Annotated in this window: 116 protein-coding genes, 4 tRNA genes and 2 pseudogenes (1 of these 122 running past the window's edge); 31 read left to right on the top strand and 91 right to left on the bottom strand. The window is 71.4% G+C overall.

Annotated elements, in window-relative coordinates; translation table 11 throughout:
- From AB0I41_RS14410 to AB0I41_RS14395, 4 genes are all read right to left on the bottom strand, one after another.
- Window positions 1-121 carry the 5' portion of an ATP/GTP-binding protein gene (locus tag AB0I41_RS14410; protein WP_357106505.1) on the bottom strand. It extends 500 nt beyond the left edge of the window, so 121 of the gene's 621 nt are visible here — the first part of the coding sequence; its start codon is at window positions 119-121; its stop codon lies beyond the left edge, outside the window.
- Entirely contained in the window at window positions 102-464 is a 363-nt protein-coding gene (locus tag AB0I41_RS14405; RefSeq protein ID WP_357106503.1) for a DUF742 domain-containing protein, read from the bottom strand. Before AB0I41_RS14405 ends, AB0I41_RS14410 begins: the two co-directional genes overlap by 20 nt.
- An 87-nt stretch (window positions 465-551) precedes the next feature.
- Window positions 552-959: a roadblock/LC7 domain-containing protein gene (locus tag AB0I41_RS14400; RefSeq protein ID WP_067313320.1), complete on the bottom strand. Its 408-nt coding sequence runs from the start codon at window positions 957-959 to the stop codon at window positions 552-554.
- Window positions 956-4,075 carry a sensor histidine kinase gene (locus AB0I41_RS14395; RefSeq protein ID WP_357106500.1) on the bottom strand — a complete coding sequence of 1,040 codons (3,120 nt, stop codon included), beginning with the start codon at window positions 4,073-4,075 and terminating at the stop codon, window positions 956-958. Before AB0I41_RS14395 ends, AB0I41_RS14400 begins: the two co-directional genes overlap by 4 nt.
- 436 nt (window positions 4,076-4,511) lie before the next feature.
- Here AB0I41_RS14395 and AB0I41_RS14390 point away from each other — a divergent pair, with 436 nt between their 5' ends.
- Window positions 4,512-5,696 carry an ABC transporter substrate-binding protein gene (locus tag AB0I41_RS14390; RefSeq protein WP_357106498.1) on the top strand — a complete coding sequence of 395 codons (1,185 nt, stop codon included), beginning with the start codon at window positions 4,512-4,514 and terminating at the stop codon, window positions 5,694-5,696.
- Between the two features lie 274 nt (window positions 5,697-5,970).
- Here the strand turns inward: AB0I41_RS14390 and AB0I41_RS14385 are convergent, their stop codons facing one another.
- Both AB0I41_RS14385 and AB0I41_RS14380 read right to left on the bottom strand, forming a co-directional pair.
- On the bottom strand, window positions 5,971-6,867 hold the full coding sequence (locus AB0I41_RS14385) for an ABC transporter permease (RefSeq protein WP_357106495.1): 897 nt from the start codon (window positions 6,865-6,867) through the stop codon (window positions 5,971-5,973).
- Between the two features lie 92 nt (window positions 6,868-6,959).
- Window positions 6,960-7,988, bottom strand: coding sequence for an ABC transporter substrate-binding protein (locus AB0I41_RS14380; protein ID WP_357106493.1), 1,029 nt, complete (start codon window positions 7,986-7,988; stop codon window positions 6,960-6,962).
- 269 nt (window positions 7,989-8,257) lie between these two features.
- Here AB0I41_RS14380 and AB0I41_RS14375 point away from each other — a divergent pair, with 269 nt between their 5' ends.
- From AB0I41_RS14375 to AB0I41_RS14350, 6 genes are all read left to right on the top strand, one after another.
- Window positions 8,258-9,037: an ABC transporter ATP-binding protein gene (locus tag AB0I41_RS14375; protein WP_357106490.1), complete on the top strand. Its 780-nt coding sequence runs from the start codon at window positions 8,258-8,260 to the stop codon at window positions 9,035-9,037.
- A gap of 2 nt (window positions 9,038-9,039) precedes the next feature.
- Window positions 9,040-9,990, top strand: a complete 951-nt coding sequence (locus AB0I41_RS14370) for an LLM class F420-dependent oxidoreductase (RefSeq protein ID WP_357106557.1) — start codon at window positions 9,040-9,042, stop codon at window positions 9,988-9,990.
- A complete protein-coding gene (locus AB0I41_RS14365; protein ID WP_357106487.1) occupies window positions 9,987-10,295 on the top strand; it encodes a cupin in 309 nt (102 codons plus the stop codon). Before AB0I41_RS14370 ends, AB0I41_RS14365 begins: the two co-directional genes overlap by 4 nt.
- A 64-nt stretch (window positions 10,296-10,359) precedes the next feature.
- Window positions 10,360-13,125: a hypothetical protein gene (locus AB0I41_RS14360; protein ID WP_357106484.1), complete on the top strand. Its 2,766-nt coding sequence runs from the start codon at window positions 10,360-10,362 to the stop codon at window positions 13,123-13,125.
- A gap of 486 nt (window positions 13,126-13,611) precedes the next feature.
- Window positions 13,612-19,437: a ThuA domain-containing protein gene (locus tag AB0I41_RS14355; RefSeq protein WP_357106482.1), complete on the top strand. Its 5,826-nt coding sequence runs from the start codon at window positions 13,612-13,614 to the stop codon at window positions 19,435-19,437.
- An 82-nt stretch (window positions 19,438-19,519) separates the two neighbouring features.
- Window positions 19,520-20,065 carry a hypothetical protein gene (locus AB0I41_RS14350; RefSeq protein ID WP_357106479.1) on the top strand — a complete coding sequence of 182 codons (546 nt, stop codon included), beginning with the start codon at window positions 19,520-19,522 and terminating at the stop codon, window positions 20,063-20,065.
- Window positions 20,066-20,150: 85 nt separating this feature from the next.
- On the opposite strand, the gene AB0I41_RS14345 is transcribed toward AB0I41_RS14350, so the two are convergent.
- The 3 genes from AB0I41_RS14345 to AB0I41_RS14335 are packed head-to-tail and all read right to left on the bottom strand — an operon-like array spanning window position 20,151 to window position 23,492.
- Window positions 20,151-21,113: an aldo/keto reductase gene (locus AB0I41_RS14345; protein WP_357106477.1), complete on the bottom strand. Its 963-nt coding sequence runs from the start codon at window positions 21,111-21,113 to the stop codon at window positions 20,151-20,153.
- A gap of 52 nt (window positions 21,114-21,165) precedes the next feature.
- Entirely contained in the window at window positions 21,166-22,845 is a 1,680-nt protein-coding gene (locus AB0I41_RS14340) for an ATP-binding cassette domain-containing protein (protein ID WP_357106474.1), read from the bottom strand.
- A gap of 41 nt (window positions 22,846-22,886) precedes the next feature.
- Window positions 22,887-23,492, bottom strand: coding sequence for a methyltransferase (locus AB0I41_RS14335; RefSeq protein WP_357106554.1), 606 nt, complete (start codon window positions 23,490-23,492; stop codon window positions 22,887-22,889).
- Window positions 23,493-23,620: 128 nt separating this feature from the next.
- Here AB0I41_RS14335 and AB0I41_RS14330 point away from each other — a divergent pair, with 128 nt between their 5' ends.
- Complete coding sequence (locus AB0I41_RS14330; RefSeq protein WP_357106472.1) at window positions 23,621-24,700, top strand: hypothetical protein; 1,080 nt, start codon at window positions 23,621-23,623, stop codon at window positions 24,698-24,700.
- A 98-nt stretch (window positions 24,701-24,798) separates the two neighbouring features.
- Here the strand turns inward: AB0I41_RS14330 and truA are convergent, their stop codons facing one another.
- From truA to AB0I41_RS14060, 54 genes are all read right to left on the bottom strand, one after another.
- Window positions 24,799-25,629: a tRNA pseudouridine(38-40) synthase TruA gene (gene truA / locus AB0I41_RS14325; protein ID WP_357106470.1), complete on the bottom strand. Its 831-nt coding sequence runs from the start codon at window positions 25,627-25,629 to the stop codon at window positions 24,799-24,801.
- A gap of 74 nt (window positions 25,630-25,703) precedes the next feature.
- On the bottom strand, window positions 25,704-26,267 hold the full coding sequence (rplQ, locus tag AB0I41_RS14320) for a 50S ribosomal protein L17 (protein ID WP_357106466.1): 564 nt from the start codon (window positions 26,265-26,267) through the stop codon (window positions 25,704-25,706).
- 34 nt (window positions 26,268-26,301) lie between these two features.
- Window positions 26,302-27,324, bottom strand: coding sequence for a DNA-directed RNA polymerase subunit alpha (locus tag AB0I41_RS14315; protein ID WP_007073009.1), 1,023 nt, complete (start codon window positions 27,322-27,324; stop codon window positions 26,302-26,304).
- Window positions 27,325-27,420: 96 nt separating this feature from the next.
- Complete coding sequence (gene rpsD, locus AB0I41_RS14310; RefSeq protein WP_357106463.1) at window positions 27,421-28,047, bottom strand: 30S ribosomal protein S4; 627 nt, start codon at window positions 28,045-28,047, stop codon at window positions 27,421-27,423.
- A gap of 13 nt (window positions 28,048-28,060) precedes the next feature.
- Window positions 28,061-28,468 (bottom strand): 30S ribosomal protein S11, encoded by a 408-nt coding sequence (gene rpsK, locus AB0I41_RS14305; RefSeq protein ID WP_076466649.1) that lies wholly within the window; start codon window positions 28,466-28,468, stop codon window positions 28,061-28,063.
- A gap of 87 nt (window positions 28,469-28,555) precedes the next feature.
- Entirely contained in the window at window positions 28,556-28,936 is a 381-nt protein-coding gene (gene rpsM, locus AB0I41_RS14300) for a 30S ribosomal protein S13 (RefSeq protein WP_130340099.1), read from the bottom strand.
- 261 nt (window positions 28,937-29,197) lie between these two features.
- A complete protein-coding gene (gene rpmJ / locus AB0I41_RS14295) occupies window positions 29,198-29,311 on the bottom strand; it encodes a 50S ribosomal protein L36 (RefSeq protein ID WP_012184307.1) in 114 nt (37 codons plus the stop codon).
- A 93-nt stretch (window positions 29,312-29,404) separates the two neighbouring features.
- Window positions 29,405-29,626 (bottom strand): translation initiation factor IF-1, encoded by a 222-nt coding sequence (gene infA, locus AB0I41_RS14290; RefSeq protein WP_007073013.1) that lies wholly within the window; start codon window positions 29,624-29,626, stop codon window positions 29,405-29,407.
- Between the two features lie 961 nt (window positions 29,627-30,587).
- A complete protein-coding gene (gene map, locus AB0I41_RS14285) occupies window positions 30,588-31,439 on the bottom strand; it encodes a type I methionyl aminopeptidase (protein ID WP_357106459.1) in 852 nt (283 codons plus the stop codon).
- Between the two features lie 95 nt (window positions 31,440-31,534).
- Window positions 31,535-32,188 carry an adenylate kinase gene (locus AB0I41_RS14280; RefSeq protein ID WP_200206271.1) on the bottom strand — a complete coding sequence of 218 codons (654 nt, stop codon included), beginning with the start codon at window positions 32,186-32,188 and terminating at the stop codon, window positions 31,535-31,537.
- Window positions 32,189-33,517: a preprotein translocase subunit SecY gene (secY, locus tag AB0I41_RS14275; RefSeq protein ID WP_357106456.1), complete on the bottom strand. Its 1,329-nt coding sequence runs from the start codon at window positions 33,515-33,517 to the stop codon at window positions 32,189-32,191.
- 232 nt (window positions 33,518-33,749) lie between these two features.
- Window positions 33,750-34,193 (bottom strand): 50S ribosomal protein L15, encoded by a 444-nt coding sequence (gene rplO / locus AB0I41_RS14270; RefSeq protein ID WP_357106454.1) that lies wholly within the window; start codon window positions 34,191-34,193, stop codon window positions 33,750-33,752.
- Window positions 34,193-34,375, bottom strand: a complete 183-nt coding sequence (gene rpmD / locus AB0I41_RS14265) for a 50S ribosomal protein L30 (RefSeq protein ID WP_007073018.1) — start codon at window positions 34,373-34,375, stop codon at window positions 34,193-34,195. The genes rplO and rpmD overlap by 1 nt, the downstream gene beginning before the upstream one ends.
- Window positions 34,375-34,989, bottom strand: coding sequence for a 30S ribosomal protein S5 (gene rpsE / locus AB0I41_RS14260; RefSeq protein ID WP_091102580.1), 615 nt, complete (start codon window positions 34,987-34,989; stop codon window positions 34,375-34,377). The genes rpmD and rpsE overlap by 1 nt, the downstream gene beginning before the upstream one ends.
- Before the next feature lie 33 nt (window positions 34,990-35,022).
- The gene (gene rplR, locus AB0I41_RS14255) at window positions 35,023-35,400 is read right to left on the bottom strand and encodes a 50S ribosomal protein L18 (protein ID WP_172894548.1); all 378 of its coding nucleotides are present in this window, start codon (window positions 35,398-35,400) and stop codon (window positions 35,023-35,025) included.
- 64 nt (window positions 35,401-35,464) lie between these two features.
- Window positions 35,465-36,007 (bottom strand): 50S ribosomal protein L6, encoded by a 543-nt coding sequence (gene rplF / locus AB0I41_RS14250; RefSeq protein WP_357106450.1) that lies wholly within the window; start codon window positions 36,005-36,007, stop codon window positions 35,465-35,467.
- Between the two features lie 16 nt (window positions 36,008-36,023).
- Entirely contained in the window at window positions 36,024-36,431 is a 408-nt protein-coding gene (gene rpsH / locus AB0I41_RS14245) for a 30S ribosomal protein S8 (protein WP_007465270.1), read from the bottom strand.
- Between the two features lie 72 nt (window positions 36,432-36,503).
- Window positions 36,504-36,689: a type Z 30S ribosomal protein S14 gene (locus AB0I41_RS14240; RefSeq protein ID WP_007465272.1), complete on the bottom strand. Its 186-nt coding sequence runs from the start codon at window positions 36,687-36,689 to the stop codon at window positions 36,504-36,506.
- Window position 36,690: 1 nt separating this feature from the next.
- Window positions 36,691-37,260 (bottom strand): 50S ribosomal protein L5, encoded by a 570-nt coding sequence (gene rplE / locus AB0I41_RS14235; protein ID WP_154941822.1) that lies wholly within the window; start codon window positions 37,258-37,260, stop codon window positions 36,691-36,693.
- On the bottom strand, window positions 37,260-37,580 hold the full coding sequence (rplX, locus tag AB0I41_RS14230) for a 50S ribosomal protein L24 (RefSeq protein WP_357106449.1): 321 nt from the start codon (window positions 37,578-37,580) through the stop codon (window positions 37,260-37,262). Before rplX ends, rplE begins: the two co-directional genes overlap by 1 nt.
- Window positions 37,577-37,945: a 50S ribosomal protein L14 gene (rplN, locus tag AB0I41_RS14225; RefSeq protein ID WP_007465279.1), complete on the bottom strand. Its 369-nt coding sequence runs from the start codon at window positions 37,943-37,945 to the stop codon at window positions 37,577-37,579. The genes rplX and rplN overlap by 4 nt, the downstream gene beginning before the upstream one ends.
- Before the next feature lie 98 nt (window positions 37,946-38,043).
- Window positions 38,044-38,322, bottom strand: a complete 279-nt coding sequence (gene rpsQ / locus AB0I41_RS14220) for a 30S ribosomal protein S17 (RefSeq protein ID WP_357106448.1) — start codon at window positions 38,320-38,322, stop codon at window positions 38,044-38,046.
- A complete protein-coding gene (rpmC, locus tag AB0I41_RS14215; protein WP_357106445.1) occupies window positions 38,319-38,555 on the bottom strand; it encodes a 50S ribosomal protein L29 in 237 nt (78 codons plus the stop codon). The genes rpsQ and rpmC overlap by 4 nt, the downstream gene beginning before the upstream one ends.
- On the bottom strand, window positions 38,555-38,980 hold the full coding sequence (gene rplP / locus AB0I41_RS14210) for a 50S ribosomal protein L16 (protein ID WP_088647000.1): 426 nt from the start codon (window positions 38,978-38,980) through the stop codon (window positions 38,555-38,557). The genes rpmC and rplP overlap by 1 nt, the downstream gene beginning before the upstream one ends.
- Window positions 38,981-38,983: 3 nt before the next feature.
- The gene (gene rpsC / locus AB0I41_RS14205) at window positions 38,984-39,841 is read right to left on the bottom strand and encodes a 30S ribosomal protein S3 (protein ID WP_357106442.1); all 858 of its coding nucleotides are present in this window, start codon (window positions 39,839-39,841) and stop codon (window positions 38,984-38,986) included.
- A complete protein-coding gene (rplV, locus tag AB0I41_RS14200) occupies window positions 39,841-40,299 on the bottom strand; it encodes a 50S ribosomal protein L22 (protein WP_357106439.1) in 459 nt (152 codons plus the stop codon). Before rplV ends, rpsC begins: the two co-directional genes overlap by 1 nt.
- Before the next feature lie 40 nt (window positions 40,300-40,339).
- On the bottom strand, window positions 40,340-40,621 hold the full coding sequence (gene rpsS, locus AB0I41_RS14195) for a 30S ribosomal protein S19 (RefSeq protein ID WP_007073032.1): 282 nt from the start codon (window positions 40,619-40,621) through the stop codon (window positions 40,340-40,342).
- 12 nt (window positions 40,622-40,633) lie between these two features.
- Entirely contained in the window at window positions 40,634-41,473 is an 840-nt protein-coding gene (rplB, locus tag AB0I41_RS14190) for a 50S ribosomal protein L2 (protein ID WP_357106435.1), read from the bottom strand.
- 12 nt (window positions 41,474-41,485) lie between these two features.
- Window positions 41,486-41,788 (bottom strand): 50S ribosomal protein L23, encoded by a 303-nt coding sequence (gene rplW, locus AB0I41_RS14185; protein WP_073834931.1) that lies wholly within the window; start codon window positions 41,786-41,788, stop codon window positions 41,486-41,488.
- Window positions 41,785-42,435: a 50S ribosomal protein L4 gene (gene rplD, locus AB0I41_RS14180; protein ID WP_357106432.1), complete on the bottom strand. Its 651-nt coding sequence runs from the start codon at window positions 42,433-42,435 to the stop codon at window positions 41,785-41,787. The genes rplW and rplD overlap by 4 nt, the downstream gene beginning before the upstream one ends.
- Window positions 42,432-43,097, bottom strand: a complete 666-nt coding sequence (rplC, locus tag AB0I41_RS14175) for a 50S ribosomal protein L3 (RefSeq protein ID WP_357106430.1) — start codon at window positions 43,095-43,097, stop codon at window positions 42,432-42,434. Before rplC ends, rplD begins: the two co-directional genes overlap by 4 nt.
- An 11-nt stretch (window positions 43,098-43,108) precedes the next feature.
- Window positions 43,109-43,417 (bottom strand): 30S ribosomal protein S10, encoded by a 309-nt coding sequence (gene rpsJ / locus AB0I41_RS14170; protein ID WP_007073037.1) that lies wholly within the window; start codon window positions 43,415-43,417, stop codon window positions 43,109-43,111.
- 353 nt (window positions 43,418-43,770) lie between these two features.
- Window positions 43,771-44,964 (bottom strand): elongation factor Tu, encoded by a 1,194-nt coding sequence (gene tuf, locus AB0I41_RS14165; RefSeq protein WP_357106427.1) that lies wholly within the window; start codon window positions 44,962-44,964, stop codon window positions 43,771-43,773.
- Between the two features lie 220 nt (window positions 44,965-45,184).
- Entirely contained in the window at window positions 45,185-47,281 is a 2,097-nt protein-coding gene (fusA, locus tag AB0I41_RS14160) for an elongation factor G (protein WP_357106425.1), read from the bottom strand.
- Window positions 47,282-47,356: 75 nt separating this feature from the next.
- Window positions 47,357-47,827 (bottom strand): 30S ribosomal protein S7, encoded by a 471-nt coding sequence (rpsG, locus tag AB0I41_RS14155; protein WP_091079418.1) that lies wholly within the window; start codon window positions 47,825-47,827, stop codon window positions 47,357-47,359.
- A 1-nt stretch (window position 47,828) separates the two neighbouring features.
- Window positions 47,829-48,203 (bottom strand): 30S ribosomal protein S12, encoded by a 375-nt coding sequence (rpsL, locus tag AB0I41_RS14150; protein WP_007465318.1) that lies wholly within the window; start codon window positions 48,201-48,203, stop codon window positions 47,829-47,831.
- A gap of 469 nt (window positions 48,204-48,672) precedes the next feature.
- Window positions 48,673-49,044 (bottom strand): hypothetical protein, encoded by a 372-nt coding sequence (locus tag AB0I41_RS14145; protein ID WP_357106550.1) that lies wholly within the window; start codon window positions 49,042-49,044, stop codon window positions 48,673-48,675.
- Window positions 49,045-49,644: 600 nt separating this feature from the next.
- Window positions 49,645-50,013 (bottom strand): hypothetical protein, encoded by a 369-nt coding sequence (locus tag AB0I41_RS14140; protein WP_357106421.1) that lies wholly within the window; start codon window positions 50,011-50,013, stop codon window positions 49,645-49,647.
- Window positions 50,014-50,122: 109 nt separating this feature from the next.
- The gene (locus tag AB0I41_RS14135; protein WP_357106418.1) at window positions 50,123-54,010 is read right to left on the bottom strand and encodes a DNA-directed RNA polymerase subunit beta'; all 3,888 of its coding nucleotides are present in this window, start codon (window positions 54,008-54,010) and stop codon (window positions 50,123-50,125) included.
- Window positions 54,011-54,090: 80 nt separating this feature from the next.
- On the bottom strand, window positions 54,091-57,522 hold the full coding sequence (locus tag AB0I41_RS14130) for a DNA-directed RNA polymerase subunit beta (protein ID WP_357106415.1): 3,432 nt from the start codon (window positions 57,520-57,522) through the stop codon (window positions 54,091-54,093).
- A 574-nt stretch (window positions 57,523-58,096) separates the two neighbouring features.
- Window positions 58,097-58,480 (bottom strand): 50S ribosomal protein L7/L12, encoded by a 384-nt coding sequence (gene rplL / locus AB0I41_RS14125; RefSeq protein WP_357106412.1) that lies wholly within the window; start codon window positions 58,478-58,480, stop codon window positions 58,097-58,099.
- A gap of 54 nt (window positions 58,481-58,534) precedes the next feature.
- On the bottom strand, window positions 58,535-59,080 hold the full coding sequence (gene rplJ / locus AB0I41_RS14120; protein ID WP_130328959.1) for a 50S ribosomal protein L10: 546 nt from the start codon (window positions 59,078-59,080) through the stop codon (window positions 58,535-58,537).
- 332 nt (window positions 59,081-59,412) lie between these two features.
- On the bottom strand, window positions 59,413-59,925 hold the full coding sequence (locus AB0I41_RS14115; RefSeq protein ID WP_357106409.1) for a hypothetical protein: 513 nt from the start codon (window positions 59,923-59,925) through the stop codon (window positions 59,413-59,415).
- A 34-nt stretch (window positions 59,926-59,959) separates the two neighbouring features.
- Window positions 59,960-60,676, bottom strand: a complete 717-nt coding sequence (gene rplA, locus AB0I41_RS14110; RefSeq protein WP_357106406.1) for a 50S ribosomal protein L1 — start codon at window positions 60,674-60,676, stop codon at window positions 59,960-59,962.
- Between the two features lie 82 nt (window positions 60,677-60,758).
- Window positions 60,759-61,190, bottom strand: a complete 432-nt coding sequence (rplK, locus tag AB0I41_RS14105) for a 50S ribosomal protein L11 (protein ID WP_357106404.1) — start codon at window positions 61,188-61,190, stop codon at window positions 60,759-60,761.
- 195 nt (window positions 61,191-61,385) lie between these two features.
- Entirely contained in the window at window positions 61,386-62,108 is a 723-nt protein-coding gene (gene nusG / locus AB0I41_RS14100) for a transcription termination/antitermination protein NusG (RefSeq protein WP_357106402.1), read from the bottom strand.
- A gap of 38 nt (window positions 62,109-62,146) precedes the next feature.
- Window positions 62,147-62,551, bottom strand: coding sequence for a preprotein translocase subunit SecE (secE, locus tag AB0I41_RS14095; RefSeq protein ID WP_357106400.1), 405 nt, complete (start codon window positions 62,549-62,551; stop codon window positions 62,147-62,149).
- A gap of 210 nt (window positions 62,552-62,761) precedes the next feature.
- A tRNA-Trp gene (locus AB0I41_RS14090) sits at window positions 62,762-62,834 on the bottom strand.
- A gap of 119 nt (window positions 62,835-62,953) precedes the next feature.
- Window positions 62,954-63,352, bottom strand: coding sequence for a MaoC family dehydratase (locus tag AB0I41_RS14085; protein ID WP_357106398.1), 399 nt, complete (start codon window positions 63,350-63,352; stop codon window positions 62,954-62,956).
- Window position 63,353: 1 nt separating this feature from the next.
- Entirely contained in the window at window positions 63,354-63,800 is a 447-nt protein-coding gene (locus AB0I41_RS14080; RefSeq protein ID WP_357106396.1) for a MaoC family dehydratase N-terminal domain-containing protein, read from the bottom strand.
- Between the two features lie 122 nt (window positions 63,801-63,922).
- Complete coding sequence (gene rpmG / locus AB0I41_RS14075) at window positions 63,923-64,090, bottom strand: 50S ribosomal protein L33 (RefSeq protein ID WP_013288652.1); 168 nt, start codon at window positions 64,088-64,090, stop codon at window positions 63,923-63,925.
- A 131-nt stretch (window positions 64,091-64,221) separates the two neighbouring features.
- Window positions 64,222-64,294, bottom strand: a tRNA-Met gene (locus tag AB0I41_RS14070).
- Window positions 64,295-64,320: 26 nt separating this feature from the next.
- Window positions 64,321-64,393 (bottom strand) — tRNA-Thr (locus AB0I41_RS14065).
- 96 nt (window positions 64,394-64,489) lie between these two features.
- A complete protein-coding gene (locus tag AB0I41_RS14060; RefSeq protein WP_357106394.1) occupies window positions 64,490-67,018 on the bottom strand; it encodes a bifunctional diguanylate cyclase/phosphodiesterase in 2,529 nt (842 codons plus the stop codon).
- Window positions 67,019-67,530: 512 nt separating this feature from the next.
- Between AB0I41_RS14060 and AB0I41_RS14055 the strand changes: the two are divergent.
- A pseudogene (locus AB0I41_RS14055) lies at window positions 67,531-67,820 on the top strand (IS1380 family transposase); the annotation flags it as partial.
- Window positions 67,821-68,065: 245 nt separating this feature from the next.
- On the opposite strand, the gene AB0I41_RS14050 reads toward AB0I41_RS14055, so the two are convergent.
- Both AB0I41_RS14050 and AB0I41_RS14045 read right to left on the bottom strand, forming a co-directional pair.
- The gene (locus tag AB0I41_RS14050; protein WP_357106391.1) at window positions 68,066-68,353 is read right to left on the bottom strand and encodes a DUF1905 domain-containing protein; all 288 of its coding nucleotides are present in this window, start codon (window positions 68,351-68,353) and stop codon (window positions 68,066-68,068) included.
- A 195-nt stretch (window positions 68,354-68,548) separates the two neighbouring features.
- Window positions 68,549-70,504: a heavy metal translocating P-type ATPase gene (locus AB0I41_RS14045; protein ID WP_357106547.1), complete on the bottom strand. Its 1,956-nt coding sequence runs from the start codon at window positions 70,502-70,504 to the stop codon at window positions 68,549-68,551.
- Window positions 70,505-70,608: 104 nt separating this feature from the next.
- On the opposite strand from AB0I41_RS14045, the gene AB0I41_RS14040 reads away from it, so the two are divergent.
- The gene (locus AB0I41_RS14040; RefSeq protein WP_357106388.1) at window positions 70,609-70,959 is read left to right on the top strand and encodes a metalloregulator ArsR/SmtB family transcription factor; all 351 of its coding nucleotides are present in this window, start codon (window positions 70,609-70,611) and stop codon (window positions 70,957-70,959) included.
- Between the two features lie 76 nt (window positions 70,960-71,035).
- On the opposite strand, the gene AB0I41_RS14035 is transcribed toward AB0I41_RS14040, so the two are convergent.
- Together AB0I41_RS14035 and AB0I41_RS14030 are read right to left on the bottom strand one after the other, a co-directional pair.
- Window positions 71,036-71,608 (bottom strand): hypothetical protein, encoded by a 573-nt coding sequence (locus AB0I41_RS14035; protein ID WP_357106385.1) that lies wholly within the window; start codon window positions 71,606-71,608, stop codon window positions 71,036-71,038.
- A 34-nt stretch (window positions 71,609-71,642) separates the two neighbouring features.
- Window positions 71,643-72,401: a transposase family protein gene (locus tag AB0I41_RS14030; protein ID WP_357106381.1), complete on the bottom strand. Its 759-nt coding sequence runs from the start codon at window positions 72,399-72,401 to the stop codon at window positions 71,643-71,645.
- A gap of 250 nt (window positions 72,402-72,651) precedes the next feature.
- Here AB0I41_RS14030 and AB0I41_RS14025 point away from each other — a divergent pair, with 250 nt between their 5' ends.
- Both AB0I41_RS14025 and AB0I41_RS14020 read left to right on the top strand, forming a co-directional pair.
- Window positions 72,652-73,026, top strand: coding sequence for a hypothetical protein (locus AB0I41_RS14025; protein WP_357106379.1), 375 nt, complete (start codon window positions 72,652-72,654; stop codon window positions 73,024-73,026).
- 346 nt (window positions 73,027-73,372) lie between these two features.
- Window positions 73,373-73,795 (top strand): hypothetical protein, encoded by a 423-nt coding sequence (locus AB0I41_RS14020; protein ID WP_357106376.1) that lies wholly within the window; start codon window positions 73,373-73,375, stop codon window positions 73,793-73,795.
- 121 nt (window positions 73,796-73,916) lie between these two features.
- Here the strand turns inward: AB0I41_RS14020 and AB0I41_RS14015 are convergent.
- A tRNA-Tyr gene (locus AB0I41_RS14015) sits at window positions 73,917-74,000 on the bottom strand.
- A 148-nt stretch (window positions 74,001-74,148) separates the two neighbouring features.
- On the opposite strand from AB0I41_RS14015, the gene AB0I41_RS14010 reads away from it, so the two are divergent.
- The 5 genes from AB0I41_RS14010 to AB0I41_RS13990 all read left to right on the top strand — a co-directional run bounded on the left by AB0I41_RS14010 (window position 74,149) and on the right by AB0I41_RS13990 (window position 76,272).
- The gene (locus AB0I41_RS14010) at window positions 74,149-74,643 is read left to right on the top strand and encodes a YajQ family cyclic di-GMP-binding protein (RefSeq protein WP_357106374.1); all 495 of its coding nucleotides are present in this window, start codon (window positions 74,149-74,151) and stop codon (window positions 74,641-74,643) included.
- Window positions 74,644-74,845: 202 nt separating this feature from the next.
- Window positions 74,846-75,202: a hypothetical protein gene (locus tag AB0I41_RS14005; protein ID WP_357106372.1), complete on the top strand. Its 357-nt coding sequence runs from the start codon at window positions 74,846-74,848 to the stop codon at window positions 75,200-75,202.
- A complete protein-coding gene (locus tag AB0I41_RS14000) occupies window positions 75,199-75,648 on the top strand; it encodes a MerR family transcriptional regulator (RefSeq protein WP_357106369.1) in 450 nt (149 codons plus the stop codon). Before AB0I41_RS14005 ends, AB0I41_RS14000 begins: the two co-directional genes overlap by 4 nt.
- 28 nt (window positions 75,649-75,676) lie before the next feature.
- On the top strand, window positions 75,677-75,940 hold the full coding sequence (locus AB0I41_RS13995) for a hypothetical protein (protein ID WP_357106366.1): 264 nt from the start codon (window positions 75,677-75,679) through the stop codon (window positions 75,938-75,940).
- Window positions 75,937-76,272 (top strand): YnfA family protein, encoded by a 336-nt coding sequence (locus AB0I41_RS13990; protein WP_357106363.1) that lies wholly within the window; start codon window positions 75,937-75,939, stop codon window positions 76,270-76,272. The genes AB0I41_RS13995 and AB0I41_RS13990 overlap by 4 nt, the downstream gene beginning before the upstream one ends.
- A 459-nt stretch (window positions 76,273-76,731) precedes the next feature.
- Here the strand turns inward: AB0I41_RS13990 and AB0I41_RS13985 are convergent, their stop codons facing one another.
- From AB0I41_RS13985 to AB0I41_RS13940, 10 genes are all read right to left on the bottom strand, one after another.
- Window positions 76,732-76,920, bottom strand: a complete 189-nt coding sequence (locus tag AB0I41_RS13985) for a hypothetical protein (RefSeq protein WP_357106360.1) — start codon at window positions 76,918-76,920, stop codon at window positions 76,732-76,734.
- Between the two features lie 153 nt (window positions 76,921-77,073).
- Complete coding sequence (locus tag AB0I41_RS13980; protein WP_357106357.1) at window positions 77,074-77,595, bottom strand: GNAT family N-acetyltransferase; 522 nt, start codon at window positions 77,593-77,595, stop codon at window positions 77,074-77,076.
- A gap of 216 nt (window positions 77,596-77,811) precedes the next feature.
- Window positions 77,812-79,071, bottom strand: coding sequence for an MFS transporter (locus AB0I41_RS13975; RefSeq protein WP_357106354.1), 1,260 nt, complete (start codon window positions 79,069-79,071; stop codon window positions 77,812-77,814).
- A gap of 139 nt (window positions 79,072-79,210) precedes the next feature.
- Window positions 79,211-80,086 (bottom strand): zinc metalloprotease HtpX, encoded by an 876-nt coding sequence (gene htpX, locus AB0I41_RS13970; RefSeq protein ID WP_357106352.1) that lies wholly within the window; start codon window positions 80,084-80,086, stop codon window positions 79,211-79,213.
- A 250-nt stretch (window positions 80,087-80,336) separates the two neighbouring features.
- Window positions 80,337-81,821, bottom strand: a complete 1,485-nt coding sequence (locus tag AB0I41_RS13965) for an NADH-quinone oxidoreductase subunit N (protein ID WP_357106349.1) — start codon at window positions 81,819-81,821, stop codon at window positions 80,337-80,339.
- A gap of 31 nt (window positions 81,822-81,852) precedes the next feature.
- Window positions 81,853-83,355 carry an NADH-quinone oxidoreductase subunit M gene (locus tag AB0I41_RS13960; RefSeq protein ID WP_357106346.1) on the bottom strand — a complete coding sequence of 501 codons (1,503 nt, stop codon included), beginning with the start codon at window positions 83,353-83,355 and terminating at the stop codon, window positions 81,853-81,855.
- Window positions 83,356-83,410: 55 nt separating this feature from the next.
- Entirely contained in the window at window positions 83,411-85,342 is a 1,932-nt protein-coding gene (locus AB0I41_RS13955) for an NADH-quinone oxidoreductase subunit L (protein ID WP_357106343.1), read from the bottom strand.
- Window positions 85,339-85,734, bottom strand: a complete 396-nt coding sequence (gene nuoK / locus AB0I41_RS13950) for an NADH-quinone oxidoreductase subunit NuoK (RefSeq protein WP_357106340.1) — start codon at window positions 85,732-85,734, stop codon at window positions 85,339-85,341. The genes AB0I41_RS13955 and nuoK overlap by 4 nt, the downstream gene beginning before the upstream one ends.
- Complete coding sequence (locus AB0I41_RS13945) at window positions 85,731-86,273, bottom strand: NADH-quinone oxidoreductase subunit J (protein ID WP_357106337.1); 543 nt, start codon at window positions 86,271-86,273, stop codon at window positions 85,731-85,733. The genes nuoK and AB0I41_RS13945 overlap by 4 nt, the downstream gene beginning before the upstream one ends.
- Entirely contained in the window at window positions 86,270-86,872 is a 603-nt protein-coding gene (locus AB0I41_RS13940; protein ID WP_357106333.1) for an NADH-quinone oxidoreductase subunit I, read from the bottom strand. Before AB0I41_RS13940 ends, AB0I41_RS13945 begins: the two co-directional genes overlap by 4 nt.
- Window positions 86,873-87,106: 234 nt before the next feature.
- On the opposite strand from AB0I41_RS13940, the gene AB0I41_RS13935 reads away from it, so the two are divergent.
- Entirely contained in the window at window positions 87,107-87,349 is a 243-nt protein-coding gene (locus tag AB0I41_RS13935; protein ID WP_357106330.1) for a hypothetical protein, read from the top strand.
- Between the two features lie 225 nt (window positions 87,350-87,574).
- On the opposite strand, the gene AB0I41_RS13930 is transcribed toward AB0I41_RS13935, so the two are convergent.
- Window positions 87,575-87,982: an ester cyclase gene (locus AB0I41_RS13930; protein WP_357106327.1), complete on the bottom strand. Its 408-nt coding sequence runs from the start codon at window positions 87,980-87,982 to the stop codon at window positions 87,575-87,577.
- A gap of 129 nt (window positions 87,983-88,111) precedes the next feature.
- Between AB0I41_RS13930 and AB0I41_RS13925 the strand changes: the two genes are divergently transcribed.
- The gene (locus AB0I41_RS13925) at window positions 88,112-89,149 is read left to right on the top strand and encodes a glutathione S-transferase C-terminal domain-containing protein (protein WP_357106324.1); all 1,038 of its coding nucleotides are present in this window, start codon (window positions 88,112-88,114) and stop codon (window positions 89,147-89,149) included.
- An 11-nt stretch (window positions 89,150-89,160) separates the two neighbouring features.
- Here the strand turns inward: AB0I41_RS13925 and nuoH are convergent, their stop codons facing one another.
- The gene (gene nuoH / locus AB0I41_RS13920; RefSeq protein ID WP_357106321.1) at window positions 89,161-90,123 is read right to left on the bottom strand and encodes an NADH-quinone oxidoreductase subunit NuoH; all 963 of its coding nucleotides are present in this window, start codon (window positions 90,121-90,123) and stop codon (window positions 89,161-89,163) included.
- The gene (locus tag AB0I41_RS13915; RefSeq protein WP_357106318.1) at window positions 90,123-90,908 is read right to left on the bottom strand and encodes an NADH-quinone oxidoreductase subunit C; all 786 of its coding nucleotides are present in this window, start codon (window positions 90,906-90,908) and stop codon (window positions 90,123-90,125) included. Before AB0I41_RS13915 ends, nuoH begins: the two co-directional genes overlap by 1 nt.
- 107 nt (window positions 90,909-91,015) lie before the next feature.
- On the opposite strand from AB0I41_RS13915, the gene AB0I41_RS13910 reads away from it, so the two are divergent.
- The gene (locus AB0I41_RS13910; RefSeq protein ID WP_357106315.1) at window positions 91,016-92,062 is read left to right on the top strand and encodes a glucose 1-dehydrogenase; all 1,047 of its coding nucleotides are present in this window, start codon (window positions 91,016-91,018) and stop codon (window positions 92,060-92,062) included.
- A gap of 18 nt (window positions 92,063-92,080) precedes the next feature.
- On the opposite strand, the gene AB0I41_RS13905 is transcribed toward AB0I41_RS13910, so the two are convergent.
- The 3 genes from AB0I41_RS13905 to AB0I41_RS13895 all read right to left on the bottom strand — a co-directional run bounded on the left by AB0I41_RS13905 (window position 92,081) and on the right by AB0I41_RS13895 (window position 96,071).
- On the bottom strand, window positions 92,081-93,397 hold the full coding sequence (locus AB0I41_RS13905; RefSeq protein ID WP_357106313.1) for a DUF2252 domain-containing protein: 1,317 nt from the start codon (window positions 93,395-93,397) through the stop codon (window positions 92,081-92,083).
- Window positions 93,398-93,514: 117 nt separating this feature from the next.
- Entirely contained in the window at window positions 93,515-95,410 is a 1,896-nt protein-coding gene (locus tag AB0I41_RS13900; protein WP_357106311.1) for a carboxypeptidase-like regulatory domain-containing protein, read from the bottom strand.
- 82 nt (window positions 95,411-95,492) lie between these two features.
- Complete coding sequence (locus AB0I41_RS13895; protein WP_357106308.1) at window positions 95,493-96,071, bottom strand: NADH-quinone oxidoreductase subunit B family protein; 579 nt, start codon at window positions 96,069-96,071, stop codon at window positions 95,493-95,495.
- A gap of 150 nt (window positions 96,072-96,221) precedes the next feature.
- Here AB0I41_RS13895 and AB0I41_RS13890 point away from each other — a divergent pair, with 150 nt between their 5' ends.
- From AB0I41_RS13890 to AB0I41_RS13880, 3 genes are all read left to right on the top strand, one after another.
- Window positions 96,222-97,166 (top strand): hypothetical protein, encoded by a 945-nt coding sequence (locus AB0I41_RS13890; protein ID WP_357106305.1) that lies wholly within the window; start codon window positions 96,222-96,224, stop codon window positions 97,164-97,166.
- 193 nt (window positions 97,167-97,359) lie between these two features.
- Entirely contained in the window at window positions 97,360-97,908 is a 549-nt protein-coding gene (locus AB0I41_RS13885; protein ID WP_357106302.1) for a SigE family RNA polymerase sigma factor, read from the top strand.
- The gene (locus AB0I41_RS13880) at window positions 97,901-99,118 is read left to right on the top strand and encodes a hypothetical protein (RefSeq protein WP_357106299.1); all 1,218 of its coding nucleotides are present in this window, start codon (window positions 97,901-97,903) and stop codon (window positions 99,116-99,118) included. Before AB0I41_RS13885 ends, AB0I41_RS13880 begins: the two co-directional genes overlap by 8 nt.
- A 101-nt stretch (window positions 99,119-99,219) precedes the next feature.
- Here the strand turns inward: AB0I41_RS13880 and AB0I41_RS13875 are convergent, their stop codons facing one another.
- Window positions 99,220-99,534 (bottom strand): MGMT family protein, encoded by a 315-nt coding sequence (locus AB0I41_RS13875; RefSeq protein ID WP_357106297.1) that lies wholly within the window; start codon window positions 99,532-99,534, stop codon window positions 99,220-99,222.
- 13 nt (window positions 99,535-99,547) lie between these two features.
- On the opposite strand from AB0I41_RS13875, the gene proB reads away from it, so the two are divergent.
- The 8 genes from proB (at window position 99,548) to AB0I41_RS13835 (ending at window position 105,072) form a co-directional block, all read left to right on the top strand.
- Window positions 99,548-100,705: a glutamate 5-kinase gene (proB, locus tag AB0I41_RS13870; RefSeq protein WP_357106294.1), complete on the top strand. Its 1,158-nt coding sequence runs from the start codon at window positions 99,548-99,550 to the stop codon at window positions 100,703-100,705.
- A gap of 11 nt (window positions 100,706-100,716) precedes the next feature.
- Complete coding sequence (locus tag AB0I41_RS13865; protein ID WP_357106291.1) at window positions 100,717-101,961, top strand: glutamate-5-semialdehyde dehydrogenase; 1,245 nt, start codon at window positions 100,717-100,719, stop codon at window positions 101,959-101,961.
- Window positions 101,962-102,047: 86 nt separating this feature from the next.
- On the top strand, window positions 102,048-102,449 hold the full coding sequence (locus tag AB0I41_RS13860; RefSeq protein ID WP_357106288.1) for a YbaB/EbfC family nucleoid-associated protein: 402 nt from the start codon (window positions 102,048-102,050) through the stop codon (window positions 102,447-102,449).
- 2 nt (window positions 102,450-102,451) lie between these two features.
- Window positions 102,452-102,778: a type VII secretion target gene (locus AB0I41_RS13855; protein WP_357106286.1), complete on the top strand. Its 327-nt coding sequence runs from the start codon at window positions 102,452-102,454 to the stop codon at window positions 102,776-102,778.
- A 28-nt stretch (window positions 102,779-102,806) separates the two neighbouring features.
- Window positions 102,807-103,301, top strand: coding sequence for a hypothetical protein (locus AB0I41_RS13850; protein ID WP_357106284.1), 495 nt, complete (start codon window positions 102,807-102,809; stop codon window positions 103,299-103,301).
- Complete coding sequence (locus AB0I41_RS13845) at window positions 103,294-103,911, top strand: hypothetical protein (protein WP_357106281.1); 618 nt, start codon at window positions 103,294-103,296, stop codon at window positions 103,909-103,911. Before AB0I41_RS13850 ends, AB0I41_RS13845 begins: the two co-directional genes overlap by 8 nt.
- Entirely contained in the window at window positions 103,908-104,528 is a 621-nt protein-coding gene (locus AB0I41_RS13840) for a hypothetical protein (protein WP_357106279.1), read from the top strand. The genes AB0I41_RS13845 and AB0I41_RS13840 overlap by 4 nt, the downstream gene beginning before the upstream one ends.
- A 28-nt stretch (window positions 104,529-104,556) precedes the next feature.
- Window positions 104,557-105,072 (top strand): SUKH-4 family immunity protein, encoded by a 516-nt coding sequence (locus tag AB0I41_RS13835; RefSeq protein ID WP_357106277.1) that lies wholly within the window; start codon window positions 104,557-104,559, stop codon window positions 105,070-105,072.
- Here AB0I41_RS13835 and AB0I41_RS13830 read toward each other — a convergent pair.
- The 6 genes and pseudogenes from AB0I41_RS13830 to AB0I41_RS13805 form a co-directional block, all read right to left on the bottom strand.
- Window positions 105,056-105,889, bottom strand: coding sequence for a prenyltransferase/squalene oxidase repeat-containing protein (locus AB0I41_RS13830; RefSeq protein ID WP_357106544.1), 834 nt, complete (start codon window positions 105,887-105,889; stop codon window positions 105,056-105,058). The two genes, AB0I41_RS13835 and AB0I41_RS13830, sit on opposite strands and share 17 nt — an antisense overlap.
- 103 nt (window positions 105,890-105,992) lie before the next feature.
- Window positions 105,993-107,243 (bottom strand): adenylyltransferase/sulfurtransferase MoeZ, encoded by a 1,251-nt coding sequence (gene moeZ / locus AB0I41_RS13825; protein ID WP_357106274.1) that lies wholly within the window; start codon window positions 107,241-107,243, stop codon window positions 105,993-105,995.
- 40 nt (window positions 107,244-107,283) lie between these two features.
- Window positions 107,284-108,132, bottom strand: coding sequence for a DUF3152 domain-containing protein (locus AB0I41_RS13820; protein WP_357106271.1), 849 nt, complete (start codon window positions 108,130-108,132; stop codon window positions 107,284-107,286).
- An 83-nt stretch (window positions 108,133-108,215) separates the two neighbouring features.
- Window positions 108,216-109,115 carry a DUF3152 domain-containing protein gene (locus AB0I41_RS13815; RefSeq protein ID WP_357106269.1) on the bottom strand — a complete coding sequence of 300 codons (900 nt, stop codon included), beginning with the start codon at window positions 109,113-109,115 and terminating at the stop codon, window positions 108,216-108,218.
- 5 nt (window positions 109,116-109,120) lie between these two features.
- Complete coding sequence (locus AB0I41_RS13810; RefSeq protein ID WP_357106266.1) at window positions 109,121-110,095, bottom strand: alpha/beta hydrolase; 975 nt, start codon at window positions 110,093-110,095, stop codon at window positions 109,121-109,123.
- Window positions 110,096-110,139: 44 nt separating this feature from the next.
- Window positions 110,140-110,942, bottom strand: a pseudogene (locus AB0I41_RS13805) (hypothetical protein); the annotation flags it as partial.

Raw genomic sequence — 110,942 nt, 5'->3', positions numbered from 1 at the left:
CGGAGATGGCGCCGACCAGTGTCGTCTTGCCCACGCCGAAGCCGCCCGCGACCACGATCTTCGCGGAGATGATCTCCCGGCTGCGGCGCGCCCCGGCGGGGTCATAGTTCGCGAAGTCCACTTAGCACCCTTCCCAGCAGGTTCATCCGCTCCTCGTAGCCCTCGGCCGGAGCGGCAGTGTGTAGCGTCAGCAGGCCCTCGGCCACCATGTCGGCGACCAGCACCCGGGTGACGCCCAGCGGCATCCGGGTGTACGCGGCGATTTCCGCCAGCGACTGTGCCCGGCCCTCGCAGACCGTGGCGATGCGGTACTTGTCGTGCCCGGCGAAGCGCGCCTCTGCGGCCTGGCTGAAGCCGGCCGACAGCACCGCCTCCAGGGCGATGTCCCGGCTCGGCTCGGTACGGCCCCGGGTGACCGCGTACGGCCGCACCAACGCCCCGCGTGGGTCCCGCCGTGGTTCCATCCGCCATCACCTCCTCCCGACCGGAGCCCCCGGCACCGGATCGCCTGTCCTCGCCGGGCGCGAGCGCGCCCGGCGTCGTACGTCCCGCTACGAGCGCACGGCGTCGCGTGGCAGCGGCACCAGTGCGGCGCCCACCCGCTCGACGAGCAGCGCCATCTCGTAGCCGACCTGCCCCACGTCGCAGCTGCGCGCCGCGAGGACCGCCATCGACGACCCGTCGCTGATCGACATCAGGAACAGGTAGCCGCTGTCCATCTCGATCACCGTCTGGAGCACGCCGCCCGCGCTGAACATCCGGGCGGCCCCCTCGGTCAGGCTCACCACGCCGGAGGTGATGGCGGCGAGCTGGTCCGCCCGGTCCGTCGGGAGGTCCCGCGAGGAGGCGAGCAGCAGCCCGTCCGCGGACACCGCCACCACGTGGGCGATGCCCGCCACGCTGTCGGCGAAGTTGGTGAGCAGCCAACCCATGTCCTGCATGGCCGCTGGCCTGTTCATCGGCGCGTCTCCTTGGTCGAGGTGCTGTTCTGGTCCGTACCGGCCGAACGGCCGCGCTGCACGCCGCGGTGGTAGGCGGAGAGCAGGCCGCGGACCTCGTCGGGGGTACGGCGGCTGCGGTCCCGCCCGCCCTTCGGCTCGATGCCGCCCGGGACGAGCTGGGCCTTGGGCACCCGCTTCGGCAGGCCGGAGCGGGTGGTGCCGCCGGTGGCCGGCTCGGCGGCCCGGGTGGCCCGGGACCAGCCTTCGTCGGCCGCCGTCCGCCAGGCGCCCGGCTCCGCAGGTGGCGGGGCGGCGGGCTGCGTGGGCGGCGGCGCGGTGCGGGCTGACGGCACCGCCGGCGGGACGTACGACGGGGGTGGCGGGGCGGCCGGCGGCTGCGCGGCGGACGGGGTGCCGGAGGCGTTCGGATCGCTCGGCACCCGGGTCGCCAGCGGCGGCCGGCTGCGCCTCGCGGCGGCGCCGTCGCCCGGCGGCTCGTCGAAGTTGGGCCGGGTGAAGATCGCGGTGGCGTCGTCCCCGTGGGAACGGAACCAGACCGCCTCCATCTCGCGGAAGATCGGCGAGTCGGCCGGCCGGTCCGGCCGGGCCACCGCCGGGATGGCCGGCGCCGGGGCGGGCGGGGTGTACGGCACCGCCGGGGCGAAGGACGCCGCCGGGGCGGCCGCGAACGGGGTTGCCGGGGTGAACGGCGCGGGCGCCGCGGCGAACGGTTCGGCCGGCGTCGCCGGCACACCGGCGACCGGTCCGCGGGGCAGTGCCGGGGTGGCCCCGGCGGCCCGGGTCCGCTTCGGCAGCGGGTCGAGGACGGGCTGGGCCGCCGTCGGAGCGCCGGCCGAGTAGCCTCCGCCGTACGCCGGCTCCGCCGGAGCAGCCGAGGCCGGCACGGCGGGCGTCGGCACGGCGGAGGTGGGCACGGACGGCGGAACCTGGCCGCCGAGGGTCACCGCCGGGGCGCTGTCCCGCGCGTCGACCGGGGGCTGCCAGGGCGCCGGGGCCGGCGGGGCGGTCCGCCACTGGTCGGTCAGCGTCGCCGCGCCGGTACGCCCGCCGGCCAGCGAGTCACCGAGGCCGGCGGTGGTGAGCGGCGGCTGCTCGACGGCCAGCGGCTGGCGCGGCCGGGGCAGCGACTGGTCCCGGTGTGCGGGCAGCACCACGGTCGAGTTCGGCAGCGTCACCTGCGCGACCGTGCCGCCCTCGACGTTGCGCCGCAGCTCGACCCGGATGCTGTACCGGGAGGCGAGCCGGCTCACCACGGCGAGACCCATCAGCCGGAACGCGGCCACGTCCACGCTCGGCGGCGCGGCCAGCCGACGGTTGAGCGAGTCGAGCTGTTCGTCGGTGAGGCCCAGGCCTCGGTCCTCGACCTGGATCAGCACGTAGTCGCGGATCCGGCGGCCGTCGGCGACCACGGTGGTGGTCGGCGGCGAGAAGCGGGTGGCGTTGTCGAGCAGCTCGGCGACCAGGCGGACCACGTCGTTGACCGCGTGGGCGGCGACCGAGATGTCGGTGTCGACGGTGCCGAACTCGATGCGGTTGTAGAGCTCGACCTCGGACTGGGCGGCCCGCAGCACGTCGACCAGCAGCGCGTCGTCGCGGCGGGGCACCGCCGAGTCGGCGCCGGCCAGGACGAGCAGGTTCTCGTCGTTGCGGCGCATCCGGGTGGCCAGGTGGTCGAGCTCGAAGAGCTGGGCGAGGCGCTTCGGGTCCTCCTCGCTGCGCTCGATCGCGTCCAGCTCGCCGATCATCCGGTCGACCAGCGTCTGGCTGCGCCGGGCCAGGTTGAGGAACATCGCCGAGACGCTGGTACGCAGGGCGGCCTGCTCGGCGGCGACCCGGACGGCCTCCCGGTGCACGACGTTGAAGGCCAGGGCCACCTGCCCGATCTCGTCGCGGTTGGGCAGCCGGATCGGGTCGCGGACCTGGCGGACGATCTCCTCCACCCCGCCCTCGCCGACGCTGCCCATGTTCTGCAGTTGCCGCACCGCGTCCGGCAGGTCGTGGTTGGCCACCGACAGGGCGCCCTCCCGCAGCCGCCGCAGCGAGTGGTTGAGCGAGCGGGCCAGCATCACGGCGAGCGAGACGGCGATGATCAGGGTGAGCAGCACCAGCACCGACTCGACGACGGCCTGCCGGATGACGTCGCTGCGGGCCTGCTCGGCCCGGCTCAGCAGGCGGTCCTGGAGCTGGATCTCGGCCCACCGCATCAGGTCGTTGACCGCGCCGATCGAGGCGCTGGCGTCGGTCGCGCTGACCAACGGCTGCCGCCCCACCGAGCGGGTGATGTCGCTGGACACCCGGTCGGCGAGCCCGACCGCGTCGCCGGAGACCGTGCGCTCGACCAGGCCCCGCTGCTCGGGGTCGGCGGCCAGGGAGAAGGAGAGCAGTGCCTCCTGCTGGCCGGTCAGCGTGGTCACGAAGGCGGAGAACTGCTCCTCGTCGAGCCGACCGGCGCTGAGCGCGGTGTACGCGACCGCCTCCTCCTCGGCGACGGCCGCCTTGGCCCGGCCGAACGCGGCCACCGCGCGACGGGCGTCGGCGAGGCTCTCCTGGCCGGCGAGCTGGGCCAGGGTGTCGCCGTACGAGACGAGGTCGGTGAGGACGATGCCGTAGCGCAGGGTGGCCTCGGCCACCGGCATCTGCCGGCGGTCGAGCACCTCCTGGCGGGTGCTGTTGAGCGTCTCCAGATGGTCGTCGATGACCTTGAGCCGGTCGCGGACGGCCGCCGGGACCTCGCCGATCTCCGCCCGCTCCGCGCGGTACTCCGCGATCCGCTCGTCGGTGGCCCGGACCCGCAGGTTGTAGTCGTCGGCCTTCTGCTGCGGCGTGGCCAGGTAGCCGGCCGCCGCCATCCGCTCGTTGTGCAGGTCCTGGGTGAGCGCGGAGATGTCGACGGAGAGCGCGGTCAGCGACCGGATCCGGGTCGCGTCGTACGCGCCCTCGCCGGTGGAGATGAGTCGGATAGTTGCCAAAGCAATGACTGCGGCGACCGGAACCACGAGGATGAGGGCGAGTTTGGCGCGGATGCGCGCGTCCCTCAATCGGGGCAGCCGCCGCCCCCGCTCACGCTGAGCGGCGTCGCCATTTTCGGGCAGGGTCGTCGGTCCGGTGCTCACGACATCGCCTCCGTCGTTTCTTCCACGCCTGCCCGCCGACCCGTGCCTGGTGCAGCGGAGAGCGCCACGCGCGGCACGGCCGCGATTTCATCAGAGAAGATCGCGTTTGGGAAGCCGCAGTGAGGCAGGAAACGGCCAGCCGGCAACCTGGTCACCTTTTGGCCTCTTTCTCGCCCACGCCCTGAACAGGCATTGTCACTCCAGAGTGGCCGGTTGCCTCTCCGGAGTGAGCATCGGTAAATATTTGATGACCCCAACATGTGGGAAAGCCGTCCCGAAACCACTCCGGACTCCCGCGCTTGACCGCGAGGCCCCGGCATTGGCAAGGTTCTGCAGGCTTCGCGCACACCGTACGGCAGACATTCCCGTTTTTCCACTGAGGACGGACTAGCGGCGGTGACCGGGCAGCGCCCCGCGCCGCACCTGGAGGACTGAGTTGAGCCCCATCCGCTCCGCGACCATCGCGGCGCTCGCATCGGCCGTGCTGGCCACCACGCTCACCGCCTGCTCGTTCGGGGCGGGGCAGGAGGAGGTCACGAGCCCCATCGTCATCGCCGCGGACCTCGAACTCTCCGGCGCGGCGGCCCCGGTCGGCAAGGCGTACCAACGCGCGCTGGAACTGAAGATCGAGCAGCTGAACACCTCCGGTGCCCTGGGCAGCCGGAAGATCCGGCTCGAGGTGAAGGACAACCGTTCCGACGCCAGTGAGTCACTGCGCAACATCGGCGACTTCAGCAGCGATTCCAAGGTCAGCGCGATCATCATGGGTGGTTGCAACGAATGCGCCGTCGGCGCCGTCCGCACCGTCAACGAGAAGAAGATCCCCACCATCGCGCTCGCCCCGTCCAACGCGATCTCCGACCCGGTCGCCGACCGGCGGTACGTCTTCAAGCTGGCCCCCAACGCCGCCGACAGCGCCGGGGCGCTCACCACGGAACTGCGCCGCAAGGGCATCCGCAAGGTCGCCGTCCTGCACAGCGACGACGACTACGGCCGGGAGGGCCTGACCGCGCTGCGACGCGAGTTCAGCAAGGCCGGGCTGCGGCTGGTCGGCAACGAGGCGGTCCGCACCACCGACACCGACGTCAGCCAGCCGGTCCGCCTGCTCACCTCCCGCAAGCCCCAGGCGCTGATCATCTGGACCTCGCCGGAGCAGGCCGCGCTCGCCGCGACCAGCGCGCAGGGGGCCGGCTTCTCCGGGTCGCTCTTCTTCGACGCGGCCGCCGCCGGCGACCTCTTCCTCGGCAACGCGGCCCGCTCCACCGAACAGGCCACCCTGATCTTCACCCAGACCATGGTGATCGACGACGTCATCGCCACCACCCCGGCGAAGGCCGCCCGCCGGCAGTGGTTCCAGGACTACACCGCCCGGTTCGGCGGCTACAACGGCTCCTCCTCCTTCGCCGCCGACGCGGTCCAGCTGATCACCGACGCCGCGCTGCGAGCCGGCGGGCCGGCCGACCAGGTCAACCGGGAGGGCATCCGGGACGTGCTGGAGACGTCGCAGATGGACGGCCTGTCCGGGCCGATCCGGATGACGCCGGACAACCACTCCGGGCTGATGCCGCAGGCGCTGACCACCCTCGTCGCGCGCGGAGGACGCTGGCGCCTGGCGGGCTGAGTGAGCTCCCGGGGCGGCACGGGTTTCCGGGAACCCGTGCCGCCCCGGGGTGCGACACGCCCACCACGGGCGACGGGGAGCCGGCGTGTCGCGGCAGGGACGGCGTATGCCTGGTGAGCGATATACCTGAGAGGCATAAATATGACCCCCAGGTATATCGCTCGTTGTCGGGTCCGACTCCGGACCCATCACCGTGGGTAGCTACCGCCCGGCAGGGTCGCCGCCCGGGGCGCCACAGCGCTTGCCGGGGCTGCCGTCAGCGCGCGGGCCGGGGTCAGCGGGCGCTGGTGGTGGCCCGTACCCACGGCAGGGCTAGGCGCTCGACCAGGGACAGGGCGGCGTAGAGCAGGATGCTCATCGCCGCGATCAGCACGATCGCCGCCCAGGCGGTCGCGGTGTCCCCGATGCCGTTGTACTGCAGGATCTGGTAGCCGAGCCCCGGCTTGTCGGAGTAGAACTCCCCGATCACCGCGCCGATGGCGGCCAGCGGCATCGCCACCTTCAGCCCGACGAAGATCTGCGGCAGCGCGGCCGGGAAACGCACCTTGCGGAACGACTGCCACCACGAGGCGTTCAGCGACCGGGCCAGCTCGGCCAGGTCCGCGGGGGTGGTGGTGAGCCCGGTCGCCGTGGAGAGCACGATCGGGAAGAAGCAGAGCAGGAAGACCATGGTCAGGATCGGCTTCTCGCCCCAGCCGACCGAGACCACCAGCAGCGGCCCGAGGGCGATCTTCGGCACCGCGTTGACCGCCACCAGCAGCGGCGCGAACATCCGCTCGACCCGCCGGGAGGCGGCCAGGGCCATCCCGATCAGCACCCCGGCGGCGGCGGAGAGCACGAAGCCGAGCAGCGTCATCAGCGTGGTGATCCCCAGCGCCGGCAGCAGCACGTCGACCGCCGCCGTCAACGCGCCCCACACGTCCTGCGGGGGCGGCAGGGACGCCGGGTGGACCAGTTCCAGCCCCGAGGTCACCAGCCACCAGGCGGCCACCGCGATGACCAGGCCGAGCAGCGGCAGGCCGACGGTCGCCGGGCGTACCACCGGGCGCCGCGACGCCGCGGCGGCCGGTGGCGTGGTCGGGGTCGCCACCCCGGGCGCGTCGGCCGCGGCGACGTCGCGCTCCGCCTCTCCCGCTCCGGAGCGGGTACGGATCTCCGTCACGTGTCCCATCCTCTCCTGCCGGCCAGGGGGCCGGCACGGCCACGGGGGCGCGGCCACCGGTGAGCCCGGTGACCGCACCCCCGTGGCACGGTCGGTGTCGATCAGGCCTTCGGCGTCAGGCTGAAGTCGATGATCTGGTCCGGGGTGATGTTCTGCTTGAGCGCGCCGGCGCCCTGCAGGAGCGCGATGCTCTTGGCCACCCGCTCGTTGTCCAGCGTGCCGATGGCGGTGCCGGAGTTGCTGGACCGGACGTACCCGGCCATCAGCTGGAGCTCGGCGGCGGCCGCGGCCACGTTGGTCGCGTCGACGTTCTTCTTCAGCAGGTCGGCGGCCTCCTGCGGGTTCGCCAGGGCGTACTCCAGGCCCTTGAGCAGCGCCGCGGTGAAGCGCTTGACCATCTCCGGCTTATCCTTGGCGATCTTGGCCGAGGTGATCAGCGCGTTGCCGTAGAGGTCCTGCATGACCTCGCTGTACGGCAGGACGACCGGCTTCTTCTTGGTCACCACCTCGACCGTGGGCTGGCCGACCACGAACTGGCCGATGCCGTCGACCGTGCCGGAGGCCAGCGTGCCCATCAGGGTCTGCGCCTCACCGTTGACCCAGGTCACCTTGCTGGCGTCCACGCCGGCCAGCCGGGCGTACGTCGGGAAGAGCTGGCGGACCACGGAGGTGGGGGTGTCGGCGAGCTTCTTGCCCTCCAGGTCCTTCGGCGTGGCGATGTTCTTGCCCTCGACGGTTACCACGGCGGCCATCGTGCGCTGCTGGATCGCCGCCACCGCCACGAAGTCCTTGGCGGCGCCGTTGCCGAGCTGGAGCAGGCCACCGGTCAGGTCGATCGGGCCGAAGTCGGCCTGGCCGCCGACGATGGTCTGGATGACCGCGCCGGTGCCCTGGCCCGGCTTGATCTCCACGTCGAAGCCGGCCTCCTTGAAGAAGCCCTTCTCCTTCGCCACCCAGGCGTACGAGTCACGGCCGAAGTTGCCGAACGAGGTGAGGTAGGTCACCTTCTCCATCGCCTTGCTGTCGCCGCCCTTGGCCTCGGACTCGTCGGAGCCGCTGCTGCACGCGGAAACCAGGGCGAGGGCGGTGGCCAGGGCGGCCGCGGCGACCGTACGGGTCAGCCTTCTCATCAGTGCACCATGTCCTTTCCGACCGGGTGATGTGCCACCCGGAGGGGTTGTCGGTCCAGCGGTGCCGGCGTGAGGGGGGAGCCGGGCGCCGCCGTCGTGAAGGGACTCTTCGCGGGCACAGCGTACGAGAGACCCACCGTCACCACGCCAGCCACGTCGGGTTGCGGAACGGAAACAACTGAGGTCCACCCCGGACTGTCGGCAAGGGGCACACCCCGGATAGCCTTTGTCGGATTCCTGACCGCCCGCTCAGTGGAGGCCCACCGGACATGATCCGACTCGCCGACGTGTCGCGTACGTTCGACGGCCGTTCCGGCCGGGTCGAGGCGCTGCGCGGCATCGACCTGGAGGTCACCGAGGGCGAGTTCGTCGCGGTGCTGGGCCGCTCCGGCTGCGGGAAGTCGACCCTGCTCCGCATGGTCGCCGGGCTGCTGCCGGTTACCAGCGGCGAGATCACCGTGGGCGGCACGGCGGTCACCCGACCGCGCCAGGACATCGCGATGCTCTTCCAGCGCCCCGCCCTGCTCCCCTGGCGCACGGTGCTGGACAACGTCCTGCTACCGGTGGAGATCTTCGGCTGGAGCCGGGCGCGGCACCGGGACCGGGCCCGCCAACTGCTGGAGATGGCCGGCCTCGGCGGCTTCGAGAAGCGGCTGCCGCACGAGCTCTCCGGCGGCATGCAGCAGCGGGTGTCGCTCTGCCGCTCACTGATCGGCGAGCCCCGGGTGATGCTGATGGACGAGCCCTTCTCCGCCCTGGACGCGCTCACCCGTGAGGAACTCTCCGGCGAGCTGCAACGCGTGCACATGGAGACCGGGGCCACCGTGGTCTTCGTCACCCACTCCATCGACGAGGCGGTGCTGCTGGCCGACCGGGTGGTCGTGCTCAGCCCCCGCCCGGGGCGGATCCGCAAGGTCGTCGAGGTGGCCATCCCCCGACCGCGCACCCTCGGCCGCAACGCCCACCTGGCGGACGTCGCCCGGGTCAGCGCCGAACTGCACGAACTGCTGATGGAACGCGAGACGCCGGCCGTGGCGGAGAACCGATGAGCATGCGGGTCGCTGTCTTCACCGAGCCGCACCGCGGCGCCGGCTACGACGACCAGCTCCGGTTCGCCCGGCTGGTCGAGGCGGGCGGCTTCGACGGTTTCCTCCGGGCCGACCACTACCAGGCGATGGGGGACGAGTCGGGGCTGCCCGGCCCGACCGACGCCTGGCTCACCCTGGCCGCGCTGGCCCGGGAGACCACCCGGATCCGGCTCGGCACACTGGTCACCTCGGCCACCTTCCGGCTGCCCGGCCCGCTGGCGGTGATGGTGGCCCAGGTGGACCAGATGAGCGGTGGCCGGGTCGAGCTGGGCATCGGTGCCGGCTGGTACGAGCGCGAGCACACCTCGTACGGCATCCCGTTCCCCGGGGTGGGCGAGCGGTTCGACCGGCTGGCCGAGCAGCTGGAGATCATCACCGGTCTGTGGCGGACCCCGGTCGGCGAGACCTACAGCTACCTCGGCGACCACTACCGGCTGGTGGACGCGCCCGCGCTGCCCAAGCCCGTGCAGCGGCCCGGCCCGCCGGTAATCGTCGGCGGGCGCGGCCCGAAGCGCACCCCCGAGCTGGCCGCCCGGTACGCCGACGAGTTCAACATGCCCTTCAAGTCGGTCGAGGAGACCGCCGGCGCGTACGAACGGGTCCGCGAGGCGTGCGACCGGACCGGCCGTACCGGGTCGGGGCGGGCCCCGCTGGTGTTCTCCACCGGGGTGGTGGTGGCGATCGGGCGTACCGACGCCGAGGCCCGCCGCCGGGCCGAGCCGCTGCACGTCAAGAGCGCACTGCCGCCCGAGGACCCGGTGGTGGGCTCCCCCGCGCAGCTGGTCGACCGGCTCGGTGAGTTCGCCGCGATCGGCGCCACCCGGGCGCACCTGCGCCTGATCGAACTCGACGACCTGGACCACCTGGAGCTCATCGCCGGCGAGGTGCTCCCCCAACTGGACGGAACGCGATGACCGACGTGGTCGACGGCACCGAACTCGGCCCGGTGGGCCAGGAGATCGTCTACGAGAACGACCGGGTCCGGGTGTGGCACATCCGCCTGGAGCCGGGTGAGCGGCAGCCGCTGCACCGGCACGACCACCCGTACCTGGTGGTGGCCGTCCAGGGCGCGAAGAACGTGGTGCAGACGATCGACGGCACCCGGATCGACGCCGACGAGCCCACCGGCGGGGTGGTCTACCGGGACCCGGGCGCGGTCCACATGCTCACCAACGTCGGCGACACGACGTACCTGGCCCGCCTCGTCGAGTTGAAGTAACCCCAGGCCGCGCCCCGCCGCGCCACAGTGGCGATCGGGCGCACCGGGCCGTAACGTGCGCGACATGGCCTTTCGGACGTGGGGCAGACTGCTGCTCACCGCACTCGGGGTGAGCGTGCTGGCCGGAGCCGGCCAGCTCGGCATCGCGTACGGGTTCGGCATCGTACGGCTCACCGGCGCCTTCACCGACGTCAACCGGTGGCCGGCGCAGCTCGCCTGGGTGGGCTGGTTCGCCGTGACCGCCGCCGTGGTCGGCGCCGTGGTCACCGTGCGCCTCGCCCGCCGGGAGGGGCTGCCGGACGGCACCGGGATGCAGCTCGCCCTCTCCGGTGCCGCCGCGCTCGGCGCCACCGTCGTCGCCCCGCTCTGCATGCAACCCGCCCGGGCCGCCGAACTCAACACCATCGACCCGGTCTGGGCGGCCGGGATCTGCGCGATCGTCGGCGCGGTGGTCGGCGCGGGCGCCGCCTCGGCCGTGCTGCTCCGGCCGCCGCTGGGCTGGAACGTCGCGCTGCTGGCCGGCGCGGTCTGGCTGATCGCGCTGGTCTCCGCCGCACCGGCGCTGCTGTCCACCGGGCCGCTGAACACCGTACGCCTCGGTGTGCTTGAGCCGTCCTGGCTGGACGGGGACGCGGCGCAGCGGCTGGCCATGCTGGTCCTCCCCGCGGTGGCGCTGCTGGCCGGCGTGGCGACCGGCGGGCTGGCCCGCTGGCGCGGGCACGTCCCGCTGGTCGTCGGGGCGACCGGGGCGGCCGGTCCGGTGCTGCTCGCCTTCGCCTACCTGACCGCCGGTCCGGGCGACCCCGTCGACCGCTACCAACTCGCCCCCTACTACGGCGCGGTGATCGCCGTCGCGGCCGGCGCGCTGGGTTCGGCCGCCGCCGCGCTGCTGCGCTGGCCGCTCTTCCCCGCCGGAGCCGACGACGCCGTCGAGCCGACCGACATCCTGCGCCCGCTGCCCGACACCCCGGCCCTGGGCACGGCCTCCGGCGAGGGCTCGACCACGGTGGACCTGACCGGCGCCGACACCTCGCCGGGCCACGGCACGTCGGCCGGCCCGGATCCGGCGGCGGACCGGGCGGTCGAGCCGACCCCGGCGCACTGGGACTGGCCGGTCACGCCCGGCACCCCGACCACCGCGCCGGCGCCGTCCGGGACGCGGCCGGACGCCCGTTTCGCGCTCGACGCCCCGGCCACCGAACCGGCGCCAGCGACCGGGAACGAACCATCCGGCCGGGAGCCCGAAGAGCCGTCGTACGGCGGCCTGCAGGTGGGCGGGAGCCGCGCGCCGGAGGTCGACCCGCCGGCCGCCACCCCGGCGGGCGCACCCCACCCACGGGACCGTCGCACCACCCCGGCCGAGTCTCCGCGGGCGTCGGAGCCGGCCGCTCCGGCTGCCGAGCCGATGCCGGCGACCACCTCGGCCGACGAGCCGCCGGCCGTCCCGTCCGACGAGCCGCGAGCGGCCGACCCGGTCGAGAGTCCACGAGCGGCCGACCCGGCCGACGAGCTGGGAACGGTCGTGCCCGGTCCCGTTACGCCCCAGATCACCACCGGGTCGGCCGCCGAGATGGCGCCGGCATCCGACGCGGTCGACGCCACGCCCGCCGCCGGACCGGTCGAGCTGCCGCGGCCAGCAGGCCCGGTCGAGGTGGCGCAGGCCTCCGGCGCGGACGAGGCGTCACCGACCGCCGACCGCCCCGGGACGGCCGAACCGGCCGACGCCGCCGCGACGGTCGCCCCCCGGCCACGGCCGAAGCGGACCCGCAAGCCCCGCTCCTCCAGGTCGGCCGAGCCGGCGGACGCCACTCCGATCTCTCCCGCCACCGCCGCCGCCCCCACCGCCACCACCGACCCCGCCGCCACCGACCCCGCCTCTCCGGCCCCTCTCGCCTCTCCGGCCGCCAGCCGGACGGTCCCGGCGAAGCAGGCGGCGCGAACCGTTACGGAATCATCGGCCGCCCCCGCCCCGGCCGACTCCCCCGCACCCGCACCCGCCGCACGCACCGGCACGGACACCGGCACGGCCGCCGGCCTCGACAAAGACGCGCTCGACACGGCCGGGCTCGGTGCGGCCCGGCCCGATCCCGCCCGGACCGCGTCCATGGCGGACGACACCCACGACGCACCCGCTTCCCGATCCGGCACCCGGTCGACCGCGTCGGGCGCAGACCGGCCGCCCGTGGGCCGTACACCGGCCACCGCCGACACCGGTGCCACCCCGGCCACCGCCGACACCCGTGCCACCCCGGCCACCGCCGACACCCGTGCCACCCCGGCCACCGCCGACACCGGTGCCACCCCGGCCACCGCCGAGCCGGCACCCCGCCCCCGGCACCAACTGCCCGACCTGAACAGCGGGGTGGGCTGGAACACCTTCGCCGCTCCCCGACCCGCGTCGGCGCCACCCCGGGCCGAGCTGCCCTTCCCGGATTACGGTCCGGACGAGGAACCGAAGCCGGTCACCTTCCGCTGGGACGCGGACGAAGCCCGACCCAGCACCCCGCGTACGGCGGGCGGGGCGAGCGACCTGCCCGCCGCCGAGGCGCCCGGCCCGCCGGTCGACGCCCGCCCGACGGTGCGGTCGCCGGAGGTCGACGCGGAACCGGCGGCCGACAGGTCCCGGCCGAAGCGTGGGCTGTTCCGCCGGAACAAGGCGCGCGGCCCCGGGCAGCCGGCCGAGGCCCCGGAGGCGGAGCCGCTGGCCGCGCAGGACGAGGAGTTCGTCGACTGGGTCACCGGCCTGAGCCGGCCGCTGGCCGACAACGAGCCGGAGACGGAGAGCGGCCGGCGCTCACTGCGCTCCACCGGCCGCCACCACCGCGACTGAGCACCGACGCGGAGCGCCCGGGCGTCCGCGACCAGCGCGCCTGAACGTCCCCGACCTTCGGTAGGCGCAGCCGTCCGTTGTCGAGCACCGTGAACCGGGCGGGTGCGGTGAACCGGGCCTGCCGGATGTCCTTTCGGGACCGGAACCGGGGCGGTGCCACCTTCCGGCCCGCACCTCCCTGCGCCGGCATTGCCCGGATCAGCTGCTACGCGTGCGGCCCTGCAGCGTTTGACCCTTTCCTCCACTCACGCCGGAAAGATCACTCGCCGATATCGAATCGTTACATGCCGATGCCTTGCTGGAAACCGCTCCGACCGCGCTAATTTGTTCAACCGATCGACATATTTCGGTACGCGGCCTCGGCGGGCCCCGCACCGATCCCACCGGCGCAGGCCTCGGCGTGGCCCGCACCGGCCAGACCGGGGACGGACTGCGGCGAGCCGTCCCCATGCACACCGCTGTCCAGCTCGGACAAAGGAGCATGGAGTGTCCTCATTCCGTCCACGCCGCTCGTTCCGCGGCCCACTCGTCGCTGCCCTCTCCACCCTGACCCTTCTCGCCGGCACCCTGGTCGGCGCCCCCGCCGCGCAGGCCGGCCCCGCCGCCGTCCGGCCCGCCGCCCAGGCGCAGCCGGCAGCGGCCCCCGCCGTCGCGGCGGACCCGTTCGCGGTGCTGGTCTTCTCCAAGACCGCCGGTTTCCGGCACGACTCCATCCCGGCCGGCCTCGCCGCCATCCGGAAGCTCGGTGCCGACAACGGGTTCACCGTCGACGCGACCGAGGACGGCGCCACCTTCACCGACACCAACCTGGCGAAGTACCGGGCGGTGATCTGGCTCTCCACCACCGGCGACGTCCTCGACCCCGACCAGCAGGCGGCGTTCGAGCGCTACATCAGGGCCGGCGGCGGTTACGTCGGCATCCACGCCGCCTCGGACACCGAGTACAGCTGGTCCTGGTACGGCGACCTGGTCGGCGCGTACTTCGCCGGCCACCCGGCCAACCAGCAGGCGACCGTCAAGGTGGAGGACCACGCGCACCCGTCCACCGCCACGCTGCCGGACCGCTGGTCCCGGTTCGACGAGTGGTACAACTTCCAGTCCAACCCGCGCGGCGACGTCCACGTGCTGGCCAGCCTGGACGAGACGAGCTACGCCCCCGGCGCCGGCGCGATGGGCGCCGACCACCCGACCGCCTGGTGCCAGGATTTCGACGGCGGCCGGGCCTGGTACACCGGCGGCGGCCACACACAGGAGTCGTACGCCGAGCCGGAGTTCCTCACCCACCTGCTCGGCGGCATCCGGACCGCGGCCGGGGTCGAGAGGGCCGACTGCGGCGCCTCGAAGACGTCGAGCTTCGAGAAGGTGACCCTGGACAGCAACACCAACAATCCGATGGAACTGGACGTCGCCCCCGACGGCCGGGTCTTCTACGTCGAGCGCGACGGCCGGGTGCAGATCGTCAAGCCGGACACCGGCAACACGGTCACCGCGCTCCGGCTGAGCGTCTTCACCGGCAACGAGGACGGTCTGATCGGTCTCCGGCTCGACCCGGACTTCGCCGACAACGGCTGGGTCTACCTCTACCACGCCCCGAACGACGGCGTGGCGCGCAACCTGGTGTCCCGGTTCACCGTCACCGGGGACACCATCGACCCGGCCAGCCGCAAGGACGTCCTGCGGGTCGACACCCAGCGCAACACCTGCTGCCACGCCGGCGGCAGCATGGTCTTCGACCGGGCCGGCAACCTGTACCTGGCCACCGGTGACAACACCAACCCGTTCGAGTCGGACGCGTTCACCCCGATCGACGAGCGTCCCGGCCGGCAGGACTACGACGCCCAGCGCACCTCCGGCAACACCAACGACCTGCGCGGCAAGGTGCTCCGAATCCACCCGGAGGACGACGGGACGTACACCGTGCCGGCCGGGAACCTCTTCGCGCCGGGCACCGCGAAGACCCGTCCGGAGATCTACGCGATGGGCTTCCGCAACCCGTTCCGGATCGGCATCGACCCGGCCACCGACACGGTCTACGTCGCCGACTACGGGCCGGACGCGGGCGCGGCCAACCCGAACCGGGGGCCCGAGGGCACGGTCGAGTGGAACATCGTCGACCGGCCGGGCAACTACGGCTGGCCGTACTGCACCGGGGCGAACTACGCCTACAACGACTACCAGTTCCCGTCCGGGCCGAGCGGCGCGAAGTTCGACTGCGCCGCGCCGGTGAACGACTCCCCCAACAACACCGGCCTGACCAACCTGCCCCCGGCGATCCCGGCCACCGTCGACTACGACTACAGCGGCAACCCGCGCTTCCCGGAGATCGGCGGCGGCGGCGCCCCGATGGGCGGCCCGGTCTACCGCTACGACGCCGACAACCCGTCGAAGCGCAAGTGGCCGGCCTACTACGACGGCAAGGCGCTGTTCGGCGAGTGGAACCAGTCGAAGATGTACACGATGCAGGTCGGCGCGACCGGGCGGACACTGGTCGACATCAACCAGCTGCTGACCGGGATGACCTTCATCCGCCCGATGGACTTCGAGTTCGGGTCCGACGGCGCGCTCTACCTGATCGAGTGGGGCAGCGGCTTCGGCGGCAACAACGACAACTCCGGGGTCTACCGGATCGACTACGTCGCCGGTGACCGGGCCCCGATCGCCCAGGCCAGCGCCGAGCCCACCTCCGGGCCCGCGCCGCTGGCCGTCAGGTTCTCCAGCGCCGGCTCCCGCGACCCGGACGGCGGCACGCTCACGTACGCCTGGGCGTTCGGCGACGGGCAGAGCTCCACCGAGGCGAACCCGACGCACACCTACACCACCGCCGGCAACTACACCGCGCAGCTCACCGTCACCAGCCCCAACGGCCGCACCGCGGTGGCGAACGTGCCGGTCACGGCCGGCAACACCGCCCCGACGGTGACCATCGAGTTCCCCCCGAACGGTGGCTTCTTCAACTGGGGCGACCAGGTCCGCTACACGGTCAAGGTGACCGACCCGGAGGACGGCGCCGTCGACTGCGACCGGGTGAAGCTCCAGGTGCTGCTCGGCCACGACGAGCACGCCCACCCGCTGGAGCAGCACACCGGCTGCTCGGGCACCGTGCAGACCTCGCTGGCCTCCGGGCACGGCGCCGAGGCGAACGTCTTCGCCGTCTTCGAGGCGACCTACACCGACAACGGCGGCACCGGCGGGGCGGGCCCGCTCACCGGCCGGGCGATCGAACAGTTGCAGCCCAAGCGGAAGCAGGCCGAGTACTACACCGCCACCGGCCGGGCTCCCGGCAGCACCGGCGGCGGTGACCCGGGCGTGCAGAAGGAGACCACCGGCGACTCGGCCGGCGGCGGCCAGAACATCGGCTTCATCGAGGACGGCGACTGGTGGTCGCTGGCCCCGGCCAGCCTGACCGGGGTCGACTCGATCCGGTTCCGGGTCGCCTCGGCCACCCAGGGCGGGCGGATCGAGGTCCGGACCGGGGCCGTCGACGGCCCGCTGGTCGCGTCCGTCAACGTGCCGGGCACCGGCGGCTGGCAGCAGTACGTCGACGTGACCGCCCCGGTCACCGGCCCCGCCCAGGGGACGCTGTACTTCGTCGCCCGGCACCCCACCGGCGGCGCCGGCTCGGTGTTCAACGTCAACTGGATGGACTTCCTCGGCCGGGGCGTGACGGAGAACGCACCGCCGCAGGTCACGGCCAAGGCCACCCCGGCCACCGGCACCGCGCCGGTCACCGTCGCCTTCGACGGCACGGCCACCGACGCCGAGGGCGACACCCCCCTGACGTACGCCTGGGACTTCGGCGACGGCGGGACGGCGACCACCCTGAACGCCACCCACACCTACACGGTGCCGGGTACCTTCACCGCCACCCTGACGGTGACCGACAAGCGGGGCGCCAAGTCGTACGCGAACGTCCCGGTCCGGGTGGACGCGCCGAACACGTCCTGCTTCGGGGCACGCTCGGACGACTTCCTCGGCACCAGCCTGGACAAGACCCGCTGGACGGTGGTCCGGGAGAACCAGCTCTACTCGGTCTCCGGCGGTGCGCTGCGGCTGCCCACCTCGTCCGGTGACCTCTACGGCGGTCGCAACGACGCCACCAACCTGGTCCTCCAGCCCGCACCCAGCGGCGCCTGGCAGGCCACCACGAAGATCACCCTGCCCACCACGGCCGACTACCAGCAGGCCGGCCTGCTGCTCTACGGCGACGACGACAACTACGCCAAGCTGGACCTGCTGCACGCCGGCAGCCGCCGGGTGGAGTTCATCCGGGAGACCGCCGGCACCCCGCGAAACGAGGCGGCCGACAGCGCCGCCGCACCGGCCGGTGACTCCGTTCACCTCCGGCTGACCAGTGACGGGACGAACCTGACGGCGGCATTCTCCGCCGACGGGACGACCTTCACCCCGGTCGGCCGGGCCGCCGCGCTCGCCGGCATCACCAACCCGCGGGTCGGGCTGTACGCCGTCAACGGCGGTACCACCGCCCCGGTGGTGGACGCGGCCTTCGACTGGTTCCAGCTCTCCCCGGACGCGCCGGCCGGCCCGGTCGACCCGTCCGACGAGTTCACCGGCGCCACGCTGGACAAGTGCCGGTGGAACGCGGTGTTGCGGGAGGACCCGGCGGCCTACCGGGTGACCGGTGGCGCGCTGCGGATCGACGTGCCGAAGGGTGACATCTACGGCACCAACAACACCGGGCCGACGAACTTCATCCTCCAGACCGCGCCCGCGGGCGACTGGACCCTGGAGACGAAGGTCGACGGCAGCCTGCTGAGCGAGCAGTACCAGCAGGCCGGCCTGATCGTCCACGCCGACGACGACAACTACCTCAAGTTCGACTTCATCGTGGACAACCAGCCCGGTCAGCCGGTGGCCCGGCGGATCGAGTTCCGCAGCGAGGTCGGCGGGGTGGTGCAGAACCCGCAGCCCCAGGTGAGCAACCTCACCGGGGCGGTGTGGTACCTGCGACTGGCCCGCGCCGGGAACACCTTCACCGCGTCGTACTCGGCCGACGGGCAGGACTGGACGACGCTGCCGGCCTTGACCAGCACCGCCGTCGGGGCCACCCCGAAGGTGGGTCTGTTCACCCTCGGGGCGAACGCGACGGCCTCGAAGACCGCCTCGTTCGACTACTTCCGGCTCGGCACCGGGCCGGTCGACACGACCGCGCCGGTGACCACCGCCACGGTCTCCGGCACCCCGACCGAGGGCTGGCACACCGGGCCGGTCACCGTCATGCTGGCCGCGGTCGACGAGGCCGACGGCAGTGGGGTGGCGCGCACCGAGTACCAGCTCGACGGGGCCACCGGCTGGACCACGTACGGCGGCCCGGTCCAGGTCACCGGGGACGGGGCGCACGAGCTGCGGTTCCGCTCCACCGACGAGGCCGGCAACGTGGAGGCGACGAGGAAGGTCACCGTGAAGATCGACGCCACCGCGCCGGTCAGCTCGGCGGCGTTCGCCCCGGCGAACGACGACGGCTGGCACGCCGGGACGGTCCCGGTGGTGCTCACCTCCACCGACGCCGGTTCCGGGGTGAAGCTGCTGGAGTGGTCGCTGGACGGGGGCGCCTGGACGGCGTACACCGCGCCGGTCGAGGTGACCGGGGACGGCGCGCACGAGCTGCTCTACCGGGCCACCGACGCCGCCGGCAACGTCGAGACGCTGAAGTCGGCGGTGGTACGGATCGACGGCACGAAGCCGACGCTCCTGGTGTCCGGGATCGCCGACGGCCAGCTCTACGGCGACAGCCAGGACGTCCGGATGTCCTGGCAGGCGGTCGATCCGACCTCCGGCATCAAGACGACGACCGGTGTGCTGGACGGCCGGTCGTACGCCAACAACACCCTGCAGGCCATGTACGAGCTGCCGCTCGGCCTGCACGAGCTGACCGTGACCGCGACCGACCGGGCGGGCAACGCCACCACCTCGACGGTCCGGTTCTTCGTCACCACCTCGTTCCGGGACATGCAGAACCTGCTGGACCGGTTCAAGGCGACCGGGCGGCTCTCGACCAAGGCCCACCAGCAGCTGTCAAGCAAGCTGGGCGCGGCCCGGACCGCCGAGGCGGCCGGCAACGACGCGACGGCGGTCAAGCTGCTGACCGAGTTCCGGACGCTGGTCGCCAAGCCCGGTCTGATCGGTGAGGCGGAGATCCGGGACGTACTGACCCGGGACGCCGACGCCATGATCGTCCGGCTCGGTGGCGAGGCCACCCGGGCGGGCGTGACGGCGAACGACGGAAGGCCGGTCCAGGGCGCCGGCCGGCTCGCTGACGATCCCACCCGGATCGCCCGGGGCCGTTCGCTGTAGCGGAAGCGGGGTCCGTTCCCGTCGTCGACCGTGACGGCGGGAACGGGCCCCATCCACACCGACCCGAGTGGAGCCGACCTCGATGCGTACCTGGAGAATCCTCGCCGCCGCACTGACCACGGCGTGCCTGGTGGCACTGCCCACGGCCCCGGCGGCGGCGCACAGCGGAAAACTCAGGCTGGCGGTGGCCGGCGACGGGGCCGGCGGGGTCACCGTGCAGGCCACCTGGGCCGACGGCCACCAGCTGGACCAGCCGGTACGGCTCACCGTCACCGCCAGCGGGGACGCCGGCCGCACGGCCGGGCCACTGCAACTCGAACCAGCCGCGGAGGGGCGCGGCTTCTACACCAGCGGCCCGCTGCTCTCCCCCGGCCGCTGGCAGGTGACGGTCAGCGCGCCGGCACCGTACCGCGCCACGGCGACCGTTCAGGTGCAGGCCCGCGCCGCGCAGTCACCGCCCCCGCCGCCCACCGCCCGACCCGCCGCCGCGGCGGCCGGGGCCGCGGCCGGGCGGACGGAACAGCGGGAGGCCGGGTGGTGGCCGGTCGCGGCCGGTGGGCTCGTCGCCGCCGCGCTGGTGGCGGCGGTGCCGTTGCTACTCGTCCGACGCCGCCGGTCGGCCGCGTGACCGTCACCACCGGCGGACGGCCCGCCGGAGCGGGGTGACACCAGCGGGCACTCGTCGTGGCGACGGGTGCCCGCTGGCGGACGTGTCAGAGAATGGCGTCGAGGGCGTCCAGGTCCTCGTCGGTGGGCTGCCAGGTGCCGGCCGCGGCGTTGTCGCGTACCTGCTCGGGGGTGGTGGCGCCGGCGATCACCGAGGTCACCGCCGGACGGGCGGCCAGCCCGCCGATCGCCACCTGGAGCATCGACAGGCCCCGCTCGGTGGCGTACGCCTCGATGGCCTCGATGGTGTCCCAGTCCGCGGCGGCGAGGCGCTGCGCGTACCGGCCGCCGCCGGAGAGCCGGCTGCCGGCGGGCGGTGCCTCGTTCCGCTTGTACTTGCCGGTGAGCAGGCCGTTGGCGAGCGGGAAGAACGGCAGCAGGCCCAGGCCGAACCGCTCGCAGGCAGGCACGACCTCGGTCTCGACGGAGCGTTCCAGCAGCGAGTAGTGGTTCTGCGCGCTGATGAACCGGGCCCGCCCGCTGGACGAGGCGACCCAGTCGGCGTCGGCGATCTGCCAGCCGGCGAAGTTGGAGTTGCCGAGGTAGCGCACCTTGCCGGCGTGCACCAGGTCGTCCAGGGCGGCCAGCGTCTCGTCGATCGGCGTGCCCGGGTCGGGCTCGTGCATCTGGTACAGGTCGATGTGGTCGGTGCCGAGCCGGCGCAGCGACGCCTCCACCGCCCGGGCGAGGTAGCGGCGGGCGCCCCGGGCGCCGAGGTCGGGCCCGTTCATGCCGTGCATGTCCATGCCGAACTTGGTGGCCACCACCACGTCGTCCCGGCGCCCCTTGAGCGCCTGGCCGAGCAGTTCCTCGGAGCCACCCTGCGGCTCGCCGTAGATGTCGGCGGTGTCGAAGAAGTTGATCCCGGCGTCGAGCGCGGCGTCGACCACCGCCCGGGTGCCGTCGAGGTCGAGCTTGCGGCCGAAGTTGTTGCAGCCGATGCCGACCACGGACACCACGAGCCCGGAGTCGCCCAACCGGCGGTAGGTCATCTCAGTCACGAGATCCACTCTATGCCCGCCCCGGGACCGCCGGCCGCGGGACCGCAGGCCCGGGGACGGGTCAGCGCACGTCCCACACCGGTTCCGGGGTCTCCACCACCTCGCCGTCGCCGCCGAACAGCACGAACCGGTCGAAGGAGCGGGTGAACCAGCGGTCGTGGGTGACCGCCACCACCGTCCCCTCGAAGGCGGCCAGCCCCGCCTCCAGCGCCTCGGCGGAGGCGAGGTCGAGGTTGTCGGTCGGCTCGTCGAGCAGCAGCAGGGTCGCCCCGGACAGCTCCAGCAGCAGCACCAGGAAGCGCGCCTGCTGCCCGCCGGAGAGCGTGCCGAAGCGCTGGTCGCCCTGCGCGGCCAGCTCGTACCGGCTGAGCGCCGCCATCGCGGCGTGCCGGTCCATCCCGGCCCGGTGCTCGTCGCCCCGCCAGAGGACCTCGACCAGGGTCTTCTCCACCAGTTCCGGCCGGTCGTGGGTCTGCGAGAAGTGGCCGGGCCGGACCCGCGCGCCGAGGCGCACCGTGCCGTCGTGGGCCACCGGGGCCAGCGCGACGCCGCCGTCGACCGGGCCGTTGGCCGGGTCCGGGTCGGTGCCGCCCCGGGCCAGCAGCCGCAGGAAGTGCGACTTGCCGGTGCCGTTGGCGCCGAGCACGGCGACCCGGTCGCCGTACCAGAGTTCCAGGTCGAAGGGGTAGGTCAGGCCGTCGAGCTCCAGCTGTTCGCAGATGACCGCGCGCTTGCCGGTCCGCCCGCCGGCCAGGCGCATCCGGATGTCCTGGTCCTTCGGGGGTACGGGCGGCGGCCCGGCCTCCTCGAACTTGCGCAGCCGGGTCTGCGCGGCCTGGTACCGCGAGGCCATCCCGGCGTTGTACGCGGCCTTCTGCTTGTACATCAGCATCAGCTCGCGCAGCTTCTGGTGTTCCTCGTCCCACCGCTTGCGCAGCTCGTCGAGGCGGTCGTGCCGGGCCACCCGCGCCTCGTGCCAGCTGGCGAAGCCGGCCGGGTGCACCCAGGCGCTGCCGCCCTCGACGGCGACCACCCGGTCGGCGGTCCGCGCCAGCAGCTCCCGGTCGTGCGAGACGTAGAGCACGGACTTGCCGGACTCGCGCAGTCGCGCCTCCAGCCAGCGCTTGCCGGGCACGTCGAGGAAGTTGTCCGGCTCGTCGAGGAGCAGCACCTCGTCGGTGCCGCGCAGCAGCAGTTCCAGGGCGAAGCGTTTCTGCTGGCCGCCGGAGAGGGTCCGCACCGGGCGGTCCCGGGCGGCGTCCCAGGGCAGGTCGAGCACGATGGTGGCGACAGTGTCGAAGAGCACCTCGGCGTCGTACCCGCCGGCCTCGCCCCAGGCGGCGAGCGCGTCCGCGTACGCCAGTTGGGCCTTGCCGGCAGCGGTGCTGTACTTGCCGCGCAGCTCGGCCGACCGCATGGCCGCCTCGGTCCCGGCGAGGCGGCGGCCGGCGTCGCGCAGCGCCGGCGGGGCGAGCGAGAGCGCCAGGTCGGCGAGCGTGCTGTCGTCCCCGATCATGCCGATGAACTGCCGCATCACGCCGAGGCCGCCGAACCGGGCGACGGCACCGGTCTTCACCGGCAGGTCGCCGGCGACCATCCGCAACAGCGTCGTCTTACCGGCGCCGTTCGGGCCGACCAGGGCGACCTTGGCGCCCTCACCGACCCGGAACGACACGTCGGCGAAGAGTTCCCGGCCGTCGGGCAGGATGTGCCCGGCCCCTGCCACGTCCACGTATCCCACGCCGGCATCCTGCCCGAGCGGCCGGGCCGAGCGACACTCGATTACCGGGTGACCCGCAGCACCCGGTAGCCCTTCTGGCTGGCGTGCCGTTCGACCTGCCAGCCCTCGTCGACCAGCCAGCGGTGCAGCGAGTCGCCGCCGAGGTGGCGGGCCACCACCAGCCAGGCGACGCCGTCGGGGGCGAGCCGGGGCAGCCAGCGGCGCAGCAGTTCGTGCAGTTCCGCCTTGCCGATCCGGATCGGCGGGTTGGACCAGATCTGGGCGAAGGTGACGTCGGCCGGCACCTCTTCCGGGGCGACCGCCCGGACGCGGTCGGCGGCGCCGACCCGGCGGGCGTTCTCGGTGGTGAGGGCGCGGGCCCGCGCGTTGACGTCGACCGCCCAGACGGTGGCCGCGGGCGCGGTGCTGGCCAGCACGCAGCTGATCGGCCCGAAGCCCGAGCCGATGTCGAGCAGCTCACCGCCGGTGGCGGCGGCCGGCAGTTCGGCCTTGCGCAGCAGGACCGCGGTGCCGGGGTCGAGCCGGTCGGCGGAGAAGACCCCGCCGGCGGAGGCCAGGGTGTAGTCGCGCCCGGCGACGGAGAACTCGACCTCCCGCGGCTGCGCCGCTGCGGTGGGTTCGGTGGTGAAGTAGTGGTCGCCGGTCACGTCCGGCATTCTCCCACCGGCCGGCAGCCCGGTCGCGGTCGCCTCGGCGCGGAGCACCCCGACGCGCCCGCGCCGGAATTTCCCTGTTATTACCCCCTAAAGGGACAATGACCCCTACTCTGGGCGACATGGTGTATCGGTACGAGTCCGATGAGGACGCCTTCGTGGGGTACCCGCGGTCCGGGTCGGACCTGCCGGAGCCCACCCCCACCCCCGGCCCGCCCGCGCCGGCCGGGCCCTCCCCGTCCCGCTTCCCCACCCCGTCGCTGCCGCGGACCATCCGGCCGGGACTTCCGGCCACCGAACCGATCCCGGCCCGCCCACCCGTCCAGATCCCGTCGCCACCCACCCTCCCCCACGGGTACGCCCCGACCGGGCCGCTGGACCCGCCCCCGTCCCGCCGGTCCGGCCGGTCCGGCTCCGGGCGCGGCGGCGGTCGGCTCTGGCAGGTGCTCGTCGGCGGCGCGGCCGTGCTGGTGCTGCTGGCGCTCTGCGGCCTCGGCGTGGCGGCCCTGCTCGCCGAGCGTTCCACGAACAACGACCAGACCGGGGCGGCACCGCCCACCACCGCCGCCCCGGTCGCCGATTCGGCCGCCGGTGAACTCGACTCCCGCGACACCGACCAGCAGCCACTGACCGCCCGGGAGGTCTTCCCCGGCAAGAAGCTGGTGGTGGCCGACGGACGACCCGCGTACGACGTGCTGAAGACGCACTCCGGCGGCAGTTGTGCGGTGGCCGCCACCGGTGAGATCGCCGACCTGCTGGTTCGGCTCGGGTGCAGCCAGGTGGTCCGGGCCACGCTGCGCTCCCCCGACGGCGACCACCTGGTCACCGCCGGCCTGTTCAACCTGACCGACAAGGCCAGCGCGCAACGCGTCCGGGACCGGATCCGGCAGCTGCTCGACGAGCGGCAGGGCCGGTTCAGCGGCCTGGCGGCCGGTGACGGCACCACGGCGGTCACCACCGCCGCGGCCCGGGTCGGCTGGCAGGTACGCGGCCACTACATCGCCTACTGCCTGGTCGTCCGCGCCGACGGCGGCGCCGTGCCGGCCGGCGACACGGCGGTCCGCGAGATCATCTACGACATGATCGAGCTCCACCTCGACAAGGGTGTGCTCGAGCGCCGGGCCGCCGGAGGCACGGCGGTCCAGCCCACCGCGAAGGCGACCGAGGACACCGGCACCCAGCGCGGCACCGACGGCGAGTGAGCCCGCCGGTCGACGGCGACGCGAGGCCCGGTCCGAGTCCTGCGGACCGGGCCTCGTCTCACGTCAGGCCGCAGTGGGCACCCGGGCCCCGTCCAGGGTCAGGATTCGGTGGGGACCCGTAGGCGGCGGGTGAGGTCGGCGCGGCGGGCGTACCCGGCCGGATCGTCCGGGTAGCCGACCGCAACCAGGGTCAACCCGTGCGCCGCCGCGACGGTCACCTCGCTGGAGCGTTCCCGCCGGCTCAGCAGGCTCGCCGGCCACTCGACCGGCCGCCGGCCGTCGCCGGCGACCAGCATCGCGCCCACCAGGCTGCGCACCATCGCCTGGCAGAACGCGTCGGCCTGCACGGTGGCGACGAGGATGCCGTCCGGGTCGCGCCGCCAGTCCAGCCGGGTCACCTCGCGCAGCGTGGTCGCGTTCTCCTTGCGCCGGCAGTACGCGGCGAAGTCGTGCTCCCCCACCAGCCCGGCCGCGGCGGCGTTCAGCGCGGCCAGGTCCAGCGGTCTCGGCCAGGCGAGGGTGTCGTGCCGGCGCAGCGGCTCCGCGCCCCACGGGGCGTCGGTCACCCGGTACTCGTAGCGGCGGAAGTTCGCCGAGAAGCGGGCGTCGAAGTCGGCGGACACCTCGCTCATCGCCCGGACCCGCACGTCGGTGGGGAGCAGCCGGGCCAGCCGGCGCAGCAGCCGGCCGTCGTGCTCCCGCCAGACGGCGGTGGGCAGGTCGAGGTGGCAGACCTGCCCGGTGGCGTGCACCCCGGCGTCGGTGCGGCCGGCCACGGTCAGCCCGGTCGCCGTGCCCGCGCCGAGGACCAGGTCCAGCGTCTCGGTCAGCACCCCGGCGACGGTGCGCCGGGTCGGCTGGGCGGCCCAGCCGGAGAAGCCGGTGCCGTCGTACGAGACATCCAGCCGCAGCCGGGTCCGCTCGTCCACCTCGTACCTCCCGTTCACGCCGTCGGGCCCGGCACCCCAGGAAGGGGTGCCGGGCCCGACGATGGTGCCTCTGCTCAGGCCTTCTTGTCGGTCTCGGCGGCCTCGTCGCTGTCCTCGCGGGCCTCGACGGTGTCACCGGACACCGACACCGGCGCCTCGGAGTCCTGGTCGACCGGGGTCGACTGGGGGGTCTCCTCGGCCGGGGCGAGAGCCTCGACCTTGTCCTGCTGCGCGGCCTTGCGGGCGGCGGTCTTCTTGTTCGCCTTCGGCTCGGCGACCTGCAGCTCCTCGACCAGCTCGATGATGGCCATCGGAGCGGCGTCACCCTTGCGCGGACCGGTCTTCACGATCCGGGTGTAGCCACCGTTGCGGTTGGCGTACCGGGGCGCGATCTGGTCGAACAGGGCGTAGACCACGTCCTTGTCCTTCACGACGCCCAGCACCCGCCGGCGCGACGCGAGGTCACCGCGCTTGGCCTTGGTGATGAGCTGCTCGGCGAGCGGACGCAGCCGCCGGGCCTTCGTCTCGGTGGTCTGGATCTTGCCGTGCTGGAACAGCGCGGTGGCCAGGTTGGCCAGCATCAGCCGCTCGTGCGCGGGGCTGCCGCCGAGGCGGGGGCCCTTGGTGGGCGTGGGCATGCTTGGTGCTCCTCAGGTGTGGCGGCAGCGCGGACTAGAGCTGCTCGGTCTCGCGGTAGTCGTCGGTGTCGTAGTCGGCCTCGCCGAAGGCGTCCACGACGTGCGCCGGGTCGAAGTTCGGAGCCGAGTCCTTCAGCCCGAGACCCATCCCGGCGAGCTTCATCTTGACCTCGTCGATCGACTTCTGACCGAAATTCCGGATGTCGAGGAGGTCGGCCTCGGTGCGCCCGATGAGCTCACCAACGGAGTTGATGCCCTCGCGCTTGAGGCAGTTGTAGGAGCGGACGGTGAGGTCCAGCTCCTCGATCGGCAGGGCCAGGTCCGCCGCGAGCTGGGCGTCCTGCGGGGACGGCCCGATGTCGATGCCCTCGGCGGTCTCGTCCAGCTCCCGGGCCAGGCCGAAGAGTTCCACCAGCGTCGACCCGGCCGAGGCCAGCGCGGTACGCGGGCCCATGGACGGCTTGGTCTCGACGTCGATGATCAGCCGGTCGAAGTCGGTCCGCTGCTCGACGCGGGTCGCCTCGACGCGGTACGTCACCTTGAGCACCGGCGAGTAGATCGAGTCGACCGGGATCCGGCCGATCTCGGCGCCGGCCTGCTTGTTCTGCGCCGCCGTGACGTAGCCCCGGCCCCGCTCGACGGTCAGCTCCATGTCGAGCCGGCCCTTGCCGTTCAGGGTGGCGAGCTTCAGGTCCGGGTTGTGCACCGAGACGCCGGCCGGGGGCTGGATGTCGCCCGCGGTCACGTCGCCCGGGCCCTGCTTGCGCAGGTACATGCTGACCGGCTCGTCGTGCTCGGAGCTGACGCAGAGCTCCTTGATGTTCATGACGAGCTCGACCACGTCCTCCTTGACCCCGGGGATCGTGGTGAACTCGTGCAGCACACCGTCGATCTTGATCGAGGTGACCGCCGCGCCCGGGATGGAGGACAGCAGCGTACGACGCAGCGAGTTGCCCAGGGTGTAGCCGAAGCCCGGCTCCAGCGGCTCGATGGTGAACCGGGACCGGGTCTCGTTGATCGACTCTTCGGAGAGAGACGGTCGCTGGCTGATGAGCATTTCTTCTCTTCTCTTCCGGGACGCCCGCTATATGACGCCCACGACACAAACTGTTCCGGTGGCCCGCCCCGGAGGACGGGCCACCGCAACGAGCCCTTACTTGGAGTAGAGCTCGACGATCAGCTGCTCCTGGACCTGGGTGTCGATCACCTGGCGGGCCGGGAGCGAGTGCACGAGGATCTTCATCTGGCTCGGGATCACCTCGAGCCAGGCCGGCACCGACCGCGAACCGGCCTGAGCCTGCGCCACCAGGAACGGGGTGAGCTGCTTGCTCTTCTCCCGCACCTCGATGATGTCGTGCTCCTTGACCCGGTACGACGGGATGTCGACCTTCTTGCCGTTCACCGTGAGGTGGCCGTGCTTGACCAGCTGACGGGCCATGTCCCGGGAACCGGCGAAGCCGGCCCGGTAGACCACGTTGTCCAGCCGCGACTCGAGGATCTGCAGGAGGACCTCACCGGTCTTGGCCTGCTTGCCCACGGCCTCCTCGTAGTAACCGCGGAACTGCTTCTCCAGCACGCCGTAGACACGACGGGCCTTCTGCTTCTCGCGGAGCTGGAGCAGGTACTCCGTCTCCTTCGTGCGGCCGCGGCCGTGCTGCCCGGGCGGGAACGGCCGGGACTCGAACGGGCACTTCGGGCCATCGCACTTGCTGCCCTTGAGGAACAGCTTCATCTTCTCCCGCCGGCAACGGCGGCAGTCAGCACCGGTGTAACGAGCCATCTCTCTCTACCTCTCAGACCCGGCGACGCTTCGGCGGACGGCATCCGTTGTGCGGCTGCGGGGTGACGTCGGAGATCTGCCCGACCTCCAGCCCGACGGCCTGCAACGAACGGATGGCGGTCTCCCGGCCGGAGCCGGGGCCCTTGACGAACACGTCGACCTTGCGCATGCCGTGATCCATCGCCCGACGAGCGGCGGCCTCGGCGGCCAGCTGCGCGGCGAACGGGGTCGACTTGCGGGAGCCCTTGAAGCCGACCTGGCCGGCGGAGGCCCAGGAGATGACCGCACCGGTCGGGTCCGTGATGGACACGATGGTGTTGTTGAAGGTGCTCTTGATGTGCGCCTGCCCGTGGGCGACGTTCTTGCGTTCCTTGCGCCGGACCTTCTTGACAGCGGCTCCGGCACGAGCCTTCGGTGGCATAAGTCTGTGCGCTCCTAGTTGACTTACCGGTTCGGGTTGGAGTCCGGCTTACCTCGGCGGACGCCGACCCGGATTCCGGTTTACGTCTTACTTCTTGCCGGGCTTCTTCTTGCCGGCGACGGTCCGCTTCGGGCCCTTCCGGGTCCGCGCGTTGGTCTTGGTCCGCTGGCCACGCACGGGCAGGCCCCGGCGGTGCCGGATGCCGGCGTAGCAGCCGATCTCGACCTTGCGGCGGATGTCAGCGGCGACCTCGCGGCGCAGGTCGCCTTCAACCTTGTAGTTGCCCTCAATGTGGTTGCGGAGCTGGACCAGCTCCTCGTCCGTGAGGTCCCGAGCGCGCTTGTCCGGCGAGATGCCGGTAGCGGCGAGCGTCTCCAGGGCGCGGGTGCGACCGACCCCGAAGATGTAGGTGAGCGCGATCTCCATCCGCTTCTCGCGGGGGAGATCCACGCCGACTAGACGTGCCATGTGCGGGCGTACTCCTCGTGGTGTTGTGGCGGAGGTCTGGACCCGTCCCACCCCGCTACCGGCCGTCCCGTCCTTCCGACGCTGTCAGCGCCGGCGACCGGGATCGGTCGTGCCCGAGCGGGCCCCGGCCTCCGACCGGGGGTCAACCACGATTGAGTACGCGCTGCGTACCGCTCGCGGCTGGAACGAGCTGGTGATGTGCTGTCTGGATCTGCGGCCCGGACCGATCCGACCGGCCGTGTCACGACCGGTAGGACTGGTTCAGCCCTGGCGCTGCTTGTGGCGCGGGTCGGTGCAGATGACCATGACCCGGCCGTGCCGGCGGATCACCCGGCACTTGTTGCAGATCCTCTTGACGCTCGGCTTGACCTTCACGGTTGCCTTACTTCCCATCTGGCCCGGTGCCGCGACGAGGCGCGACGCCGGACGTCGAAGACGGACACGGGGACGTCCCGGCCGTCGTCAGGATTACTTGTAGCGGTAGACGATGCGCCCGCGGGTCAGGTCGTACGGCGAGAGCTCGACGACGACCCGGTCCTCCGGCAGGATGCGGATGTAGTGCTGCCGCATCTTGCCGCTGATGTGAGCCAGCACCTTGTGGCCGTTCGCGAGCTCCACGCGGAACATGGCGTTCGGCAGGGGCTCGATGACCCGACCCTCGATCTCGATGGCTCCGTCTTTTTTCGGCATGTCCTCCGCTGTCCTGACGTCGGTTACTCCGGACGGCCCACAACGTCTTACACGGGCACCCGATCAAGATCGGAGGCCCGCGCCAGCCGCGGCTCCGACTCCCACCGAAGCGCGTAGTGGGCATGCCGGAGTGGACGCTGTGCGCCGATCAGAAAGTGTACGCCCGCGTGCGGGCCGTCGCCAAACCGGCCACCCCGCCCGTCACCCGCATAAAGGAAAACGGACACCCGATGATGTCTCACCCGCCGGCGGGCCCTGCCGCCGTCCCGCCGTTGCGTCCCGCCGTTTGCGTCCCCGAGCATGACGGCCAGCGCGACGACGGCGTGCAGCAGGTCGGCGCTGGAAGGGGCCTGTCCGATCGAGGGGCGCGGGCCGGAGCGCCTCCGGCCGGGCGAGGTCACCCCGCCGTCTGACGCTTGCGAACCTGATGCCGGCCGGAACACCGCACCCGATCGCCTCCGCCTGGACGAGTTCACCTTGCCGCGAGGCTGGTGGGCCTGACGCCGTCGGGGCATGATGCCCGGCCGTCTCCGGCTGGACGAGCTCATCCCGCCGCGACGCTGACGTGCCTGACGCCGGCCAGGGGCAAGGCGCCCGAGCGCCTCCGGCCGGACGAGCTCACCCCGCCACGACGCAGGTGGGCCTTACGTCCGCGGCGGGAACCGGTGCCCTCTCCGGCGGGACAGGTGACCCCGCCGCGAATCACGTCCGACTGGTACCGACCACGGCGAGTCGTTCACGTCATCAGCTCCAAAGCAGCTCGACAAGCCCAACCGGGCCGGACCTCGAAACCTCCGGCCGAGTCAGCAACCGCGGGAGACGTGGCGGACCGGCCCACGTGGCGGGCCGGCCCACGCGGCGGACCAGCCCACGCGGCGGACCAGCCCACGCGGCGGACCAGCCCACGCGGCGGGTCCGTCGACCGAGGCCGGCGTGGAGGCCGGCGAGCCGCCGGGCCGGGTCAGGACCCGGCGGACCGGGTCGGCTGCCGGGCGGTGACCAGGTCGCCCAGTCGGGCCCGTCCGCCGTCGAAGGCGGTCAGCACCCAGACCCCGTCGGGCAGCAGCGCCATGGAGTGCTCCACGTGCACCGCCATCGACCCGTCCCGGGTGACGACCGTCCAGCCGTCGGCCAGTTCGACGGTGCGCGGCGACCCCATGGTGATCATCGGCTCGATCGCCAGCGCCAGGCCCGGCACCAGGCGCGGGCCCTTGCCCGGCCGGCCGTGGTTGAGCACGTGCGGGTCCTGGTGCATCTCGGTGCCGATGCCGTGCCCGCCGTAGCCGTCGACGATGCCGTACCGGCCGCCCTTGCGGACCGCGTTCTCCACCGCGTGCGAGATGTCGGTCAGCCGGCCCCTGCCGCTGGCGGCGCCCCGCGCCGCGGCAGCGATCCCGGCCCACATGGCGTCCTCAGCCACCTCGGCCATCTTCAGCAGCGCCGGGTCGACCTCGCCCACCGCCACGGTGATCGCGGCGTCGCCGTGCCAGCCGTTCAGCACCGCGCCACAATCGATGGAGATCAGGTCACCGTCGCGGAGCACCTGCTGCGCCGACGGGATGGCGTGCACCACCTGCTCGTTGACCGACGAGCAGATCGAACCGGGGAAGCCGTGGTAGCCCTTGAACGAGGGGATCGCCCCCGCCTCGCGGATCGTCGACTCGGCGATCGCGTCCAGGTCGGCGGTGCTGACCCCGGGCGCGACGGCCTCCCGCATGCGACGCAGGGCCTCGGCGACCACCAGGCCGGCGGCCCGCATCTTCTCGATCTGGTCGGGGGTCTTCAGCTGGATGTCCAGCTGGGGACGGCGCATGGAGCGGTTACCTTTCGTTGCCGGACAGCGATCAGCGGGGCACGTCGCACGTACCCCGCTGTTCGCACTCTATCCGCCGGATCCCGGCCGGGACCTCAGCCGCCGTACGACCGCAGCGCGTCGATGGCGCGGACCGTGACGTCCTCCACCGGCCCGGTGGCGTCTATCCCGACCAGCTTGCCCTGGGCGCCGTAGTAGTCGACCAGCGGCGCCGTCTTCTCGGCGTACTCCCGCAGGCGGGCCGCGATGGTCTCCGGCTTGTCGTCGTCCCGCTGGAACAACTCGGCGCCGCAGCGGTCGCAGATGCCCTCACGCGTCGTGGCGTCGAACTCGACGTGCCAGATCTTGCCGCAGCCCCGGCAGGTGCGCCGGCCGGAGAGCCGCCGGATCACCTCGTCGTCGTCGACGACCAACTCCAGCACCAGGTCCAGCGCGGTGCCGAGGTCCGCGAGGAGCTTGTCCAGCGCGGCAGCCTGCGGTGTCGTACGCGGGAAGCCGTCGAGCAGGAAGCCCTCGGCGGCGTCCGGCTCGGCGAGCCGGTCCCGCACCATGTTGATGGTGACCTCGTCGGGAACCAGCTTGCCGGCGTCCATGTACCGCTTGGCCTCGACGCCCAGCGGCGTGCCCTGCGAGACGTTCGCCCGGAAGATGTCGCCGGTCGAGATCTTCGGCACAGAGAGGTGCGCGGCGATGAACTCCGCCTGTGTGCCTTTGCCCGCGCCCGGCGGGCCAACCAGAACGAGTCGCATCTACCGCAGGAACCCTTCGTAGTTCCGCTGCATGAGTTGGCTCTCGATCTGCTTCACGGTCTCGAGACCGACGCCGACCATGATGAGCACAGCGGTGCCGCCGAACGGGAAGTTCTGGAACTGCTGGCTGTTCAGCCAGATGAAGAAGAAGTTCGGCAGGATCGCGACGATGCCCAGGTACAGCGCGCCCGGCAGGGTGATCCGGCTGAGGATGAAGTCGAGGTACTCGGCGGTCGGCTTGCCGGGGCGGATGCCCGGCACGAAGCCGCCGTACTTCTTCATGTTGTCCGCGACCTCGGTCGGGTTGAACGTGATCGACACGTAGAAGTACGTGAAGAAGATGATCAACAGGAAGTAGATCGCGATGTGCAGCGGCGAGGCCGGCGCCACGATGTTGTTCTGGATCCAGGCCTGGGTCTTGCCCGGGTTGTTCGGGTTGAAGAACTGGAGCGCCAGCTGCGGCAGGTAGAGCAGCGACGAGGCGAAGATGACCGGGATGACACCCGCCTGGTTGACCTTCAGCGGGATGTAGGTCGAGGTGCCGCCGTACATCCGCCGGCCGATCATCCGCTTGGCGTACTGGACCGGGATCCGGCGCTGCGCCTGCTCGATGAAGCAGACCGCGGTGATGACCACCAGGACCAGGGCGAGCACCAGGACGAACTTCGCCCAGCCCTCGTTGGTCTTGATCTTCCAGCCCTCGCTGGGGAGCCGGGCGGCGATCGAGGTGAAGATGAGGACCGACATGCCGTTGCCGACGCCGCGGTCGGTGATCAGCTCGCCGAGCCACATCACCATGCCGGTGCCGGCGGTCATGGTCATGACCAGGATGGTCAGCGTGAGCCAGTTCGGGATGCCGGTGCCCTCGGGCACGATCGGGAACTGGTCGCACTGGTTGTTGAAGAGCTGACCGGAGCGGGCCAGCGCCACGAAGGCCGACGACTGGAGGATGCCCAGGCCGAGGGTCAGGTAGCGGGTGTACTGGGTGATCTTCGCCTGGCCGGCCTGGCCCTCCTTGCGGAGCTGCTCCAGCCGCGGGATGACCACCGTGAGCAGCTGCAGGATGATCGACGCGGTGATGTAGGGCATGATGCCCAGCGCGAAGACCGAGAGCTGCAGCAGCGCACCCCCGGAGAACAGGTCCAGCAGGTTGAGCACCCCAGTGTTCTGGCCCTGGATGGTGTCGAGGCACTTCTGCACGTTGCCGTACGAGACGCCGGGGCTGGGCAGAGTGGCGCCGAGCCGGTAGACCGCGATGATGCCTACTGTGAACAGCAGCTTCTTGCGCAGGTCAGGCGTACGGAACGCACTGAGAAAGGCGGACAGCAACTTCTTCCTCCTGCGCGAGGCGGGCCGCCGGTGATCCCTGGCGGGGCGGGGTGGGTGCCGGGCGAGCGCCCGATATCCATAGCTGGGAAGGGACTCTAACAGCCCGCTCCCCGTCCGGGCAGATGCGCCCGGCTACATAAACCGAATCCGATGTTACCCGGCGCACACATGCCGGGGAGAGCATGGCGCCCGCCCAGTCGCGGACAACTGAGCGGGCGACATGTGACGTGCCTTACAGCTCGGTGACGGAGCCACCGGCGGCGGCGATCTTCTCCTTGGCCGACGCACTGAACGCGTGCGCCGAGACCTGGAGAGCCACACCACCGAGGTCGCCGGTGCCGAGAACCTTGACCGGCTGACCCTTGCGGACCGCGCCGGCCTCGACCAGCTCCTGCGGGCCGACCTGGCCGCCGTTCGGGAAGAGCTCGGCGAGCCGGTCCAGGTTGACCACCTGGAAGACGACCTTGAACTTGTTCTTGAAGCCCTTCATCTTCGGCAGGCGCATGTGGATGGGCATCTGCCCACCCTCGAACGCCGCCGAGATGTTCTTACGGGCCTTGGAGCCCTTCGTACCGCGACCGGCGGTCTTGCCCTTGGACGCCTCACCGCGACCCACACGGGTCTTCGCGGTCTTGGCGCCCGGGGCCGGGCGCAGGTGGTGAACCTTGATCGTCATTACTCGACCTCCTCGACCTTCACGAGGTGGTTGACCGCGAAGATCATGCCGCGAATCTCGGGCCGGTCCTCCTTGACCACCACGTCGTTGATCCGCTTCAGACCGAGCGAACGCAGCGAGTCACGCTGGTTCTGCTTGGTCCCGATCTCGGACCGGACCTGGGTGACCTTCAGGCGTGCCATCAGGACGCCACCCCCGCCCGCGACGCCAGCATCGCGGCCGGCGCTACGTCCTCGACCGGCAGACCACGACGGGCCGCGACGGCCTCCGGGGACTCGAGCCCCTTCAGCGCCGCCACCGTGGCGTGCACGATGTTGATCGGGTTGGACGAGCCGAGGCTCTTGGAGAGCACGTCGTGGATGCCCGCGCACTCCAGTACGGCACGCACCGGACCACCGGCGATGACACCCGTACCGGCGGAGGCCGGCTTGAGCAGCACCACACCGGCGGCGTCCTCGCCCTGCACCGGGTGCGGGATCGACTGACCGATCCGCGGCACCTTGAAGAAGTGCTTCTTGGCCTCCTCGACACCCTTGGCGATCGCCGCGGGCACCTCCTTGGCCTTTCCGTAGCCCACGCCGACGGTGCCGTCGCCGTCGCCCACGATCACCAGGGCGGTGAAGCTGAAGCGACGACCACCCTTCACGACCTTGGCGACGCGGTTGATCGCGACGACCCGCTCGAGGTGCGGGGTCTTCTCGACGGGCGCGTTTCCGCGGCCGCCCTCACGGCGGTTGTCGCGGCGACCACCCTCGTTGCCACCGGACCCGCCGCCACGGCGCTGTTGACCTGGCATCAGCAGCCTTCCTTATCTCTCGTGACGGGGTTTCTAGAACTCGAGCCCGGCTTCGCGGGCGGCATCGGCAAGCGCGGCGACCCGCCCCGCGTACCGGTTGCCACCGCGGTCGAAGACGACCTTGGAGACGCCGGCGGCCTTGGCCCGCTCGGCGAGCAGGGCGCCGACCTTGCCGGCCAGGGCGCTCTTGTCGCCCTCCGCACCACGCAGCGAGGCGTCCAGGGTCGAGGCCGACGCCAGGGTGTGACCCTTGGTGTCGTCCACGATCTGGGCGACGATGTGCCGCAGGGAACGGGTGACCACCAGGCGGGGGCGCTCGGCGGTGCCGCTGACGTTCTTGCGGACCCGGAAGTGCCGGCGCGCACGCCCGACGGCACGCTTGGCGGCGACGCCGCGGCGGCGCTTGAGCAGCGTGGCGCTCACTTCTTACCTGCCTTTCCAGCCTTGGCCTCGCAGGGGCGGATGACCTCGCCCATCACTTCTTACCTGCCTTACCGGCCTTGCGGCGGATGACCTCGCCCTGGTACTTCACGCCCTTGCCCTTGTAGGGCTCCGGCGGGCGGATCTTCCGGATGTTGGCGGCGACCTCACCGACCTGCTGCTTGTCGATGCCGGCCACGTGGAACAGCGTCGGCTTCTCCACCGTGAAGGTGATGCCGTCCGGAGCCGGCACCAGCACCGGGTGCGAGAACCCGAGCGCGAACTCAAGGTCCTTGCCCTTGGCGGTGACGCGGTAACCGGTACCGGCGATCTCCAGGCTCTTGCGGTAGCCCTCGGTCACACCGACGATCATGTTGGCGACCAGGGTACGGCTCAGGCCGTGCAGTTCCTTGGCCTTGCGCTCGTCGTTCGGCCGGTTGACGTGCAGCTGGCCGTCCTCGCCCCGCTCCGCCCTGATCGGCTCGGCGAGCGTGTGCGACAGCTCGCCCTTCGGGCCCTTGACCTTGACGGTCTGGCCGTCGATGGTGATGTCGACGCCGGCCGGTACCGGGATCGACTTACGTCCAATACGCGACATTTCTACCTGTCTCCCGTTACCAGACGAAGGCGAGGACTTCCCCGCCAACGCTCCGCTTGCGGGCCTGCCGGTCGGTGAGCAGCCCCTGGGACGTCGAAATGATCGCCACGCCCAGCCCGCCGAGCACCCGCGGGAGCCCGTCCGACTTGGCGTACACCCGGAGACCGGGCTTGGACACGCGCTTGATGCCGGCCAGGCTCCGCTCGCGGTTCTGGCCGTACTTCAGCTCGACGACCAGTCGCTTGCCGACGGCGCCCTCCTCGGGCTCCTCGACCGACCATGTGGCGATGTAACCCTCGGCCTTGAGGACCTCGGCGATGTTCGCCTTGATCTTCGAGTAGGGCATCTTCACCTGGTCGTGGTACGCCTGGTTGGCGTTACGCAGACGCGTGAGCATGTCTGCGATCGGGTCGGTCATCGTCATGAATTCGTCAGCCTTTCTCGCCGGGGTTCCCGGGGCGTTCCGCCCCGGGCCTACGGCGAAGAGCAATAGCTATTACCAGGAAGCCTTGGACACGCCGGGCAGCTCACCGCGGTGGGCCATCTCCCGGATGCACACCCGGCAGAGACCGAACTTGCGGTAGACCGCCTTCGGACGCCCGCACCGCTGGCAGCGGGTGTAAGCGCGAACCGAGAACTTCGGCTTCGCGGCCGCCTTGATGATCAGCGCCTTCTTGGCCATCTCAGTTCTCCTTGAACGGGAAGCCCAGGAGCTTGAGCAGCGCCCGGCCCTCGTCGTCGGTCGTGGCGGTCGTGACCACCGTGATGTCCATGCCCCGCTGCCGATCGATCTTGTCCTGGTCGATCTCGTGGAACACCGACTGCTCGGTCAGACCGAACGTGTAGTTGCCGTGCCCGTCGAGCTTGCGCCCGTCCAGACCGCGGAAGTCGCGGATACGCGGCAGCGCGATCGACAGCAGCCGGTCCAGGAACTCCCACATCCGGTCGCCGCGCAGGGTCACCTTCGCGCCGATCGGCATGCCCTCACGCAGCTTGAACTGCGCGATGGACTTGGTCGCCCGCCGCACCTGCGGCTTCTGGCCGGTGATCGTGGCCAGGTCGCGGACCGCGCCATCGATCAGCTTGGCGTCGCGAGCGGCCTCGCCGACACCCATGTTGACGACGATCTTGACCAGCCGCGGAACCTGCATGGGGTTCGCGTAGCTGTGCTGCTCCTGCAGCTGCGCCACGATCTCGTTACGGTACCGCTCCTTGAGGCGCGGCATGGTCTTGGTTTCGGTAGCCGTGGTCATCACAGGTCCTTACCGGTGCTACGCGCGATGCGGACCTTCTGGCCGTTGTCGTCGATCCGGTACCCGACGCGGGTCGGGTTCCCGTCGGAGTCCAGGACCTGCACGTTGGAGACGTGGATCGGGGCCTCCTGGGTGACGATGCCACCGGTCTTGGCGCCGCGCTGGGTGGTGCTGATGCGGGTGTGCTTCTTGACCCGGTTCACGCCCTCGACCAGGATCTTGTCCTGCCGCGGGTAGGCCGCGATGACCTTGCCCTTGGCGCCCTTGTCCTTGCCGGCGATGACGACGACCGTGTCGCCCTTCTTGACCTTCACGGTCACAACACCTCCGGCGCGAGGGAAATAATCTTCATGAACCGCTTGTCCCGCAGCTCACGACCCACCGGGCCGAAGATACGGGTACCACGCGGGTCCCCACCGTCCTTGATGATGACGGCGGCGTTCTCGTCGAAGCGGATGTACGAGCCGTCCGGCCGCCGCCTCTCCTTGGCGGTGCGGACGACGACCGCCTTGACGACGTCGCCCTTCTTCACACCGGCACCCGGGATCGCGTCCTTGACCGTGGCCACGATGACGTCGCCGATGCTCGCGTAGCGCCGACCGGAGCCACCGAGAACCCGGATGCACAGGATCTCCCGGGCACCCGTGTTGTCGGCGACGCGCAGTCGCGACTCCTGCTGAATCACGTCTATCTCCTATGTCTGCCGGTTCTCCGGCCGCCCGGAGGCGGCCGGAGCCTGGCGGAACCTGCGCCCGACCGAAATCGGCCGAGCTCGAGCCTTCGCTACTTGGCCTTCTCGAGGATCTCCACGATCCGCCACCGCTTGGTAGCGGAGAGCGGCCGGGTCTCCATGATCAGGACCCGGTCGCCGATGCCGGCCGAGTTCTGCTCGTCGTGCACCTTCAGCTTGCTGGTCCGGCGCATGATCTTGCCGTACAGCGCGTGCTTGACCCGGTCCTCGACCTCGACAACGACGGTCTTTTCCATCTTGTCGCTGACCACGAGGCCCTCACGCACCTTGCGGCGGGCCCGCGCGGCGGCGGTGGTGGTGTTCTCGCTCATGATGCAGTCACCTCAGTCGGCGCGGCCGAGAGACCCAGCTCGCGCTCACGCATGATCGTGTAGATCCGGGCGATCTCCCGACGGATGACCTGCAGCCGCCGGTTGTTGTCCAGCTGCCCGGTTGCGGCCTGCACGCGGAGGTTGAACAGCTCCGCCTTGGCCTCGCGCAGCTTCGTGACCAACTCCTCGTCGGAGAGTTCACGCAGCTCGCCAGCCTTAACGCCCGCTGCCATCAGGATTCACCCACTTCGCGCGTAACAATGCGGCACTTCATCGGGAGCTTGTGAATCGCGCGACGCATCGCCTCTCGCGCGATCTGCTCGTTGGGGAAGGACATCTCGAAGAGAACCCGCCCCGGCTTGACGTTGGCGACCCACCACTCGGGCGAGCCCTTACCGGAGCCCATCCGGGTTTCCGCCGGCTTCTTGGTCAGGGCCTGGTCCGGGAAGACCGTGATCCAGACCTTGCCGCCACGCTTGATGTGACGGGTCATCGCGATACGCGCCGACTCGATCTGGCGGTTGGTCACGTACGCCGGCTCGAGAGCCTGGATCCCGAACTCGCCGAACACCACCCGGTTACCACCCTTCGACGCGCCGTGGCGGTCGGGGTGGTGCGGCTTGCGGAAGCCCTTCGGGGGCTTGCGCGGCATCAGCATCTGTCAGCCCTCCTGCTGCGTTTCTGCCGCGGCGGCGACGGCGGAAGCATCCACCGGCTCGCCACTCGGCGTCTCGGCCTGCTGAGCGATGGTGGTCGCAGCAGCCCGGCCGGCCTCGGTGCCACCGGCGGTCGTGCCGGACGAACCCGACCGGCCACGGCGCGGCCGCTCGGGGCGGTCGCCGCGGTCACGGCGCGGGCGGGACGGACCGGCCTCGGCCGGAGCCTCCCGGCCCGGGACCGCGTCGCCCTTGTAGATCCAGACCTTCACGCCGATCCGGCCGAAGGTGGTACGGGCCTCGAAGAAGCCGTACTCGATGTTGGCCCGCAGCGTGTGCAGCGGGACCCGGCCCTCGCGGTAGAACTCGGTGCGGCTCATCTCGGCGCCGCCGAGTCGACCCGACACCTGGACCCGGATGCCCTTGCAGACCGGGTTCTTCATCGCCGACTGCATGGCCTTGCGCATCGCCCGACGGAAGCTGACCCGGCTGGACAGCTGCTCGGCGACGCCCTGGGCGACGAGCTGCGCGTCCGACTCGGGGTTCTTCACCTCGATGATGTTCAGCTGCACCTGCTTGCCGGTGAGCTTCTCCAGCTCGCCGCGGATCCGGTCGGCCTCCGCACCCTTACGGCCGATGACGATGCCCGGCCGGGCGGTGTGGATGTCCACGCGGACCCGGTCGCGGGTGCGCTCGATGTCGACCTTGGAGATGCCGGCGCGCTCGAGGCCCTTGGACATCATCCGGCGGATCTTGACGTCCTCGCCGATGTAGTCCTTGTAGAGCTTGTCCGCGAACCAGCGGGACTTCCAGTCGGTCGAGATGCCGAGCCGGAACCCAGTGGGGTGAACCTTCTGACCCATTACTCGGCGCCCTCCGTCTTGCTCTCCGTCTCAGCGGCCTCGGCCTGCTGCGCCGGGGCGGCCTTCTTCGCCGCGGACTTCTTCGGCGCGGCCGGCGCGACCGCCTCGACCGCCACGGTGATGTGGCAGGTGCGCTTGCGGATCCGGTACGCCCGGCCCTGCGCGCGCGGCCGGAACCGCTTCATGGTCGGGCCCTCGTCGACGAACGCCTCGCTGACGAGCAGCGCGTCGGGGTCCAGCCGCTCGTTGTTCTCCGCGTTGGCGATCGCGCTCGCGAGCACCTTGTACACCTGCTCGCTCGCAGCCTGCGGCGCGAACTGCAGCACCGTGAGCGCCTCCTTCGCGGGCAGGCCGCGGACGAGGTTGACCACCCGGCGCGCCTTCATCGGCGAGATGCGCACGTGCCGCGCAACCGCCCGCGCGCCCGGAAGCACCGGAGCGTCGCCCTTTCCTGGCATCGCTGTAACCCCTTGTTCCTCTATCCGTATGCCCGCGGCGTCAGCGCCGACGGCTCTTCCGGTCGTCCTTCTCGTGACCCTTGAACGTGCGGGTCAGCGCGAACTCGCCGAGCTTGTGCCCGACCATCGCCTCGGTCACGAACACCGGGACGTGCTTGCGTCCGTCGTGCACGGCGATCGTGTGACCCAGCATCTCCGGGATGATCGTCGAGCGCCGCGACCAGGTCTTGATGACGTTCTTCGAGCCCTTGTCGTTCTGCGTCTCCACCTTCTTGAGCAGGTGGTCGTCGACGAACGGGCCCTTCTTCAGGCTGCGAGGCATGTCTTATCTCCCTCAGCCGCGCTTACGCGTGGCGTAGCGGCGGCGGACGATCAGCCGGTCACTCGGCTGGCCCTTACGACGGGTGCGGCCCTCGGGCTTACCCTGCGGGTTGACCGGGTGGCGACCGCCGGAGGTCTTACCCTCACCACCACCGTGCGGGTGGTCGACCGGGTTCATCGCGACACCACGGACGGTCGGGCGCTTGCCCTTCCACCGCATCCGGCCGGCCTTGCCCCAGTTGATGTTCGACTGGTCGGCGTTGCCGATCTCGCCGATGCTGGCGCGGCAGCGCACGTCGACCCGCCGGATCTCACCGGACGGCATGCGAAGGGTCGCGTACGCGCCCTCACGGCCGAGCAGCTGGATGCCGACGCCGGCCGAGCGGGCCAGCTTGGCGCCACCGCCCGGACGAAGCTCCACGTTGTGGATCGTCGTACCGACCGGGATGTTGCGCAGCGGCAGGTTGTTGCCCGGCTTGATGTCCGCGCCCGGCCCGGACTCGACGCGGTCGCCCTGCTTCAGGTCCTTCGGCGCGGTGATGTACCGCTTCTCGCCGTCGGCGTAGTGCAGCAGCGCGATTCGCGCGGTGCGGTTCGGGTCGTACTCGATGTGGGCGACCTTCGCCGGCACGCCGTCCTTGTCGACCCGCTTGAAGTCGATCAGGCGGTACTGCCGCTTGTGGCCGCCACCCTGGTGCCGGGTGGTGATCCGGCCGTGGGCGTTGCGTCCGCCCTTCTTCGGCAGCGGAGCCAGCAGCGACTTCTCAGGCGTCGACCGGGTGATCTCGGCGAAGTCGGCGACGCTGGAGCCACGCCGGCCCGGCGTCGTCGGCTTGTACTTACGGATAGCCATTGTCTACACCCCTCAGCTGACCGGGCCGCCGAAGGCCTCGATACGGTCACCGTCAGCCAGCTTCACGATCGCCCGCTTGGTGGCCTTGCGCTGACCGAAGCCGGTCTTGGTGCGCTTGCGCTTGCCCTCGCGGTTGAGCGTGTTGACCGTCAGGACGCGGACGTTGAAGATCTGCTGGATAGCGATCTTGATCTCGGTCTTGTTCGCGTCCGGGTGCACCAGGAAGGTGTACCAGTTGCGGTTCAGCTCGCTGTAGCTCTTCTCCGAGACGACCGGCGCGACGATGATGTCGCGCGGATCGGCGATCGTGCTCACTTGCCACCCTCCTCGGTGGTCTCGGCGGGAACGCCCAGGAACTCGTCCAGGGCCTCCTTGGTGAAGACCACGTCGTCGGCCACCAGCACGTCGTACGTGTTGAGCTGGCCGGCCTCGATCAGGTGCACCCGCGGCTCGTTGCGCAGCGACACCCAGTTCAGCTCGTCGGTGCTGCTCAGCACGACCAGGACCCGACGGGCCTCGGTCAGCTTGGCCAGCGTGGCCAGAGCGGCCTTGGTCGACGGCTTCTCGCCCGGGACGAAGCCCTCGACGACGTGCACCTGGCCGGCGCGCGCCCGGTCGGAGAGGGCGCCACGCAGGGCGGCGGCCTTCATCTTCTTGGGGGTGCGCTGGCTGTAGTCGCGCGGGACCGGGCCGTGCACCACGCCACCGCCGGCGAACTGCGGCGCGCGGATCGAGCCCTGCCGGGCCCGACCGGTGCCCTTCTGCTTGTACGGCTTCTTGCCGCCACCGGCGACCTCGCCGCGGGTCTTGACCTTGTGCGTGCCCTGGCGGGCCGCCGCGAGCTGGGCCACCACGACCTGGTGCATCAGCGCGACGTTGGCCTGGACGTCGAAGATGTCGGCCGGCAGCTCGACGGAGCCGCTCTTGGCGCCTTCGACGTTGCGGACGTCAACGGTGGTCACTTGGCCGCACCGCCCTTCTTCGCCTTGGTCTTGGCCGCGGTGCGGACCAGGACCAGCGCGCCCTTGGGGCCGGGGATGGCGCCACGGACGAGCAGGAGGTTGTTCTCGGTGTCGACCGCCTGGACGGTCAGGTTCTGGACGGTGTAGCGCACGCCACCCATCCGGCCCGCCATCCGGGTGCCCTTGAAGACGCGACCCGGGGTGGCGCAGGCGCCGATGGAGCCGGGCGAGCGGTGCTTGCGCTCGACACCGTGGCTGGCGCGCAGACCGTGGAAGCCGTGCCGCTTCATCGGGCCGGCGTAGCCCTTGCCCTTGGTCTTGCCGGTGACGTCGATGGCGACGCCGGCCGGGAACTCCTCGACCGTGACCTCCTGGCCCAGCGAGTAGTCCGCGGCGTCCGCGGTGCGCAGCTCGACGATGTGCCGGCGCGGCGCCACGTCCGCCTTCGCGTAGTGCCCGCCCAGCGGCTTCTTGACCTTGCGCGGGTCGATCGTGCCGTAGGCGAGCTGGACTGCGGAGTAACCGTCCTTCTCGGCGCTACGAACCTGGCTGACGACGCACGGGCCGGCCTGAACCACGGTCACCGGGACAACGCGGTTGTTGTCCCAGACCTGGGTCATGCCGAGCTTTGCGCCCAGGATCCCCTTGACTTGCCTGTCCATTTGTCCGGTCCCTACAGCTTGATCTCGATGTCGACGCCAGCCGGCAGGTCGAGGCGCATGAGCGAGTCGACCGTCTTCGGGGTCGGGTCGATGATGTCGATCAGCCGCTTGTGCGTACGCATCTCGAAGTGCTCGCGCGAGTCCTTGTACTTGTGCGGCGAGCGGATGACGCAGAAACGGTTGATCTCCGTGGGCAGCGGCACCGGGCCTGCGACCTGCGCCCCGGTACGCGTCACCGTCTCGACGATCTTCCGCGCCGAGGAGTCGACGACCTCGTGGTCATAGGCCTTGAGCCGGATGCGGATCTTCTGTCCCGCCATGGTGGCTTCTGTTCCTTCTCTCGATGCCGCTGTGTTGCGGGCGCCTGTACCGGCTGGCACAGGCCCACTTCGCCGACCCCCGCGGTCGGGCGTGTCGCGCCCTCGGGCCAGGCTCCGCCCCGGGACTCCAGAGCGGTTCTCAGACCACGCGGTGGGTCAAGGCGCCGATCGCATCACAGCGATCTGGACGCCGTGCGAGGGTGGTTGACCGCCAGGGGCGATCAACCACCCTACGCGCGACTGTTGGCCTCCCGGAGGTCCAGCGTTCACCGGACGCAGGTGACTAACCGTCGTTACGCAACCTGACTAGTATGCCGTACGACCGACGGCAACGCTAATCGGGGTTACCTAGCTCACTTGATGATCTTGGTGACGCGGCCAGCGCCGACCGTACGACCACCCTCGCGGATCGCGAACTTGAGGTTGTCCTCCATCGCGATGGGCTGGATCAGCTTCACGGCCATCGTGGTGTTGTCGCCCGGCATGACCATCTCGGTGCCCTCGGGCAGCGTGACGACGCCGGTGACGTCCGTGGTCCGGAAGTAGAACTGCGGGCGGTAGTTCTGGAAGAACGGGGTGTGCCGGCCGCCCTCCTCCTTGGAGAGGATGTAGACCGTCGCCTCGAACTCCGTGTGCGGGGTCGTGGTGCCCGGCTTGACGACCACCATGCCGCGCTCGACGTCCTCGCGCTTGATGCCGCGGAGCAGCAGACCGACGTTCTCGCCCGCGCGGGCCTCGTCGAGCAGCTTGCGGAACATCTCGATGCCGGTGCAGGTGGTCTTCATCGACTTCTCGCGGATGCCGACGATCTCCACCTCCTCGTTCGGCTTGAGGATGCCGCGCTCGGCGCGACCGGTGACGACGGTGCCACGACCGGTGATCGTGAAGACGTCCTCGATCGGCATGAGGAACGGCTTCTCGGTCTCGCGCTCCGGCTGCGGGATCGCGGTGTCGACCGCGTTCATCAGCTCCATGAGGCGGCCGGTCCACTCCGGGTCGCCCTCGAGGGCCCGCAGCGCCGAGACCCGGACGACCGGCAGGTCGTCACCCGGGTACTCCTGCGAGGAGAGCAGCTCGCGGACCTCGAGCTCGACGAGCTCCAGGAGCTCCTCGTCGTCGACCATGTCGCTCTTGTTGAGCGCCACGACGATGTACGGCACACCGACCTGGCGGGCCAGCAGCACGTGCTCGCGGGTCTGCGGCATCGGGCCGTCGGTCGCCGCGACCACCAGGATCGCGCCGTCCATCTGGGCGGCACCGGTGATCATGTTCTTGATGTAGTCGGCGTGACCGGGGCAGTCGACGTGCGCGTAGTGACGCGCCTCGGTCTGGTACTCGACGTGCGAGATGGAGATCGTGATGCCGCGGGCCTTCTCCTCCGGCGCCTTGTCGATCTCGTCGAACGGCGTGTACGGGTTGAGGTCCGGGTACTGGTCGTGCAGGACCTTCGTGATGGCCGCCGTCAGCGTCGTCTTACCGTGGTCGATGTGACCAATGGTGCCGATGTTGACGTGCGGCTTAGTCCGCTCGAACTTCGCCTTCGCCACTGGTGTCCTCCTGTGGACTTCTTGGTTCGTACGCCCCGGCGCGCCGGTCGGCGCTTAGGACTCTGTCGACAGCCTTTCCGGCCTGACGGCCGGAGAGCTTGGTGGGTTCTGCGGCGATGAAGCCTACAGGCCCGGTCTCACGCAACCCGATCGAGGTGGCCGCGGGCGGGAGTTCCCTCCCGCGACCGACCTCGAACCATCGGATCAACTCAGGTGAGCGTCACTCACCAGTCGCCTTGGCGATGATCTCCTTCGCCACGCTCTGCGGAACCTCGGCGTAGGAGTCGAACTGCATGCTGTAGCTAGCCCGGCCCTGGGTCTTCGACCGCAGGTCGCCGACGTAGCCGAACATCTCCGACAGCGGCACCAGGGCCCGGACGATGCGGGCGCCGTGACGCTCCTCCATCGCCTGGATGATGCCGCGCCGGGAGTTGAGGTCGCCGATGACGTCACCCATGTTCTCCTCGGGAGTGGTGACCTCAACAGCCATCATCGGCTCGAGCAGCGCGGGATCGGCCTTGCGGGCCGCCTCCTTCATCACCATCGAGCCGGCGATCTTGAATGCCATTTCCGACGAGTCGACCTCGTGGTACTGGCCGTCCAGCAGCGTCAGCTTGACACCCACCAGCGGGAAGCCGGCGAGGATGCCGTACTGCATCGCGTCCTGGGCACCCGCGTCCACCGAGGGGATGAACTCCCGGGGGATGCGGCCACCGGTGACGGCGTTGGCGAACTCGTAGGTCGGCGAGTCGTTGTCCAGCGGCAGCGGCTCGACGCTCACGATCACGCGGGCGTACTGGCCGGAACCACCGGTCTGCTTCTTGTGGGTGTACTCGATCTTCTCCACCTTGCGGCGGATCGTCTCGCGGTACGCCACCTGCGGCTTGCCGATGTTGGCCTCGACGTTGAACTCGCGGCGCATCCGGTCGACCAGGATGTCCAGGTGCAGCTCGCCCATGCCGGAGATGACCGTCTGGCCGGTCTCCTCGTCCAGCTTGACGCGGAAGGTCGGGTCCTCCTCGGCCAGCCGCTGGATGGCGGTGCTGAGCTTCTCCTGGTCGGCCTTGGTCTTCGGCTCGATGGCGACCTCGATGACCGGCTCCGGGAAGGTCATCGACTCCAGGATGACCGGGTTCGCCGGGTCGCACAGGGTGTCACCGGTGGTGGTCTGCTTCAGGCCCTGCACCGCGATGATGTCGCCAGCCTTGGCGGAGCTGCGCTCCTCCCGCTTGTTGGCGTGCATCTGGTAGATCTTGCCGATCCGCTCCTTGCGGTCCTTGGTGGAATTGACCACCTGGGACCCGGACTCGATCACGCCGGAGTAGACCCGGACGTAGGTGAGCTTGCCAAGGTGCTTGTCGGTCTGGATCTTGAAGGCCAGGCCGGAGAAGGGCTCCGAGACGGACGGCTTCCGCTGCATCGGGGTCTCGCCGTCGGTCGCCGTGCCCTCGATCGCCGGGACGTCCAGCGGAGACGGCAGGTAGGCGACGACCGCGTCGAGCATCGGCTGGATGCCCTTGTTCTTGAAGGCGGTGCCGGTGAAGACGGGGTTGGCCTTGCCGGCGATGGTGGCCCGGCGGATGGCGGCCTGGATCTCCTCGACGGAGATCTCCTCGCCTTCCAGGTACTTCTCCATCACCGCGTCGTCGACGTCGGCGAGGGTCTCCATCAGCTTCTCGCGCCACTCGGCGGCGGAGTCGGCGAGGTCGGCCGGGATCTCCTCGATCGCGTAGTCCTCACCCTTCTGGGTCTCCCCGCGCCAGGTGAGGGCGCGCATGCCGACCAGGTCCACCACGCCGATGAAGTCGGCCTCGGCGCCGATCGGGATCTGGAGCACCAGCGGGGTGGCCTTGAGCCGGTCGATCATCATCTGCACACAGCGGAAGAAGTCGGCACCGGTCCGGTCGAGCTTGTTGACGAAGCACATCCGGGGGACGTTGTACTTGTCGGCCTGACGCCAGACGTTCTCCGTCTGCGGCTCCACGCCGGCGACACCGTCGTAGACCGCGACCGCACCGTCCAGCACCCGCAGCGACCGCTCGACCTCGACCGTGAAGTCGACGTGACCGGGCGTGTCGATGATCTGGATCGTGTGGCCCTTCCACTCACACTTGGTGGCAGCGGAGGTGATGGTGATACCACGCTCCTGCTCCTGCTCCATCCAGTCCATGACGGCAGCGCCCTCGTGGACCTCACCGATCTTGTACGTGATACCGGTGTAGAACAGGATCCGCTCGGTGGTCGTGGTCTTACCGGCATCGATGTGCGCCATGATGCCGATGTTGCGTACGTTGGCGAGCGCGTCTGCGGCGGCCACTTCAATCCCTACTTATCGTCGTCTCGACACAACTGGTGGCGGTTCCGGCGCCGGTCCGGCGCCGGAACCAGGGTGTTACCAGCGGTAGTGCGCGAAGGCCTTGTTGGACTCGGCCATCTTGTGCGTGTCCTCGCGCCGCTTGACGGCGGCACCCAGACCGTTGCTCGCGTCCAGCAGCTCGTTCATGAGCCGCTCGACCATGGTCTTCTCACGACGGGCCTTGGAGTACGTCACCAGCCAGCGCAGACCGAGGGTGGTCGCGCGGGCCGGACGGACCTCGACCGGCACCTGGTAGGTCGCGCCACCGACGCGGCGGCTGCGGACCTCGAGGGTCGGCTTGACGTTGTCCATCGCCCGCTTGAGGGTGACGACCGGGTCGGTGCCGCTCTTCTCGCGGCAGCCCTCCAGGGCGGCGTACACGATGCGCTCGGCGAGCTGACGCTTGCCGCGCAGGAGGATCTTGTTCACCAGCTGGGTGACCAGGGGCGAGTTGTACACCGGGTCAGCGACCAGCGGCTTCCGCGGAGCGGGTCCCTTACGCGGCATGTCAGCTCTTCTCCTTCTTCGCGCCGTAACGGCTGCGCGCCTGCTTGCGGTTGCGGACACCCTGGGTGTCCAGCGAACCGCGGACGATCTTGTAACGCACGCCGGGGAGGTCCTTCACCCGGCCGCCGCGGACGAGCACGATCGAGTGCTCCTGCAGGTTGTGACCGACGCCCGGGATGTAGGCGGTCACCTCGATCTGGCTGCTGAGCTTGACACGAGCGACCTTGCGGAGCGCCGAGTTCGGCTTCTTGGGGGTGGTGGTGTACACGCGGGTGCACACACCGCGCCGCTGAGGACTGCCCTTCAGCGCCGGGGTCTTGGTCTTGGTCGTCTTGGCCTGGCGGCCCTTTCGGACCAGCTGCTGGATGGTGGGCACCGGGTTTTTCCGCTCCCTTCGACCGCTGTCGCGGCCGCGCCGTCTGCTCGTTAGCCGCCCTGATGGACAGCTCTCCTACATTCCCGGCCAGGGCCACCTGACGGAGGTCCCGGCACCCGCGGTCGGGCGTGTCGCCCGGCTCACGGTCCCGGTGCCGTCGCTCGCGCGCGCACCGGATTGTGTGTTCGCCGGCGCGGTGGACCCTGCGCCGGGTCTTGGACTGTGCCGTGCGGCCGCTCGATCGCCGGAGAAACCGGGTCCCGCGCACGCACGAGTCGCCCGGGCAGGCCCGGGCACAAGGGGAAAGAGTACCTACCACAGCCTCGCAGGTCAAAACGGTATGGTCCCGCGGATCTCGAACCCCGCCGGTCGGCTCGCCGTCGCGCCTGCTCACCCGTGATGGGCACCTACAGCGCCAAGTGTACCGGCTGCCCTCGGAAGCGGCCCGTCGCCCCCGCCGCGACGGTCGTCACGCGAACTGCAGCAGGAGCGCCAGTCCCAGGCCCAGCAGGCAGAGCAGGAGACCCGCCCCGCCGCAGCTGATCCCCGCCGTGGCCAGCCCCCGCCCGGTGAACCGGACCGCTGGTGGCGGCGCCGCCCGCCGGATCTGCCGCCGGGCCAGCAGGCCGGCGACGATCGCGGCCGCCCCGGCCAGCACCCCCGGCACGGTGAACGCCCCGGCCGCCCAGGCCCCGCCGTACCGCGCCAGCCCGACGCCGAAGCAGAGGACCGACAGCGACACCAGGATCGAACCCACCCCGGCCACCAGCGAACCCACGGCGGGCCCGGAGGTCACCGCCGGCACGTCGAGATGGACCACCCCGAAGGGCGTACCCGGCACCGGATCGACCCGCCTGGGCGGTCTGGGCGCCTCCTGCGGCGGCGGGGGCAGCGGCCCCGGACCGAGCGGCGACGGCGGCGGCCACGCGCCGGCCGGCGTGCCACCGAGGTACGCCCCGGTCGGCACCGGGTACGGCCCGGACGGCTGGCCCGGCTGCCCCGGGTACGCCCCGGCGGGCTGACCCGGCGGGAACTGTCCCGGGTACCCACCGGCCGGCTGGCCGGGGTACACCGGCGCGTACTGCCCCGGGTACGGCCCGGACGGCGGCAGCGGCGGCGGCGCGTACCCGATGGGGGCGGCCTCCGGCGGGATGCTGGCGTCCTGGTCCGACCGGTCGCCGGCGGCGGACCCCGGCGGCGACCAGGGCGACAGCTCCGGCCCGGCGGTCGCGTCGCCGGGCGGGGCCGCACCGGCGCCGCCGGGCGCGCCCGTCTCCGGGTGCCCGGCGGGCTGCCCGCCCGGGTCGGCTCCCGACGGCGGCGCCGGTTCGGTCACGTGGTCCTCCTGTCGACAAGCCAGATCCCTCGCCACGCGACGGACACCGGCCAGGCTACCGTCGGCACGCACCACCCCGCAGGGCGCGCACGAGCAAAGCCGCGCTCAGTCCACGTTCGGGGCGAAGTCGTGCCCGAACGGGGCGTCCGCCAGCCGGACCACCCCGATCACCACCAGTGTCACCACGGAAACCGCGACCAGCACCAGACCCGTCCAGGCCAGCCGCTCCCCCTGCCGCAGCCAGGCCGCGCCGGTGAGGTAGCCGCCCGAGGCGTACGCCTCCCGCCGGGCCTGACGGGCCAACTGGAGCGCCACCGTCGCCGGCACCACCCCGCCGACGAACAGCCCGGTCAGCGCCCCGATCAGGCCGAGCGCGAAGACGGCGCGGGCCTTCGTCGCGGGCGCCGGGTCGGGGTCGAGCGGGTGGCGTGGCGGCTGGTGCGCCACGGGCAATTGCCCGGGAGCGGTCGTCATCCCCCCATCATGCCCGCCGGCCCGCACCGGGAACGGGCGCCTCCGCCGGACCGGCCCCGGAACGCGACGAGGCCCCCGGCGGTCACGCCGGGGGCCTCGTCGGTCACTGCTAGCGGTACGACCCGAAGTCGAAGTCGTCCAGCGGCACGGCCTGCCCGCTGGCCGGCCCGAAGCCGTAGTCGGTCTCCGGGTAGCCGGTCATCGAGTAGACCTTGGCCTTCGCCTCCTCGGTCGGCTCGACCCGGACGTTGCGGTACTTGCTGATGCCGGTACCGGCCGGGATGAGCTTACCGATGATCACGTTCTCCTTGAGGCCGACCAGCGAGTCGCTGCGCGAGTTGATCGCCGCGTCGGTCAGCACCCGGGTGGTCTCCTGGAAGGAGGCCGCCGAGAGCCACGAGTCGGTGGCCAGCGAGGCCTTGGTGATACCCATCAGCACCGGGCGACCGGCGGCGGGCTCGCCGCCCTCGGAGACGAGTCGGCGGTTCTCCGACTCGAACAGCGCCCGGTCGACCAGCACACCCGGCAGGAACTCGGTCGAGCCGGAGTCGATGACCGTCACCCGCTTGAGCATCTGGCGGATGATGATCTCGATGTGCTTGTCGTGGATGAGCACACCCTGCGAGCGGTAGACCTCCTGGACCTCCTGGGTCAGGTGGACCTGGACCGCGCGCGGGCCGAGGATGCGCAGCAGCTCGTGCGGGTCGATGGTGCCCTCGGTGAGCTTCTCGCCGACCTCGACGTGGTCCCCGTCGTGGGTCCGCAGCCGGACCCGCTTGGAGATCTTGTCGTAGACGATCTCGTCGCTGCCGTCGTCCGGCACCACGATGATCTTCCGCGACCGCTCGCCGTCCTCGATCCGGATCCGGCCCGGGGTGTCGGCGATGGGCGCCTTGCCCTTCGGAATCCGCGCCTCGAAGATCTCCTGGACACGCGGCAGACCCTGGGTGATGTCCTCACCCGCGACACCACCGGTGTGGAAGGTACGCATCGTCAGCTGCGTACCCGGCTCACCGATCGACTGGGCGGCGATGATGCCGACCGCCTCGCCGACGTCCACGGTCTTGCCGGTCGGCAGCGAGCGGCCGTAGCACGCACCGCATACGCCCAGCTTCGACTCGCAGGTGAGCACGCTGCGCACCCGGACGGTCTCCACCCCGGCGGCGACGATCTTGTCGACCCCGATCGAGTTGATGTCCTGACCCCGCTCGGCGACCACGGTGCCGTCCGGCCCCTTGATGTCGTCGGCCAGGGTACGGGCGTGCACGCTGGTCTCGGCGTGCTCGTGCACGACCAGCTTGCCGTCCAACCGCTCGCCGATCTGCATCGGGATCGCCCGGTCGGTGCCGCAGTCCTCCTCGCGGATGATGACGTCCTGCGAGACGTCCACCAGACGACGGGTCAGGTAACCCGAGTCGGCGGTACGCAGCGCGGTGTCGGCGAGACCCTTGCGGGCACCGTGCGTGGAGATGAAGTACTCCAGCACGGACAGACCCTCCCGGTAGCTGGCCTTGATCGGCCGCGGGATGATCTCACCCTTGGGGTTGGCCACCAGACCACGGATCGCCGCGATCTGCCGGAGCTGGAGCAGGTTACCGCGGGCACCCGAGTTGATCATCTTCCACAGCGGGTTCTCCTGCGGCAGCGCGGTGTCCATCTCCTTGGCGACCTCGTTGGTCGCCTTGGTCCAGATCTCGATGAGCTCGCCGCGGCGCTCCTCGGCGGTCATCAGACCACGCTGGTACTGCTTGTCGATCCGGTCGGCTTCCTTCTCGTACCGCTCCAGGATCTCCCGCTTGCGCGGCGGAGCGATGACGTCCTCCATGCCGATGGTGACGCCGGACCAGGTGGCCCAGTGGAAACCGGCCTCCTTGAGCCCGTCGAGGGTGGCGGCCAGCGCCACCTTCGGGAAGCGCTCGGCGAGGTCGTTGACGATCGCGGAGAGCTGGCCCTTGCGGATCTCGTAGTTCACGAAGCGGTAGCCCTGCGGCAGCGTCTCGTTGAACAGGACCCGGCCGAGCGTGGTCTCCACGGTCAGCGGCTCGCCCTCGACCCAGCCCTCGGGCGCGACCCACGGCTCGGCGCCGGCGCCGTTGTCGACACCGACCACGCCGCGCAGCCGGATCTTGACCGGGGTCTGCAGGTGCAGCTCACCGGCGTCAAAGGCCATCCGCGCCTCGGCGTCCGAGCTGAACGCCCGGCCCTCGCCCTTGCCACCCGGGGTGAGGTGGGTGAGGTGGTAGAGACCGATGACCATGTCCTGGGTGGGCATGGTGACCGGCTTGCCGTCGGCCGGCTTGAGGATGTTGTTCGACGACAGCATCAGGATCCGCGCCTCGGCCTGGGCCTCGGCGGACAGCGGCACGTGCACCGCCATCTGGTCACCGTCGAAGTCCGCGTTGAACGCGGTGCAGACGAGCGGGTGGATCTGGATCGCCTTGCCCTCGACCAGCTGCGGCTCGAAGGCCTGGATGCCCAGCCGGTGCAGGGTCGGCGCGCGGTTCAGCAGCACCGGGTGCTCGCCGATGACCTCTTCCAGCACGTCCCACACGACCGGCCGCTGCCGCTCGACCATCCGCTTGGCGGACTTGATGTTCTGCGCGTGGTTGAGGTCCACCAGCCGCTTCATCACGAACGGCTTGAACAGCTCCAGCGCCATCTGCTTGGGCAGGCCGCACTGGTGCAGCTTCAGCTTCGGGCCGACCACGATGACCGAACGGCCGGAGTAGTCGACGCGCTTGCCGAGCAGGTTCTGGCGGAACCGGCCCTGCTTGCCCTTGAGCATGTCGGAGAGCGACTTCAGCGGGCGGTTACCCGGGCCGGTGACCGGCCGGCCACGACGGCCGTTGTCGAACAGCGCGTCGACGGCCTCCTGGAGCATCCGCTTCTCGTTGTTGACGATGATCTCGGGCGCGCCGAGGTCGATCAGCCGCTTGAGGCGGTTGTTCCGGTTGATCACGCGGCGGTACAGGTCGTTCAGGTCGGAGGTCGCGAAGCGGCCACCGTCGAGCTGCACCATCGGGCGCAGGTCCGGCGGGATGACCGGGACGCAGTCCAGCACCATGCCGAGCGGCGAGTTGCGGGTGTTCAGGAACGCCGCGACGACCTTGAGCCGCTTGAGCGCCCGGATCTTCCGCTGGCCCTTGCCGGAGCGGATGGTCTCCCGCAGGCTCTCGGCCTCGGCGTCGAGGTCCATGTTCTGGACCAGCGCCTTGATGGCCTCGGCGCCCATGCCGCCGGTGAAGTACTCGCCGAAGCGGTCGCGCAGCTCGCGGTAGAGCAGCTCGTCGGTGACCAGCTGCTTCGGCTCCAGCTTGCGGAAGGTGTCCAGCACCTCGTCGAGGCGGTCGATCTCGCGCTGGGCCCGGTCGCGGATCTGGCGCATCTCGCGCTCTCCGCCCTCCTTGACCTTGCGCCGGACGTCCGCCTTGGCGCCCTCGGCCTCCAGCTCCGCCAGATCGGCCTCGAGCTTGGCGGCCCGCTTCTCGATCTCCGAGTCGCGGCTGTTCTCGGACTGCCGCTTCTCGGCGAGGATCTCGTTCTCGATGGTCGAGAGGTCACGGTGACGCGACTCGGCGTCCACGCTCGTCACGACGTACGAGGCGAAGTAGATGATCTTCTCGAGGTCCTTGGGGGCGAGGTCCAGCAGGTAGCCCAGCCGGCTCGGCACGCCCTTGAAATACCAGATGTGGGTCACCGGAGCGGCGAGCTCGATGTGCCCCATCCGCTCACGACGGACCTTGGAACGGGTCACCTCGACGCCACAGCGCTCGCAGATGATGCCCTTGAAGCGGACCCGCTTGTACTTACCGCAGTAGCACTCCCAGTCCCGCTGCGGACCGAAGATCTTCTCGCAGAAGAGCCCGTCCTTTTCCGGCTTCAGGGTGCGGTAGTTGATCGTCTCAGGCTTCTTGACCTCACCGTGCGACCACTGACGGATGTCGTCGGCGGTGGCGAGGCCGATGCGCAGCTCGTCGAAGAAGTTGACGTCGAGCACTATGTCCCCTATGTCGTCGTCTGTACTGCTAGCTAGTGGGTGGGGTCGGGAGCCGGCGAGCCGGCTCCCGACCACTCACCTCAGACCTCTTCGACCGAGCTCGGCTCGCGCCGGGACAGGTCGATGCCCAGCTCCTCCGCGGCCCGGAACACCTCGTCGTCGGTCTCGCGCATCTCCAGGGCCACACCGTCGCTGGAGAGCACCTCGACGTTGAGGCACAGCGACTGCAGCTCCTTGAGCAGCACCTTGAACGACTCCGGGATGCCCGGCTCGGGGATGTTCTCGCCCTTGACGATCGCCTCGTAGACCTTCACCCGGCCGAGAACGTCGTCGGACTTGATCGTCAGCAGCTCCTGCAGGGCGTAGGCGGCGCCGTACGCCTGCATCGCCCAGCACTCCATCTCACCGAAACGCTGACCACCGAACTGCGCCTTACCACCCAGCGGCTGCTGCGTGATCATCGAGTACGGTCCGGTCGACCGAGCGTGGATCTTGTCGTCGACCAGGTGGTTGAGCTTCAGGATGTAGATGTAGCCGACCGCGATCGGGTCCGGCAGCGGCTCGCCGGAGCGACCGTCGAACAGCTGCGCCTTGCCGGAGGAACCGATCAGCTGCTTGCCGTCCCGGTTGGGCAGGGTCGACGCGAGCAGACCGGAGATCTCCTCCTCGCGGGCACCGTCGAAGACCGGCGTGGCCACGTTGGTGTCCGGCTCGGACTCGTGGGCGTCGATCGAACGTAGCGCCTTCTTCCACGCCGTGTCGTCGCCCTCCACGCTCCAACCGGTCTTGGCCACCCACCCGAGGTGGGTCTCCAGGACCTGGCCGATGTTCATCCGGGAGGGCACACCCAGCGGGTTGAGCACGATGTCGACCGGGGTGCCGTCCTCGAGGAACGGCATGTCCTCGATCGGCAGGATCTTGGAGATGACGCCCTTGTTGCCGTGCCGGCCGGCGAGCTTGTCACCGTCCTGGATCTTGCGCTTCTGGGCGACGTACACCCGGACCAGCTCGTTGACGCCCGGCGGCAGCTCGTCGCCGTCCTCGCGGGAGAAGGTACGCACGCCGATGACCGTGCCGGTCTCGCCGTGCGGCACCTTCAGCGAGGTGTCCCGCACCTCACGCGCCTTCTCACCGAAGATCGCGCGGAGCAGCCGCTCCTCCGGGGTCAGCTCGGTCTCGCCCTTCGGCGTGACCTTGCCGACCAGGATGTCGCCGGGGACGACCTCGGCGCCGATCCGGATGATGCCGCGCTCGTCGAGGTCGGCGAGCATCTCCTCGCTGACGTTCGGGATGTCGCGGGTGATCTCCTCCGGGCCGAGCTTGGTGTCCCGGGCGTCGACCTCGTGCTCCTCGATGTGGATCGAGGTGAGCACGTCCTGCTGCACGAGGCGCTGCGACAGGATGATCGCGTCCTCGTAGTTGTGGCCCTCCCAGCACATGAACGCCACGAGCAGGTTGCGCCCGAGCGCCATCTCGCCCTCGTCGGTGCACGGACCGTCGGCGATGACCTGACCGGCCTCGACGCGGTCGCCCTCGAAGACGACCGGCTTCTGGTTGACACAGGAGCCGGCGTTGGAGCGGCGGAACTTGTGCAGCAGGTACGTCCGGCGGTGGCCGTCGTCCTGGTGGATGGTGATGTAGTCGGCGCAGAGGTCCTCGATCACACCGCCGACCTCGGCGACAACGACGTCACCGGCGTCGACCGCGGCCCGGTACTCCATGCCGGTGCCGACCAGCGGCGACTCGGCCTTGACCAGCGGCACCGCCTGGCGCTGCATGTTCGCGCCCATCAGGGCCCGGTTGGCGTCGTCGTGCTCGAGGAACGGGATCATCGCGGTCGCGACGGAGGTCATCTGCCGCGGCGAGACGTCCATGTAGTCGACGGCACCGGGGACCACGTCCTCGGTCTCACCACCCTTACGGCGGCACAGGACCCGGTCCTCGGCGAAGGTGCCGTCCGCCTTCAGCCGCGCGTTGGCCTGCGCCTTGACGAACCGGTCCTCCTCGTCCGCGGTCAGGTAGTCGATCTGGTCGGTGACCCGACCCTCGACGACCTTCCGGTACGGCGTCTCGATGAAGCCGAACGGGTTGACCCGGGCGAAGGTGGACAGCGCGCCGATCAGGCCGATGTTCGGGCCTTCCGGCGTCTCGATCGGGCACATCCGGCCGTAGTGGGACGGGTGCACGTCACGGACCTCGAAGCCGGCCCGCTCCCGGGACAGACCACCCGGGCCGAGCGCGCTCAGCCGGCGCCGGTGGGTCAGGCCCGCCAGCGGGTTGGTCTGGTCCATGAACTGGGACAGCTGCGACGTACCGAAGAACTCCTTGATCGCCGCCACCACCGGGCGGATGTTGATCAGGGTCTGCGGCGTGATGGCCTCGACGTCCTGCGTGGTCATCCGCTCGCGGACGACCCGCTCCATCCGGGACAGGCCGACCCGGACCTGGTTCTGGATCAGCTCGCCGACCGTGCGCAGGCGCCGGTTGCCGAAGTGGTCGATGTCGTCGGCCTCGTAGCCGTCCTCACCGGCGTGCAGCCGGCAGAGGTACTCCACGGTGGCGACGATGTCGTCCTCGGTGAGCGTGCCCGTGGTGATCGGGACGCCCACTTCGAGCTTCTTGTTGAACTTGTAACGACCGACCTTGGCGACGTCGTACCGCTTCGGGTTGAAGAAGAGGTTGTCGAGCAGGGTCTGGGCGTTCTCGCGGGTCGGCGGCTCGCCAGGGCGGAGCTTCCGGTAGATGTCGAGCAGCGCCTCGTCCTGGCCGGCGATGTGGTCCTTCTCGAGCGTGGTCATCATCAGCTCGGACCAGCCGAACCGCTCGCGGATCTGCTCGGCCGACCATCCGATGGCCTTGAGCAGGACCGTGACGGCCTGCCGGCGCTTGCGGTCGATGCGGACGCCGACCGTGTCGCGCTTGTCGATGTCGAACTCCAGCCAGGCACCCCGACTCGGGATGACCTTGACGCTGGAGAGGTCGCGGTCGGAGGTCTTGTCCGGCTGCTTGTCGAAGTAGACGCCCGGGGACCGGACGAGCTGGCTGACCACGACGCGCTCGGTGCCGTTGATGATGAAGGTGCCCTTCGGCGTCATCATCGGGAAGTCACCCATGAACACCGTCTGGCTCTTGATCTCGCCAGTGGTGTTGTTGGTGAACTCCGCGGTCACGAACAGCGGTGCGCAGTAGGTCAGGTCCTTCTCCTTGCACTCCTCGATCGAGGCCTTGACCTCGTCGAAGCGCGGTGCCGAGAAGGAGAGCGACATGGTGCCGGAGAAGTCCTCAATGGGACTGATCTCGTCGAGGATCTCCGCGAGACCCGAGCGTGCGTGCGGGTCGTCCGCCGACCGGCCCTGCCAAGCCTCGTTGCCGACGAGCCAGTCGAAGGACTCGTTCTGGATGGCGAGGAGGTTGGGGACCTCGAGGTGTTCGGTGATCCTGCCGAAAGAAACTCGGCGGGGAGCGAAAGCGCTCGACGTACGACTGGTCTTCGCAGGGCGGGAAGCTGCCAAGATGCGTCCTTCCGAGGACCGGTGCTGCAGAACGGCTGGTACGCGTGCACTCCAATGACCCCACCAGAAATATCCGTAAACGGACATTTCCGCGCAGGGGTCAAGACGGAAGGCAGCGCAAACTAGCAGTGTAGCCGAGAGGCTAACCGCTGTCCAGCCCACCCCGCAGGTCGGCGCGGAACGTGCCTCGGGACCCCGGGAAACCGGGTCTGCCGGGCCGCTCGGAACGCGTCGTTCCTGCCGGGCCGCTCGAGTGTCGCGGCCGGTGGTGCTGCCGCTGCCATTACCCGAGAGGTGGCCGTCGCAAGCGCGGAAGGTCTTGCTGGTGTCAGCGTGCCTGGGAGTCGGTGCCGCGTCAAGGGCCGGTCTCGGGTAGCCGCCCTCTTTCCCACCGTAGGAGCACCGCCAGGCACCGCCGCGGGGCCGTACGCCGGGCGTCGGACGTCCTGCTCACGCCGCTGCCACCGGTAGCCACCAACCACAGCGGGCGGTGACCCGTTCCCGGATCACCGCCCGCCGCGATGCGGTGTGCCCCGGCTCACGTGAGCCGGACGCGCGCCTGGTCGTACCTCAATTACTTGAGGGTGACCTTGGCGCCCTCGCCCTCGAGCTTGGCCTTGGCCTTCTCGGCGGTCTCCTTGTTGACCTTCTCCAGGACGGCCTTCGGCGCGGCCTCGACCACGTCCTTGGCCTCCTTGAGGCCCAGGCCGGTCAGCTCACGCACGACCTTGATGACCTGGATCTTCTTGCCACCGTCAGCCTCGAGGACGACGTCGAACTCGTCCTTCTCCGGCTCGGCCTCGGCGGCGGCCGGGGCGGCACCCGGGCCGGCCATCGCGACCGGAGCCGCGGCGGTGACCTCGAAGGTCTCCTCGAACTGCTTCACGAACTCGGAGAGCTCGATCAGCGTCATCTCCTTGAACGCGTCGAGCAGCTCGTCGGTGCTGAGCTTCGCCATGTCTGGCGTCCTTTCCTGAATCTGTTAGGTAAGAACTGGGTGCGCCGGGAGGCCTCAGGCCGCCTCGGCGCCCTCCTTCTCGCGCTTGTCCTGCAGGGCGGCCGCCAGACGGGCGGTCTTGGAGAGCGGAGCCTGGAACAGGGCCGCGGCCTTGCTCAGGTTGCCCTTCATCGCGCCGGCCAGCTTGGCCAGCAGCACCTCACGGGACTCCAGGTCGGCGAGCTTCGTGACCTCGGCCGCGGAAATGGCCTTGCCCTCGAAGACACCGCCCTTGATGACGAGCTTCGGGTTGGCCTTCGCGAAGTCGCGAAGCCCCTTCGCCGCCTCGACGACGTCGCCCGAAACGAAAGTCAGCGCGGTAGGACCGGTGAACAGCTCGTCGAGGCCGGAGATGCCCGCCTCGGTCGCGGCACGCTTCGCCAGCGTGTTCTTCGCGACCGTGTAGGTGGTCTCCTTGCCGAGCGAGCGCCGCAGCTGGGTGAGCTGGGAAACCGTCAGACCACGGTATTCGGTCAGCACCGCAGCGCCCGCGTTACGGAAGCTGTCGGTCAGCTCAGCGACGGCCGTGGCCTTGTCGGCCCGGATCGGCTTGTCCGCCATGTCCCTCCTCTCTCGTTGCTCGAGGCTGGTCGCCGTCGGCAGGCCGGAAGGGCCTGGGACGGCGGCGGAGGATCACGACAACGAGAAAAGCCCCGGCGCAGGGCGCACGGGGCGAGGGCCGGCACGATCGCCATGGTCGGCGGACCACGGAAAGAGCCGATTTTCGCTTGCCGCCCTGCGCGGGTCGCCCGTCATCGCGGGACCTTCGACCGTGCCGGAGCACGGTGACCAGCGGTCTCTGGGTGGAACTTCGCCACTAGGTTACGCCACGCGACGGTGAGCACCAAATCGCCTCCCGCGTGCGCCCGGTCACTCCCGGCGGCCGGCACCTGTCAGGATAGGCGCGGCGGCGCCCGGCAGCGCCCACCCCACGAGCGCACGCGGCAGGCCGGAGGCCCCCCGCACGGCCGGCGCCGGCTGCTGTCCGGCCCGCTCAGGGGCGGGCGCGACGTCGCCGGGCCCGGCCGGCCAGAGCCACCACGGCCCAGGCCGGCACCGCCGCGCTGAGCAGGAGCGCCGTCGAGGTGGCCAGCGGGCCGGTCAGCGCCCCGGGCGGTCGCCATCACCGGCGGCACCAGCCACGGCGCCACCGAGCCGCTCAGGCCGAGCACCAGGGTGGCCACCCCGCCCACCTCGTCGACCAGGGCGGGGACCAGGTCGCGGGCGGCGGCGTGGAACCTGCCCACGCCGTTGCGGTCGAGCACGACCGCCACCTCGCCCGGCTCGGTCCGGGCCTGCGCCGCTCGCAACACCCGCGGACCGCGCCGGTGGTACCGGAACCAGACGTCCTCCAGCCGCCTGCCGCGAGCCTGCCACAGCCCGGCGAACGGAAGGGGCCCCGCCACGAGTCGTGGCGGGGCCCCTTCGCGGGAGTCGTGCTCAGCCCTCGGCCGAGCCCTCCTGAAGGTTCTTCACCAGGTTCGGGTCGATCGGTACGCCCGGGCCCATGGTGGTGGTCAGGGTGACCTTCTTGAGGTACTTGCCCTTGGCCGCCGACGGCTTGGCGCGGAGGACCTCGTCGAGGACGGCGGCGTAGTTGTCCACCAGCTGGGTCTCGGAGAACGAGGCCTTGCCGATGATCAGGTGCAGGTTGGAGTGCTTGTCCACCCGGAAGGTGATCTTGCCGCCCTTGATGTCCTGGACGGCCTTGGTGACGTCCATGGTCACCGTGCCCGTCTTCGGGTTCGGCATCAGGCCGCGCGGGCCCAGGATCCGCGCGATCCGACCGATCTTGGCCATCTGGTCCGGGGTGGCGATCGCGGCGTCGAAGTCCAGCCAGCCGCCCTGGATCCGGGCGACGAGCTCGTCCGTGCCCACCTCGTCGGCACCGGCGGCGACGGCCTCCTCGGCCTTCGCGCCGGCGGCGAACACGATCACGCGGGCGGTCTTGCCGGTGCCGTGCGGCAGGTTGACCGTGCCGCGGACCATCTGGTCCGCCTTGCGGGGGTCGACGCCGAGGCGCATCGCGACCTCGACCGTGGCGTCGAACTTGACGTTGGTGGTCTCCTTGGCCAGCTTCACGGCCTCGGCGGGGGTGTAGAGCTTCGACCGGTCGATGACGTCGGCGGCCTTGCGGTAGCTCTTGCTGCGCTGCATTTCTGACTACTCCTGTGGTCTCTGGCGGGCCGCGGTGACCGCGTGCCCTCCCACGAACTGATCGGAAAAGTGCTGACCGACGTCAGTCGCTGACGATGATGCCCATCGACCGGGCGGTGCCGGCGATGATCTTCGCGGCCTGGTCGATGTCGTTGGCGTTGAGGTCGACCATCTTCTTCTCGGCGATCTCCCGCACCTGGGCCTGGCTCACCGAGCCGACCTTCTGGCTCTGCGGCACGCCGGAGCCCTTCTCCACACCGGCGGCCTTGAGCAGCAGCCGGGCGGCGGGCGGGGTCTTCAGGACGAAGGTGAAGGTCCGGTCCTCGTACACGCTGATCTCGGCGGGGACGATGTCGCCCCGCTGAGCCTCGGTCTGCGCGTTGTAGGACTTGCAGAACTCCATGATGTTCACGCCGTGCTGACCGAGCGCGGGGCCGACCGGCGGGGCCGGGGTCGCCTGGCCCGCCTTCAGCTGAAGCGTGAACGTCTTGACGAGCTTCTTCTTCGGAGGCATGTCACTTCCTGGGGCTTGGAACTGGGAAAGGTGCCGGCTGCGGGCGCGCACGGTCAGCGCGGTGCGACAGCGACGACGTTCTAGGGTAGCGCAGCGTTCCACCGCCCCGTGCGTCGAGGTCCGTCAAGGTCCGGCGGAAGGGCGGAAACGGGTACGCCGGCGGCGGGCGAACGCCCACCGCCGGCGACCCGGACGTCAGATCTTGGCGACCTGGTTGAAGTTCAGCTCGACCGGAGTCTCCCGGCCGAAGATCGACACCAGCACCTTGAGCTTCTGCTGGTCGGCGTTGATCTCACTGATCGTCGCCGGCAGCGAGGCGAACGCGCCGTCGGTGACGGTGACCGAGTCGCCGACCTCGAAGTCGAGGACCTTGATCTCGGGCTTCGCCTTCTTCTGCTCGGTCTCGACCGCCGGGGCCAGCCACTTCAGCACCTCGTCGAGGCTCAGCGGCGCCGGCCGGTCGGCCCGGTCGGTCGCACCGACGAAGCCGGTGACCCCCGGCGTGTTGCGCACGCAGGAGTACGACTCGGCGGTCAGCTCCATCCGGACCAGGATGTAGCCGGGGAAGACCTTGGCCTGGACCTGGGACCGCTTGCCGTTCTTGACCTCGACCTCTTCCCGGGTCGGCACCTCGACCTGGTAGATGAACTCCTCCATGTCGAGGGAGGTGATCCGGGTCTCGAGGTTGGTCTTGACCTTGTTCTCGTAGCCGGCGTACGAGTGCACCACGTACCAGTCGCCGGGGGCGTAGCGCAGCTTCTGGCGCAGCTCGGCGACCGGGTCGTACTCCTCCTCCGGGGCCGGCTCGGTGGTCGGGAATTCCGGCTCGCTGGCGGCCTCGACCGACTCGTCGCTGGCCGCCGTCGCCACCGTGGACTGCTCGTCCGTGGTCTCGGCGGTCTCGTCGTACTCAGGCACGCTCGCTCACTTCCGTCACTATCGGCTCAGTCGGCCGGTCAGCTGGGGTTGCCGAAGACCCACAGCACGCCCTTCGCGAAAGCGAAGTCGAGAACGCCGACGATCGTCAGCACCACCGCGACGAACGTCACCACCACGGCCGTGTAGGTCAGCAGCTCCTTGCGGGTCGGCCAGATGACCTTACGCAGTTCGGCGACCACTTCGCGGAAGAAACGCGCGATGCGGGCGAACAGCCCGACCCGGTCGGTGTCGGTACGGGTCTTCGGCTTGCTGTCGGCCGAACCGGCGCGGGCCCGCGCGCGGGTCGCTGTGCCGCCCCGGGCTACCGGCTCGTCCGCTCCGGTGGCGTCGTCGTCGGCGGCCACGTCGTCGACGAGCTCGTCGCGCTCGTCGCGCAGACCCTCGTCGCCGGCGTCCTCGCCGCGCCGCTTGCTCTCGGCCACTTCGCCCTCCGTCGCGGGATGTCGGTCGCACGCCGATGGGCGTGCGCGGCGCTGGTCACGCCGGCCGGACCAGCCGTCCCGCGACGGGCCGCGGCCGGCGGACCGGACGAAGGGGCCCGATGCCTCGGAACCACCCCGCCGATGCCACCACCACGGGCCGGACGCCGCCGGTTGGCGGCGCGACCCACGGGAACGGTCAGGCCTGAGGCGCAGGGGTGACAGGACTTGAACCTGCAGCCTGCGGTTTTGGAGACCGCTGCTCTGCCAATTGAGCTACACCCCTGTGCGGCAACGCTCGCCCCGCCCGGCACGAGGGCCGGGCAGGGGTCACTTGCCCCACGGCGGACCAGTGTACGGGTAGTCCCCCGACTTTCCCAACCGGTACCGCCCATCACGTGTGGATCAGCGGTCGGCGGGGGTCCGGACGGTCGCCCGGGCCTGCGAGAGGACCTTCGCCCCCAGGCAGGTGGCGGTCACGTCGAGCCTGGTCAGGCCCTCCTCGGTGACCTCCTTCACCACCGCGTTGACCTCGACCTCGGTGCCCTGGTCGTCGTCCGGAACCACCACCGGCCTGGTGAACCGGACGCCGAAGTCGACCACCGCGTCGGGCGCGCCCGCCCAGGTGGCGACCGCCCGGCCGACCAGCGCCATGGTGAACATCCCGTGGGCGATCACCCCCGGCAGGCCCACCTTCGTGGCGGTCCGGTCGCTCCAGTGGATCGGGTTGAAGTCGCCGGAGGCGCCCGCGTAGCGGACCAGATCCGCCCGGGTGATCCGGAACGTCTGAGTCGGCAGCTCCATGTCAGGCCTCCCCGCGTACGACGATCTTGGACCAGACGGCGACCACCGGCTCGCCGGCGGTGGTGCTGACGTCGGTGCGGGTGGTCAGAAAACCGTGCCCACCCCTGGTGGTGACCTCTTCGATGGTGTTGACGCAGACCAGCTCGTCCCCGGCCACCACCGGGCGGGTGTACGCGAAGCGCTGGTCGCCGTGGACCACCCGGCTGTAGTCGACACCCAGCGCCGGGTCCTCCACGATCTGCCGGCTGGCGGCCATGGTGACCAGCACGGGGAAGGTCGGCGGGGCGACCACGTCCGGGTGGCCCAGCGCCCGGGCCGCCTCCGGATCGTGGTGAGCCGGGTCGGTGGCGCCGACGGCGGCGGCGAACTCGCGGATCTTTTCTCGGCCCACCTGGTAGGGGGCGGTCGGCGGATAGGTCCGGCCGACGAAGGACGGGTCCAGGGACATGCCGCCGAACCTACACGGCGAAGCCGAACGCCGACCCGCGCGGGAGGGGCGGCCTGTGCCGCGCCATCCGTGCGGATCGGCGTTCGGTGAAGCGGGGACGGGCCGGCAGCGCCGGCCGCGGGTCAGCGGGTCTCGCGGTGGACCGTGTGCTTGCCGTCCCGGGGGCAGAACTTCTTCAGCTCGATGCGGTCCGGGTCGTTACGACGGTTCTTGCGCGTGATGTAGTTGCGCTCCTTGCACTCCACACACGCCAAAGTGATCTTCGGCCGGACATCGGTCGCCTTCGCCACGGCGGAGTGCCTTCCTCGCTAAGTATCAACTACGACGCATCAGCCTACGCAGCCAATGCGCGGACATGCAAAGTGGGCGCCAGTGGCGCCCGTCCCACCAACCGCCGGGAACGAAGCCCGGTGGACGAGAGTAGCGGTGGCCGGACTTGAACCGGCGACACAGCGATTATGAGCCGCTTGCTCTGCCATCTGAGCTACACCGCCGCAGGCGGGTCCAGCCGGACCCTCTGAGCCCCCTTACGGAATCGAACCGTAGACCTTCTCCTTACCATGGAGACGCTCTGCCGACTGAGCTAAGGGGGCCTGCCCGATCACCCCGGAAGGCGTCGCGCAGGGGTAACAGTACATGACCCCATCGCCGAGGTGAAATCGGATCCCCCTCCACCGCGTTTCCGCAGATCAGGGCACGACACGCAGTCTCGGCAACTCGCCGGCGGAGATCGTCTCCGGGCCCACCTGGGCACCGAACCAGGCCTCCAGGCGCTCGTACGGCAGCGGCCGGCTGAACAGGAAGCCCTGGCCGATCTCACAGCCGATGTCCTGGAGCAGCTCCAGGGTCAGCTCGCTCTCCACACCCTCGGCCACCACGGCCAGGCCGAACTGCTGGGAGAGCGTGACCACCGCGTTGACGATCGCCAGATCCCCGGGATCCGTCGCCATGCCCTGCACGAAGGAGCGGTCGACCTTGACCTCGTGCACCGGCAGGCGGCGCAGGTGGGCCAGGGAGGAGTCGCCGGTGCCGAAGTCGTCCACCGAGAGCCGTACGCCGAGGTCCCGCAGCCGGCGGAGGGTCGGGATCGGCCGGTCGGTGCCGTCCAGCACCCCGGACTCGCGGAGCTCGAAGGTGAGCCGCTGCGGCGGGACGCCGTACTCGGTCAGCAGCTCGCGTACCCGGTCCGGGAAGTGCTGGTCGGTCAGCGTACGCGCGGCGAGGTTGACCGCGACGGCGAGCGCCTGGCCGGCGTGGCTCCAGTCCCGGCTGCGCCGCAGCCCCTCCCGCAGCACCACCTCGGTGAGCTGGCCCAGCTGGCCGGTGTGCTCGGCCACCGCGACGAAGTCCTCCGGGCTCACCGTCCCGTGCGTCGGATGGTCCCAACGGGCCAGGCACTCGACCCCGACCAACCGCCGGTCCCGCAGCGTCACCTTCGGTTGGAAGTAGACCTCCAGCGCGCCCTCGTCGAGCGCGCGACGCAGGTCGCCGGCGAGGCCGAGCCGGCGCAGCGACCGGGACTCCAGCGCCGGGTTGAACAGTTGCACGCTGCCCGGTACCGACTTGGCCGCCGTCGCGGCCAGGTCGACCCGTTGCAGCAGCGAGGCGGCGTCGCTGCCGTGGTCCGGGTGCACGGCGACCCCGACCGCGGTGTCCACGTCGAGGGTGAGGGCGTCGAAGACCATCTCGTCGCGGATCTGGTCGCGGAGCTGGCCGGCCAACTCCAGCGCCGCCTCGGCGTTCTCCAACCGGAGGGTGACCAGGAACTCGTCCCCGCCGGCGCGGCCCACCAGCGCCGAGGAGGGCGCGCAGGCGCGCAGCCGCTCGGCCACCTCGACGAGGATCTTGTCGCCCGCGGCGTGGCCGAGCGACTCGTTCACCCGGCGCAGGCCGTCCACGTCGAAGAGCAGCACCGCCACCACCTCGCCGGGCGCGCGGATCTTGACCGCCTCGTCGAGCGCGCCGGTGATCCGCCGGCGGTTGGGCAGCTTGGTGAGCACGTCGTGGTACGCGTCGTGCCGCAGCCGGTCGACCAGGCGGGAATTCTCCAGGGCGACCGCGGCGTGCGCCGCGACGGTCTCGAAGATGGGGATGTCGCTGGCGGTGAAGTGGCCGACGTCGCTGAGCCGGTTGGCCACCTCCAGGGTGCCGATGACGGCCGGGCCGGAGCGGAGCGGCACCACGATGGCGTCCTTCACCCGCTGGTCACTGAGCTCGCGCCGCAACTCGGCGTCGCCGCCCAGCTCCCGGCCGACCGACAACGTCCGGCCGGCGTCGTAGGTGCGCTGCCGCAGGACCGCGGGGGTAAGAGCGACGTCCAACAACCCCCGGTCGTCCAGCCGGGCGGTTAGCAGGACCTCAGGATGCCGGCCCTGGGCGGGCAACCAGAGCGTCCCGTACTCGGCCTGCATCAGCTCCCGGATCCGACCAAGCAGGACGTCGGCCAGGTTCCCCGTCTGGCCATTCTCGGTCATCGCCCGTGTCAGCTCGTACATCTTCCCGAGGGTGCGGTGCTGCCGGAGGAACTGCGCATACGATCGGTAGAACATGACCACCGCGACCACCAGCACCGCGATCAGGATCACCGACCACCAATTGGAATCGATCGCGATCAGGACTACCAGGCCAACGACCACGTTGACCGCGGACACCATCTGGGGCGCCGGGGCAGTCCTGATGACCTCCCAGCCAGCCTGCCAGCCGTGAAGCAGACTGATCACGCCGGAGATCGCCACGAGGTTGAACAGCGCATTGACGGTGACCACCAAGAAAAGGGCCGCCCAAGTACTCGAGCCGACGCCCTCCAGAGGCGGCAGGGCCACCAGCACGGTGCCGGCCAGCGATACGGCGGCCGCGGTCCGGGCAAGGTTGAAACAGACCTTTGGCGCACTGAGCCGACGCCTGAGCTGCCCGATGAGGGCCGCCAGCACGGCGATCACCACCACAGTCAGCGGCGGTAGCAGATAGAAGGCCAGGACCAGGGGAATCTCGGTGACTATGACCTCGATGGCCTGGCGCTGAACCACGATCTGCAACACCTGGGCGCTGGCTGCGACCATGGCGAGGAAGAGCACCCCCGCGATGACCAGGTTCCCGGGGGGCGGCGCTGCGGCGACCGCGAGGAGAAGGCAACAAGCCACGGCCATCATCGCCAGCGGGCCGGTAATCAGCCAGGCCTGCTCCGTGCTTCTGCGTGCTGCGGGTGGGCCGGCTACCATCCCGCTCCCTCTTGACTGGTGCGGCGAGAGTGACCTACCGAGCGACGACGGTGACCGCGTGAGCGGTCGGGGCACCCCAGGTGTAATCCGCCGGTCGAGCATCGGTGTTCAGCAGGCTGCCCACGAACGCGACGGCTGCCGCGAGCGCGAGTAGGGCGCCCAGCGGGCGAGGCGTCCGACCAGACATCAGCTGCTCCTGTGGGGGTATCGAATGGTAGAGGTTTCACGATCGTGCCACACCGGCAGCACACGCAAAAGCGGAGAAGGGCCTCGCTGGCGCATCAGCGGGGTAGATTCGTCCGTTCGACGGCGAAGCTAGACCCTGCGGCCCTTCTCAGAGCCACCGGCAGTTGGGAAGCCATTACAGAAGGCGCACAATGCGACCTGACGGTGGAAACGGATAAATCAGGCTGCGGGTCCGAGCAGCCCGAGGGGCAGCGCCTCCAGTTCCCCTCGCTTGCCCACAGAGACGGCTGCCCGAGAACATCGGCTGGCGCGGTCTGTGCGACTAGGTGAGGGGCGGCCGGGAACGCCCGCACCCCGGCGCTCAGTTGTCGCTGTTCGACACCGTCGAAGGCTGGCGGCACCAGGTCGTCGCCACCGACACCCCATCCGGCAACGGCAGCGCCCAGTTCCTGGAGGCCCGACACCGGGCCCACGCCCGGGTCGAGGACCGCATCCGCGCCGGGAAGGACACCGGCTTCGGCCGGTTCCCGTCCCGTGTCTTCGCGATCAACCAAGCCTGGCTGCAACTCGCTCTGACCGGCTCGACCTGCTCGCCTGGGCCCAGACCGTCAGAATGCTCCACACGGCGCCGAAGCGCCAGCCGCTATCCGACAGTGCCAGCGACGTGACTGCGTCCACCGCCGGCCGCGGTGGCACGACGAGGGGCGCCGCCCCCGGAACTTCTGCTGGTCACGCCACCCTTGGGGCCGGTGGGGCCGCCGGCCGGCGGGGCGGGCCGAGCACCCCTTGGGGCAGGCCGAGTACCCCGTCTGGCGCTTCCGAGGCGAACTGGAGTCTTACGCCTTGGATGTTCCCGGCTTGTCAGACGTCGACCACCAGACGGACCTTCACCACGTCGCCGACCTTGAGCCCTTCGGCCTCGCGCACGCCCGCCTTCACCGGCACGACGTAGCGCCCGTCCTTGGGGAACAGCGACGTCGTCCACCGGGTCTCCCCGATCTGGGCCGTGACCGGGATCATGCCCCAGCCATAGCTAACGGACACCGAGGTCGCGGTCAACTCGGAGCAGTCCTCTTCCGGAACGGTGACGAAGTGCCATGGCGCCGGGCCCTTCCAGAACCACACATCGCCGCTGAACTCCAGGTCCATCAGCTCAGGATAGAAACACAACCTCCCGGGGCGTACGGCTGGAGCTTGGATTCGAACCTCTGTAGCGCCTGTGCTTCCAGCTGGTGACCCCCGCACAGGGCGACGCCTGTCGACACTGGCTGACTACGCCGACCAGGCCCCCGACCGGGGTCATGTCGCCAGCGAGCCGGGAGCGGTAGCAGGGGCGGCTTGACATCAGTCGTTGGCACCAACTCCTGTTGCTGGGCTTGCTGCCCGCTTCCAGGCGGCGCGGCGGAGCAGGCGTAGTCCGTTGAGGCCGACGATGATGGTGGAGCCTTCGTGTCCGGCCACGCCGAGCGGCAGCGGCAGGGTGCCGACGAGGTCCCAGGTGACCAGGACGGCGATGAAGGTGCCGGCGATCGCGAGGTTCGCGATGACGAGGCGGCGGGCGCGGCGGGCGAGTGCGATGACGGCGGGGAGGGTGGCGAGTTCATCGCGGGTGATGACGGTATCGGCGGTGTCGAGCGCGAGGTCGGAGCCGGTGCGTCCCATGGCGATCCCGACGTGCGCGGCGGCCAGGGCGGGGGCGTCGTTGACGCCGTCGCCGACCAGGACGACGCGGTCCCCCTGGGCCTCCAGCTCCCGTACCGCGGCGACTTTGTCCTCAGGTAGCAGGCCGGCGCGTACGTCGGTGATGCTGACCTCGGCGGCGAGTCGTCGGGCGGCGCGTGCGTTGTCGCCGGTCAGGAGCAACGGGCGCACCCCGGTCAGGGTGGTGAGTTGCGCGACGGTGTCCGCGGCGTCGGGGCGCAGCTTGTCGGTCAGGCCCAGCACGCCGACCGGTTCGCCGTCCACGCGCACCACGACCGCCGTTCGACCCGCCTGTTCCAGGCCGTCGACGAGAGCGCGCAGCGCGTCTTCACGGCCGTCGCGGAGGTCGGCGGGGCTGCTCACTTCGACCTGGTGGCCGCCGACGCGGGCGGTGACGCCGCGCCCGGGCGTCGAGGTGAAGGCTTCGGTCGCGGGTAGCGGGGTCCCTGCTTCGCGGGCGGCGGCCAGCACGGCGCGGGCGAGGGGGTGCTCGGAGGAGCTTTCCGCAGCGGCGGCCAGGGCGAGCAGTTGGTTCTCGGTGACCGTGGCGTGGGGCAGGAGCCGGATGTCGGTCAGGTGCGGGGTGCCTTCGGTGAGGGTGCCGGTCTTGTCGAAGGCCACCTGGGTGGCGGTGGCGAGTTGTTCCATCACCACTGCGGACTTCACCAGTACGCCGTGCCGGCCGGCGTTGGCGATCGCGGACAGCAGCGGCGGCATCGTGGCCAGCACCACCGCGCAGGGCGAGGCGACGATCATGAAGGTCATCGCCCGGAGCAGCGTCGGTTGCAGCTCTGCTCCCAGTGCCAACGGGATGACGAACAGAGCGATCGTGGCGGCCACCATGCCCACGGAGTAGCGCTGTTCGACCTTTTCGATGAACAGCTGCACACGGGCCTTGGTGGCACTGGCTTCAGCCGCCATCGCGACGATGCGGGCGATGACCGTGTCGCTGGCCGGCCGGGTCACCCGGATCCGCAGCGCGCCGGTGCCGTTGAGGGTGCCGGCGAACACCTCGTGCCCCGGGTGCTTGTCCACGGGCAGCGGCTCGCCGGTGATCGTGGCCTGGTCGACCTCGCTGGCGCCCTGAATGACCTCGCCGTCGGCGCCGATCCGCTCGCCGGGCCGGACCAGGATGACGTCCCCCACCTGCAGGTCGGCGGCTTCGATCGTTTCCTCACCGGCCGCGGTGAGGCGGGTGGCCGTCTCGGGGGCGAGGTCGAGCAGGCCGCTGACGGAGTCCTCGGTGCGCTTGGTGGCGATCGCTTCCAGCGCGCCGGAGGTGGCGAAGATGACGATGAGCAGCGCCCCGTCGAGGACCTGCCCGATCGACGCCGCGCCGACCGCCGCCAGGATCATCAGCAGGTCGACGTCCAGCTTCCGTTCGCGCAGCGCCTGCAATCCGGCCCAGCCCGGCTCCCATCCGCCGGCGGCGTAGCAGGCCAGGTACAACGCCCACCACAGCCAGTCGGGACTCCCGGTCAGCTGGGCCAACACCCCCAGCGTGAACAGGCCGGTCGCCGCGGCGGCCCACCGGACCTCCGGCAGCGACCAGAGGACAGTGCGCCGCTGGCCACGGCGACGCGAGTCCGCCGGTGGCAGGTGCTGGGCGGTAGACGGATCCTGAAGGCTTGTCGTCACCTGGGCATCCTATATGCGCATTCACGCAGCTACGCAAGCAGCGAGATAGCCGGTACGCTGAGGCGATGCACACGTCGCTGCCTGATTTCGACATGCCCAACGAGGAGCAGGTGCACCTGGCGGCCGAGACGTTCCGACTCCTGGCCGACCCCACCCGGATCAAGGTCCTGTGGGCGCTGCTGCAGGGCGAATCCTCCGTCGCCTGCCTCGCCGAACTGGCCGGAGCCGCCCCCACGGCAGTCAGCCAGCATCTGGCCAAGCTCCGGCTCGCCGGCCTGGTCAAGGGCCGCCGTGAGGGAACCTTCGTGTTCTATTCCGCCGCCGACGAGCACGTTCGGCGGCTGCTACGGCAGGCCCTGTTCCACGCCGACCACATCGACCGCAACCTGTCCGAAGCACCCGGTGCGAGCCGATGACCTCCACCGGCAGCACCCTCGTCCACTCGGGCAGCAGCACCGGCGGAGCATGAGCGACGGCGGGCGAGGGCTGGACTCAGCGGGACCAGACCAAATCGGCCCCTGACCGCATTTCTGCTGTCAGGGGCCGTGATCGCACCTGGTGGCGGGTAGAGGATTCGAACCTCTGAAGCTTTCGCGACGGATTTGCAGAGCGCCACACTCGAAGCCCTGACCTGGCCAGACGGGCTGTCTCGCCCTGGTGGCGACACACATGCGACACGGCCTCACGCAACAGGCAGGCGTAGCCCTTCCGGCCGGCGCCGAGCCAACTCTGTCTGTCTGGCCAGAGAATCCCGCTGATTCCGTCGGTATTCGGCGGACAGGGGAGAATTCTCCAGCCGGCCGATCCCCGGAAACTTGAAACCTCGACGCCGAGGACGGTGACGCCCCTTGCGTTCACCTGGACCAGCTCGGGAGAGATGTTGATGGCGCTCGGGTCGACCTTGAATGCCTGGGTGCTCTCGTAGATCAGTTGGTTATTCGCCGCCACCCACTTCTTCAGGTGCTCATCAAGCCATTTGGGTAGCCAGCCTTTCTGGGTGGGCTGAAGTGCAGCTATGTCGGCGTCGGGTTGATGTATTTTGTCCCAGATGGGAGAATCACTCATCATCCCTCCGGTCTTCTCGCGCAGTGACGTGATCTCAACAAGAATCCGGTAGGTATCGGTATTCGAAATGGGTGAGGTGGAGAGCGGCGCGGACGATGTCGCCGGCCTGCCGTGGGCTGGCTGTGCTGTGACGCAGGGTCCGCCAGCGGCCGACGAGGATCGCGAAGCCGCGTTCTCCGAGGCACCGCATGGATCGAAGGACGGAGTTGTAGGTCCAGTTGTCGACGGCGAGCCGGCGGCCGGCGGCGGGCTGCTTGCACGGAGCGTGGATGCCCTGGCCGACGCCTTCGTAGCCTGAGTCCGCCAGGGTCGGCAGCCGCAGTTCGGAGGCCGCCCAGTAGAGGGCTCCGGTGACGTCCAAACGCTGGGCGCAGGTCAGGTCATGCAGATGTCCGGGCATCGCATCCGAGGTCCAGATCGGGAGCCCGTCGGGGCGCATCACCGCCTGAATGTTCGCCCCGAAGTCGCGGTGTTTCCCGGAGTGCCACGCGTCGATCGTGTCGCCTTTCACGCTCACGGTGGTCTCGGCGAGGCGGTCGGTGTCGAACAGCTTCCCGTCGAGGATCACGTGCGACCAGCCGTCGGCGGCGACCCGCCGCAACGCCTCATGCAGGGTGGGTGTCTGCGCCGCCAGGACCCGCACGGCCTCGGCAACGTACCGGTAGGCCGTAGCCCGCGAGACCCCGAACCCCGCCCCGAGGGTGGCCTTGTCCTCACCCTTGCGAAACCACACCAACACCAGGATCGCCTGGTAGAAGCACGTCACCGCACGGGTTCCCGGTCGGGTGCCCACCACCCGACGCTCGGCACGAAGCAGCCGCGCCACATGCTGTACGAGTTCCCTGGGCACGTCGAGCCTGGCAGAATAGGCGATCACGTGGAGCCCTCTCGAAGACTGGACTCTGTCGCAAGAACCTGTCTATCGATGGCTCCACGTCCATATCCAACACCGTCCGGTATGGACGTTACGCCCGTGTCACCCCCACTCGGCCGCCGAACCTTGCTGAGATCACCTCAGTGTCCATGGCGGTACGCTCGCCTCCATGGGGACTCTGATTGTCCAGGGTATTCTGCTGACTATGGCCGCAGCCTCTTCCGGGTTCGGGCTCTATTGGCCGTGGGTGCTCTGGATTTTGAAGCGCCGAGGTGTGGTTACGGAGATTATTGCGGTCGAGGAAACATGGACCAATGGGAGTCGCGGATATCTCCTCACATTCAAGGACCACCACGGGAATCTCCAGATGATCGGCACTCCAAAATTGCCCCCGAGGGCAGGTGGGTCATATGGTCGTGTCGTCTACGATGAACGTCAGCCGAAACGAGCGCGGACATTTCCTCTCGATCTAGGATGGCTGTGGGTCTTGGTTCCCACCCAGATCCCGGCGTTGATCCTGTGCGTGATTGCCGCGAACCTGTGACATTGCTTCTCGCATGGCAGGCGAGGAACCGGGTCATCTCTGCGGGCCTCGGCATGGCGAAGGCGGTCTGCCAGCTCGCTGTCCTGCGCGCGGTTGAGGTCGCGGTCGTCAGCCGGAGCCGAAGAATTGCGTCTTCTTGTCCTTCGGGCCGGTAACCTCGTTCCATGATCGCGTTACCCCTCACCTTGCGGTCGTGGCGTCTACGAGCGTTGGGGCGTGCTGCACCTGACCGGCTCGACGGTCGCCGTGGGCCCGGACTGGGGCGACGGCGACGACACCGCCGAAGACCGAGGGCTCAAGCACCGGGCCAAGACAGCTACCCGAGACGTGCCCCCCCCCCCCGCTGGTGCGGCTACTCGATTACCACATCGGCGAGTACCCGGCGGGGTCGAACGGCAGGCTGTTCGTAACCCGGCGCGGCCCGGGTGGGCGGTACGTCCCGACCGCCGGGCAGCCGGTCCCGAACAACACCTACAGGAAGGCCTGGCGGGACGCCCGGGAGAAGGTGCTCACCCCGGCGCAGCACCGCTCGCCACTGGCCCGGCGTCCGTACGACCTGCGGCACGCCGCCGTGTCGCTCTGGCTCAACGCCGGGGTACCGGCGACGCAGGAAGCCGAGTGGGCCGGGCACAGCGTGCACGTCCTGATGCGGGTCTACGCCAGGTGCGTCTACGGCCAGGAAGAGGCCGCACGCCGCCGGATCGAAGCGGCGCTAGCCCAGACCGCCCCGGGGCCGATAGCCCCGGCGGGTGCCGCCGAGCCGAGTTGATCTCGGTGACACGTATGTGACACAGCCAGCGAGATCGAGCGGGCTAGAGCGGGACTGAGTGAGACTCACGAAAGAGGCCCCTGACCGGCGTTCGCGCTGGTCAGGGGCCTCTTTGTGCACCTGGTGGCGGGTAGAGGATTCGAACCTCTGAAGCTTTCGCGACGGATTTACAGTCCGCTCCCATTGGCCGCTCGGGCAACCCGCCAGGGCATACCACCGCACTCGCGCGCGGCAGCGGAGACAAGGATAGCGGTTGCCCCCGGGGCGGTCGCAAGCGGGTACCGTCAGGGGGTCGTGCCGCTGGTCGGCGGGCGACCGTACGTGACTGACCGCCGGACAGCAGGAGCATGAGCATGGCAGCGAACCCGTCGTTCGACATCGTGAGCAAGGCCGACCGCCAGGAGGTCGACAACGCCCTCCGCCAGGCGGAGAAGGAGCTCGCGACGCGGTTCGACTTCCGCGGCACCGGCGCGGAGATCTCCTGGTCGGGCGAGGAGGCGATCAGCCTCCAGGCGGAGACCGAGGAGCGGGTCCGGGCCGCGCTGGACGTCTTCAAGGAGAAGCTGGTCAAGCGGAACATCTCGCTGAAGTCGCTGGACGCGGGTGACCCCCGCGCCTCGGGCAAGATCTTCAAGATCGACGCCAAGGTGATCCAGGGCATCGACTCGGACAAGGCCAAGGCGATCAGCAAGAAGATCCGCGACGAGGGCCCGAAGGGCGTCCAGGCCCAGATCCAGGGCGACCAGCTCCGGGTCACCGGCAAGAAGAAGGACGACCTTCAGGCCGTCATCGCGCTACTCAAGGGCGATGACTTCGGCGTGGCCCTGCAGTTCACCAACTACAGGTAAGGCTGCGGAGGCCCCGCTGGCCGTCGCTCAGGTCACGCTCGGCTACCTGCGTATACACGTCGTCGCCCGCGGTCGTCGTTGGTCGTCCATGTCCGGCCTCCGACGGCCTGGCGACGGCCTGGCGGCCTGACGACCTCCACTGGGCGGAGAACTCCACCTCGGGCTTGCATCTGATACCTAGGTACAGGCTTACCGTCGGCGTATGAGTGACCACCACATCACGACGGACGACGCCTGGGTGCCGGATGCCTGCACCCTGCCGACGGCCGAACGGCCGCTGCGGCTCGCCGAGTTTGACCAGTTCTTCGCTGACGCCGTGCGGGGCGTCGACCGGCTGTCGGCACAGCATCTGCGGTTGCAGCTCGACGGCGCTGCGCAAGTTGAGGAGACGGCGCGGGATCTGACTGGTCGAGAGTCGTCTTGCTGCTCGTTCTTCGCATTTGACCTCTCCCGGTCCGGCCCGGATACGCTGGCGTTGGACGTCCGGGTACCGGCGGCACACGTGGACGTGCTCGATGCCCTCGCCGATCGGGCTGCGTCTGTTCGGGATCAGGGATGACCGGGTCGGGCTTGCGCAGCGGCCAGCTGGCCGACGCTGCCGGGGTCAACCAGCAGACGCTGCGCTACTACGAGCGCCGGGGCCTGCTCGACTCACCGCAGCGGTCGCCGGGTGGGCACCGGCTCTACCCGGCCGAATCGGTCACCCTGCTGCGGGTCATCAAGGCCGCGCAATGCCTCGGCTTCACCCTCAACGAGGTTGCCGACCTGCTCGACGCCGGCCGGCATCAGCACGGCGGCCGACCGGACAGCGGCCTACAGGCACGTGCCAGGGAGAAGCTCATCGAGGTGGAGCAAAAGCTCGCTGACCTGACGGTCATCCGTGACACCCTGCGGGCCGCCATCTCAGCCGGTTGTGACGATCTGGTCGCCTGCGCCGGTAGCCCCTGCTGCCCCCTGCCCTTCGCTGAACTGGTCGAGAGGAACGATCGTGCCGACACCTGCTGACCGACTGCGCCGTCTCCTGCCTTCCGGCATGACGGGACTCGCGGGAGCCGCCTGCGCCGCCTGCTGCGTGCTGCCGGCGCTGCTCGCCGCCGGGATCCTCGGCGGTGCCGGCTGGGCCGCAATCAACCGTTTCCTGCCCGGCGTCGCCGTCGCCCTGGCGGTGCTCGCCGGCCTGTGCTGGTGGTGGGCCAGCAAACGCCGCCACACCACCGGCTGCGCTGGCGGCAACTGCTCCTGCGGCCAGCCCGACCAGCACGACCGCCAGGTGGTCCAACTACGGTCCGATGCATGACGGTTGCTCGCTCAATCCTGCTGTTCCTGCTCGCCGCGCTCGCCGAGATCGGCGGCGCCTGGCTGGTGTGGCAGGGCTGGCGTGAAAACCGAGGGCTGCTGTGGATAGCGGCCGGAGTCATTGCGCTCGGGTTCTACGGCTTCGTCGCCACCTTCCAACCCGACCCCAACTTCGGCCGCATCCTCGCCGCCTACGGCGGCGTCTTCGTCGCCGGCTCCCTCGCCTGGGGGATGGTCGTCGACAAGTTCCGCCCCGACCGCTACGACCTCATCGGCGCAGCCATCTGCCTCGTCGGCGTCGCCGTCATCATGTACGCCCCACGCAACGGCTGATCGTGGTATTACCACTAGTCAAACGTTGAAGCGGAGCCTGCGGATGGGCAGACGCTGTTCCGCGTGCGCGAGGACCAAGTGGACCGGCACACGGTTCAGGAAGGGAGTAACGCTCACTGCACACACCCTTCGCCTACCAGCGCATACGGGCAACGGCTCGCCAGCGATGTGCTTGATCATTCCGCGCATGTTCCGGATCTTGCAGATCAGACCGTTACCGTCTCGCCTCGGACAGGCTTGTCTAGCTCCGTTCGCCCTTCGTCCTCGTCCTGGTTGCAGTCCTGAAGCGGGCAGCCGCTGGCCCTATCGTCGAGTCCGGACCCGTTGCTGTCACCGCTGCTGTCGGCAGCCAGGCTGAGGGCCGAGCGGACCGCGCTTGGCATCGCGCGAGGCGTGAGGGTCCCCCATGTGGTCCCCGGCTACATCGCTGTCCTTGCTGGTCCGCGTGTTGCCGAGTGTTCAACGTGCTGCGGCGACCGGTCGACGGTCCCTGACTGCATATGCGGCGATCAGCGCCAACGGCCAGAAGATCAGGCTGAGGATGAAGAAGCCGATGAAGCTGTGGCCCTTGCGGTTCGCGACGCGGGCCGGCCAGAACGCGATGGCGACCCAGATGACAGCCAGGATGACCCACAGGATCGTCCGCATATCAACCCTCCGCCGGAGTGGTGGGCGCACCCACTACGCCATGCCGTACCTCAGTATCAGCCTAAGCGGATCAAGGCCCCGGGTCCGCTGGATAGATGAGGTTCGTTCCTAGCACCCAAAGATCGCCGCTTGGGCCCGGGCGGAGGCTGTGGGTCAGAACTTGATCCAGTAACGCCGCACGGTGCCGTGTTCGGTGTCCCGGACGTCCTCAAGCACGCCGCCGTGCCGCTCGATCGTCTTCGCCGAGGCGATGTTGTCCACCTCGCAGATGATCAGCACCCGGTCCAGGCCGAGCACCTGCGCCTCGCCGAGCATCCGGCCCAGCGCCCAGGTGGCCAGCCCTCGCCGGCGCGCCGACGGCCGGATGCCGTAACCGATATGTCCGACCCGCAGCACGAAGTCGTTGAGCTCGTGCCGCAGGGCGATCCCGCCGAGCACCCGGTCACCCTCCACGATCCATCGGTACGTGCAACGCACCCGGCCGGCGTCCACCGGCTTCGCCGGGTCCGACTGGTCAGCCAGCCGGGCCACCCAGGCCGCGAACCCGGCCGGCGAGTCCACCTCATCCGACGGCCGCAGTCCGAAACCGTCCTCGTGGACGCCGGGGCCCCACTCGTCACGTGCATCGAGCCAGGCGGTGTGCAGGCTGACGGTGGGCGCGATCAGTTCGGGCATGCGGCGACGATAGCGCCCCGGCCGCGGGCCGCTCAGCGCGAGAAGATCAACAGCAGCACCACGGTCAGGATCGCGCTGATCAGCACGGAACCGAGGCAACCCACCCGGTTCGAGAAGAAGACGAACATGCGGACGCCGTACCCCGATCAGCGGGATGCAGACCGTCGCGGCCGTTCCTTGCGGGGACGGCCGCGACTCCGCCGGCCGGGCGGCCGGTCAGACCGGGGTGAGTTGCTCGGCGCGTACCGCTGTCGCCTCGGCCCGGGCGATCGGCCCGGCGGGCATCGCGGCGACCACGGCGCCGACGGCGACGGCGGCCCCCGCGAAGAGGAACGCCCACGGCACGCCGCCGGTGTGGTCGACGATCAGCCCGGCCACCGCGCCGCCGGCGGCGCTCGCCGCCACCGACATGGTCACCACCCAGGTGTACGCCTCGTTGAGCATGCCGGTCGGGGCGATCCGCCCGACCAGGGTGTTCTCCAGGGTGAGGGCGGGCGCGATGGTGGCCCCGCCGACCACCAGCGCGACGCCCAGCGCCGCCGGGGCGGGCATCACCGCGAAGACGGCGAAGCTGCCGGCCACCGCGCCGAGCAGCCAGGCGAACTGGCGGGTCATGTTCGCCGACGGCTTGCGTACGCCGAACCAGAGGCCGCCGGCGGCGCTGCCGACCCCCCAGACGGCGAGCAGGACGCCGGCGAGGCTCTCCGGGTCGTCGGTGGCCTGGTTGCCGGCGAAGGCCGGCACGATCACCCCGGCCGCGCCGAACGCGATGCCGAGGCTGGCGACGCAGACCAGCAGCGCGGGGAAGCCGCCCACCCGCAGCGGGCCGAGCCCCTTGGCGTGGTGCTCGCGCGAGTGCGGCTGCCAGCCGCGCATCACCCGCCCCAGCGCCACCGCCCCGGTGCCGACCAGGGTGACGACCGCGGCGCCGACCAGCGCGGCGGCGGCGTCGGCGACCAGCACGAAGCCGGCCACCAGCAGCGGGCCGAGCACGAAGACGATCTCGAAGAGCGAGGTCTCGGCGGCCAGCGCGGTGTTGCGCAGGTGGTACCGCCCGGAGTTCGGGCCGGTGAGGTCGTTCCAGGCGCCCCGGATCGCGGCGCTCAGCGGCGGGTACGTCGCACCGGCGACCCCGGCGGCCAGGTAGATCAGGCCGAGGCCGCCGGCCTCGGAGCGGCTCGCCCAGAGCAGCCCGAAGAGCGCGAAGGGGTGGGCGACGGCGGTGGCCAGCAGCACCGGGGTGGGACCGATCCGGTCGGCGATCCGGCCGGCCACGGGGCTGAGCGCGGCGCCGGAGAGGGCGTAGATGCCCCCGGCGACCGCGGCGAGCGAGTATCGCCCGGTCACCTGCTCCACCACCAGCAGCAGCGCCAGCGGCGTCATGCCGATCCCGAGTCGCCCGATGATGCCGGGGATCAGCAGCATCGGCGCGCCGGGGATCCGCCAGACGCCCAGGTACTGGCGCAGTGCGGCCACGCTCGACCTCCAGAGGGTGTAATGAGTGGGAGACGTTTCGACCCTAACGCCGGACTCGGCGTGGGGGAAACGGTTTAGTGCGCTCGGACACGGCTCCGCCCGCGTCCGGCGGACCGGACGCGGGCGGAGGTGTCGGACGTCAGCGGAACTGCACCGGGCCGCTGTTGGCGGCCATCTGCTCCAGCCGGGCGACCCGCTCCTCCATCCGGGGGTGGGTGGAGAAGAGCGCGGCGATGCCGCCGCCCCGCTTGAACGGGTTGTCGATCATCAGGTGGGCGGTGCTGGTCAACTGACCCTGCGCGGGCAGCGGACGCGTCTGCGTACCCATGTGGATCTTCTTCAGGGCGCTGGCCAGGGCCAGCGGGTCCCGGGTGAGCTGGGCGCCGGAGGCGTCGGCCTGGAACTCCCGGCTCCGGCTGATCGCGAGCTGGATCACGGTGGCCGCGATCGGGCCGAGGATCAGGGTGAGCAGCAGCACGGCCGGGTTCGGGGCGTCCTCGTCGTCGCCACCGCCCAGCGGGATGAACCAGGCGATGTTGGCCAGCATGGTGATGATGCCGGCCAGACCGGCCGCCACACTGGAGATGAGAATGTCCCGGTTGTAGACGTGCGACAGCTCGTGCCCGATCACCCCGCGCAGCTCGCGGTAGTCCAGGATCTCGGTGATGCCCTGGGTGACGCAGACCGCCGCGTTGGCCGGGTTACGCCCGGTCGCGAACGCGTTGGGCTGCGAGGTCGGGCTGACGTACAGGCGGGGCATCGGCTGCCGCGCCTCGGTGGCCAGCTCACGGACCATCCGGTACAGCTCGGGGAATTCCGCCTCGGTGACCGGTTGCGCGCGCATCGAGCGCAGCGCCAGCTTGTCGGAGTAGAAGTAGGTGACGCCGTTCATCAGCAACGAGACGACGACGGCGATGACGAGGCCGCCGCTGCCGCCGAACCAGTAGCCGACCGCGAGGATCAGCGAGGTCAACAGGCCGAGCAGCGCTGCGGTCTTCAGACGGTTGTGATGCACGATCGCTCCTTCGGTGCGCGGGCCGCGCGGGACCCGCTGACCGGTCCAACGTCACCGGTACCCGTCAACCATCCTGCGCATGGCTGTGAGTTGACTGGAAGTCGCTGTACGCCGGCTGCGAGCCCCCTCGGACCGGGCTCGCGGCAGGTCGCGGTATCCCTCGGCCGGGGCACCGCGACAGGCCGCGAAGTGCGCGGCGGGGCCGTACCGGGACGGCGGGGCCGTACCGGGACGGCGGCGGGGAAAGTGGTCAGCGGGCGGCGAGGTCGAGGACGAGCTGCGGGGCGAAGCCGACCACCAGGGCGACGGCGGTGGCGAGGGCCAGCGCCGCGGTGACCGGCCAGGCCGCACGGGTGGCCGGCCGGCCGTCGGGGGCGGCCGGCTCGCCGTTTCCGCCGTACAGGGTGGCGGCGAGGCGCAGGTAGTAGGCCAGGCCGATCACCGCGTTGACCGCCACCACCAGGGCCAGCCAGCCCGCGCCGCCGGACAGCAGCGACCGGACCACGGCGACCTTGGCGAAGAGCCCGGCCAGCCCGGGCGGCAGGCCGGCCAGGCCGATCAGCGCCAGCGCGAGGGCCCCCGCCACCCACGGGTGCCGGCGGGCTTCGCCACGCAGTTCGTCGACCGTGCCGCCGTCCGCGCCGGTCGGGCGCAGCGCCACCAGCGCCGCGAAGGCCGCCAGCTCCAGCACGACGAAGAAGACCGCGTACGCGACCGCGGCGGCGTACGCCCCCGCCCGGGCCTCGTCGGTGCGCCCGGCGGCCAGCGCCAACGCGCCCAGCGGGGCCAGGATGTAGCCGGCCTGGGCCACCGACGACCAGGCGAGCAGCCGGACCGTACGCCGCTGGCGCAGCGCCACCAGGTTGCCGACCGTCATGGTCAGCACGGCGAGCAGGGCGAGCACCGGGCCGGTGACGTCGGCCGGCAGCGCGCGCTGCACCACGGCGAGCAGGGCGACCACCCCGCCGAGCTTGGAGGCGGTGGAGAGGTACGCCGCCACCGGCAGCGGCGCGCCGTCGTAGGTGACCGGCGCCCAGGCGTGGAACGGCACCGCCGCCACCTTGAAGGCCAGCCCGAGCACCACCAGCGCGACGGCGGCGGTGGCCAGCGGCAGGTCGAGCAGCTCCGGGCGTTCGCCGAGGATCGCGCCGAGCTGGTCAAGGTGCAGCCCGCCGGTGACCGCGTAGAGCAGCGCCGCACCGAGCAGGGTCAGGGTTGCCGCGACCACGCTGACCACGAAGAAGGTGACCGCGGCCTGGGCGCTGGCCAGGCTGCCCCGGCGCAACCCGACCAGCACGTACAGCGGCAGGGTGAGCGTCTCCAGCGCGACGATCAGGGTGATCAGGTCACCGGCGGCGCCGAGCACCACGCCACCGGTCATCGAGCAGGCGAGCAGGAAGCAGAACTCCCCCGGCGGCGTCGGCCCGTCCCGCAGCAGCGGCCCGGAGAGCCCGAGCACCCCGAGGGTGAGCAGGGCGAAGACGGCGGCGACCAGGGCCGCCCGGTCGTCGAGAACCCAGGAGCAGTCAGCGCCGACGCAGAACGTCCGCCGGGTCTGCCCCGTACCGACCAGCGTCGCGCCGACGGCGGTGGCGACGGCGCCCAGGGCGGCCACGGTCACCGTCGCGCCGCGCCGGGCCACCAGCAGGTCGGCCAGGAGCACGAGTACGGCGGTGCCGGCGGCCAGGTACGCCGGCACCAGCGCCACGTTGTCCACGCTCTGCACGAGACTCATGCCGCCACCTCGCCACGTTCGGTCCGACCGCTCACCGGAACACTCCCACCAGGGCGTCCACCGGGCCGGTGGCGAGGCCGAGCACGAGCGTGGGCGCCAGGCCGACCGCGAGGGCGAGCAGCACCAGCGGCGCCCAGGCGGTCAGCTCGGCCCCGGCCAGCCCGGGCGCGAGCCGGCCCACCGCCGGGCTGGGCCGGCCGTGGGTGACCTGCCGCAGCAGTCGCAGGAAGTACGCGGCGGTGAGCGCCCCGCCGACCGCGGCCAGCACGGCCAGGGTGGTCCAGAGCGGCCCGCCCCGCCGGACGGCGGCGATCACGGCGAACGCCTCGCCCCAGAAGCCGGCCAGCCCCGGCAGGCCGAGCGAGGCCACCGCGGCGAAGCCGAGCAGCCCGGCGAGCCGGGGCGCGGTCTCCCGCAGCCCGGACAGCTCGGCGAGCGCGCCGGTGTGCGTACGGTCCTTGACCGCCCCGGCGAGGAAGAAGAGCAGGCCGGTGATCACCCCGTGCGCGATGTTGCCGATCAGGGCCGCCTGGATGCCGGTGGCGGTCAGCGTGGCCACCCCGAGCAGCACGAAGCCCATGTGCCCGACGCTGGAGTACGCGATCAGCCGCTTCAGCTCGTCCTGTGCGAGGCAGACCAGCGAGCCGACCAGGATCGCCGCGACGGCGAGCACGCCGAGCGCCGGCGCGGCCCAGCGGGCCCCCTCGGGGGCGACCCCGACCGCGACCCGGATCAGGCCGTACGTGCCCATCTTGAGCAGCACCCCGGCGAGGATCACGCTGCCGACGGTGGGCGCCTGGGTGTGCGCGTCGGGCAGCCAGGAGTGCAGCGGCCAGAGCGGGGCCTTCACCGCGAAGGCGAGCCCCAGCAGGGTGAACGCGGCCAGCTGGGCGCCCCGGGACAGCCCGGACCCACCGGTGAGCGCGACGATGTCGGCGGTGCCGGCGGCGGCGACCACCACGTAGACGCCGACCAGCAGCAGCACCGAGCCGAAGAGCGTGTAGAGGACGAACTTCCGCGCCGCCCGGCGCCGGTCGTCACCGCCCCAGCCCGCGATGATCGCGTACATGGGGAGCAGGACGACCTCGAAGAAGACGAAGAAGAGGACCAGGTCGAGGGCGAGGAAGGTGCCGAGGATGCCCACCTCGACGACCAGCAGCAACGCCACCAGCGCCCGCCCGCTCCCGCCGGCCGGCACCCGCCAGAGGGTGTAGCCGCAGCAGAGCAGGGTGAGCAGGGCGGTCAGCGCCACCAGCGGCCAGGAGATCCCGTCCACGCCGAGGTGGAAGCGCAGGTCCAGGCCGGGCACCCAGGGCAGGTCGAGCTGGTGCCAGGGCTGCACCGCCGGCGCCGGGCCGTAGCCGAACCAGCCGTGGTCGCCCAGCACCAGCAGCACCGCGCCGACCAGGGTCAGCGCGGCGACCGCCGTGGCGACCAGCCGGGCCGCCCGGTCCCGGGGCGTCGCGGCCACCAGGACCGCCCCGACCGCCGGCAGGGCCAGCACCGCGACCAGCAGGAACTCTCCGAGGCTCATGGCTTCTCCTCGGTTCGCGACTGCGGGGCTCGCAACACCGGCTCACTCCTCGCGCTCACGGTGCCCCTCCGATCAGGACGGCGGCCACCCCGATCAGCAGCGCGCCGGCCAGCACCGCAGCCGCCGCGCGGGGCAGCGCCGCCCGGTGCAACGCGGCCAGGCCGGCGCCGAGGCCGGACGCGCCCCGGCCGCTGCCCTCCACCAGGCCGTCCACTCCCACCTCGTCACCGGTACGCGCGACCCGGGCGAGCGCCCGCACCGGGCGTACGACGAGGGCGTGCTGGACGTCGTCGAGCCGGAACGCGGCCGCGAAGACCGGCCGCAGCGGACCCAGCGCCCGAGCCGGGTCGGCGGCCCGGTCCCGGCGCCAGCCGGCCCAGGCCACCCCGGCCCCGACCAGCAGCAGCACGGTCGGCAGCAGCAGCGCCGGCCCGAGGTGGACCAGCAGCGCCTCGCCCGGCGGCAGGGTCGGCCCGGCCGGGAGGAGCAGCCGATCCGCGAAGGGCTGGACGAGGCCGACCAGCCCGAGCAGCGCGGCCGGGACCGCCAGCAGCAGCACCGGCCAGCGCATCGCGGCGGGCGGGTCGTGCGGGCGCAGCAGCGGCATTCGCGGCTCACCGAGGAAGGTGCGCAGCAGCAGCCGGGTGGCGTACCAGGCGGTGACCACGACGCCGAGCAGCCCGGCCAGCCAGACCAGCCAGCCGACCCAGGCCGGCGCGGGGCCGGAGCCGTCCAGCGCGGCGGACTCGGCGACGGCGAGCACGCCGTCCTTGCTCCAGAAGCCCGACAGCGGCGGCACCCCGGCCAGCGCGCCGAGACCGATCAGCGTGCACCAGAAGGTCACCGGCATGTCCCGGCGCAGGCCGCCCATCCGGGACATCAGCGTGGTGCCGACGGCGTGGATCACCGCGCCGGCGGCGAGGAAGAGCATCGCCTTGAAGGCGGCGTGGGTGAGCAGGTGGAACAGCGCGGCGGCCGGTGCCCCGACGGCGAGCGCCCCGGTCATGTAGCCGATCTGGGAGACCGTCGACCAGGCGAGCACCCGCTTGAGGTCGTCCTGCGCGGTCGCCGCGACGGCACCGAGCAACAGGGTGATCGAGGCCATCACCCCGAGCACGGCCAGCGCGGTCGGGGTGACCGCGAACAGCGGGTAGAGCCGGGCGACCGCGTACACGCCGGCGGCGACCATGGTGGCCGCGTGGATCAGGGCGGAGACCGGAGTCGGACCGGCCATCGCGTCCGGCAGCCAGGTGTGCAGCGGGAACTGCGCGCTCTTGCCGGCCACCCCGGCCAGCAGCAGCAGGCAGGCGGCGGTGAGGGTGCCGGTGGCGTGGTCGTGGGCGAGCACGTCGGCGATCCGGAAGCTGCCCGCCGAGACCCCGAGCAGCGCGATGCCGAGCAGGAAGCCGACGTCACCCACCCGGGTGACCAGGAACGCCTTCATCGCGGCGGCCGGCGCCTCGGGCAGCCGCCGGTCGTGGGCGATCAGCAGGTAGGAGCAGAGGCCCATCACCTCCCAGCCGACCAGCAGCATGATCAGGTCGCCGGCGACCACCACCAGCAGCATCGCGGCGGTGAAGAGGCTGATCTGCGCCGCGTACGGCGGGTAGCGGTGGTCGACCTCGACGTCGTCGTGCGGGCCCCGCTTCAGGTAGGCGGTGGAGTAGACCTGCACGGCCAGGGCGACCGCCGCGACGGCCACCGCGACCAGGACGCCGACGCCGTCCAGCCGGACCCCGAGGGTGACCCACAGGCCGCCCAGGTCGATCCAGGTGGCGGAGGTCTCGACCGGGTCGCCGACCCGGGCCAGCAGGACCAACGCGATCAGCAGCGCCCCGGCCGCGCCGGCCACCCCGAGGCCGATCGCGACCCGCCGGGCCCGGTCCTCCCCGGTGGTCGCGCCGCGCGGCGAGGGCGGCAGCAGCAGGCCGGTCAGTCCCGCGACCAGGGGTACGGCCGGCAGCGCGGCCCCGAGCAGCCCGGTCACTTCTCCCCCTCCGGCCCGTTGGCGGCCACCCCGGCCGGCCCGGTCGACGGGCCGGCGCCGGTCGTCGTGGCCGGCACCAGCGCCGGCGGCTCGGTGAGCGGCACCTCGTCCACCGCGACGCTGGCCCGCAGCCGGTAGAGCTGGAGCACGATGGCCAGGCCGACGCCGATCTCGGCGGCGGCCAGCACGATCACGAAGAGCGCGAAGACCTGCCCGCCGTGCGGCAGGGCGGCCTTCGCCGTGGTGTCGGCGGTGACCAGGATCAGGTTGACCGCGTTGAGCATCAACTCGACCGCCATCAGCAGCAGCACCGCGTTGCGGCGGCGCAGCACGCCGTAGACGCCGAGGCCGAACAGCAGCGCGGCGGTGACGTACGGGATGACCGGCCTCACCGGCGGCCACCCTCGTCGGCAGCGGCGGCCGCCGCGTCGGGGCGGCGACCGATGTCGGGGCGGGAGAGCACGATCGCGCCGACCAGGGCGGCCAGCAGCAGCACCGAGAGCACCTCGAACGGCAGCACCCAGGAGCGGAAGACCTGCTCACCCAGGCGCTCGGCGGTGCCCGCCGCCGGCAGCTCCACCCGGGACCAGCGGAACGCGTCGACCAGCAGCACGGCCAGCCCCAGCCCGCTGCCCGCGCCGATCAGCGCGGCCGGCCAGCCGGGACGGTCCAGGTCGTCGGAGGCGCCGATCGGGGCGCGGGTCAGCATCACCGCGAACAGCAGCAGCACCACCACCGCGCCGACGTAGATCAGCACCTGCACCCAGGCGACCAGCTCGGCGGTGAGCACCAGGTAGTCGCCGGCCAGTGCGCCGAGGCAGACCACCAGGTAGAGGCCGGCCCGCACCAGGTGCCTGGTGGCCACCACGAGCACGCCCGCCCCGACCGCCACCGCGCCGAGGGCGAACAGCAGCACATCCGCGCCCGTCATCGGGTCGTACCTTCGTCGGCGGCGGGGCCGGGCTCGGGGCGTACCACGGTGGGGCGGGCGGCGGAGCTGGTCGGGGCCGCGGCCTTGCGCGCGGCGGTGGACTCCTCCTTGGCCGGCTCGCCGTTGTGGTCGTGCGCGGGCGGCGGCGGGACGGTCGCCATCCACTGGCCGAGGTGGTCCTTGTCGTGCAGCAGGTTCTTGATGTCGTACTCGGCGTACTCGAACTCGGGCGACCAGTAGAGCGCGTCGAACGGGCAGACCTCGACGCAGATGCCGCAGTACATGCAGAGCGAGAAGTCGATGTCGAACTTGTCGAGCACGTTGCGCTGGCGGGGGCGGGCGGCGCCGGGCACCGCCACCTCCTCCTTGTGGGAGTCGATGTAGATGCACCAGTCCGGGCACTCCCGGGCGCAGAGCATGCAGACCGTGCAGTTCTCCGCCAGCAGCGCGATCACGCCCCGGGAGCGGGGCGGCAACTCGGGGGCGACGTCCGGGTACTGCTGGGTCGTCGACCGGCGGGTCATCGTCTTCAGCGTGACCGCCAGCCCCTTCACCAGACCTTCGCCGGGAATGCCGCTGCGCTCGCTCATGCCGCTCATCCTGCCCTGTGGCCCCGGCGTGCGCGACCACCACCCGGCGCATTCCGGCCGTACCGGGACGGTGGGAAGAACGACGCACCGGAACCGACGAGTACACCCCGGAGTGGTCCGGCGACGCGGCCCACCGGAACCTCGCCGTACCGGTGCAGGTCAAGGCGGGCGCGGTTCGCGCGGGGCACGGGCGCGCCGGGCAGCTGGACGGTGGAGGCGTACCACCCGACCACGGGTGACCTGGTGACGCGGTACCTCGGCAGCTCGATCGACCCGATGGACGGGCTGCCGGCCGGCCCGGTGGTGCTGCTGCGCTACCTGCCGGGCGGCGGCAAGCCGTGCTGGTACGTGCCCGGCGGCACCTTCCGGCCGACCGTGGTGTCCCTCGCCCCGCAGCAGGTGATCGACAGCATCAGCCTGGTGCCGGGGAGCACCTGCCTGGCCGTCCCGGTCGCGACCCGGGAGGGCCCGTCGAAGCCGGGCTGAGCCCCGGCGCATCCGCGGCCCGTGCCGACGTCCCCGCGAAGGGCGCCGGCGCGGGCCGCGGCCTGCGGATGCCAGAAGTGGGTGCCGGAAGTGGGTGCCAGAACGAGCGTGATACCTGAGAGGCATATTGATGACTCAGAGGTATCAGGCTGATCCGAGCCTGCGCCGGCAGCGAGATGACTCTGCGTGACGACTTTGGAAGACCCACGTGGGTCGGGCGCCGGGTCAGGCCGGCGGCAGCATCTCCACGCCGAGCTGCTGGAGGAGCTGGAACAGCTCGTTGACGCTCCACACGTCCACGATCCGCCCCTGGGCGTCGAAGCGCAGGAACGTCGCCCCCGAGTAGCTGGCCACCTGCCCGGTCGGCGGCACCGGGCCGAACCGCCCGGCCTGGGTGCCGGCGGCCCGCCAGCGCACCGCCACCCGGTCGCCGGAGGCCACCACGTCCACGATCTTGTAGCGGAGGTCGGGGAAGGCCGCCCGACGGTCCCGGTGCCAGGCCAGCGTCGCCTCCGGCCCGGCCCCGCCGAGCCCCGGACACTCCGCGCCGACCAGCTCGTACACGGACTCCTCGCGCCCGCCGTTCCACACGTCGGCGACGAAGCGCCGCGCCACCGCCTCCAGATCGGTCATCCGGGCAGCCTAGCCAGCCCTCGTCGGGCGGAAGACGACCGTGCGACCCGAGACCGGCGGTCATTGGGCCGGGGCGCGGGAGATCGGCGAAGATGGGACGAAGACGACGGACGGACTCCAGGGGGCGACGTGGGCGAGGCAGCAGGCGGGACGACCGGTGGCAAGTACGTCGAGCCGGGCGCTGAGTTCTCCCGCGACCAGCGCTACATCGTCACCCGGATCACGACCGACGGGCGGGACGGCTACCCGGTCGAGCCGGGGCGGTACCGGCTGGCGGTCAGCCGCGCCTGCCCCTGGGCGAACCGGCTGATCATCGTGCGGCGGCTGCTCGGGCTGGAGGACGCCATCTCGATGGCAGTGGCCGGGCCGACCCACGACACCCGGAGCTGGACGTTCGACCTGGACCCGGGCGGGCGCGACCCGGTGCTCGGCATCGAGCGCCTCCAGGAGGCGTACTTCGCCCGCTTCCCCGGCTACGAGCGGGGCATCACGGTGCCGGCGATCGTGGACGTGCCGACCGGGCAGGTGGTCACCAACGACTTCGGGCAGATGAGCCTCGACCTGTCCACCGAGTGGACGGCGTACCACCGCCGGGGCGCGCCGCAGCTCTACCCGGAGCGGCTGCGCGACAAGATCGACGAGGTGAGCGCGGTGCTGTTCCGGGACGTCAACAACGGCGTCTACCGGTGCGGCTTCGCCGGCAGTCAGGAGGCGTACGACAAGGCGTACCACCGGCTCTTCGACCGGCTGGACTGGTTGACCGAGCGGCTGGCGGGGCAGCGCTACCTGGTCGGCGACACCATCACCGAGGCGGACGTGCGGTTCTTCACCACCCTGGTCCGCTTCGACCCGGTCTACCACGGCCACTTCAAGTGCAACCGGAGCAAGCTGACCGAGATGCCGGTGCTCTGGGCGTACGCCCGGGACCTGTTCCAGACCCCTGGCTTCGGCGACACGGTCGACTTCGACCACATCAAGCGGCACTACTACGAGGTGCACCGGGACATCAACCCGACCGGCGTGGTGCCGCTCGGCCCCGACCTGTCCAACTGGCTCACCCCGCACGGCCGGGAGGAACTCGGCGGGCGGCCCTTCGGCGACGGCACTCCCCCGCCACCCCCGCCGGCCGACGAGCGGGTCGACCCCGCCCACACCCCGCTGCGCTGAGCGCGGGCCGGTCAGAGGGCGACGCGGACGGCGGCGGTGAGGACCAGCTGGGCCAGGGAGAGCGGCACCAGCACCAGCCAGCACAGGCGTTGCAGCTGGTCCTCGCGCAGCCGCGGGTACGCCACCCGCAGCCAGATGATCACGAAGGAGACCGCGAAGACCTTCAGCAGCGTCCACAGCCAGCCGAGCTGGCCGTCGGCGAACGGGCCCTGCCAGCCGCCGAGGAAGAGCACGGTGGTCAGCGCGGCGATCACCACGATGCCCACGTACTCGGCGAGCAGGAAGAAGGCGAAGCGCAGGCCGGTGTACTCGGTGAGGTAGCCGAAGACCAGCTCGGAGTCGGCGATCGGCATGTCGAACGGGGGCCGCCGGATCTCGGCCAGCCCGGCCACGAAGAAGACGAGCATCGCGGGCGCCTGCCAGAGCAGCCACCAGGGCTGCCACGCCTCGACGATGCCGGAGAGGCTGAGCGTGCCCGCCGCCATCGCCACCGAGGCGGCGGAGAGCACCAGCGGCAGCTCGTAGCCGAGCAGCTGGGCCGCCCCGCGCAGGCCGCCGAGCAGGCTGTACTTGTTGGCCGAGGCCCAGGCCGACATCAGCACCGCCACCACGCCGACGCCGACCACGGCGAGGACGAAGAAGAGGCCGATGTCCAGCGGCTGCCCAACCAGGTCGTCCGGGCCGAGCGGGATGACCAGCAGGACCAGCAGGTAGGGCACCAGGGCCACCACCGGGGCGAGCCGGAACACCGCCCGGTCCGCCTCGCGCGGCGTGACGTCCTCCTTCTGGACGAACTTCACCCCGTCGGCGACCAGCTGCGCCCAGCCGTGGAAGCCACCGGCGTACATCGGGCCGAGCCGGCCCTGCATGTGCGCCATCACCTTGTGCTCGGCCTGACCGACCACCAGCGGCAGGGTGAGGAAGGCGACCAGCACGCCGCCGACCCGGATCACCAGCTCCAACCAGGTGGGCATCAGGGCGTACCTTCCTCGTCGCGGGCCTGCGCCGGACTGTCGTCGGTCGCGGGCGCTTCGGCCGGCGCCGGGCCGTCGCCGGTCGCCCCGGCCCTCGGGGTACGCGGCGGACGCGCGCCCGGAGCCGGCCGGGCGGGCCGCTCCCGGGCCGGGCGGGCCGGGGTACCGCCACGCGGGCCCTCGCCCACCCCGGCCGCGCCGGCGGGCGTCGGCGTGGTGCCCCACTCCCCCGGCGCGGGTACGCCCGGCGGCCGGATCGGGCGGCGACCGCCACCGGCCTCCGATTCGCCCGGCTCCTTCGCCCCGGGCCAGGGCTTGGCCACCCGGGAGGCGAGCACGAACTCCTTGCGCAGCGGGTGCCCCTCGAACTCGGGCGGCAGCAGCAGCGGAGCCAGCCCGGGGTGGCCGGCGAAGTCGATGCCGAACATCTCGTGGGTCTCCCGCTCGTGCCAGGCGGCGCCCGGCCAGAGGTCGACCACCGAGGCCACCGCCGGCGACTCGCGGGGCACCCTGGTGCGCAGCAGCACCCCGTGCCGGCGGGTGGTCGACCACAGGTGGGCCACCACGTCGAACCCGGTGGCCAGCTCGTCGACGGCGGAGAGCCAGTCGAAGAAGTCGCAGGCCAACTCGGCGTCGTCGCGCGCCGCGCGCAGCGCGTCCGCCCAGCTCGCGAGGGGTACGTCGACGGTGGCGCGGCCGTACGACTGACCGCCGGAGACCGACGCGGTGGCCTCGACCGGCGCGAGCAACGCGACCACCCGCTGGCCGACCTCTTCCGGAGTCATGCCGCTGATCCTATGACCGGCGGCCCGTGGGCGGGTCAGGCCGCCCGGCGCGGGCATCTGGCCGCTTTGACCGGCAGGCGGACGCCGGACGGGGAAGGATGGTCACCGTGCGCGCTGTCACTGTGACTCCCGGAGTGCCCGACTCGCTGCGACTGGTGGAGGACTGGCCCGAGCCACCGCCCGAGGAGGGCGCGATCCTGGTCGAGGCGCTGGCGGTGGGCATCTGCGGCACCGACCAGGAGATCATCGCGGGCGACTACGGGGAAGCCCCACCCGGGCAGGAGCGGCTGGTGCTCGGGCACGAGTCGCTGGGCCGGGTGCTGGAGGACCCGACCGGCACCCTGCGACCCGGCGACCTGGTGGCCGGCGTGGTCCGCCACCCCGATCCGGTGCCCTGCCCGAACTGCGCGGTCGACGAGTGGGACATGTGCCGCAACGGGCGGTACACCGAGCACGGCATCAAGGCCCTGCCCGGCTTCGCCCGGGACCGATGGCGGGTGCAACCGAAGTTCGCCGTGGGCCTGGACCCGGTCCTCGCCCCGGTCGGGATGCTGCTGGAACCGACCAGCGTGGTGGCGAAGGCCTGGGACCACATCGAGCGGATCGGCGCCCGCGCCGAGTGGAAGCCGCAGAGCGTGCTGGTCACCGGCGCCGGCCCGATCGGCCTGCTGGCGGCGCTGCTGGCCATCCAGCGCGGGCTGTCGGTGCACGTGCTCGACCGGAACACCACCGGCCCGAAGCCGGACCTGGTCCGGGCGCTCGGCGCGACGTACCACACGGTGCCGGTGGCCGAACTGGACTTCGCACCGGACGTGGTGGTCGAGTGCACCGGCGCGCCGGTGGTGGTGCTGGACGCGATGTACAAGGTCGGGCCGATCGGCATCGTCTGCCTGACCGGCGTCTCCAGCGGCGGGCGGACCCTCGACCTCGACGCGGGAGCGCTCAACCGGGAACTGGTGCTGGAGAACAACGTGGTCTTCGGCTCGGTCAACGCCAACCGGCGGCACTGGGAGCTGGCCGCCGAGGCGCTGGCCCGGGCCGATCAGTCCTGGCTGAACTCGCTGATCACCCGCCGGGTGCCGGTGTCGGCGTACGCCGAGGCGTACACCCAGACCGGCGAGGACATCAAGGTGGTGCTGGACTTCACCGCCTGAGCCGACGGGCCCGACCGGTCAGATGCCGGGAAGGCGGCCGTTGCGGAACAGGTCCACGAAGAGCTGGTGGTCCTCCCGGGTCCGGACGCCGTACGCGTGCGCGAAGTCGACCAGGTGGGCGACGAAACCCGGCTCGTCGGCGTCCACCGCCGCCACGATCGACTCCTCGGTGGAGTGGTCCACCAGGTCGTGGCTGGACTCGTCGTCGGCGACCGAGTGCATCCGGGCCACCGCCCGGCCCAGGTCGCCGAGGACCCCGGCCAGCTCGTCCGGCTCGTTCACGTCCGCCCAGTCCAGGTCGGCGGCGTACGGGGAGACCTCGGCGACGAGCTGGCCGGCCCCGTCCAGCTCGGTGAAGCCCAGCCACGGGTCGGCGTGCGCCTGCAGGGCCCGCTGCGACTCGGCCGTACGGTGGCCCTGGTGCCGGAAGTAGCCGCGGACCCGCTCGTCGTCGATGTGCCGGGCCACCGCGGGCACCTGCGCCTGCTTCATGTAGATCACGACGTCGTTCTCCAGCGCCTGGGTGTGCCCCTCCAGCAGCAGGTTGTACGACGGCAGCCCGGCCGAGCCGATGCCCACGCCCTTGCGCAGCACCACATCCTTGATCTGGGCCGCGACCGGGCGAAGCCGCGCGGTGGCCTCGGGCAGCGTGGCCAGGTAGTCCTCGAAGGCCGCGCGGACCTTCTCGCGGGTGGCCGCGTCGATCTCGAACACCCCGTCCCCGAGGGAGAAGCGGCGCTCGTAGTTGTCGATGGTGGTCTGCGTTGCGAGCAGGTCCACCCGGGTGTTGAGCCGGGCCTGCTGGAGCACCCGGCGCAGCACGCCGTCGGCGTTGTCCAGGGTGATGGAGCCGATCGCGTCGTCCCCGCCCGCCGCGATGGCCCGCAGCTCGGTCAGGTACGCCCCGGCGAACCGGGCGACCAGGTCGCTGATCACCTGGTCGGAGAGGGCCTTGGCGTAGCAGAGCAGGGCGACGCTGGCCGCGAGGCGCTTGAGGTCCCAGGAGAACGGCCCGACGTACGCCTCGTCGAAGTCGTTGACGTTGAACACCAGCTGCCCGGAGGCGTTCATGTAGGTGCCGAAGTTCTCCGCGTGCAGGTCGCCGTGGATCCACACCCGGCTGGTCCACTCGTCGAGGAACGCCTCGTCGGCGAAGTCGCCGAGCTGGTCGGCGTAGAACAGGGACGCGCTGCCCCGGTAGAAGGCGAACGGGGAGGCGGCCATCTTGCGGAACTTGCGGCGGAAGGCCGCCGGGTCGAGTGCCATCGACGCGCCGAACTCGTCGGTCAGCACGTCGACGATGAAGGCGGAACGCTGCTCCGCGGACGGGGTCATGGCCCGCAGGCTAACCCCCGGCCGCCAGCCGGGGCGCTCCTCCGAGCGAGCCGTCCGGGCGGGCCGGTCCGGCGGGTGGACACCCACCGGTCCGGCCCGCCCGGCCGGACGGCCGGGTCAGCGCAGAGCGGCCGTGGTGGTGGTGCGGGAGTGCGAGCCGGTCACCGGGGCGCGGCCGCAGGTGCGGGTCGTGTCCGCGGCGATGGTGGTGGTGGCGCCGGCCTTCATCGCCACGGTGGTGGCGTTCCGGACGCCGTACCAGCACTCCTTGTCGACCCAGTACTCGACGTACACGTCCTGGGTGCGGTGGCCCTTGACGGTGAACGCCCCGCCGGTGCCGTGGTCGAAGTAGCCGTACGAGGCGCTGGCGATGTCGCCGGTCCGCGCGTTGTACGTCCAGACGTAGCCGGCCGCGGTCGGGTTCGCCGGGTCGGTGACCTTGCCAGCGAGCACGCCGCCGCTGACCAGTCTGGCGTCGACGGTGGCGGTGCCACCCGGGTTCAGCTTGGTGAGCGTGGCGGAGAACCGGTCGGCGACGTCGCCGGACCACTGCCAGGCGTACCCGCTGTTGGCGCTCGGCGCGAACTCGATCGGCCAGCGGTACGGGCCGAGGTCGTCGATGGTGTACCGGCCCTCGGCGTTGGCGCAGTTCTTGCCGAAGATGCCGCCCTGCCCGGGGTGGAACGCGAACGGGTAGGCGCAGACGCCGGGCACCACCGCGCCGGAGGCGTTGCGGATCGTCCCGGTGATCGTGCCGGGCGGGTCCACCCGAACCGTCGGGATGGTGATCGTCTCCCTGGCCTTCAGCGTCACGAACAGCGCCTCGCGCTGGTCGCCGCTGCCCCCGTTCGCGGTGACCCACTGGTCGCCGTAGCGCTTGGCCGGCGGCTCGTACGGGTTGGTCGCCTGGAAGGCGTAGAGCTGCCAGGTGGCCAGCTCGGTTTCCTCGAACGGGCCGACCTCCAGGTGTCCGTCGTCGGACGAGCAGTACTGGCGCATGTGCGCGGACTGCCCGCCCCACTTCGGCTGGACCAGGTGCACGCAGATGCCGCCGACCGGCTGCCCGGTCGCCGCGTCCTGCACGGTGGTGGCGAACGCCGCACCCGGCCGCAGCTGGTAGCTGACCCTGGTGACCTGGCCCCGGGCCACGTCGACGGTGGGTCTGGGATCCACCGGGAAGTACGACGCCCCGCCGGTGACGTCCAGCTCCCAACTGCCCGGCCGCACGTCCGGCACCCGGACCAGGCCGTCGCTGCCGCAGACCGTCTCGTCCCGGCCGCCGGAGATGTGGACGCACGGCCGGCGCACCGGCAGGCCGGTCACCGCGTCGGTCACCCGGGCCTCGACGGTGCCCAGCGGCAGGAGCCGCTCGTCGACGGTGAGCGCGCCGCCGTCGGTGAGGGTGAAGACCGTGGCCTCCTCCCGGGTCTCCTTCCCGGGCACCCACTGGGTGCCGCGCACGTTGTCGTAGACGGAGATCCGGTAGCGGCCGGGCGGCAGGTTGTTCAGCGCGTAGCGCCCGTCGCCCAGGTCCCAGGTGTACGCGATGGCCCGGTAGGAGGTGTCCTCGCCGTGCACCGCGACGGTGGCCCCGACTCCCGTGCCGTACTGGTCGCTGATCCGGCCGCTGATGCTGCCGGCGCCCCGGCCCAGGGTGAAGTTCTGCTCGACCGTGGCGCCCGCCGGGATCGAGACGGCCGACGCGTTCAGGTGGTCGGGGGCGTCGTACCACCACTGGGTACGGAACCCCTCGGCGTGCATCCGGATCTTGTAGTCGGGCGCGTTCCACGCGCCGGGGATCGTGTAGCGGCCCTGCGCGTCCGAGCAGTACTCGGCGGCGACGTCGGTGGGCGAGGTGTGCAGGGCGAAGCAGGCGTTCGCGACGGGTGCGCCGTCGGGATCGCTGACGATGCCCGTGTAGCCGAAGGTGTCGGCGGCCGCCGGAGCAGCGGTGAGAGGAACTATGACGAGCGTCGCCAGGAGGGCGGCCCCCGTTGCCCGCATGGATTTCATGCCAGCAAGATAGCGACGCCGGACAACATTGAAGACCATTTAACCGGTCGATGCCGGCCCGCCGGTCGGGCCCGGCGGCGGCTCAGGACGCCGGCGGGCGTACCGGCGGGGAGGTGAGCGACGCCACGGAGCGGGGCGCGGCGTCCGGGTGCGGGGCGGCGTCCACCGGCGGGGCGAGCGGGTCGGGGCGGGCCACGCCGCCGATGCCGGCCTGCTCGGCGGCGATCTTCTCCTGAAGGCGGAGGATGCCGTGCAGCAGCGCCTCCGGCCGCGGCGGGCAGCCGGGCACGTAGACGTCGACCGGGATGAGCTGGTCGACCCCCTTGGTCACCGAGTACGAGTCCCAGTACGGGCCACCGCAGTTGGAGCAGGCGCCGAACGAGATGACGTACTTCGGCTCGGGCATCTGGTCGTAGAGGCGCTTGATCGCCGGGGCCATCTTGTCGGTGACCGTGCCGGAGACCACCATCAGGTCGGCCTGCCGGGGACCGTGGGCGAACGGGATGACACCGAGCCGCATGAAGTCGTGCCGGCCCATGCTGGTGGCGATGAACTCGATCGCGCAGCAGGCCAGGCCGAAGTTGAAGACCCAGAGCGAGTAGCGGCGGCCCCAGTTCAGCACGAACCGGATCGGCTCGCCGAGCACTCCCGGCAGCTGCACGACCGCCCCCTTCCTGTCCCCCACCGGACAGTCAACCACAGCGCCCGGGGGCAACCGGTGCGGCCGTTCACGACTTCTAGGAGGTGTAAGGGCATCGCCAACTCACGCGCGGCACCGCCGCGCACCCACGGGGATCACGGGAGGACTCAGATGAACACTCGTACTGGACAGCGGATCGGGGCACTGCTCGGCACGGCACTGGCCGTGCTGGCCGCCGCGCCGGTCACCGCCGCCGTGGCGTCCACCGACGCACCCGCCGCGGTCTCCGCCGACCGGCTCGTCCTGGAGCCGACCGCGCGGGGTTACCAGGGCAGCCTGTCGGTGACGGTCACCAACCGGAGCAGCGCCGCCGAGTACTACACGGTCCGGATCACCGAGCCGGTCGCCGGCTCCTTCCGGGGCGTACAGCCAGCCGGGGTGTGCATGTCCGGAGGGCTGGCCGGGGACCTTCGGGTCTTCGAGTGCGAGGTGCCGGGGCCGGACCTGGCGCCGGGTGAGCGGCGGAGTTTCGCGGCCGCCTTCGAGGTGCTGACCTCGCCCAGGCCGTACGCGATGACCGCCGCGGCTGGCCGGGTCGAGGTGGTGCCGGGCCACACCGGGCAGGTGGCGGACGGAGAGAAGTTCAACACCTGGTTCCGCGCCACCGACGGCTCGCTGCGCCACCCGCAGCCGTACAGGCAGGACACCGAGGCGAAGGCGGCGATCACCGCCACCGCCGGCGCGGTGACCCTCACCCGGCAGGCGGACGGGACGTACGCGGGCCGGCTGCCGGTGACCGTGCGGTACGCGGGCGACGCCCCGCACGACTTCCTCTTCGTGCGGGCCACCCTGCCCGCCGGGGTGGAGATCGCCGGCACCGACCCGCAGGACTCGCCAAGCTTCGGCGGCTACTTCGACGTGCCGGGCGGCCGGATGGCGGCCGGCGAGGAGCGCGGTTTCGACGTGCTGTTCCGCGCCCCGGCCGAAACCGTCGCCGGTGACCTCGGCACCGTCGGGTTCACCCTGACCACCTGGTACGGCGACGGCGAGGTGGCCGACACCGACCCGACCGACAACACCCTCCAGGTCGCGGTGGGCGCGGTCGACAACGGCTGACGCGCCGCCATGAGCCACCGCCGGCCGGGCACGGGGGTCCCGGCCGGCGGTGCCCGTCCGGGACCGGACCCGCGCCGGGCCGGCTGTCCCGGAGCCGACAACGGAGAGCAGCGGGCCGCTGCAACCGCCCCCGCCGGCCACCGGTGTGACCGGTGTCGGCGGCGGGGCCACCGAGCGCCCACGGGGAGGACGAGTGAGTGTGACGAGAGACGTACGGGTCGGCGGGCCGCCGCCGGGCCCGGCCCCCGAACCGCCCGAGCCGGTCTTCGACGACTTCTACCACGCTCACTTCCGGGGGCTGGTCGTCCAGCTCGCCGCGTACACCGGAGACCTCGGCCAGGCACAGGACCTGGTCCAGGAGGCGTTCTGCCGGGCCTACGCCCGGTGGGACCGGATCGCCGGCTACGAGGACCCGCTCGCCTGGGTCCGCAAGGTCGCCTGGAACCTCGGCCACAACCGCTGGCGTCGGCTGCGCACCGCGCAGGCGTACCTGCGGCGGCAGCGGGAGACGCACGTCGCCGGGCCGACGCCGGACCGGGTGGCGGTGGACACCGCGCTGGCGCAGCTGCCGCCGAAACACCGCCGGGCGGTCGTCCTGCACTATCTCGCCGATCTGTCGGTCGCCGAGATCGCCGCCCAGGAACAGGTCGCTGAGGGCACCGTCAAGTCCTGGTTGCACCGGGGCAGGGCGGCGCTCGCCACGCACCTGCGCGAAACCACCGAGGAAGTGCGGGATGTCTGAGCAGGAGATCGTCGGTCTCGCCGAGGAGTTCGCCCGCTACCGCCAGACGGTGCTGGCCGAGGTCGAGGTGCCCGGGCCGGCGGCGGTCCGGCGGACCGTACGCCAGCGGCGGCACCGGCACCTCGCCTCCGCCGCCGCGGGGGTCCTGGCGCTGCTGGCCGGGCCGGCGGTCGGGTACGCGGCGCTGGACCACCCGGCCCCGCGCCCCGGCCCGGTCGAGCCGACGCCCAGCGTGACCGCGTCGCCGACGCCGAGCGGGTCGGCCGGCCCGGCTGCGAGCCCGTCCGTGACCAGCCCGAACCCGACCCGGACGGCGCCCGACGGCCGGATCAGCCGGGCTCAGCTGCTCGCCGCCCGCGTCGACCTGCCGGCCTGGCGGCCCGGGCCGAGCTGCCCGACCACCGGTACCCGGCTCGCCGGCGACCCGAAGACCGCCAAGGAGGGCACCAACACCGTCGAGGCGATGGACCACGGCGACGTCGACGGCGACGGGGCGACCGAGACGGTGGTGCTGGTCCAGTGCACGGTCGGCAGCGGCGGACCCGAGCAGGTCGTCGCCTTCGACCGGGACGAGGCCGGCGCGATCGTCACGCTCGGACGGGTGGTGGCGAGCACCATCGAAAAGCCGCAGTGGCTGACTGCGCTGGACGTGCGGTCCGACGGCCTCGTCCGGGTGCAGGTCGCCGATCTGGCGCCCGGCGGCGGCTGGCCGGGTGACTGGTCACAGCGACAGTGGCGCGGCTACCGCTGGACAGGTGGGCGGTTCGCGCAGGTCGAGGGCCCGACCTCGTTCGGCCCGAACCCGTACTCCACAGACCTGGCGGTCACCGCGAAGGACCTGGTGCTGGCCGACGACCCCGCCGACGGCTCCCGGGTCGGGACGATCCAGGTGCGGATCCGCAATCTCGGGGACCGGCGCGCCGACGGGGTGTCCCTGACGCTGGATCTGCCGCCGTCCCTCGCGCCGGACGGTTCCGCCTGGGCGTCCTGCGGCCCGGACCCGGGCAGGTACCGCCCCCCGCTGCGCTGCGAGCTGGGGCCGGTGGCCGCGCACGGCGAGCTGACCCTGCGCCTCGGGGTGCGGCTGCCCCGGGACGTGACGCTGTCGCCCGGAAAGGCGTTGGTACGCGGCAACGCGACCGGCCCAGGCAGGAACTACCTGCTGGACCCCGACATCGACAACAACGGGGTGACCATCGCCTACCGGTGAGGCCGCGCCGCCGGCGATCAGCGTGGGGCAGTGACCGGCCCGGCCGCCCGCGCTGCCGCCACCGCGGCGGCCAGGTCCGGTTACCCACGTCATGGCCGCGGTCACATCCCCTCCTCCGGCCACCAGCTCGCCGCCGTCATGTCCACCCCGGCGGCGCGCAGCGGGCAGCCCTCGGCCCGCAACCGGGCCCGCGCCTCCACCTCGTGCCTGGGCGGCAGCCGGCCGGCCGAGTTCACCACCCGGTGCCAGGGCACCCCGCCGCCGTGCCGGGCCATGATCGAGCCGACCAGCCGGGCCGAGGCCCGTCCCGAGCGCTCGGCGAGGGCGTCGGCGATCGCCCCGTACGACATCACCCGGCCCGGCGGGATCCGCTCGACCAGCGCGAGCACCGTCTCGACGTACTCCTCAGGCGTCACGACCGGCCACGATATGGGAACGCGGCCGGGTCGCGCGGGACCGGGCGCGCAGAATGGGCGGGTGCGCGAAGCAGTCACCCAGGCCCGGCGGGTCGTCGTCAAGATCGGGTCGTCCTCGCTGACCACCGCCGCCGGTGGGCTGGACGACGCCCGGGTCGACGCCCTGGTGGACACCCTCGGCGCGCTCGCCGCCTCCGGCCGCGAGGTGGTGCTGGTCTCCTCGGGCGCGATCGCCGCCGGCCTGGCCCCGCTCGGGCTGGCCCGGCGGCCCCGCGACCTGGCCACCCAGCAGGCCGCGGCGAGCGTCGGGCAGGGCCTGCTCATCGGCCGGTACGCGGCCGGCTTCGCCCGGCACCGGCTCACCGTCGGGCAGGTGCTGCTCACCGTCGACGACGTGACCCGGCGGGCGCACTACCGCAACGCGTACCGGACCCTGCGCAAGCTGCTCGACCTGCGCGCGGTGCCGGTCGTCAACGAGAACGACACGGTCGCCACCGAGGAGATCCGCTTCGGCGACAACGACCGGCTGGCCGCGCTGGTCGCCGCCCTGGTCGACGCCGACCTGCTGGTGCTCCTCTCCGACGTGGACGCGCTCTGGACCGGGAACCCGGCCCGGCCGGGCAGCACCCGGATCATCGAGGTACGCGGCGAGGGCGACCTGGCCGGCATCGACATCGGCGGCGCGGGCCGCTCCGGCGTCGGTACCGGCGGCATGGTCACCAAGGTCGAGGCGGCCCGGATCGCCACCGGCTTCGGCATCCCGGTGGTGCTGACCGCCGCGCCGCTGGCCGCCGGGGCGCTGGCCGGCGAGCCCGTCGGCACGCTCTTCCACCCCAGCCGGCGGCGCCCCGCGGCCCGGCTGTTCTGGCTCGCGCACGCCACCGCGCCCCGGGGTCGGCTGCACCTCGACCCCGGGGCGGTGCAGGCGGTGGTGGGGCGGCGCAAGTCGCTGCTGCCGGCCGGGATCACCGCCGTGGACGGCGCGTTCACCGCCGGGGACCCGGTCGACCTGGTGGACGCCGAGGGCGCGCCGGTGGCCCGGGGGCTGGTCAACTACGACGCGGTGGAGCTGCCGGGGCTGCTCGGCCGCTCCACCGGGGAACTCGCTGCGGCGCTCGGCCCGGCGTACGAACGGGAGGTCGTCCACCGTGACGACCTCGTGCTGCTGTGAGGAGTGGACGGATGAGCGTCACCGAGCAGGCCCGCCGGGCCCGGGAGGCGGCGGGCGAACTGGCCGTCGCCACGCGTACCGCCAAGGACGCCGCGCTGCACGCGATGGCCGACGCGCTGGTGGCGCGTACGCGTGAGATCCTGACCGCGAACGCGGCGGACCTGGCGGCCGGGCTCGAGGCCGGGCTGAGCGCGGCCGTGCTGGACCGGCTCGCGCTCGACGCGGGCCGGGTGGCCGACATCGCCGACGCGCTGCGCCAGATGGCCGCGCTGCCCGACCCGGTGGGCGAGGTGCTCCGTGGCTCGACCCTGCCCAACGGGCTGGAGCTGCGCCAGGTCCGGGTGCCGTTCGGGGTGGTCGGCATCGTCTACGAGGCCCGGCCGAACGTGACCGTGGACGCCGCCGGGATCTGCCTGAAGTCCGGCAACGCGGCGCTGCTGCGCGGCTCCTCGTCGGCGGCGAACTCGAACGCGGCGCTGGTCGCCGTCCTGCGGGACGCGGTCGCCGGGGCCGGCCTGCCGGCGGACGCGGTGCAACTGCTCGACGCCGGCTCCCGCGACTCGGTCAAGGAGCTGATGCGGGCGCGCGGCCTGGTCGACGTGCTGATCCCGCGCGGCGGCGCGTCGCTGATCCGCACCGTGGTCGAGGAGTCGACGGTGCCGGTGATCGAGACCGGAGTGGGCAACTGCCACGTCTACGTCGACGCCGCCGCGGACGTGGCGAAGGCGGTGGCGGTCACCCTCAACGCCAAGACGCAGCGGCTGTCCACCTGCAACACGGCCGAGTCGCTGCTGGTGCACGCGGACGTCGCGGACGCCTTCCTGCCGCCGGCGCTGGCAGCCTTCGCCGAGGCCGGGGTCACCGTGCACGGCGACGCCCGGGTGGCCGCGTTCTCCGACGCGGTGGTGCCGGCCACCGACGAGGACTTCGCCACCGAGTACCTCTCGGCGGACATCTCGGTCGCCGTGGTCGACTCGCTCGACGCGGCGGTCGCGCACATCCGCCGGTACGGCACTGGGCACACCGAGGCGATCCTCACCGACTCCGCCACGGCGGCCCGGGAGTTCGTGGCCCGGGTGGACGCGGCGGCGGTGATGGTGAACGCCTCGACCCGGTTCACCGACGGCGGTGAGTTCGGCTTCGGCGCCGAGATCGGCATCTCCACCCAGAAGCTGCACGCCCGCGGCCCGATGGGGCTGCCCGAGCTGACCTCGACGAAGTACGTGGTCACCGGGGACGGACACCTACGCGGCTGACCGTCCCGATCGGACCGGGGCACCGCGAGGGTGCGCGGGGCCGATAGTCTGGGGCGGGTTCGGCACGGCTTGTCTGGGGAGGCGGCATGCTGGGCGAAAGCGCCCTGGAAGAGCAACTGGCGCAGGCGCGCGCCGCGCTGCGGGAGGTGAGCCGCACCGGCCCGCCCCGGGAGCGGGTCGAGTCCGTGGGCGAGGCCGCCGACGGACGGATCCGGGTCACCCTCGGCACCGACGGGCGGGTCAGCGCCGTCGACCTCGATCCCCGGGTGCTCCGCGAGGGCTCGGAACACCTCGCCGAGGAGCTGCGCCGGGCGGTGAACGCGGCACTCGACGGGCAGGACGACGACGCGGCCGGGACGGAGCCGATGCCGGACCTCGCCGCGATGACCGCCACCGTGGAGCGGCTGCAGGACCAGGGCCTGCGGCAGATGCGGGAGATCAGCACCGCCATCAGCGAAACCATGCGGAAGATCCAGCGGCGGAGCTGACGATGGAACCACTCGACGTCGACATCGACGCGCTGCGCCGCGGCGCGGACGAGCTGGACCGGGCCAGGGAGAGCGTCCGCCAGGCCTTCGAGGCGTTCCAGGCGGCGGCGGGCGGCTACGCGCAGGCCTTCGGCGGCGACGAGATCGGGATGCTGCTCGGCGTCGCCCACCAGGCCTGTGTGGACGGGCTCACCGAGTGTCTCAGCACCAACATCACCGAGCTGGAGAACTACGCCGCCGGCCTGCACTCGATGGCGGAGCGGTACCAGGCCGTCGAGGAGGACGCCACCAGCTCGTTCCAGTCGATTCTCGGCAAGCTCGGCGGATGAGCGCGCCGCACCCAGGAAAGGAGCCACCGTGGGTCTGACGCTCCCGGGCGAGCTCGCGTCCCTGCTCTCGATGATCGGGTACGACTGGCCGGAGTCCGACGAGACCGCGCTCTTCCAGCTCGCCGGTGAGTGGACCGGGATGGCCGACCGGATCAACGGCTCGGTCGCACAGTTGGAGACGGCGGCGCGGACGGTGCTGGAGACCAACCGGGGCGAGAGCTTCACCGCCTTCGCCGACGAGTGGAACGACAAGGAGTCGGCCGCCCGCAACATCGCCGACGCCACCGACCCGACGAACGTCATCGCCATCGGGCTGATGGCCGCTGCGGGCGTGGTGCTGGCGCTGAAGATCCAGGTGATCGTGCAGCTGATCCTGCTGGCCATCCAGATCGCGCAGGCGATCGCCACGGCCGTGGCCACCTTCGGCGCGTCCCTGCTGGAGATCCCGATCTTCAAGATGATCACGGGGATGATCGTCGACCAGCTGATCGGGATGGCGGTGGACGCGGTGCTCAATGGTTAAGAAGCGGACGGACCCGCCCCGCCAGGCCCAGGCCAAGGGCGCGAAGATCGTCTCGGCGTTCCTGGAGAACGCCGACGTGTTCCGTACCGCCAAGAGCACCGGTGCCAAGGTCGACGGGCCGGCCGTGCTGGTGCTGCGGAACCGGCCCGACTTCGACAAGCGGGACTTCGACCGCAAGGCGAAGGACCTGCGCCGGCTCGGCGACGAGGGCTCGCTCAAGAAGGCGAAGTCGGACCGGGACAGCAACAAGGTCTACGACCCCGCAACGAAGAAGAGCCGTACCCGCACCAACATCTACCGGGACCGGATGATCCGGCGCCTCACCAAGGACGGCCGTCTCACCCAGGACATGGGCGACCGGAAGACCAACAAGTACGTGGCCAACAAGACCGCGGTGGACCGGCTCTACGCCGGCAAGGGGCCGATCACCAGAAGCGGCCAGGGGTACGACCCGGACCACATCCACGAGCTGCAAATGGACGGAAAGGATGAATACGCTAACCTCAGGCCGATGGACGCCTGGACCAACCGCCAGCTCGGCAGCGACATCTCCGTGGCGCTGCGGGACGTCCCCGAGGGCACGCCGATCATCGTGAAGGTCATCCCGTGAGCAGCCCCGACCACGCCGCCGGCCTGGGCCGGATCCGGGAGAAGCTCGACCTGCTGCGGCAACTGGAGGCGGAGCGGGGCTTCGGCGTGGTCATCGGCGAGCCGGCCCCGCTGGAACCGCTGCCCGAGCTGCCCGGCGTGGCCGAGGTCTACAGTCTCTTCGGCCGACTGGAGGGGGACAACTTCCGGTTCGCGCCCCCGGAGCAGATTGTCAGCCCGGCGGCCTGGGCGGCCCGCACGGTGGACGAGAGCGACCCGATGGGCAGCCCACTGCCGGTCGGCCACGAGGTGCACAGCATCCCGCCGCGCCTGCGCGCGGAGATCCGGGCCGGCGCCCCGATCTACCTGGACACCGAGGACCTCGACGTCTACTGGATGGAACCGGACGACTACGTCTTCCTCTACGAGCACCCCGACTCCGAACCGGAGCTGACCGTCATCGCCCCGGACGTCGTCACGTTCTTCGACGAGCACGTGCTCGGTCCCGGCTATCCGGCGCTCGTCGGGACCGTCCTCGGTCCGGGCGTGGCCGAGCAGCGGCTGCGCAAGGGGCCGCACGCCGGCGAGTACGCCGACAACTGGCGGCGCCTGCTGATCGCCGCCGGCCTGTCCTCCTGATCCCACCGCCGACCCGCGAAGGACCGTCATGGCAGCTGATCCCCGGTTCACGGCACTGTGGAGCGAGGACGAGCTCATCCCGTACCCGCGCGAGGCGTGGCTGGAGGGGGGCTTCAGCCCCGAGCTGCTCCCCGCCGGCGACGAGATCCCGCTCGACGTGGCGGTCGTCTACACCGCCTTCCTCGAGGGCGACATCGAGTTGTACGACACCATCCAGCTGAGCACCGAGGACGGCTCGCTGGACGTCCGGCTGATCGTGGTGGGCGCGGTGGCCGACAACCCGGACCTGCTCTACGTGCTCGACCCGCGGACCGGGGAGATCCTCCAGCTCGACCTGGACCAGCAGGACATCCAGGGCGTCAACAGCAGCTTCCGCACCTTCGTCGAGTTCCTCTACCAGTTCGCGCTCTTCGTCGAGGCCGACGAGGGCAAGGCGGGCCGGGCCGAGCGGGCCGAGTCGCTGCGCACCGTGCTGGAGAGCATCGACCGGGCCGCCTTCGCCCCGGACGGCTGGTGGCCGCTGGTGATCAGCCAGCTGAAGTGACCGCCGCCCGGCAGGCCCGGATCGCCCGCAGCGTGGTGTACACGTCGAACTGGTGACCGTCGTCGCTGTCCCAGCCGCCGTCGCTGCGCTGGGTCTCGGCGAGCCGGCGGCGGGCCGAGACCAGCAGCCACTGCTCCTCGCCCACGTCGACCCGGCTCAGCGTCGCGGCCAGCCAGGCCACGTCCGCCGGGGACATCTGCGGGATCCGCTCGGCCAGCACCGCCTGGATGCGCGCCGACTCGTAGTACATCTCCTGCCGGTGCAGCAGAGCCGCGCTCAGCCAGCCGGCGGGCAGGAAGGACGGCCAACTGCCGTCCTCGCCGAGCTGCCCGGCGACGGACTGCGCCACCGCCTGCACCACCCCGGCGTACGCGCCGCCGACGCGGTGGTCGAGTGGGCCGGCGGCGCGGGCGTCGAGCCCGGCCACGGTCAGCCAGAACCCGGCGTTGGCGGTGAGGTAGAAGCGGGCCTCCGGATCGCCCGGCCGGGCCCACTCCGGGGCGAGGCCGGCCAGCGACGGGTCCTCGTCCCAGCCGCCGTCGGGCAGCTGCCGCGCGGCGAGCCAGTCCAGCGCGTGCCGGGCCGCCGGGCGGCCGAGGGCGCCGAGGTCGTCCAGCTCGGCCAACCGGAAGCAGGTCGCGTCGACGGAGCCCACGGCACCGTCGAGGATTGCCGGCCAGCCGCCGTCGGGCGCCTGCCCGGCCTCGGCGGCGTCGAGCAGCTCGGCCGCCACCGGCGCGCCGGTGCGCAGCCGGGAGAGGCGGGCGCGGTCCACCGCGTCCCCGTGCGCCACGACGAAGCCGACAGCGGCGTCCATGTCCACCACGGCGGACACGCTACCTGCGGAAAGGCGATCGCGCCTCGGGGAATCGGCCGAGGTCGGGGCGGCCTCGTCGCCGCACCCGACCCCGGCCGACCGGTCAGTACGCGGGCAGCGAGGGATCGATCTGCTTGACCCAGGAGAGCACCCCGCCCTGGACGTGCACGGCGTCGCGGAACCCGGCCGCCTTCAGCGCGGCGAGCGCCTCGGCGGAGCGGACGCCGGACTTGCAGTGCAGCACGATCTGCCTGTCCTGCGGCAGCTTCGCCAGCGCCTCGCCGGAGATGATCTCGCCCTTGGGGATCAGCGTGGCCCCGGGGATCCGGACGATCTCGTACTCGGCGGGCTCGCGGACGTCGACCAGGAAGATGTCCTTGCCGGCGTCCTGCCACTCCTTGAGCTCCCGTGCGGTGATGGTGGCGTCGACCACCGCCTCCTGCGCCTCCTCGGAGACCGCGCCGCAGAAGTCCTCGTAGTCCTCCAGCAGGTCGGTGACCGTCGGGTTCTCGCCGCAGAGCACGCAGTTCGGGTCCTTGCGGACCTTGATCTTGCGGTACGACATCTCCAGGGCGTCGTAGACCATCAGCCGGCCGACCAGCGGCTCGCCGATGCCCGCGAGCAGCTTGATCGCCTCGTTGACCTGGATCGAGCCGATCGACGCGCAGAGCACGCCGAGCACACCGCCCTCCGCGCAGGAGGGAACCATGCCGGGCGGCGGCGGCTCCGGGTAGAGGCAGCGGTAGCAGGGGCCGTGCTCGGCCCAGAACACCGACGCCTGGCCGTCGAAGCGGTAGATCGAACCCCAGACGTACGGCTTGCCGAGCAGCACCGCCGCGTCGTTGACCAGGTAGCGGGTGGCGAAGTTGTCGGTGCCGTCGACGATCAGGTCGTACCCGGAGAAGATCTCCCGGACGTTCTCCCGGTCCAGCGCGGTGTTGTGGATCTCCACACGGACCAGCGGGTTGATCTCGCGGATCGAGGCGGCGGCGGACTCGGCCTTGGACCGGCCCACGTCGGAGACGCCGTGGATGACCTGGCGCTGGAGGTTGGACTCGTCGACGGTGTCGAAGTCGATGATGCCGAGCGTCCCGACACCGGCGGCGGCGAGGTACAGCAGGGCCGGCGAGCCGAGACCGCCGGCGCCGACGCAGAGCACCCGGGCGTTCTTCAGCCGCTTCTGCCCCTCGACCCCGACGTCCGGGATGATCAGGTGGCGCGAGTAGCGGCGGATCTCGTCAACGGTCAGCTCGGCGGCGGGCTCGACGAGCGGGGGCAGCGACACGGTGGACTCCCCGGGATCGGCTGGTGGCGAACCGCGCCATTGTCGCTCGCCGGGGGGCCGATCGGCCATGAGCAGCGACACCCGCCCGACATGCGGGAGCGGGAATAACTCAGACACCGGGGACGAGCGCGCCCTCGTGGCGGATCCCGTCGACGTACGGCCAGGCGTTGGCGACGCAGCCGTTCAGACCGTACGTCTGCTGCTGCATCACCGGGGCCGGCTGACCGGAGCCGGGGCAGGCCTGGTGCTCCTCGCCGAACTCGTGCCCGACCTCGTGGTTCACCACGTACGTCCGGTAGACCGCCAGCGGGGCGCCGTAGTCCGGCACGCCGTCCATCCAGCGCGCCAGGTTGATGATCACCTGGCCGGGCAGCCGGCAGGAGGTGTACCCGTCGGTGCTCAACCCGCCCTCGGCGCACATCCGCTCGGAGGTGGCCGGAGTGGCCAGGTAGACGGTGAAGTCGGCGGCGGCTGCCTCGGGTACCCGCTGCACCCGCAGTTCGCCGGAGGCGATCCAGCTGCGCGGGTCGGCGAGCGCCTCGTCCACGCCGGCGGCGAAGACGTCGACGTCCTGCCCGGTGCCCTCCTCGACCGCCACCCGGTAGCGGCGCAGCGGGCCGGCGAACCCGTGCACCGGGGAGCGCCCGTCGGCAGCGGCGAACCGGCCGGGGCCGCTGGTCGGGTACGCGGTCGGCGCGGCCCGCTGGCCGGTGCCGAGCCCCAGCGCCTGCGATCCCCGGGCGGACGGGGGCACGGCCGGCTGGTCGTCGGCCGGGACGAGGGTGACCCCGGCGACGGTCGCGCCGAGCGCCACCAGGCCGAGCAGGCCGAGCAGGGCGGCACGTCGCCGACGTCGGCGCAGCCGGACCAGTCCGGGTCGGGCCTGGCCGGCGGGCCGACGGTCCTGGTCGGCCGGCTCCGGTTCGCCACCCTCGGCGAGCGGGGAAAACGCGGTCACCCGACCAGCATGGCAGATTAATCGGGCATTTACGTGTTTTTGCCGCGAGTCACGCGAACATGCTTCAGATCGCGCGGCGCGGCTCAGACCGGACGCCCGCCGTACCGCCGGCCGTCGAGGTAGGGCCACGGGTTCGCGGTGCAGCCGTCGAGGAAGAGCGACTGCTGCTGCATCACCGGCGCGGGCCGGCCCCGCCCCGGGCAGCGCTCGTGGTGGTGCCCCAACTGGTGGCCCACCTCGTGGTTGACCACGTACGTGCGGTAGAGCGACAGCGGCACACCGGCCCGTACGAAGTGCGGCACCGAGGTCCGCCACCGGTCCAGGTTGATGATCACCTTGCCCGGCGCCCGGCAGGACGTGTACGGCCGGCCGCCCACCCGGATGTCCACTCCCCCGGCCCGGCACATCCGCCCCGCCGTGGTCGCGCTGGCCAGGTAGACCGTGAAGTCGTACGCCTCACCCTCCGGCACCCGGCGCAGCCGCAGCCGACCGCTGTCCACCCAGCTCCCCGGGCCGGCCAGGGCCGCCTGCGCCTCGTCGGAGAAGGCGTGCACGTCCTCGCCCGAGCCGGTCTCCACCGCCACCCGGAAATGCTGCACCGGGCCGGCCCGCCCCAGCACCGGGCCGGGCCGGTCGTCGTACCCGAAACTGCCCCGCCCGGCGGACGGCACCGGGCCCGCCAGCTGGAGCACCGGGGTTGGGCTGGTCGCGGACGGGCTCGGGGTGACCGGCGACGGCGACGGCGTGGCTGGCGTGGCGGTCGGCCCGGGAGCCGGCGCGGCGGTCGGCCCGGGAGTCGGCGTGCCGGCGGTGAGCGTGCCGGCGTCGGCCCCGGGACCGCTGGCGGAAAGCACCCCGCCCGCACCGACCACGACCGCGAGCAGCGCCACCAGCAGCACCGTCCACCGACGGCCGGCGGCGGGCGCGCGGCGGCCGCGGCCGGTCGCACGCGCGCGGCGGCCGTGGGGGAGGAACTCGGGCATCCGCGTCAGCCTGCCACGTCGGACCGCTGCGCGGTGTCCACCGTTTCGGCGAGCAGGTGCAGCACGGCGCGCGCCACCGTGCGCGGCACCTCCAACTGCGCGACGTGGCCGACCCCGGCGAGCATCATCAGCCGGCTGTCCGGGATCACCCGGGCCGCCTGCGGCGCCACCCGCACGTCCACCAGCTTGTCCTGCATGCCGCCCACCACCAGCGTCGGGGCCTGGACCGACGCGGCGATCCGCCACATCGACCCCGGCCCCGGCAGGTACGAGCGCAGGAAGCTGGAGACCAGGCCGCGGAACGTCCGGACGTACGCGGCGGCGTAGTGCGCGGCCTCGTAGCGCACCCGGATCTCCTCCAACGCCTCCTGCCGGCGCTGCTCGCTGATCCGGCTCAGGTCGGCGAAGCACGACTCCAGCACCTGCTGGGCCATCACCTCCGGCGCGAGCTGGGCCAGCCGCCGGGCCGCCAGCCGCTCCCCGAGCGGGATGGCCAGCAGCGGCAGCATCCGCCCCTGCAACGAGCGGCGGAAGTCCAGGAACGGCAACGCCGGGGAGATCAGGGTGAGGGTACGCACCAGCTCCGGCCGCAGCCCCGCCACGTGCACCGCGATCGCCCCGCCGAGCGAGTTGCCGAACAGGTGCACCGGCCCCCGCCCGGAGTGCTCGATCCAGCGGACCACCCGCTCGGCGAAGGCCGGGATCGTGTAGCGCCGCCCCGGCTCGCTGCGCCCGAACCCGGGCAGGTCGATGGCCTGCCCGTCGAGCCGGTGGGCGAGCAGGCCGGCCAGGTCCGTCCAGTTCTGCGACGAGCCGCCCAGCCCGTGCACGTACAGCGCCGGCTCGGCGTCCGGGCCCGTGGCCGGGGTGTCCCGGACGTAGGTGACCGTGCCGTCGAGGCGTACCTCCCGGCCGGGCCACGGCGGCGGGACGTGGTGCGGGGGCAGCAGCTGATCGGGCCAGAGGGCGGCGCGCTTCATGCCCCCAGTGTGCCCACCACCACCCGCCCCGACACCGCGTCCGGTCAGGCCAGCAACGCCTCCAGGCGACGGTTGACGGCGGCCAGCGTCGCGCGGACCACCGCCTGCCGGGGGTCACCGGCTACCAGCGCGGAGCCGGCGAGCTGCTCGACCCAGCCGTCGCAGACCAGCAGCACCACCACAGTGGCCACCTCGCAGTTGCCGAACGGCACCACCGCGGCGTGCTCGACGAAGCAGCGCCCACGCTCGGCGGTGACCTCGGTGCCCCGCAGCAGCTGATCCACCGCCGCCGCGGCGGCCACCGCGCAGAGCCGCAGGACGTACCCGTCGACGGCCGGCCCGGTGGAGTGCCCGGCCGCGGCCTCACCACCGGCGAGCAGGCGTACCTCGACGGTGGCGTCGAGGCCGAACGTGCTCACCTGGACGTGGTCGATCACCACCCGGGGCCCCGGCGTGCCGCCGGGGTCCAGCGGTCGGGAGGGCGCCGTCTCCGTCGTGGTCATCTGCCCGCCCGAGTACGACGTGCCGAGCGTGGCCGGGCTGGCGGTGGCCGACGGCGCGGCGGAAAGATTCGCCTCCTCCACACTGGCCCGGCCGCGGTGCGCGGCGACCTGCCGGCGACGGCGTGGCCCCCCGGCGACCGTACCCGGAGAGTCCTCCACCCGGCCGGGCGCGGAACCGGCGGTGGACGCCCCCGCCGGATCGGCCCCCGGCGGCTGGTCGGCGGCGACGCGCCCGGCGGCGCGGCCCTCCCGCCCGGACGGGTCGGCCGGAGCGCCCGACGGATCGGTCGGACGGGACCGCCTCGGCGGGCCGGCCGGGTCCGGCCGGCGGACGTCGGCGGGGC

The organism is Micromonospora sp. NPDC050200 (assembly GCF_040656135.1).
In the GTDB taxonomy this organism is placed as follows: Bacteria; Actinomycetota; Actinomycetes; order Mycobacteriales; family Micromonosporaceae; genus Micromonospora.
The sequence above is the reverse complement of the archived record's forward strand: the minus strand, read 5'-3'. Positions and strand labels throughout refer to the sequence as shown.

Coding starts and splice junctions, on each gene's coding strand:
- AB0I41_RS14405 (WP_357106503.1), bottom strand. CDS start 464: ATGGAACCACGGCGGGACCCACGCGGGGCGTTGGTGCGGCCGTACGCG.
- AB0I41_RS14400 (WP_067313320.1), bottom strand. CDS start 959: ATGAACAGGCCAGCGGCCATGCAGGACATGGGTTGGCTGCTCACCAAC.
- AB0I41_RS14385 (WP_357106495.1), bottom strand. CDS start 6,867: ATGGGACACGTGACGGAGATCCGTACCCGCTCCGGAGCGGGAGAGGCG.
- AB0I41_RS14380 (WP_357106493.1), bottom strand. CDS start 7,988: ATGAGAAGGCTGACCCGTACGGTCGCCGCGGCCGCCCTGGCCACCGCC.
- AB0I41_RS14375 (WP_357106490.1), top strand. CDS start 8,258: ATGATCCGACTCGCCGACGTGTCGCGTACGTTCGACGGCCGTTCCGGC.
- AB0I41_RS14370 (WP_357106557.1), top strand. CDS start 9,040: ATGCGGGTCGCTGTCTTCACCGAGCCGCACCGCGGCGCCGGCTACGAC.
- AB0I41_RS14365 (WP_357106487.1), top strand. CDS start 9,987: ATGACCGACGTGGTCGACGGCACCGAACTCGGCCCGGTGGGCCAGGAG.
- AB0I41_RS14360 (WP_357106484.1), top strand. CDS start 10,360: ATGGCCTTTCGGACGTGGGGCAGACTGCTGCTCACCGCACTCGGGGTG.
- AB0I41_RS14350 (WP_357106479.1), top strand. CDS start 19,520: ATGCGTACCTGGAGAATCCTCGCCGCCGCACTGACCACGGCGTGCCTG.
- AB0I41_RS14330 (WP_357106472.1), top strand. CDS start 23,621: ATGGTGTATCGGTACGAGTCCGATGAGGACGCCTTCGTGGGGTACCCG.
- rplQ (WP_357106466.1), bottom strand. CDS start 26,267: ATGCCCACGCCCACCAAGGGCCCCCGCCTCGGCGGCAGCCCCGCGCAC.
- AB0I41_RS14315 (WP_007073009.1), bottom strand. CDS start 27,324: ATGCTCATCAGCCAGCGACCGTCTCTCTCCGAAGAGTCGATCAACGAG.
- rpsD (WP_357106463.1), bottom strand. CDS start 28,047: ATGGCTCGTTACACCGGTGCTGACTGCCGCCGTTGCCGGCGGGAGAAG.
- rpsK (WP_076466649.1), bottom strand. CDS start 28,468: ATGCCACCGAAGGCTCGTGCCGGAGCCGCTGTCAAGAAGGTCCGGCGC.
- rpsM (WP_130340099.1), bottom strand. CDS start 28,936: ATGGCACGTCTAGTCGGCGTGGATCTCCCCCGCGAGAAGCGGATGGAG.
- infA (WP_007073013.1), bottom strand. CDS start 29,626: ATGCCGAAAAAAGACGGAGCCATCGAGATCGAGGGTCGGGTCATCGAG.
- map (WP_357106459.1), bottom strand. CDS start 31,439: ATGCGCCGTCCCCAGCTGGACATCCAGCTGAAGACCCCCGACCAGATC.
- AB0I41_RS14280 (WP_200206271.1), bottom strand. CDS start 32,188: ATGCGACTCGTTCTGGTTGGCCCGCCGGGCGCGGGCAAAGGCACACAG.
- rplO (WP_357106454.1), bottom strand. CDS start 34,193: ATGACGATCAAGGTTCACCACCTGCGCCCGGCCCCGGGCGCCAAGACC.
- rpmD (WP_007073018.1), bottom strand. CDS start 34,375: ATGGCACGCCTGAAGGTCACCCAGGTCCGGTCCGAGATCGGGACCAAG.
- rpsE (WP_091102580.1), bottom strand. CDS start 34,989: ATGCCAGGTCAACAGCGCCGTGGCGGCGGGTCCGGTGGCAACGAGGGT.
- rplF (WP_357106450.1), bottom strand. CDS start 36,007: ATGTCGCGTATTGGACGTAAGTCGATCCCGGTACCGGCCGGCGTCGAC.
- rpsH (WP_007465270.1), bottom strand. CDS start 36,431: ATGACGATGACCGACCCGATCGCAGACATGCTCACGCGTCTGCGTAAC.
- AB0I41_RS14240 (WP_007465272.1), bottom strand. CDS start 36,689: ATGGCCAAGAAGGCGCTGATCATCAAGGCGGCCGCGAAGCCGAAGTTC.
- rplE (WP_154941822.1), bottom strand. CDS start 37,260: ATGACCACGGCTACCGAAACCAAGACCATGCCGCGCCTCAAGGAGCGG.
- rpsQ (WP_357106448.1), bottom strand. CDS start 38,322: ATGAGCGAGAACACCACCACCGCCGCCGCGCGGGCCCGCCGCAAGGTG.
- rpmC (WP_357106445.1), bottom strand. CDS start 38,555: ATGGCAGCGGGCGTTAAGGCTGGCGAGCTGCGTGAACTCTCCGACGAG.
- rplP (WP_088647000.1), bottom strand. CDS start 38,980: ATGCTGATGCCGCGCAAGCCCCCGAAGGGCTTCCGCAAGCCGCACCAC.
- rpsC (WP_357106442.1), bottom strand. CDS start 39,841: ATGGGTCAGAAGGTTCACCCCACTGGGTTCCGGCTCGGCATCTCGACC.
- rplV (WP_357106439.1), bottom strand. CDS start 40,299: ATGCCAGGAAAGGGCGACGCTCCGGTGCTTCCGGGCGCGCGGGCGGTT.
- rpsS (WP_007073032.1), bottom strand. CDS start 40,621: ATGCCTCGCAGCCTGAAGAAGGGCCCGTTCGTCGACGACCACCTGCTC.
- rplB (WP_357106435.1), bottom strand. CDS start 41,473: ATGGCTATCCGTAAGTACAAGCCGACGACGCCGGGCCGGCGTGGCTCC.
- rplC (WP_357106430.1), bottom strand. CDS start 43,097: ATGGACAGGCAAGTCAAGGGGATCCTGGGCGCAAAGCTCGGCATGACC.
- rpsJ (WP_007073037.1), bottom strand. CDS start 43,417: ATGGCGGGACAGAAGATCCGCATCCGGCTCAAGGCCTATGACCACGAG.
- rpsG (WP_091079418.1), bottom strand. CDS start 47,827: ATGCCGCGTAAGGGACCCGCTCCGCGGAAGCCGCTGGTCGCTGACCCG.
- AB0I41_RS14140 (WP_357106421.1), bottom strand. CDS start 50,013: ATGACGACCGCTCCCGGGCAATTGCCCGTGGCGCACCAGCCGCCACGC.
- rplL (WP_357106412.1), bottom strand. CDS start 58,480: ATGGCGAAGCTCAGCACCGACGAGCTGCTCGACGCGTTCAAGGAGATG.
- rplJ (WP_130328959.1), bottom strand. CDS start 59,080: ATGGCGGACAAGCCGATCCGGGCCGACAAGGCCACGGCCGTCGCTGAG.
- rplA (WP_357106406.1), bottom strand. CDS start 60,676: ATGCAGCGCAGCAAGAGCTACCGCAAGGCCGCCGACGTCATCGACCGG.
- rplK (WP_357106404.1), bottom strand. CDS start 61,190: ATGCCTCCGAAGAAGAAGCTCGTCAAGACGTTCACGCTTCAGCTGAAG.
- AB0I41_RS14085 (WP_357106398.1), bottom strand. CDS start 63,352: ATGGAGCTGCCGACTCAGACGTTCCGGATCACCCGGGCGGATCTGGTC.
- AB0I41_RS14080 (WP_357106396.1), bottom strand. CDS start 63,800: ATGTCCCTGGACCCGTCCTTCGTCGGCCGGACCTATCCGCCGACCGCC.
- AB0I41_RS14060 (WP_357106394.1), bottom strand. CDS start 67,018: ATGGTAGCCGGCCCACCCGCAGCACGCAGAAGCACGGAGCAGGCCTGG.
- AB0I41_RS14050 (WP_357106391.1), bottom strand. CDS start 68,353: ATGGACCTGGAGTTCAGCGGCGATGTGTGGTTCTGGAAGGGCCCGGCG.
- AB0I41_RS14040 (WP_357106388.1), top strand. CDS start 70,609: ATGCACACGTCGCTGCCTGATTTCGACATGCCCAACGAGGAGCAGGTG.
- AB0I41_RS14035 (WP_357106385.1), bottom strand. CDS start 71,608: ATGAGTGATTCTCCCATCTGGGACAAAATACATCAACCCGACGCCGAC.
- AB0I41_RS14025 (WP_357106379.1), top strand. CDS start 72,652: ATGGGGACTCTGATTGTCCAGGGTATTCTGCTGACTATGGCCGCAGCC.
- AB0I41_RS14010 (WP_357106374.1), top strand. CDS start 74,149: ATGGCAGCGAACCCGTCGTTCGACATCGTGAGCAAGGCCGACCGCCAG.
- AB0I41_RS14005 (WP_357106372.1), top strand. CDS start 74,846: ATGAGTGACCACCACATCACGACGGACGACGCCTGGGTGCCGGATGCC.
- AB0I41_RS14000 (WP_357106369.1), top strand. CDS start 75,199: ATGACCGGGTCGGGCTTGCGCAGCGGCCAGCTGGCCGACGCTGCCGGG.
- AB0I41_RS13995 (WP_357106366.1), top strand. CDS start 75,677: ATGACGGGACTCGCGGGAGCCGCCTGCGCCGCCTGCTGCGTGCTGCCG.
- AB0I41_RS13990 (WP_357106363.1), top strand. CDS start 75,937: ATGACGGTTGCTCGCTCAATCCTGCTGTTCCTGCTCGCCGCGCTCGCC.
- AB0I41_RS13985 (WP_357106360.1), bottom strand. CDS start 76,920: ATGCGGACGATCCTGTGGGTCATCCTGGCTGTCATCTGGGTCGCCATC.
- AB0I41_RS13980 (WP_357106357.1), bottom strand. CDS start 77,595: ATGCCCGAACTGATCGCGCCCACCGTCAGCCTGCACACCGCCTGGCTC.
- AB0I41_RS13965 (WP_357106349.1), bottom strand. CDS start 81,821: ATGAGTCTCGTGCAGAGCGTGGACAACGTGGCGCTGGTGCCGGCGTAC.
- AB0I41_RS13960 (WP_357106346.1), bottom strand. CDS start 83,355: ATGAGCCTCGGAGAGTTCCTGCTGGTCGCGGTGCTGGCCCTGCCGGCG.
- AB0I41_RS13945 (WP_357106337.1), bottom strand. CDS start 86,273: ATGACGGGCGCGGATGTGCTGCTGTTCGCCCTCGGCGCGGTGGCGGTC.
- AB0I41_RS13940 (WP_357106333.1), bottom strand. CDS start 86,872: ATGAGCGGCATGAGCGAGCGCAGCGGCATTCCCGGCGAAGGTCTGGTG.
- AB0I41_RS13930 (WP_357106327.1), bottom strand. CDS start 87,982: ATGACCGATCTGGAGGCGGTGGCGCGGCGCTTCGTCGCCGACGTGTGG.
- nuoH (WP_357106321.1), bottom strand. CDS start 90,123: ATGCCCACCTGGTTGGAGCTGGTGATCCGGGTCGGCGGCGTGCTGGTC.
- AB0I41_RS13915 (WP_357106318.1), bottom strand. CDS start 90,908: ATGACTCCGGAAGAGGTCGGCCAGCGGGTGGTCGCGTTGCTCGCGCCG.
- AB0I41_RS13905 (WP_357106313.1), bottom strand. CDS start 93,397: ATGACCCCGTCCGCGGAGCAGCGTTCCGCCTTCATCGTCGACGTGCTG.
- AB0I41_RS13900 (WP_357106311.1), bottom strand. CDS start 95,410: ATGAAATCCATGCGGGCAACGGGGGCCGCCCTCCTGGCGACGCTCGTC.
- AB0I41_RS13890 (WP_357106305.1), top strand. CDS start 96,222: ATGAACACTCGTACTGGACAGCGGATCGGGGCACTGCTCGGCACGGCA.
- AB0I41_RS13880 (WP_357106299.1), top strand. CDS start 97,901: ATGTCTGAGCAGGAGATCGTCGGTCTCGCCGAGGAGTTCGCCCGCTAC.
- proB (WP_357106294.1), top strand. CDS start 99,548: ATGGGAACGCGGCCGGGTCGCGCGGGACCGGGCGCGCAGAATGGGCGG.
- AB0I41_RS13865 (WP_357106291.1), top strand. CDS start 100,717: ATGAGCGTCACCGAGCAGGCCCGCCGGGCCCGGGAGGCGGCGGGCGAA.
- AB0I41_RS13860 (WP_357106288.1), top strand. CDS start 102,048: ATGCTGGGCGAAAGCGCCCTGGAAGAGCAACTGGCGCAGGCGCGCGCC.
- AB0I41_RS13855 (WP_357106286.1), top strand. CDS start 102,452: ATGGAACCACTCGACGTCGACATCGACGCGCTGCGCCGCGGCGCGGAC.
- AB0I41_RS13845 (WP_357106281.1), top strand. CDS start 103,294: ATGGTTAAGAAGCGGACGGACCCGCCCCGCCAGGCCCAGGCCAAGGGC.
- AB0I41_RS13835 (WP_357106277.1), top strand. CDS start 104,557: ATGGCAGCTGATCCCCGGTTCACGGCACTGTGGAGCGAGGACGAGCTC.
- AB0I41_RS13830 (WP_357106544.1), bottom strand. CDS start 105,889: ATGGACGCCGCTGTCGGCTTCGTCGTGGCGCACGGGGACGCGGTGGAC.
- moeZ (WP_357106274.1), bottom strand. CDS start 107,243: ATGGCCGATCGGCCCCCCGGCGAGCGACAATGGCGCGGTTCGCCACCA.
- AB0I41_RS13815 (WP_357106269.1), bottom strand. CDS start 109,115: ATGCCCGAGTTCCTCCCCCACGGCCGCCGCGCGCGTGCGACCGGCCGC.
- AB0I41_RS13810 (WP_357106266.1), bottom strand. CDS start 110,095: ATGAAGCGCGCCGCCCTCTGGCCCGATCAGCTGCTGCCCCCGCACCAC.